Below are 90,984 nucleotides of genomic sequence, written 5' to 3' on the forward strand. Positions count from 1 at the left end.
CCACGGTGCCGTCGGGGTGGTAGGTCAGGCTTTGCTGGAGTTTGCCGTAGGCATACTGGCGGATGGGCAGCGCGGTGGCGGGGTCGTAGTCGGTGCGGGTGGTTTCGGTGCCGTTGGTGGTCTGGCGCTTGATTTGGCCGAGAACCCAGCGGGTGGGGTCATCGTGGTATTCAATGGTGTCGGTCTTGTCGTAGCCAAGCGAATTCCATTTCCGTACGGATATGGGTCTGGCAAATTGGTCATAAGCATTTACATGGCTATTGAAATTCACGCCGGGGCGAGAAATCGTTATTGATCGCAATGGACGATTGCGGCCGACGTATGCATCTCCACCATATATAGAGCCGTAACTGCTTGGAAATGGCTGGGTGGCCATCTCAGCGTCTGAGACATAGGTCAGCGTTTGTGTTTCCAGCACGTTGTTCGTGGCCGATAGGATCTGGGTCTTCAGTAACTTGCCTTCATTCAAGCCATATACAATCCCGTAAGTGTTTAGATGTTCGCTGCCATCTGGCTGCGTAATCGCCGTTATTTTGCTCGGCGTGCACGATGTGCATGGCGGAACAATCCCGCTCCACAGGTCATGATACTGGCCGCTATAGCTGTAGCCCCAGTGCTGTGACTGTGGTATTCCATATCCAGAGAGCGTCTTGCTCGTGAGACTCAGTATGTCGAAATAGTTCGGCACTGTAAGCGTGAACAACAGCACTCCATCACTAACTCCACCGTTCTGCAAGGTTTCCTCGACACAATTGACCCTGGGCACTCCACTCCGGTAATGCCGGATATGATCGAACTGAAATGTACCGACTACACCGGAAGGGTGCTTGATAACCAATCCATAACTCTTTTTCGCAAGAGGCGCTTGATTGCCGCACCCCCGGCCTAGTGACTCGGTCCAATATTCGTAGGCAACGCGCATGTCGGATTGATGGGATACCGTCCACGTCGATTGGTCGGGTAGCGTCACCAAGTCTAGACGTCCGCTGGTATCGTAGCGATAGGTCCATTGCTTGCCGTGTGCAGTGGCCGTTGACAAGCGTCCATCGGAATAAACCAAATCGATTTTCCTGCCGTCGCTCGCCTCTAAATGAATCCAACTCACGGGTGAGCCAAAGACGCTTCATGCCATCTGAAGGACGATGGGCTGTGATGGGATGCCCCAATAGCGATGTCGTGCCACGGCCAGGAATGTGAACGAAATAACCCGACCAAATTTCCTCAATCCTATTTGGCGGATTGGTATGGGGGTAGAAATTGGTCGAACACCGCGGCTCCGCACCCAGACTCGTAATATTCCAGCCGTATGCGGAGTCGAATACTCCGGAAATATATGGCACATCAATGTCCCAGTCCCCGACACCTGAATAGGGCTCCTGTGGGAGACCGGCAAACGCTATGGGGCGAACTTCAAGAGAGCGCGCCAGTTGCACGGGCAAGCCATTGTTGCCGGCCAGTTCGATATCGACCTGTTCAAACGATGTTTGTCCGTTGTACAAACTTACGGAATCACCGAACAAACGTGATGTCAGCGGATTGGCCTGCTCAGTCGCACGGATGCGCCGATCATATTCTTGATAAGGTTGAAGGGCATATTGCGCCTGCAATCCATCTATGCCGACCAGCAAAACCAATGCCAAGAGAATTTGCCACCACAGCCACTTTCGAAACTCGCACATACTTTCCCCTCCCCTAAAAATCCACCGTCAATACAAGGTGTCGAACTCAAAAAACTTCAAGTTTTGTGGCATCTTGCGCCAAAATCTGGCGAGAGACGATCAGTGAAAATAATAAAAGCCAACGCATATTATTCCCCTTGCGATCGCATGCAAATGCAATCAAATCCCCTGAGTGCGCAAAACTTCCACAGCGGATTGCGAAAGTGCACTCAACATATCTGCTCTTCGAGGGGGATCTCATACATTGGATTCGATCGCATGTCAACAGTCTTTGTTGGAAGCATGTCAGGATACCGATCTACACAAGTACTGCCCCTGGACATGTATGTTCGTTCGCTGTGAACTTTTGTGATCTGCCCCTCGGTGAGTCGCGCTGCCGTCCGCATGTAATGCTGCATCGCACAAGCCATCGGCCTTGCTCCTGCCCGTGCAGGCATGCTCAAATCGTCGGCGAATACCGCCTCGTACGCGGCAACCATGACCGTAACCACCTTATGAAGGGGAATCGAATGACGTATGCAGAACGTCCTTGGCGGGCGAACTATCCAAAGGGCGTTCCCCATGAGATCGACCCGGACTCGTACGCTTCGATCAACGCGGTGGTGGGGCATGCCATCGGGCGCTTCCGCGACAAGCCGGCGTTCCACAGCATGGGCAAGGAGATCAGCTATGACGAGTTCGACAAGCTGAGCGCCCGGTTCGCCTCGTTCCTGCTCGACGATCTCAAGCTCGCCAAGGGCGATCGTGTCGCCATCATGATGCCGAACTGCTTGCAGCAGCCGATCGCTACTTTCGGCGTACTGCGCGCGGGGTTGACGGTGGTCAACGTCAACCCGCTCTACACCGCGCGTGAGCTGCATCACCAGCTGGTGGATTCCGGTACCACCACGATCATCGTCATCGACAACTTCGGCCATACGCTGGCCGAAATCGTCAAGGACACGCCGGTCAAGCATGTGATCACCACCGGCCTTGGCGACATGCTGGGCGGGCTCAAGGGCGCGCTGGTCAACTTCGTGGTCAAGTACGTCAAGAAGATGGTGCCGGCCTACCGCATCGATGGTGCCATCCGCTTCCGCGATGCGCTCGCGCGGGGCCAAGACAAAGCGCTGCCCAAGGCCGAGGTCAGCAGCCAGGACTTGGCCTTCCTGCAATACACCGGCGGCACCACGGGCATCGCCAAGGGGGCGATGCTGACGCATCGCAACCTGGTCGCCAACATGTTGCAGGCGCGGGCATGGATCGCCGACAACGCGAAGGATGGCGAGGAAACCATCATCACCGCGTTGCCGCTCTACCACATATTCGCGCTGACCGCGAACGGCCTCACCTTCATGGAGCTGGGCGCGAAGAACGTGCTCATCACCAATCCGCGCGACATGCCGGGCTTCGTCAAGGAGCTGGGCAAGCACCGCTTCACCGCCATGACCGGTGTCAACACGCTGTTCAACGGGCTGCTCAATTCGCCGGGCTTCGCCGATCTGGATTTCTCCCATCTCAAGCTCACCCTCGGCGGGGGCATGGCCGTGCAGCGCACGGTGGCCGAGCGCTGGAAGAAGACCACCGGCTGCACGCTGGCCGAGGCTTATGGCCTGACCGAGACTTCGCCTGCGGTCTGCATCAACCCGCTCGACCTGGCCGAGTACAACGGTTCGATCGGCCTACCCGTTCCATCGACCGATGTTTGTATCAAGGACGAGGAAGGCAACACCTTGCCGATGGATGGCGTGGCGGTTGGCGAGCTGTGCGTGAAAGGGCCGCAGGTAATGAAGGGTTACTGGCAGCGCCCGGACGAGACCGAGAAGGTGATGGATGCCGAAGGCTGGCTGCACACCGGCGACATGGCGCGGATCGAGCCGACCGGCTATGTCTACATCGTCGACCGCAAGAAGGACATGATCCTGGTCTCGGGTTTCAATGTGTATCCGAATGAGGTCGAGGACGTGCTGGCGGCGATGCCCGGCATCGCCGAGGTGGCGGCGGTCGGGGTGCCGGACGAGCGCTCCGGCGAGACGGTCAAGGTGGTGATCGTGAAGAAGGACCCCGCCCTGACCGCGGAACAGGTCAAGGCTTACGCGAAGGAGAACCTGACTGGTTACAAGCGGCCGCATATCGTCGAGTTCCGCGAAGAATTGCCCAAGACCAACGTCGGCAAGATCCTGCGCCGAGAGTTGCGCGACGAGGCGCGCAAGCGCGATTGAAATCATCCATCGACTGCGAAATACGAAGGCCGGGGCAACCCGGCTTTTTCGTGCGCGTCAGGCGCGATTGGCGCATTCCGTGGGCAGGCGACATTCCAAAATCATCGTTTCCCGGACCTGATAAATGTGAGGGGTAGGATCGGTGTGTGGGTCGATACGCCGGCGTCTGTCCCCACCTCAGTCATTCACGCCATCTCACAGAGGAACCTCGAAATGACCACTCCAAACAACTTGGAAGCACTCGTCCGTACCCGTAACTACAAGACTATCCGCATCGAATCCGATGCCGCCGATCGTGCGTATTGGCTGTACATGCATGCCGACGTGGCGCCAGGCGTTCGCCCCTGTTTCCGCCGCGAACTGATGGAAGACATGCATGCGTTCCTGGACTCAATCACCCTGCCCGCTCACCAACGCAGCCTTCGCCAGTTACGTCACGTCGTGCTTGCATCCGAAGCGTCCGCTTTCAACCTTGGCGGCGATCTGGAACTCTTCGCCGAGTTGATCCGCAATGGCAGCCGTGAGTCGCTGCTTACGTATGCGCGCGACTGCATCGACGGTGTACACGCATTCAACAGCGGCCTGGGTGGGGACGTGCGCACCATCGCGCTCGTGCAGGGCGACGCCCTTGGCGGCGGCCTGGAAATGGCATTGTCATGCCAGACGATCGTGGCCGAGGAAGGCGTCGGCATGGGCCTGCCCGAAGTGCTGTTCGGCCTGTTTCCGGGCATGGGGGCTTATTCCTTCCTGTGCAAGCGGGTCAGCGCACAGTTGGCTGAAAAGATCATCCTCGAAGGCCGCATCTACAGCAGCGAGGAAATGAAGGACATGGGGATCGTCGATGTATTGACCCCCAAGGGCGAGGGCGCGGCCACCGTGCGGGCGATCATCCGCCAGCAGCAGCGTACGCCTCAAGCGTATCTGGCGCTTAATGCCGTTCGCCAGATCGGTCAGCCGGTCGGTTACGACGAGCTGATGCGCATTGCCGAGGTATGGGTCGATAGCGCGCTGGCGTTGGACATCCGTTCGCTGAAGACGATGGATCGCATCGTCAACGCGCAGCACCGACGGACACGGGTCAAGGCCGCCGCCGCTTGATGGCCAGGCGAGACGGATTGCCGCCATCAGGGTGTGCCCGTCTCGTCTTTATCGATGGGCATCACGCGCCCGCAATCGGGCTTCCAACTCAACACGGCCGGTTTCGAGCAGCGCCTCGACCTGGGCCAGCAAGCTCTGCCATTCGCGGGACAGTGCCAGATCATTGCGCTTTGTCATGCTCGTGCAGATGGCGGCGCAGCCCGCCAGCCCCATGCTGCTGGAAACGCCCTTCAATGCATGGGCATGGTCTCGCAGTAGGTCCCAGCCCTGGGCATGGGCGGACCGGGCAATCGCATCCACGCACATGCTTGCATCCAGGAAACACTGGTTGATGAAGTTGTGCTCGAACTCATGCCCCAGCCCCAACCGGAACAACTCGTCCAGCACCGTCCCATCCACCGATGAAACGCCCGCAACGGGCGGCGATGACGACTTTGCCGGCACTGGGGAGCCGTGCTCCTCCTGCCCGCCCACTTCGGCCAACAACTCCAGCAGACGCTCCACCACGACGGGCTTGGGCAGAAAAGCGAAAGCGCCGGCATCGTGGCATTGATTGATCGCCTCGGGGGTCACGTCGGCACTGAAGACGATGACTGGCGTGCGCAGCGGAGAACCGGCCTCCATCACGCGCAGTTGCTTCAGAAGATCCAGCCCGCTGAAGTCGGGCATGTGCAGGTCGGTGAAAACGAGATCGTAGTGCTCCGCGGCCAGCCGTTCGAGCAGCGCCTCGCCGCCTTTGACCGAGGACACTTCGTGCCCGGCTTTTTGCAGCAGTCGCTCCAGCACCATCCGGTTGGCCGCGTGGTCATCCGCGATCAGCACGCGCTGCGGAGGGACTCGCAAGCGATGGCGCAGAAAAGGATCATTGAAGGCCACCACCTTGTCGTCGCTGAGCGATTCGGGTTCGTGTCCTTGCGACATGTCGGACGAGCGGGATGCCCGCATCCGTGCCTCGCATGTCTTTTCGAACGGCAATTCCACCCAGAAGCGGCTGCCCCGCCCCAGCGCGCTCTCGAAACCGATCCTGCCTCCCAGCGCTTCGGCCAGCCCTTTGGCTATGGTGGTGCCAAGCCCGGTGCCGCCATGGCGCCGGGCAATACCGACGTCGGCTTGCTCGAACGCCTCGAAAAGATTGGCGTGCGCGGATGCCGGCACACCGGCGCCGGTATCGCTCACCGTCATCAGAAGCCATATCCGCTCGGCTTCCTGCCGGCTTGTTTCGACCGAGATAGTCACGCTTCCCTTCTCGGTGAACTTGACCGCATTGCCGATGAGGTTCAGCAATATCTGATGCAGATGGTCTGGATCGCCATATATCCATTCGGGCACGTCGGTGGAAATTTCGGTGCGATAGTCGAGCCGATGCTCGTGTGCCGCCGGTTGCACGATCAGTTCGATTTGCTTGAGCAGGTTGGCGAGATTGAAATCCTGCTTGCTGGATTTGAACTTTCCCGCTTCGATCGCGGATATGTCCAATACGTCATCGACCAGGGCCAACAGGCTGCGGCTGGCAGCCTGGATGGTGGATACGCATTCGCGCTGTTCGGTACTGAGGTCGGTACTGGCCAGGAGATGCGACATGCCGGTGATGCCGTTCAAGGGTGTCCGGAACTCATGGCTCATGTTGGCGAGGAAGCGGGTCTTCGCCTCGTTCGCCCGCCGGGCTTCCTCGGTGGCCCGACGCAGCGAATGGAGCAGCTTGGACAGGTAAAGCGGCACCGCGATCAAACCGGCCAGCAGGCCGATGCCGAGCACCACGTTCTGCCGCCAATAGGGCGTGGAGAGGATGGCCGTGCCGAAGCTGATGCTTGCCATAACGATGGCGAGGTTGAGATAACCATTGCCGAACCGCAGGCCGTTGCCGATCGTTACCCACAGCAGCAGCACGTATACCCAGGAGATCGACTCCCCTCCGTAGATCATCCCGGCGCACATCAGGCCGTAATCGATCACCATGCCAAGCACGCGGCGTGGATGCGAAATGTCGGGGACATGCAGTATTCCGAGAAAAATCATGCCGCCAAGAACGAGGCCGGTTCCGACCAGTTCGATCAGCTTGACGGCCCAGGGGTCTTCAAGCCCGATGTTCAGAACGTAGAAACCGACCAGCGAGAGCAGAACCAGCCGTATCAATGCCTGCTGATGCTCGGTATCCGGTCGTCTCGACAGCCGGGTACGCACCCAGGCCGGCAGGTTCATGCCGGTCCTCCTCCCAGCGAGGGATAACGGACGCAGATTTCCAGCAGGCGGGGCAGCTCGCGCATCAGCGCGTCCACGCATTCGGGGCAAAACAACCGTCCACTTTCCTTTTGCAGGTAGGTCAGGGTTTCGTCGATGCTCCAGGCGGGCTTGTAAGGGCGCGGCGAGATGAGGGCATCGAAAACGTCGGCCACGGCCACGATGCGCGCTTCCAGCGGGATGTCCTTGCCGCGCAGCCCTTGTGGGTAGCCGCTGCCATCCCAGCGTTCGTGATGGTGCAGCGCCACCGAGGCGCCGGCGCGGATGAAGGGGTTGTGGCTGTCGGCAAGCAGGTCGGCTCCTTTTTGCGGGTGTTCCCGCATCACCGCGATTTCCTCCCCGCTCAGCTTTCCGGGCTTGAGCAGGATGGCGTCGGGAATGGCGATCTTGCCGATATCGTGCAGCGGCGCGGCGGATTCGATCAGGCGTGCCTGGTCGTCCGGCAGGCCGATCGAGTCGGCGATCAGCCCGGCCACTCTCGACATCCGCTCCAGGTAGGCGCTGGTGCCGACATCGCGCAGTTCGATCGCCCGTGCCAGGCGCGAGAGCGTTTCCCGCTCGCGTTCCTCCAGCTCGTGCATGTTGGAAAGTAGGCGCTGCTCCAGCGACAAGGCGCGTTGCTTGATCGATTCCGACTGCTCGCGCAGATACAACAGGTTGCGGCAACGGGCCCGGAGTTCACGCGGGCGGATCGGTTTGACGAGGATGTCGATGACGCCCGCATCGAGCGCCGCTTGGCGCAGCGGTCCGTCGCCGATGGCCGTCACCAGGACGATGGGGACATCAAGGTGCGAGGGGGAGTGGCGGAAACGGCGGGAGAATTCCAAGCCGTCCATCCCCGGCATCCGATAGTCGAGCAGAAGCAGGTCAGGGTGATGGCCGTCACACCATTGCAGTGCCTGCTCGGGGTCGCCAATGTCGTACACCCTCAGCCCGGGGCTGATGCCCTCCATTATTCCGCGCAGCATAGCTCGCGCCGAACTCTGGTCGTCCACGATCAACACATTCATATCAGCGGCTCCTCGCGCCACGCCCGAAGATCGGAAGCGAGACGCATCCAGGCGCCAAGCAATCTGCGCCGGCTACACTATCAGCCTCACTTCTGCGATTCCATGCTGGAACGCAAGATACCGATTCAGCATTCGAAAAGTCCGATCTTCGTCCCGTTTTTTTCAGTACTCAGGGTACCTGGTGCTACCTGTGACGATGAGTGGTCGAGGCTTGTCCAGTCCCCCCGGGGTTATTCGCCGGCCAGCGGCCGCATATAGGGAAAGAGCAATACGTCACGAATCGATGCGCGATCGGTCAGCAGCATCACCAGCCGGTCGATGCCGATGCCGAGACCACCGGTCGGCGGCAGGCCGACTTCCAGCGCGCGAATGTAATCGGCATCGAAATGCATGGCTTCGTCGTCGCCCGACTCCTTGGCCTCGACCTGGGACTGGAAACGGGCCGCCTGGTCCTCGGGGTCGTTCAGTTCGGAGAAGCCGTTGGCGATCTCCTTGCCGCCGATGAATAGTTCGAAGCGGTCGGTGATGCCCGGTTCGCTGTCGGATTCGCGCGCCAGGGGCGAGACCTCGACGGGATAGTGGGTGATGAAAGTCGGCTGGATCAAGCCACTTTCCACGGTTTTCTCGAAAATTTCCAGCAGCAGCTTGCCCCAGCCGTACGCGGGCTTGACCGGGACGCCGAGACGCGCGCAATGCGCGGCCAATGCATCGCGGTCGCGGCAGTCGGCCACGCTGATGCCGGGATTGAGTTCGCGTACCGCTTCTTCCAGCTTCCAGCGCCGGAACGGCTGGCCGAGGTCGATCTCGCGGCCTTCCCAGGTGAGCCGGGTCTTGCCGACGGCGTTTTCGGCCACGTGGCGGATCAGCGCTTCGGTCAGATCCATCACCTCGGTGTAGGAGACATGGGCCTCGTACAGTTCGAGCATGGTGAATTCGGGGTTGTGCCGGGTGGATACGCCTTCGTTACGGAAATTGCGATTGATCTCGTAGACGCGCTCGAAGCCGCCGACCACCAGGCGCTTCAGGTACAACTCCGGGGCGACGCGCAGGAACAGGTCGAGATCGAGCGCGTTGTGATGGGTGACGAAGGGACGTGCGGTGGCGCCGCCGGCGATGTAGTGCATCATCGGCGTTTCCACTTCCAGGAAGCGGCGCGTATCCAGCCAGTGACGCATCGAGGCGATGATCCGCGAACGCGTGACGAACACGTCGCGCGTTTCCGGGCTGACGATCAGATCGACGTAGCGCTGGCGGTAACGTTGTTCGACGTCGGACAGGCCATGCCACTTGTCGGGCAATGGCCGCAGCGATTTGGTAAGCAGCCGCAGCGTTTCCACCTTGACCGACAACTCGCCGGTCTTCGTGCGCATCAGCGTGCCCTCGGCGGCGAGGATGTCGCCCACGTCCCAATGCTTGAAAGCATCGTAGGCTTCGCCCAACGCGGCCGATTGCAGGAAGAGCTGGATGTCGCCGGTCACGTCGCGCAGCTTGGCGAATGCCGCCTTGCCCATGATGCGCTTGGCCATCAAGCGGCCGGCGATGGCGACGCGGCGACCGGTCGCTTCCAGCGCCTCGCCGGTCCATCGTTCCGCATCGAGGTAGTCGGCCTGCAAGTCGTTGGCATGGTCGGTGCGGCGGAAGTCGTTGGGGAAGGCGATCCCCTGCCCGCGCAGCGCCTTGAGCTTGCCCCGGCGCTCGGCGATCAGGCTGTTTTCGTCTTGGGCGGGCGCTTGCTCGTTCATCGTGTCTTCTTGTTGCCTTGCCAGTTGCCGGGCGGGGCCGGCATCGGATTCGTCATCTGTCGTGGAGTGGGCGGGACCGGCGTCGCCGCCGGGCGCGCGCTTCAAGCCATGTCGGCGCGTTTCGCGCCGGCATCCAGGCCGGATTTGAGGCTGGCCTCGACGAATTCGTCGAGATCGCCATCCAGCACTTTCTGCGTATCACTGCGTTCGACGCCGGTGCGCAGATCCTTGATCCGGCTCTGGTCGAGCACGTAGTTGCGGATCTGGTTGCCCCAGCCGATGTCGGACTTGCCGGCTTCGACCGCGTCGCGCTCGGCATTGCGCTTCTGCAATTCCAGTTCGTAGAGTTTGGCGGCCAGCATCTTCATCGCGGTGTCGCGGTTCTGGTGCTGGCTGCGGCCGTTCTGGCAGGCCACCACGATGCCGGTTGGCATGTGGGTGATGCGCACGGCCGATTCGGTCTTGTTGACGTGCTGGCCTCCCGCGCCCGAGGAGCGATAGACATCGGTTCTGAGATCGGCGGGGTTGATCTCGATATCGATGTTGTCGTCGACTTCCGGCGAGACGAACACGCTGGTGAAGCTGGTGTGGCGACGGTTGTCGGAATCGAACGGCGACTTGCGCACCAGCCGGTGCACCCCGGTTTCGGTCTTCAGCCAGCCATAGGCGTATTCGCCTTCGACACGGAAAGTGGCCGATTTGATTCCGGCCACGTCGCCGCCGGAAGCCTCCATCAGTTCCACTTTCCAGCCGCGGCCTTCGGCCCAACGCAAGTACATCCGCAGCAGCATCTCGGCCCAGTCCTGTGCCTCGGTGCCGCCCGCGCCGGCCTGGATGTCGACGAAGGCGTTGCTGCCATCCATTCTGCCGGAGAACATACGTTGGAACTCGAGTTTCTCCACGTCCCGCTCGTAGCGGTCGACATCCGCCACCACGGCCAGCGCGGTGTCTTCGTCGCTTTCCATCTCGGCCAGCTCCAGCAGCTCGCTGGCGCCGTTCAGGCCATCGGTCAGATCGCGGATGCCGTTGACGTTCTTGTCCAGCGATGCGCGTTCGCGCCCCAGCGCCTGGGCCCGTTCGGAATCGTTCCAGATATCGGGGTTTTCCAATTCGCGTTCGACTTCCTCCAGACGCTCCTTCCTGGCGTCGTAGTCAAAGAAACCCCCGGAGCGCATCGAGGCGACCGATCAGGTCGGCGATGCGTGCTCGAACGGGATTGAGCTCGATCATGGCGGGAAACGTCCAGCTTCAAATAGCCGCGTAGTCTAACAGTTGACTGGACGCTCGTCCCGTCCGTTGCATTGACCGGCCGGGAGAATTCGGTATCTTGCTGTGATATAAGGCGCGTATTTTTTGTGCTATTCATCACATTGCGACCACATTTGCTGGGTAAAGTCCGCCCCGGAAAGATCGCCATCGCACAGTGAAACAGGCATGGCCCCACCCATCGTTGTTGGCTTGATAACGACATGCTTACTTCAAATAGCAGGATTCTATCGATGGCATTGTTGGTGGCACTGGCCACCACATCGCTCCCGGCACGGACGCAGGGCGACCCGGTGCTGGACGCCATCGCCCGGAAGCGCGATGCGCGGCAATGGCTGGAAGCCTTGCAATTGATCGACGAAGCGCGCGCCCGCGCCCCGGCGGACCAGACCCTCTACCGCTTGCAGGCATTGACCTTGGCGGACAACGGCAATCTTTATCAGGCGTGGCGGTTGTATATCCGGCATCCCGAGTGGTTCAAGCCGGTGGAGCGCGAACGCCTCGAATCCGGCAAGCATGCTCGCGAAATCGTCTGGAGCCAGGTGCCGGGTAAGGATGAAGCCAGCGACCTCGACGAAGCCCGCGCGGCGAAACGCGAGGTCGACGGCTATCTCGCCCGGGAGGACATTTCGCCGGAAACCCGTCTGCGGATGCGGATGGATCGCCTGCTGTTGCTTGACCGGCTGCGAGATTACCCGGCCCTGGCGCGGGAATACGAGTCGCTGGTGGCGGAGGGGCACGCACTACCCGGCTATGTCATGGCCGCGGTCGGCAACGCCTATCTGGCGTTGAAGCAGCCCGAACGTGCCGAGGCGATGTACCGCCAAGCGCTGGCGCATGACCCCGGCAACCACGAATTGGTCATCCAGCATGCCTATTCCCTGGTCGAGGGAGACCGTCTGGCGCAGGCGCTCGACCGTTTGTGGCGCCTGCGCGAGGCGCAGCCCGCGTGGCTCAATCAGCCGGGTTCCCGCATCTACAGCGAAAATTGGAAGCGCTACGCGGCCGAGGATGCGTATTACATGGTGCGCTCCTACGGCGAGGAACTTCGCATGGCCGGCGAAGCCTATGCCGGCATGGCAGGCATAGGCGCCACCAACAGCGGCGTGCAGGAGGCCCTCGGGTCGGTCTATCTCAGGCGGGGCTGGGACAGCCAGGCGCTGGAGCGTTTCCGTATGGCCGAAACGCTGGACGAACGGGATTTCCAGGCACGCATCGGCCAAGTCGATGCGCTGATGAACCTGCAACGCCATGACCTGGCCCGCCCCATCCACGATACCTTGCGTGAACAACGCGGCGGCAATACCCATGTCGAGATGCTTGCCCAGCGCTACCGCGCCAATCGCGGCTGGGAGGTCGAAACCCATTACGGTAACGGCCGTAACCGGCCGGATCGTGGTGATGCGGTTTCGCCGGTCGGCAACCGCGATGGGCAGGTGGGCATTTCGATCGCCTCGCCCCTGCTCGATGACCGTTGGCGTCTCGTCGCCGGCAGCACGCATCGTTGGGCGGATTACCCGGATGGCCGGAGCGCCGACCGGCGCGTGTATTTCGGCGTCCGTTACGCCTTCGACCGGCTTTGGACGCAACTTGCGCTCGGCCATGCGAATGATGGCATCGGGGGCGTCGGTATCGTCTGGGACGGCAGCTGGCGCTTCAGCGATACCTTCGATGGCCGGCTGCGCCTGGCCCGCAACGATGACCAACTCGGCCTGCAAGCCCGCAAAGCGGGTATCCATGCCGATTCGGCGCGACTGGGCTTCGACTGGGCGCCCAGCGACCTTGGCCAATTGTCCGCTTCGTTGCAGCGTTGGCGATATTCCGATGGCAATCGCCGGGATGCCTTGCAAATCAATGGCATACGCAGGCTTTTGACACGCCCGCATTGGCGCATCGATGGCAAGGTCGGTTATTACGCCAGCCGTGGCGAGCCGATGGATACCGCTTATTTCAACCCCGAGCGCGACCACATGGCGAGCGTCGGGCTGCGCATCAATCACTTGGTCTGGCGGCGCTACGAACGCAGCTTCCGTCACACCCTCGATATCGATGCCGGGCCTTACCGGCAGCAAGGTTTTTCTTCTTACTGGGTGCTTTCGGTCTCGTATCGCCACGAATGGAAACCGGCCGGTGGCTGGACGCTGGGTTACGGATTCGGCTGGTCGCGGCCGGTCTACGACGGGCGGCGGGAAACGCGCCGCAGCTTCGACCTCTACCTACGTTGGGGATCACAATGAAACGCTGGATGATCGTCATTTTCCTGCCCTGCCTGCTGTTGCTCGCCGGGCACGCGATTGCCCGTGACTCGCCGCCCGCTGGCAACGAGCCTTTGCTGGTGCTGAGTTACCACGACATCCGCGACGAAGTGCCGCCCGGCGATGGCGATGCCTACGCCACCAGCACGCAGAATTTCGCCGCCCATCTCGATTGGCTCGCCGGGCATGGTTACACCGCGGTCAGCCTCTCCGAGGTGGTGGCGCACGTCCGTGACGGCACGCCCTTACCCACCAAGCCGGTGCTGCTCAGTTTCGACGACGGCCTGCGCAGCCTCTACACACGGGCTTGGCCCCTGCTGCGCGCCTACAACTTTCCGGCGATGGCCGCGGTGGTGACGCGCTGGCTGGACATGCCCGCCGGACAAATGGTGGACTATGGCCCGCGTCCGTTCGGCAAGGAGGATTTCGTCACCTGGGAGCAGGTACGGGAAATGCAGTCGAGCGGGTTGATGGAAATCGCCTCGCACAGCCATGACCTGCATCACGGCGTTCAAGCGAATCCGCAAGGCAATCAGACACCGGCGGCCATCACCCGCATCTACAACCCCAAAACCCATCGTTACGAAACCGAAGCCGAGTTCCGTGCGCGCTTGCTCGATGACCTGTCGACTAGCGCCAGACGCATCCGTGAGGAAACCGGCCAATCGCCGCGCGCACTGGTATGGCCGTATGCCGCCTACAACCGCATCGGTAATGACATCGCCGGGGCGGCGGGGATGCCGGTCACGTTCGACTTGCAGGAAAGCAATCCCGCCAAGCTCACCGAATTGCACGGGCTGGGCCGTGTGCTGGTGGTCGGCAACCCGACCATGCCGGCCCTGGCCAACGAACTCCGGCGCGATCAGGCGCTCGACACGATCCGGGCGATGCAGGTGGATCTCGACAACGTCTACGACCGTGATCCCGTACAGCAGGCGCGAAACCTGGATGCGTTGATCGAACGAGTCAGCCGGATCAGGCCCTCTCACGTATTTCTGCAAGCGTTCGCCGACCCGGATGGTAATGGCGCCGCCGATGCCGTTTATTTCCCTAACCGCCACCTGCCGATGCGCGCCGATCTCTTCAGCCGCGTGGCCTGGCAGTTGAAGACGCGTGCCGGGGTCAAGGTCTACGCGTGGTTGCCGGTCATAGCCTATCAGCTTCCCGACCGCGACTGGCAGGCGCGGCACCAGATCGCCGCCGGCGCCGAGGAAATCCCCCGTCTCGACTTCACCCGCCCGGAAGTGGCGAGGACGATCCGCGACATTTACGAGGATCTGGCAGTCGCGAGCTATTTCGAAGGCGTGCTGTTCCACGACGATGCCTATCTGCGCGACGGCGAACTGCCGCAACTGCGCGATGGCGAACGTACCGATGCCCTGATCGACCTCACCCTGCAATTGCGTAACGCGGCCGAACGCTGGCGGCCCAAGTTGAAGACGGTGCGCAACCTCTACGCCCGCACGGTACTGCACCCGGAGAGCGAAGCATGGTTCGCGCAGCGGCTCGATCGCTTCATGCAAGCCTATGACTACACCGCGCTGATGGCGATGCCCTACATGGAAGGCAGCCGTCACCCCGAACGCTGGCTGCTCGACCTGGTGGCCGCGGTCAAGCGCGAAGATCCACGGCTGACGCACACCATTTTCGAGCTGCAAACCCACGACTGGCGCACCCGGCAACCGATTCCCGGCAACACGCTGCGCGCGCACGCACGGATGCTGGTGGCGGCCGGCGTTCGCAACCTGGCTTGGTATCCGGACGACTTCATCGCCAACCAGCCACGCCTGGAGGACGCGAGGGCCGCCTTTTCCGCCCGCGCCTTCCCGTACAAGGGGCCATGAGGCGCGACGATGCTTATCAAGGCCCTGTTCAACTTCTCCTTCATCTATCCAATCCTGATGTCGTTCGTCTGGATGGTTGGCGGCCTCTATTACTACCTGCGGCGCGAGCGGAAATCGCCTGAATGGAACCACCCTCCCCGGCTGGAATCCGCACCGTTCGCCAGCATCCTGATTCCCTGCTTCAACGAAGTGGATTGCGCGGAGGAAACCATCCACGCGGCGCTGGCCCAGCACTATCCGGATTTCGAGGTCATCGCCATCAACGATGGCAGCAGCGACGGCACCGCCGATGTCCTCAACGCACTGGCCGGCAGACATCCACGCCTGCGGGTGATTCACCTCGACACCAATCTCGGCAAAGCCAATGCGTTGCGAATGGGGACGCTGGCCGCCCGTTCCGAATACCTGGTCTGCATCGATGGCGATGCCTTGCTGGACGAATACGCCACACACTGGCTGGTCTCGCATCTGGCTTCCGGCTCGCGGGTGGGAGCCGTCACCGGCAACCCGCGCATTCGCAACCGCTCCACCTTGCTTGGCCGCCTGCAAGTCGGCGAATTCTCCTCGATCATCGGGATGATCAAACGGGCGCAGCGGGTCTACGGCCGGATATTTACCGTGTCCGGGGCGATCTCCGCTTTTCGGCGCACCGCACTGCACCGGGTCGGTTACTGGTCGGAGGACATGGTGACCGAGGACATCGACATCAGTTGGCGCCTGCAACTCGACCACTGGGATATTCGCTACGAGCCCAACGCGCTTTGCTACATCCTGATGCCGGAGAGCCTGCGCGGCCTGTGGAGACAGCGCCTGCGCTGGGCCCGGGGTGGCATGGAAGTGATTCTCCGCCACGGCAGGCGCATGAGCACATGGCGGCACCGGCGGATGTGGGGGGTGATCGGCGAATATTTCCTGAGCGTGCTCTGGGCCTGCACGATGATCTTCATCATCGCGCTATGGGCGCTGGGACAACTCGTCGAACTGCCCGACGCCTTGCGGGTACGTACGATCCTGCCCGCATGGCATGGCGTGATCCTGGCCCTGGTCTGCCTGCTGCAATTCGCCATCAGCCTGCTCGTCGATCGTCGCTACGAGGCCAAAGTGGGACGTAATTACTACTGGATGATCTGGTACCCGATGGCGTACTGGATTCTCAACATGCTCACCACCGTGGTGGCGGTGCCGATGACCCTGCTGAAACATCGGAATCTGCGCGCCACCTGGGTTTCACCCGACAGAGGGATTCGATGATGAACGATGCGCGCCCCGCTCCGCCAATCATTTGCTGTTCGCAGTTAGTGCCTTTGATCAATCGCAGATTATGGGCGGCAGTCACCGCCACTTTCTGGATTGCCTACCTCCATCTCTGGCTGCCCCTCCTCACCCTGCTGTTGTGGCTGTTGGGCCTCCGCAAGAGTTATGGCGAACTCTACCTGCGCGAACACAGTATCGAGCCGTTCGTGCTGACCACCTTGCCGATCCTGGCCTTGCTGGCGATGGCCAGCCTGCTGGGCTGGGCCGAATACAACCGCCTGCGTTTTTCCGGCCAAGACCGCCGCACCAGCATGGATGACGTCCCCCTCGCACGGGTCGCCGACCAACTGGGCGCATCGCCCGAACTCGCCCGTCAATTGCAGCGTGGCAAGGCAATCGTCTTGCGAATGGACAGCAAGGCAATGCCGGTGGCGGCCTGCGATGTCCAACTACCCGCCTACACGGAGGGCCGGCCAGGATTCGCGTAGAAGACCGTCAGAAGTACGCTGATTTGGGGATATGTTGAGGAGTCGTCTCTTCTTCAAACTTCAACCCGATGGCCGTCGTCTTGGTGGAACTGAAGAAGTTCGAAATTTTCTTCGTGATCCCGCCTGGCGTTGATGCTGAGGGTGCCGTTGGCGGCAATCGCCACGTCCCTCGTGCCGACCACTTGGCTGCCCATCACCCCACGTCCCGGCCGGCATTGACCGCCATCCGCTCGCCCGACAGCACCGTGCCCACCGCCAACAAAGTCGCGGCCCGCGGCCAGCACCGCGCTGTTGCCCGCGGTGACGGTGCTGCGATCCAGCGTGATGTCCCGCCTGGCATTGAGCACGGCGTTCTGGCCGGCAGCGATGCGGGTGGCGAGGGTGGGTGCCGAGGCGCCGGCCGGCAACCCCTGGTACTGGCTGGAAGACAGGGTGATGTCGCGGCCCGCCGCCAACGAAGCTTGGCCTTTCGCGGTGATTTGCGTGCCTGCCAGCGCGATGCCCCGCCCGGCGCGGATGCTGAGTGCGTCGCCGGCCTCGATGGACGCGCCGTCGGATTGACCCAGGGCGATGCGCGTGTCGCTCAGCACGTCACGCCCTGCCGAGAGGGTCACTTGGCGAGCATTGATCACGCCGTTGCGGTTGAGGATGTCGTTGCTGGCATTGGCATAGAGCACGCCGCCGGCTTTCATCTGTCCGCCGTTGACGAGATCGCGCGCGTCGATGGACAGGCTATTGCCCGCCTTGAGGGTGCCGGTGTTGGTGACCGTACCCGTGGCGTCGAGGGACACGTCGTTGGCCGCGATGGTGGCGCCATCCAGGCGGTACTTGTCGGCGCTGGCCGCGGAGAGATACACCACTGGCACCAGTACTTTCTCGCCCAAGACGATCTTCTCGACCATTCAGACGATGTCTTCGTTCAAGGCCGCGATCTGTTCGGCGCTCAGCGCGATGCCGAAGCCGAGCGAGAACCTGGACGCCGAACGCACTCCCGCATCCATCAGTTCGCGGTACTGGTCCAGGCTATTGCTGGCTGCTAGGTATTTACGCCCGGTCAGGCCGGTGATCTGTTCAGTGACCAGCCATTGTTCGTAGTAATCATCCCCTAGTCGGCGCAGTACGTTATCGGGCGCCAGGCCCAATTTCCGCATCATGTAATCCGACCCCAACCACTGTCGATAATTGGCGAAGCGCGGGTCGGTGGTCACGAGGTAACGACCGCTTCCAGGGTGCTGCGTGAACAGACGGCCGGTCGGCGGAGTGAGCGCTGGCAGTGGGTTGGCTACCGAGCCGAGCACCTGCGGAGGCGGGGTTGCCGGATTGCCCACGGCAGGCAGGTTCGCCCCCACATTGGGGGTGTCCGTTGCATTGACGGTACCCGCGCCCACGTTGGTCGCAGGTTGCCCCGTTACGGTGGTATCGCCATGTTGGCCGCCGGTTTGCACATTGACGGAGGTGGCAACCACGGTGGCGGTGTTGCCAGACAGAGCGACTGCATTCGGGCCGGAAGACACCTCGGCAATCTTGACGGCCACTTCATTGGCCGTCGCATTGCCCACGCGCTGCCTGGCGCCCAGATTCGCGCCGCCCGGGCCGCTACCTTGCCAACCGCTGCCCGGTCCCACCGATGCACTGCCGCCCACCAGGGCTACCGCCGCATTGGTGATGTCGTGGGCATCGATGGAAATGGTTTTTACAGCCGTGATGCTGGAACCAAGCAGTACGCGGCTCGCGGGATTTGTCTGCGTGGACGTGCCCGTACTGGCGGAGAAGTTCGGCGTGTCCCGTTTGTTGTTGCCGCCCTTGCTGCGATATTGCGCGTAAGGGCTGCCACCCGTCTGGTTGTTCGCGTTAATTTCGACGTGCCGGGTGGCACGTGTGGTCTTCGAACCCGCAATCGCGATATTGCTCACGTTCGCGGCACCCGACGCATCACCCGCCCGCCCGTTGACCAGCAGGCGCTGACCGGCTGCGATGGCGGAAGCCTGGTTGGTCGGATCACTGTCGACCGTGATGAGCATGTTCCTGCCGGCCTTCAATTGCGATTCCGCGCTTGCGCTCTCCAACACCTGCTCGGAGAGTGTTTGATTGACCGACCACTGAGTCACCGAAGGGTTGTGAGTGATGCGCCCCACTGATGGCCATAACGCGCCCGCACGAAATCGTTGTACCAATTGCTCAAGGCCGTCGTGACTTCGGCAGACGCCGTCGGCACGAAAACCTTGGGGGATTGGGTTTCGGAAGCTTTCCGCTCCTCGTCAGCCAACAGCCGATGGGTGATCGTATATATGCGGCGCTCGTTCTTGATCTTCCCGGTGGCAATGGAAAGATTCCCTTCCGCACTGACCTGGCCCGAGCTGTTCAAGACCGAACCCGCGGAGGATGTGGCGGCACGGCCACCAATCGAAATGTCACCCGCGTTGTAAATCAACGCATCACGGTTTTCCACGTTGCCCGCCACGCGCAAGCCCACCTTCTGGGTGGCGCCGATGAAAGCCTCGTTGTATGGGCTGGCCGAAATGGTCTTACCCAGATCGCGGCCATTGACCAAGGTGTTCGCCTCGATCAGGACCTGGTTGCCCAGGACCGTGCCGGTGTTGGCCAAGGTATTGCCCACCACCAGGGCCACACCATCGCCTTCGATGCGTCCGGCGTTCGAGATGTCTCCCGCTTCGATGCGGGTCTGGCTGTTTCGTTGCGCATTGCCAGTTTTGATGAGAGCGGTTTCGGCATTCTCCACCGCCGCCGCTTTCAGGCTGATCGCGCCATTGGATTCGAGCGTGGCCTGGTTGATGAAGCGCCCGCTCACCGCCATGCCGAGCAAGCCATTACTGGCAAAGACGTTCTGGCCCGCGTGGGTGTAATCACCCGCCATGCGGATGTCGGCTTGCCGATGGCCGAACAACCTGCCACCCATACCGGCCAGGTTGCCGACGTTGGCATCCACCGCGCCCGCGGCATTGACCGCGACATTGCCCGCTGCCGCCGTGCGGCCGGTCAACTTCACGTCGCCCGCGCTGTCGAGTGTGAAATCACCGCCGGTCGCCACCATCTCGCCGGCATTGCGTACGCCCACGCCGCCTTCGGTGCCCGCCAGCTTGATCTTTTGCGCATACATGCCGCCCAACGTGGCAACGTCTATACCCATGACGGGCGCCTCACTCTGGCCCGTCATGCGCTGGGCCCGCAAGGTCCTGGCGTCCACGACGTTGGCGCCGACGACGATGTTGGCTTCCTAGGCCCAGAGTCCCGCATTGATCCGCACGGCATGACTGATCAGATCCACGCGATCGAGCTGGCTCACGTCCATGCCGCGGCCGGCGATGGAAATACTTCCTCCCTCCACTTTGAAGGCCGACAAGCTGCCGTCGCCACCGAACACCGGACGACCCGTGGTCAGCCCCGCTTTTGCCGTGTTGATGAACCCACAACCCCCACAGGTGATGCCATTGGGGTTGGCGATGATGACGTCGGCCTTCCGGCCAGCCACCTCGATGTAGCCGTTGAGTACTGATGGGTTGGTGGAAGTGACTTCATTGAGAATCAGCGAGTCCGACGGACTCGACATCAGGTTGGCGTTGCCTTGAATCCAGCCGCCCAGTTGCGTCCGCACGTTGTCCTTGCTGTTGTTGAGGACATGCCCCCTGGGCCCGACGTCGTACTGGTCGTAGACATTGTGCGAAACGCCCGCCGCATTCGGCGTTGCGATCTGCACGACAGGCGTACCGTTCGAAGCCTCCTCCACCTGGGTACGTCCATCGCGCACCGGTATCGTGATGTTGAGATTCACCGGCGCCTGCTGTGCAAACACGTTCAAAGGGCCGCCCGAGAGGAAGCACAGCACAGCCAGCGCGCCCATCAATGGCAGTTGCCGGGCCGTGCGGAATCCCTGGCGGCAGGTGTTTTTGCGCACAAACTTTTTCATGTCCATATCTCGTTACAGAGGCACAACGTTTTAAAAGAGGCTTGAACCCAAGCCCCGCGGTCGGGCTTTCAGAATTGCAGGTACAGCCGAAAGCCCGCGCTGCGGCCTTCACTCTCGAACAGCTCGGACCGCTGCAATGGCCACCCCAGGAATGCATCCCAGCCCAATCCCCCTCGCACCTGGCCACGCAGGCCGGTGTATCCCCCCACCAGATGTCCGCCTTCGACGCCAACCGCGCGGTGGGATTTGACCTTGCCCACATCCACGCCCACGTAGGGCTGGAAGACGGGAGCGATGGAGAAAGTGAGACTGTTGCGCCAATACCCGCCACTGCGGGAAGCCAAGGTGCGCTCGCCATCGAAGCCATTTATGGTGTATCGGCCGCCAATGGCGATGTACTCGCTGCCGAACAACACGTCACCGCTGTGCTGCCAATGCATCTGGCTGTTCCAGTAACTGCGCAAATGGCCCACCTTGAGCGGCAGCCCCAGGCTCGCATCGAAACTGAAGATGCGGTATTCGTACTTGGGCGCCATCGCCGGGCGGCCCGGTTCGTCGCGGTCGCCGCCTAGCCAAGGCAGGCCGCGCTTATGTGCCAGGCGAAAATCAATCTGCGCGGCCCCGGCGTATTGACGCAAGTTCAGCGCCAGCGTCGCATACGTACTCCTGCGCGCTTGCGTGACCAGTTCCGAGCCCGCCACGAAGGTGTGCGAACTGCGTTGACCCATGCGCAACCCCAGTGACGTGCGGTAGCGTTGACCACGGGCAAGCAAACGCTCGACGCTCACCTCCCCCGTCTGCGATTGTCCGCTCACCGGATACGTCGAAGACGTGCCCGACACCACCTGCTGGTAGCGATAGCCATAACCGTTGGCGCTGACACGCCAGTTGCCGAAAGGCATCGTATAGGACGCGTTATAGCCGCTGGTGCCAAAGCCTGCGCGCGAGGTCATCCCGGATGACAGCCCCAGTGTCAGCATGTCGTTGCGACGCAGGGGATTGTCCATGTACAGACTGCCGTTGAGCTGCGAGCGGCTGGTCGAGGTACTGCCCGAATCATCCAGACTCCAACTGCCTCGTAAAGGTCGGGTGCGTTGGAGCGATATCATCACGTCGCTCTCCCCCGGCACGTCGGCTGGCACCAGTCGCATGGTCGCGTCCTGCGACGGCACCCGCTTCAACTGCTCCGGACCCTACTCCAACGCGCGCAGGTTGATGATGTCCCCCCGACGAAGCGGAAACGCACTGCGCCACAAAGAGGCGGGCACAGTGGAATCATCGAAGCGTATCTCCCGCAAACGCCCCGGCACCAGCAGCAGATTCAGTTTCAGTGTCCCACTGGAAAGATTCTGCTCCGGCAAGCCCACCCGCGTGGTGACGTAACCCCTGGAGAGAACCAGGTCATTGACCCGGCGGGTCAGCAAACCCAGGCCTTCCTGCCCAATGCAACGCCCCGCGTACCGCGCGAGGTACTTGGCAACCCAGGGAAACGCATTGCCGGCATCGCCGTCCAAACGCAGGCTGCGAATCGGAAAACACGGCCGTTCCTTGGGTAGCGAGGTATTTCGGTAATCGGAAGTGCGCGCGCCAGCCACGCGCCCGAGCGAGGGCACCTCACGGCGTTGTTCGCGCTCGCGCGCTTCACGCTCGGCACGCTCACGTTGCGCCTGTTGCTCGATCAATTGCGTTTGCGCAATGCCGTACGAAGGCACCATGCCCAACAGCAGACACCCCATCAAACCACGCGCACATGAAACCAGAACCCGTCGCGACCGCTGGCGACGGGCAAGAACTTTCCTTGTCACTTGAATCCCCGCCCCAGGAAGTCTGAGTGGAAGTTGAATGGCGAAAATTTTACCAGAAGACGCCCATGAACCGCCCGCGAATTTCCCGGCCTTTCCGGGAGATTCGCAAGTGCGGGTCGCATCGCTATTTTGGGTCGTTTTTTGTACGAAACCCCGCCGTCCCCCCGCCCCCGCCTGACTAGTCCTTGGCAATCGATCGCAAGCGAGCTTTCAGGACATCCAGCCCCAGCCGCGCCGCGCCGCCTGTGGATACCCGCGCGGCCAAGCTCGCGGCCGGATCGCCCTCGGCCCAACGTTCGGGCTTGGCGGCTTCGCGATAAGCATCTCGGAACGGCAGTCCCTGGCGGGCCAGGTCGACGGCGAGATCGGTGGCGTACATCGACGGCTCCAGTGCCGAGCGCATGGCTTTCGGGTTCCATTCCAGCGCATCGAGTAGCGCCGGCAGCAGGCGCAGCGCGCCAAGGCCACGGGTGAAGCCGTGCACCAGCCCGCCCTTGCCGAACTGCAAATCGCGGTGATAGCCGGAAGGCAGCGAGAGCAGTTGTTCGATCTCCGTCCTGGCCGCGGCCACGCTGGCGTAGGCCGCGCGCATCAGTTCGATCACGTCCGGGTTGCGTTTGTTCGGCATGATCGAACTGCCGGTGGTGTATTGCGCCGGTAATTCGACGAAGCCGAATTCGGCGGTGGTGAATAGCGAGAGATCCCAGGCGATACGGCGCAAGTCGAGCATCGCGCCGCCGAGCGCCTCCAGCGCGGCCAGCTCGAACTTGCCGCGGGAGAGTTGCGCATACAGCGGCGAAACCTGCATGCGCGCGAAGCCGAGCGCCGCCGTGGTGTGTTCTCGATCGAGCGGCAGATTGACGCCGTAACCGGCGGCGGTACCGAGCGGATTGGCATCCAGCCAGTCGCCGGTGGCATGCGCGCGCAGCGCGTTGTCGATGAAAGCCTCGGCCCAGCCCGCCCACCACATGCCCGCGCTCGATACCACCGCGCGTTGCAGGTGGGTGTAACCGGGCATCGGCAGGTCGCTTTCCGCTTCCGCGCGCGTCAGCGCGATTCCGGCGATCTCGCGGCAGAGCGCGGCGGTTTCGTCGAGCTTCGCCTTCAGCCACAGGCGCGTGGCGACCAGCACCTGGTCGTTGCGGCTGCGTCCGGTGTGGATCTTTTTGCCGATGTCGCCAAGACGTTCGGTCAAGCGATCCTCGATGGCCGAGTGCATGTCCTCGTAACGTTCGTCGAGCACGAAATCGCCATGCTGGAAGTCGTCGGCCAGCAGGTCGAGCTCGCGGCCGATCGCGGTCAGTTCATCGGCGGAGAGGATGCCGATGCGATGCAGGCCCTCGGCGTGGGCGCGGCTGGCCTGGATGTCGAAGCGCATGAACTCGCGGTCGAGGATGATGTCGTCGCCGGCTAGGAATCGCTGGATGTCGGCATCGACGGCGATGCCCTGTTTCCGCCAGAGGAGATTGGACATGGTCAGGCTCCGTGATCGCCCTCGGCCGCCGGGCCGGTATCGGGCAGAATGCCGGCGAACTCGTCGAAGCCGCAGGCCAGGTTGAGGTTCTGCATCGCCTGGGTGGCGGCGCCCTTCAGCAGGTTGTCGAGTGCGCCGACCACCACCAGCCGCTTGCCGTCATCGCCCACGGCAAAGCCGCCAATCTCGGCATGGTGCCGGCCAGCGATGTGGTTGACCCACGGGGCTTGCGCGCGCACCGCCACCAGCGGCTCGCCGGCATAGAACACCCGAGCGGTTTCGATGGCTTCGTCGCGCGTCATCGGGGCGTCCAGATGCAGGTTGGCGGTGATCGACAGCCCGCGGAAATGCGGCGCGACGTGCGGCATGAACTCGACCGTGGCGCAGTGGCGCCCCACTTCGCGCTCGTGCAGGTGCCCGGTGAGCGCATAGGGCATCAGGTTGTCGCGCAGCAGTTCGGGGTCGTTCTTGTCGCTGGGCGTGGTGCCGGCGCCCGACCAGCCGGACACGCCAAAGCATTGCACCGGCCCGTTCAGGCGGCTGGCGAAGGGGGCGATGGCGAACTGCATCGCGCTGGCGTAGCAGCCGGGATTGCTGATGCGCCGTTCGCCGGCATAGCGGTCGCGGGCAAGTTCCGGCAGGCCGTAGAACCATGCGTCGTCGAAGCGATGATCGGCGGAAAGATCGATGACCAACGGGGTGTCGCCACGGCTGTCGATGGCTTCCACGCAGGCCGCGGCCTTGCCGTTGGGCAAGGCCAGCACGTAGGCGTCCACGGCTTCGTCGGGCAACGATTCATGCGCGATGTTGCGATAGCGGAGATCGCCATCGAAGCCGGCGACGTGATCGGCCACACGTTCGCCATCGCGTTCACGCGAGGAGACGAAGCCAAGTTCGACATGCGGATGCCGGGCGATCAGGCGGATCAGCTCCTCACCGACGTAGCCGCGCGCGCCCACCAGGCCGATGCGTTTCATCGTCATGCTTCCTCCAACGTGGCGGGCCGGGCCAGTGCATCCTCGACGCAAATGCGAATGGCCTCGAAATCGTCCAGCCCGTACCAGTAAGCCTTCCACGGGTGACGGCGGAAACTGCCGTCGGCCTCGGCATCGTAGAAGGCGTTGATGGGGTTGTAGCGGCGCGAGCGCCAATGCAGCGTGGGGGTCTCGGCCCGCATCAATTCCCACACCGCCCGGCCCAGTCCCTCGCCCTGTGCGTCTTCCAACACGGCGAACTTGTCGAGGTAAGGGCACGGGCCGTCATCGGTCAGGATCACGGCGGCGCGGTAGTTTTCGCTGACCCAGGCTTTCAGCAGTTTCGTTCGCTCGAAATAGCCGGGCAGCAGCTTGCGACCGAAGGCCGAATCGATCAGTTCGCGCAAGCGTTGCAGGTCGAGCGCATCCCACGATTGTGCGCACAGCACGCGCTCGCCGCGTCGCACCAGCGTGCCGGAACCCTTGTGGGTGAACAGTTCCTTCGCCAGTTCCGAAGGCCGGGTGATCGAGACCGAGGACGACAGCGGCACGTTGTCCAGCAGTTCCTTGATCTGCGTGATCTTGACCCGCATCCCGCCGTTGACCCAGTCGGCCTGCATCAGCCGTTCGTAGTCGGTGGACAGGTTGAGCGAATCGATCACCTTGCCGCGTTCGTCGAGCAGGCCGCCGGTGGCGGTCAGGAAGACGATCTTGTCCGGCTGCAATTCGCGCACCAGCGCGTTGGCGGCGAAATCGGCATTGATGTTGACGATCTGCCCGCCCGAGGTTTCACCGAGGCTTGCGATCACCGGGATCGAGCCGGCTTGCAGGCTGGCGCGGATCGGCGCGAGTTCGACCCCTTCGACATCGCCCACCAGGCCGTACACCGCTTCGTTCTTGAGCTTGGCTTCGAACACTCCGGAGACGATCGAGGTCGCGCGTGCGTCGGTGGCCTGCAAGGCTTCCACCAGCATCAGGTTCTGCGTCTGCATCACCCGGCGCACGATGGCGAGCGTGTCGGTGCGCGTGATGCGCAAGCCATCCACGGTCTGTTTCTCGATGCCGGCGGCGCCGAGCGCCTCGTCCAGTTGCGGGCCGGCGCCGTGGATGACGATTGGCGTCAGGCCGACGTCCTGAAGGAAGGCCAGCGAGGAAGTCAGCGCGTCCAGGTCGTCGCGCAACACCGCGCCGCCCACCTTCACCACCGCGAAGCGCGCGGCCTCCAGTTGCGAATAGCGTTTGAGGTATTGGGTGATCTCCTTGCTGCTCGCCATGCTGGAGAGCAGCCGCAGGATGGTCATGCGGGTTTGCGGATCGTGGACTTTCAGATTCATTGCGGCGCTTGGGTGAGGATGCGTCGGAGGGATTGGGCGTAGCGCTGCAACTGCTCCAGCGCCACCCATTCGTCGGCGGTATGGGCCTGGGCGATGTCGCCCGGGCCGTAGACGATGGCATTCATGCCGACGTGCGAAAAGAGCGAGGCTTCGGTCCAGAAATCCACCGCGCCGGCAACGGGCAGATGCAGCGATTCGGCCAGGGCCCGCGCCTCGCGGTGACGGTTTTCCGCCTCGGCGGCGTCGCCGGCCGGCAACGACGGGCCACGAAAGGTTTCCTCGTACTCGGTGCCTTCGCCGGCGAACGAACGGAACTGCGCGTGTAGTTCGTCCATCGCCTGTGAAGGCAGTGGGCGGAAGCCGAAGCGCACCTCGGCGGCGGGTGCGATCACGTTGGCCTTGATGCCGCCCTCGACCCGGCCGATGTTGAAGCGCAGCCCCTGCAAGCCGCCGAATGTCTGTGCGGCGTGCGCTTCGACGTGATCGAGCGCGTGTACGCCCCAGCGCATCGCCTGATGCAAGGCGCTGGCTCGCATCGCCTGCGCGCCCGAAGCGTGGCCGGCGGCGCCATGAAACTGCATGCGCACGGCCGAAATGCCGCGATGCGCCAGCACCGCCTCGCACTTGGTCGGTTCGGCCACGACCACATCCCGGAAGCCGTGGTCGCGTTGCAGGAAGGCGGCGATGCAGCGCGGATCGTTGGCCTCCTCGTCGCTGGAAAAGAGCACGGCCAGATCGCCGGAGGTGGCCTGCGCCGCCGCCAGCAGGCCCGCCGCCGCGCCCTTGATGTCGCAGGCGCCGAGACCGATGGCGCGGCCGTTCTCGATGCGCAGCGTGTGCGGATCGGCGCGCCAGGCCGGCGAATCCGGCACCGTGTCCAGATGCACGTTGAACAGCACGCGCGGGTTGCCGCGCACGGCGAAGAGCGACACCGCCCCGGCGCCGTGATCGGTGACTTCCACATGAAAATCCGCCAGTTGCGCGCGCAGGTAGCCGAAGATGCCGCCCTCGGCGGCGATCGCGCGCGGCGGGTTGCGGGTATCGCAGGCGACCAGCCGCGCGAGATGGGCGAGGACGGAATCGAGCATCAGCGTTCCGTGTTCACTTCGGCCCAGAGCGTGCTGCTCATGCCGAAGAGCTTGATGAAGCCCTCGGCCTCCTCCACGCCCCAATCGGCCGATTGCGCGTAGGTCGCGCCCTTGGCGTTGAGCATGTGCGGCGAGCGCACTTCCACCGCGTCGGCGCGCGCGCCCACGGTTTCCAGCACCACTTCGCCATTGACCTTGCGCTGGCTGGATTTCAGGAAGGCTTCAAGATCGATCTTCAGCGGGTCGTGGAAGAAACCTTCGTAGACCAGTTCCACCCACTTGCGCGCCACTTCCGGCTTGAAGCGGTTCTGTTGCTTGGTCGACACCGCTTCCTCCAGTGCGCGGTGCGCGATGAGTAGCGCGGTCAGGCCGGGCGCTTCATAGACGATGCGCCCCTTCAGCCCGATGGTGGTGTCGCCGGTGTACATTCCGCGCCCCACGCCATAGGCGGCGAAGCGCGCGTTGAGCCTGGCGAGGAGTTGCGCGCCAGGCATCGCCTCGCCATCGAGCGCCACCGCCTCGCCTTCGATGAACTTCAATGTCACCCGTAGCGGCTCGGCGGGCCATTCGGCGCGTGGTTTGCACCAGCCACGCGCGGCTTCATTCGGCGCTTTCCATTCGTCGATCTCGCCACCGGAGAGCGTCACGCCCAGCAGGTTCTCGTTGATGGTGTATTGCTGCTGCTTGGCGCGCACGCCGAAACCGCGCGCTTCCAGGTACTGCTGTTCGTAGGCGCGCGTCTGGGTGTGTTCCTTCTGAATTTCGCGGATCGGCGCGACGATGCGGTAATCGCCGCTGGCTTTCACCGCCAGGTCGAAGCGCACCTGATCGTTGCCCATGCCGGTGCTGCCGTGGGCGATGGCGTTGGTGCCCAGCGCGCGCGCGCGGGCAAGCGCGGCATCGACGATCAGGTAACGGTCGGAGACCAGCAGCGGGTACTGCGACTGGTAGCCCTCGCCCGCCCACACGAACGGTTTGACGAAGTCTTCCCACATCGCCTGGCCGCCATCGACGGTGAGGTGCGAAGCGACGCCCAGCTCGGCCGCGCGCGCCTCGATGGCGGCGCGTTCCGCGGCATCGACGCCGCCGGTATCGGCGAACACCGTATGCACGCGCCAGCCCTGCGCCTGGAGATAGGGGACGCAAAAGGAAGTATCGAGGCCGCCGGAAAAGGCAAGGACGATGTCGCGGCTCTGGTTCGGATCGGTCATGGCGAGGTTTCCTGTTCCTGTAAGTGATCAGTCGGTCTGGCGGGCGAGCGTGGCCATCACCGCCTTTTGCACGTGCAGGCGGTTCTCGGCTTCCTCGATGGCGATGCAATTGGGCGAATCCATCACCGCATCGGTGGCTTTCACGTTGCGACGAAGCGGCAGGCAGTGCGAGAACACGCCGTTGCGGGTCATCGCCATTTTTTCCTCGTCGACGATGAAATGCCTGAACTGGTCGCGGATCGGTTTTTCCTTCTCCCACCGGCCGAAATACGGCAACGCCCCCCAACTCTTGGCATAGACCACGTCGGTATCCCGGTAGGCGCTGGCGATGTCGTGGCTGACGTTGAACGAGCCGCCGTTTTCGGCCACGTTCCGCTCCGCCCAATCCATGTAGCGCTCGTCCAGCAAGTAATCCTCGGTGGGGCACAGCAGGGTCACGTCCATGCCCATGCGGGTGGCGATGGTCAGCGCGGAATTGGCCACCGCCGTGTTCAACGCCTTCGGGTGCCAGGTCCAGGTCAGCACGTATTTCCTGCCGCGCAGGTCCTCCGTGCCGAAATGCTCTCGCAGGGCCAGCGCATGCGCCAGTTCCTGGCAGGGATGGGTGATGGTCTCCATGTTGATGACCGGCACCGTCGAATACCTGGCAAAGCCGTTCAATACCCGGTCCTGGCGGTCGATCGACCAATCGATGAATTTCGGGAAAGCGCGCACGCCGATCAGATCGACGTAGCGCGACAACACCTTCGCCACTTCGGCGATGTGCTCCTCGGCATCGCCATCCATCACCGTGCCGAGATCGAACTCGACCGGCCAGGCATCCTTGCCCGGTTGAAGCACCACCGCGTGAGCGCCGAGCTGGAACGCGCCCAGCTCGAAACTGGTGCGGGTGCGCAGCGAGGAATTGAAGAACACCAGGGCCACGCCCTTGCCTTTCAGCGCATCGCCGAACCGGTGCCGTTTGTAGTCGGCGGCCTCGCGCAGCACGGCGTCGATCTCGGCGCGGCTCCAATCCTGAGTATTGAGGAAATGCTTCATGGCGGCAGTGGACTCGATGAGGATGACGGAAAAAAGAAAACCCGGCGCAAAGGCCGGGTTCTCGGATCATGCGGACACGCTGACCTGACCGGCGCTCAGTTCCGGGAGAGTCGGCGCGCGCGCGAAGTCATGCCCGCGGCCATCCAGGCGGCGGATTGGTAAGCGGACTCGGCGGCGGCACTCAGGCGGGTCATTCGGCGCATATGCTCGCATGGCGCGCCTGGCGCCACAAGCGGTTTCAGGGCCCGACTTCGCTGCCGACTATCGGCGTCACGCCGATGCGGATGCGCAGGCGCCGGCCGGGATCCTGCGCCAGCCGCGAGCGGTACTTGACGCCCTTGTAGGTGTAATCGACATCGTAGGCGATCGGGCGACGAAACTCCGTTGGCACCAATACCTCGCGGCACTCCGAACGCTGCTTGTTGGCGATGGTGGTGCAGTGGCGCTCGCGTGCGTTGGCATTGACTACCTGGTAGACCGGCTGCACTCGCAGCACCTGGGCGTAATCGATGCGGACATTCTCCGCCGGCACTACGCGTTCCTGTGCGTGCAACGGCGCGGCGAAGCCGGCGAGCGCGGCGAGAGGCAGGACGGCAAAGCGACTGACACGGGAAATCTGCACGCAAGCATCCACGGAAACGATGCGATCAGTGTAGGCAGTCGCCGCCGGCGCACGACTGAACCGTTGCCAACAGTCGGGCGGGATGGCGAGAGCCGATAGAATGAGCCCCCGTACACGCCGCTCGATCGATGCCCGCATGGCCCTGCACCTGCACAACAACCTGACCCGTCAGCTCGAACCTTTCGTGCCCCTGGCGCCATCCGGTCCCACTTTGTATGTCTGCGGCCCCACGGTCTACAACTACGTCCACATCGGCAACGCGCGCGGGCCGGTGGTGTTCGGCGTGCTGGCGGCGCTGCTTCGCCGGCGCTTCGGCAAGCTGCGCTACGCCCGCAACATCACCGACGTGGACGACAAGATCAATGCCGCGGCCAGGGCGGCCGGCACACCGATTTCAGCCATCGCCGGCCGCTATGCCGCCGCTTATCGGGAAGACATGGCCGCGCTCGGCGTCGATGGCGAGTTCGCGCCCGACATCGAACCGGCCGCCACCGACCACATCGACCGGATCATCGTCATGTGCGAGCGCCTGATCGCCGGCGGCCATGCCTACGCCGCCGAAGGACACGTACTGTTCTCGGTCGCCAGCTTCAAGGATTACGGCAAGCTCTCGCGCCGCGACCCCGAGGAAATGCTCGCCGGCGCGCGCGTCGAGGTGGCGCCGTACAAACGCGATGCCGGCGATTTCGTGCTGTGGAAACCCTCGGACGGCGACCTGCCCGGTTGGGACTCGCCCTGGGGGCGCGGCCGTCCCGGCTGGCATATCGAATGCTCGGCGATGGCGGCGGCGCACCTGGGCGAGACCATCGACATCCACGCCGGCGGCGTCGATCTGCAATTCCCACACCATGAGAACGAGATCGCGCAGAGCGAATGCGCGCATGGCGGCAAGCCCTTCGCCCGCTTCTGGCTGCACAACGGCATGCTCAATTTCGGCGGCGCCAAGATGTCGAAATCGCTGGGTAACATCGAGAAGGTGCACGATCTGGTGCGCGTGCATCCCCCCGAGGCACTGCGACATGCCCTGCTCTCGGCCCATTACCGCCAACCGCTGGAGTGGAGCGGCGCGTTGATCGAACAATCGGTGCGCACGCTCGACCGCCTCTACGCCACCTTGCGCGACCTCGGCGAGGCGGACGCCGAGGCGGATATCCCGGCCACCATCGAAACCATCCTGGACGACGACCTCAACACCCCGGCGGCCCTGGCCGAAATCGCCCGCCTGGCGGGCGAAGCGCGCAAGGCGGCATCGGTGGAAGATAGGCGCTCGGCCAAATCCGCCCTGCTCGGCGCTGGAAAGGCACTGGGCCTGCTGCAACAAAAACCGGAAGCCTGGTTCGCGCGCGGCGCTTCCGGCGAGGACGACGCCCGCATCCAGCAACTGGTCGATGAACGCGTCGCCGCGAAAAAATCCCGCGATTTCGCCCGCGCCGATGCCCTCCGCGACCAGTTGGCCGCCGAGGGCATCGTGCTTGAGGACACGCCCCAGGGCGTGCGCTGGGTGCGTAAACGGGCCTGAGCGGAATGGTGGCCCGCGTGGTTCGCGGGCCGCTTCACACGGTGGCGAGCGGATGGGCCATGCCAGCGATGGCCGCGCATGCCTTCCGCCGCTTTTTATCGACTCACATCGTGAAGGTGGATTTCTCGCTTTCGAGCTTGCCGGCTAACAGGGTTTCGATGTGGTCGCGCAGTTGTCCGCCTTCGCGGGTGTCATCGAATTGCACACCGACCCCGGCCGGGCGGTTGCCCTGCGCGCCCACCGGCGTGACCCAGCAGACCTTGCCGGAGACCGGCAGTTTTTCCGAGGAATCCGGTAGCGTCACCAGCATGAATACCGCCTGCCCCAGCGGTAGCCGGTTGGGGGTGCGTGCGAACAGTCCCCCGCCCTTGATGAAGGGCATGTAGGCCCCGTAGAGCTCTTTGTCATCGCCCAGATTGACGGTGAGGATGCTTTGCCGCGCTGCGCCTGCGATTGCGTTCATGGGTAGTTCCACACTTGCGAACGGGGAGGATACTCCGTCGCGCCGAGGGTTGGGCAAGCAGCCCGTGTTTCCGAGCCCTTCCGACCAGTCGGGCCGGCCATGGTCGGCCAGGCTTTACACCCGCGCGCGTATCGACTGCCACGGCCCAGGCCCACATGCCGGCTGAACTTCAGGCCAAGCTTCGCACCCGCGCACACTGACGGCTTCGACCGAATGACTGATCGAGTCGAAACCATCGCCAGGTTTTGCACCTGCGCGCGCATCGATGGTGCGCGGCATGCGGGGCGTTCCGACTTCCGCCAGAGTCGGCGGTTCCCGCTGGCCGCTCAGCCGCGCCCTGCCGCGTGCCAGGCTAGCAGCAGTTCCAGCACGGCAAGGTCGGCGCGCACCGGGGTGCGCAGTAATTCGCGGGTGCGGTTGCTCTGGTCGAACCAGGCCGCGAGGCGTTTCGTCCGCGCGGGTTCGGCATGCCTCGCGGCTTCCAGTGCCAGATCGGCGGCGAAGGACAGGCGCAGCGCGGCGTGTTCGTCGCCAACCCAGCGCTGGGCCAGCGCCGCCGCCGGGGCGGCATCGCGACGCAGGCCGTCGAGGTCCTTCGCCACCTCGGCGCGCAGGGTCAGCGCACCGCTTCCCAGCCAGTGGTGGGCAAGGCCGGGATGACCATGCGCGACCTTCAGCGCCTCGGCGGCGGCGCTGGCCGGATGGCCCTGCGCCGCCAGCCAGGCCAGTGCTTCATCCCGCGGCGGCAGGCGGAATTCCAGCACCTGGGTGCGGCTGCGGATGGTCGCCGGCAGGCGCGCCGGGCGCGCGCTGATGAGCCAGATGAAGCGGCCGGGCTGCGGTTCCTCCAGGGTTTTCAGCAGCGCGTTGGCGGCGGCGTGATTGATGGCGTCGGCGGGATCGAGAATGGCGACCTGATGCTCGCCGTATTGCGGCGTCAGCGCCAGTTTCTCGCTCATCGTGCGGATCTGCTCGATGACGATCTCGCCGCGCGGCTTATGGGTCTTCTCGTTCCAGCCGTAGCCGATGAAACGGGCGTCGGGATGCGCCGGGTGCCCGGATGGGTGCGCCAGGCTGCCGTCCGGGCGCTGCTCGGGCGGATCGGTTTGAGCGCGTGAGTCGAACAAATGGCAACTGCGGCACTCGCCACAGGCTTCGGCCCCCGGTGCGCGCGCCAGGCACAGGGCGCGCCGGGCGAGTTTTTCCGCCACGGCGCGCTTACCCAGTTCGGCCGGGCCGGCCAAGAGCAAGGCATGCGGCAGGCGGCCGGCATCCAGCGCCTCGGCGGCCTTGTCGTAGACGCGTTGCTGCCAGGGGGCGAGTGCGTTCATGGGCGATGCGCCTCCAGCGCGGCGCGCGCGGCGGCGGCCACCACATCGGCTGGCTGGCCGGCATCGAGCACGCGAAAACGCGCCGGGTTTTCCTTTGCGCGGGCCAGAAACCCCTGGCGCACGCGCGCGAAGAAGGCGTCGTGCTCGCGCTCGATGCGGTCGGGCGCGCCACCGCGCGACAGCGCGCGCACGCGGCCGGCTTCGGTATCCAGATCGAGTAGCAGGGTCAGGCCGGGTTCGATGCCCACCACCGCGCGTTCGAGAGTGGTGATGAGGCCGGTATCGATCCCCCGCCCCGCCCCCTGGTAGGCGTAACTGGAATCGGTGAAGCGGTCGCACAGCACCCAGGCGCCGGATGCCAGCGCGGGGCGTATGGTTTCGTGCGCATGCTGGGCGCGCGCGGCGAACATCAGCAGCAGTTCGGTTTCCGGTCTGGCCGCTTCGTGGGCGGGGTCCAACAGCAGTTCACGGAGATGTTCGGCAAGCGGCGTGCCGCCGGGTTCGCGGGTCGTCACCACGCGTTCACCCCGCGCGCGGAGGGCGGCTTCGAGTGCGCCGATCACCGTGCTCTTGCCCGCGCCCTCGCCGCCTTCGATGCTGACGAAACGGGGATACGACCGCAGCCCGCTCATCGTGCCGGCACTTCGCTTGCCGGGGCATCGGACACGCTGAGCGGCGCACCGTCCTCGCTCATCGTCACGGTACCGCGCATCGGCTCGTCGGCGCGCGCGGCATCGGCGCGACGGTTGGCCAGGTAGGCCCGCACGTTGCGCTGGTGCTCGGTATAGGTACGGGCGAAGCGGCTACGACCGCTGCCATCGCCCACGGCCACGAAGAACAACGCATCGCCCGGCGCCGGATGCGCGGTGGCCTTGAGCGAATCGCGGCCGGGCATGGCGATGGGCGTCGGCGGCAGGCCGGCGCGGGTGCGGGTGTTGTAGGGGCCATCGGTACGCAGGTGCGCCCAGGTGAACTTGCCGTCCCATTTCTCGCCCAGGCCGTAGATGATGGTCGGGTCGGTTTCCAGCCGCATGCCGAGCTTGAGCCGGCGGTCGAACACCCCGGCGATCTGTGCTCGCTCGCTGGCAATGCCGGTTTCCTTTTCGACGATGGAAGCCATCGTCAGCAATTCGTAGGCGGTCTTGAACGGCAGTTCGGGATCGCGACCCTTCCAGGTGTCGTCCAGCATTTTTTCCATCGCCGCATAGGCGCGTTTCAGCACGGTGGCATCGCTGTCGCCACGGTTGTACTGGTAGGTCTCGGGCAGGAAGCGGCCCTCGGGATGCTCACCGGCCTTGCCGATGGCTTTCATCATCCCGGCGTCGTCGAGGTCGGCGGTTTCCTGCTTGAGGTTCGGCGCGTTGCGCAGCGCCCGGCGCAGGTCGCGGATGTTCCAGCCCTCCACCAGCGTGAAGCGGTAGCTGATGACCTTGCCATCGCGCATGTCGGCGAGTATTCGGCGTGGGGTGATGCCGGGCTTGAGCGCATACTCGCCGACCTGCACCTTGCCCGCCGCACCGGTGTATTTCGCCAATGCCTGCCATTCCAGATCATGGCCGGCGCCAACGCCCGCCGCGCGCAGCTTGCCGAGTACGACCTTGAAGGAGTCGCCACGCGCCACGATCACGCTGGCACCCGGCTTCAGCCCCGGCACCGGCGATTCGGCGAATGCGCGTTCGCGTTGCCAGAGCGCGCCCAGCGCCAACGCCACACAGACCACGAGCAGGAAAAAGGTGGTGATGGCGCTTCGGCAGCCTCTCTTCTTCACGGTATTTCCTTGGGATGGGCGAATCCCGGATGCGCGTCGGCCAGCTGGGCCTGCAACGCGTGGGTCGCGGGATGGAGCGCCGGCCAAGTGCGATCACCCAGCCGCCGGACGGGCAGGATACCGCGCACCGCATTGCACAGGAAAACCGCCTCGGCCTGTTCGAGTTCAGCTTGCGTCACCGGCGCGATGCGGGCTTCGGCCCGCGTCAGCAGCCAGCCGCGCATCACCCCCGCCACGCCGCAGCGATCGAGCGCCGGCGTGCGCCATTCGCCGCCGATGAGCGCGAACAGATTGGCCGTGGTGGCGCTGATGAGGTGGCCGGTGGCATCGCGCATCAGTCCCTCGTCGGCATGTGCCGCCTCCACTTCGGCGCGCGCCAGCACCTGTTCCAGGCGGTTGCCGTGCTTGAGCCCGGCCAGCAGCGGCTGCGCGGAAAGGCGCGTCCGGCAATGGATGATGTCGAGCGCCGTTCTCGGCGTCGGTAAGGGGTGGCGCGAGAGCATCCAGAATGGCGAGGCATGGCGATCCGCCGCGTAGCCGCGCGCGCCACCCCGGCTGAGGTGTAGCTTCAGCGTTGCATTTTCGCCGTCGAGCAGTTTCCGCGCCTCGGCATCCACGCGATCGAGGGCGGGCAGTGGCATTGCCAGTCTTCCGGCCCCTTCGGCCAGCCGCGTCATATGCGGTTCCCACCACGGGATGTCGCCGCGATGCGCGCGCATCGTCTCGAACAGCGATTCGCCATAGGCGAAGGCGCGGTTGCCGAAGGCGATCGAGGCGACTTCGGTATCGCCGAGGAACAGGCGCACGGCTGCTTCAGTCATCGTCCACCCCCAGAGCGCGCAGCATGCCGCGCGCCTTGGCGCGGGTTTCGGCCAGTTCCCTGCCTGGCTCCGAATCGATCACGATGCCGGCCCCGGTACGGAAGCGCACTAGTTCGCCCCGCACTTCGGCGCTGCGGATCAGGATATTGAGATCGAGGTCGCCATCACGGTTCAGCCAGCCCATCGCGCCGGTGTAGGCACCGCGGCCGACGCCTTCCAGTTCGGCGATGATCTGCATGCAGCGCACCTTGGGCGCGCCGGTGATGGTGCCGCCGGGGAACACGGCGCGGATCAGGTCGATGGGCGAGGCATCGGCGCGCCGCGCGCCGCGCACGTTGCTGACGATGTGATGGACGTGGGCGTAGCTTTCCACCGTCATCAGTTCGTCCACCTCCACGCTGCCGCCGGCGCAGACCCGGCCAAGGTCGTTGCGCTCCAGATCGACCAGCATCACATGCTCGGCGCGCTCCTTGGGGTGGCTGACGAGTTCACGGATACGGTTCGCTTCGTCGTCGCCCGGCGTCCGCGGACGGGTGCCGGCGATGGGCCGGGTCTCGGCGGTTGTGCCGCGCAGCGATACCAGCCGCTCCGGCGAGGCGCTGACCACCGCCCAGTCGCCATGCGCGAACAGCCCGGCGAACGGCGCGGGATTGGCCCGCGTGAGTTGCCGGTGCAGCAACGCCGGATCGAGCGGCGCATCGAAGCGCGCCCGCCACCCGCGCGAAAGATTGGCCTGAAAGACATCGCCGGCGGCCAGGTAATCGAGCACCCGCCCGACGCCTTCGGTGAAGCGTTCGGGCGCGTCTTCCTCGACCGAGCGCGGCGGCCGCCAGGCGGGCAACGACGGCAACCCCGCCAGCGCGGCAAGATCGGCCATCACGGTGTCGCGCAGCGATTCCGCGCCGGGTTCGGTGATTAGCCAGGTCGTGCCGTCGAGGTGATCGTGCAGCAGGGCTACCGGGCAGCGCAGCGCCATCGCCACCGGCGGCGCGCCGCTGGCATGCGGCAATTCGAGGATCGGTTCGATTTCCCGCGCCAGCTCGTAGCCGAGGAACAACGCCCAGCCGCCGCGGAATGGCCACCTGGCGGCCTCGCCTTCGGGTCGTTCGCAACGCGCGGCACGCCACTCGCACTGCAAATGGTCGAGAAAGCCGCCGGCCAGCCGCCCGCCCCGCAGGTCGCGCGGCACGCCCTCGGCATCGCACTGGAAACCCTCGCCGGTGCTCGCCAGCAGCATGTCCCAGCGCGCGTGCTTCCTCGCCGAAGCATCCAGCGCGGCGGCGGACGAGGCCATCAGAAGTGGATAACGCGCCGGCGCCAAGCGGCGCAGTTCGGCGAAATCGATGTGGTGGTCAAGCGCTTGGATATGCACGGTTTATCTGAACGAACGGTCGTAACCCCCGAAAACCCGAGAGGCGGCAGACATGGAGGAGGGCCATTTTCCAGGTGACATGGAAGGGAATGGCGAAGCGGGAAACGCCCGCGCTCGCCCACGCGAGCCGCGCCTGGATTGGAGCGCGGAAGGAAAACGCCCCGCCCGACCTGACGCGGGCGAAAGTGTTCTAGCCACGGCGCTTCCCGGCGCCCCGCCCCACGCCCTTGCGCGGGCTATGGGGCGGAAGGAGCAATGCCGTTAAATCCGACGCAGCACCAACGTCCCGTTGGTTCCCCCGAAGCCGAAAGAGTTGGACATCACCACATCCACCTTCGCCTCGCGGGCGGTGTGCGGTACGTAATCCAGATCGCAGCCCGGGGAAGGATTGTCGAGATTGATGGTGGGCGGGATCACGCCATCGAACAGCGCCATCGCCGAGAACACCGCCTCGACACCGCCGGCCGCGCCCAGCAGGTGGCCGGTCATCGACTTGGTGGAGCTGACCATCACGCGCTTGGCGGCATCGCCCAACACGGATTTGACCGCCATCGTTTCGGCCAGGTCGCCGGCCGGCGTCGAGGTGCCGTGGGCGTTGATATAGCCGACTTCGGCTGCATCGATGCCGGCATCGCGCAGGGCGTTGACCATGCAACGCGCCGCGCCTTCGCCATTTTCGCTTGGCGATGTCATGTGATGGGCATCGCCGCTCATGCCGAAACCGACCAGTTCGGCGTAGATGCGCGCGCCGCGCGCCTTGGCGCGTTCGTATTCCTCGATCACCAGCACGCCGGCGCCATCGCCCATCACGAAGCCGTCGCGGCCCTCGTCCCAGGGGCGCGAGGCTTGTTCAGGCGCGTCATTGCGGGTGGAGAGCGCCTTCATGGCGCAGAAGCCGCCCACCGCGGTCGGCGTGGTGGCGTATTCGGCGCCGCCGCAGATCATCGCGTCGGCCTCGCCGTACTGAATCATGCGATAGGCCAGACCGATGTTGTGGGTGGAAGTGGTGCAGGCGGTGACTGCCGCGATGTTCGGCCCTTTGGCGCCGGTCATGATCGAGAGCTGGCCCGAGATCATGTTGACGATGGTGCTGGGGATGTAGAAGGGGGAAATCTTGCGCGGGCCGCCCTGGGCGACCTTGAGCGTGGTTTCCTCGATACCGGACAGCCCGCCGATGCCGGCGCCGACCGCCACGCCGATACGCTCGGCCGCCTCGCCTTCGATGTCCAGCCCGGCATCGCGGATCGCCATCAGGCCGGTGGCGACGCCGTAATGCACGAATGGGTCCATTTTCTTCACGTCCTTGGGGGCGATGAAGGCGGCCGGGTCGAAGCCGCGCACCTCGCCGGCGATCCGGGTCGGAAAGGCGGTGGGATCGAAATGGGTGATCGGGCCGATGCCAGAACGGCCGGCCTTGACCGCGGCCCAGGTGCTTTCCAGATCGTTGCCGAGTGGCGAGAGAATACCGAGGCCGGTGATGACGACGCGACGTTTGGACATGCGAACTCCGTGTGGCGATGTGGCGGTTTCCAACATGCGCAGGGCCGCAAAAGCGGCCCCGGCATCATTCCTGCGCGAGCAGGATCACTCCTTGACGTGGGCCTTCACGTAATCGATGGCCTGCTGCACGGTGGTGATCTTCTCGGCTTCCTCGTCGGGGATTTCGCACTCGAATTCTTCTTCGAGCGCCATCACCAGTTCCACGGTATCGAGCGAATCCGCGCCCAGATCGTCGACGAACGACGCGCTGTTGGTGACGTCTTCTTCCTTGACGCCCAGTTGTTCGACCACGATCTTTTTGACGCGTTCTTCGATGTTGCTCATGTGTGACCCCTCCGGGGATTGGTTCCAGTGAAACAAGTGGCTAGTGTAAGGGAAAGCGATGACCCGCAAGCGACGGCGGCGCATGGTCGCATTCAGCGATCGCGAGCCATCCGCCGGGCGCCGAAAACGGCTTAGGGCATGTACATGCCGCCGTTGACGTGCAGGGTTTCGCCGGTGATGTAGGCGGCATCCGGGCCGGCCAGGAAGGCCACGGCGCGCGCGATGTCGGCGGGCTCGCCGGGGCGGCCCAGCGCGATCTGTCCGTTCATCGCGGCCTTGGCGTCCTCGGGTAGGTCGCGGGTCATGTCGGTGGCGATGAAGCCTGGCGCCACCACGTTCACCGTGATGCCGCGCGAGCCGATTTCCTTCGCCAGCGATTTCGAGAAGGCGATGATGCCGGCCTTGGCGGCGGCGTAATTGGCCTGCCCGGCATTGCCGGTGACGCCGACCACAGAAGCGATGTTGACGATACGGCCCTTGCGCGCCTTCATCATGCCCCGCATCACCGCTTTGCTGGCGCGGTAGACGCTGGTCAGGTTGGTGTCGAGGATGGCCTGCCAATCCTCGTCCTTCATCCGCATCAGCAGGTTGTCGCGGGTGATGCCGGCATTGTTGACCAGGATCGAGAGGCCGCCGAATTCCTTCTGGATGGCTTCGATCAGTGCTTCGATGCTGCCCGCTTCGTTGACGTTCAACACCCGGCCATGCCCGCCATGGGCGGCGAGACGCGCACCGATGGCGGCCGCGCCGGACTCACTGGTGGCGGTGCCGATCACCGTCGCGCCACGCGCGGCCAGTTCGTCGGCGATGGCCGCGCCGATACCACGGGAAGCGCCAGTCACCAGCGCGATTTCGTTCTCCAGGGATTTGCTCATCAGGCTTTCCATTCTTGCAGTGCGGATTCGAAAGTCGGTACGTCGCCAAGCGCGCGGCCGTCGAGGGATTTGTCGATACGTCTAGCCAGGCCGGTCAGCACCTTGCCGGGGCCGCATTCGCCGATGCGGCTGGCACCGGCGGCGGCCAGTGTCTCGACGCAGCGCGTCCACTGTACCGGCAGGTGGAGTTGGCGCGTCAAGGCATCGTGGATGCCGTCCAGCGAATCGTGTACGGCGGCATCCACGTTCTGCACCACGGGAATCGTGGGCATCCGCCAATGCAGACCACGCAGGGTTTCGGCCAGGCGGTTTGCCGCCTCGCGCATCAGCGGGGTGTGCGAAGGCACGCTGACGGCCAGTTTCACCGCCTTTCTGACGCCCTTCTCGGCCAGCAGCGCCAGTGCGCGCTCGACCGCCACGGCATCGCCGCCGATCACGATCTGCCCCGGCGAGTTGTAATTGGCCGGAACCACCACTCGGGTGTCGGAAGCGGCCTGGCAGACTTCCGCCACCAGCGCGTCGTCGGTGCCGATCACCGCGGCCATCGCGCCGGTGCCGGGGGGCGAGGCGTCCTGCATGAGCTGGCCACGGATGCGCACCAGATGCGCGCCTTCGCGCAATGAAAGCGCGCCCGCCGCCACCAGCGCGGTGTATTCGCCCAGACTGTGGCCGGCCAGCAGCGCCGGCTGCGCCCCGCCCCGCGCCTGCCACAACCGCCATATGGCGATGCCGGCGGCCAGCAGCGCCGGCTGGGTATATTCGGTGCGATTGAGCATTTCCTCCGGGCCGTTCTGCGACAGTGCCCAAAGGTCGATGCCGGCGCCTTCCGAGGCTTCGGCGAAGGTGTCGCGGATGGCCGAATGCAGCTCGGAAAGCTCGGCCAGCATGCCGAGGCTCTGCGAGCCTTGGCCGGGGAAAACGAATGCCAGTTGTGCGCTCACGCAGGTTCCCAGTGCGGAAAGCCGGCAAGTTTAACGGCCGTGCCGATGCCCCGTCTGTACGGGGACGCATGGGCCGGTGTTCGGCGAAAACGGTAAACAGCGGCCCATGTGCGCCGGTGGAGACGCCGTTACCGGCTGGTATGCGGGTGGCGCTCAGTAACGCAGCAGCACCGAGCCCCAGGTGAAGCCGCCACCGAAGGCTTCCAGCAGCAGTAGCTGGCCGCGCTCGACCTTGCCCGAACGCACCGCCGTGTCCAACGCCAGCGGCACCGAGCCGGACGAGGTGTTGCCATGCTTGTCCACGGTGACGATCACCCGCTCCATCGGCATGTCCAGGCGCTTGGCGGTGGCTTCGATGATGCGCAGGTTGGCCTGGTGCGGGATCAGCCAGTCGATGTCGTGACGGTCGAGGCCGTTGGCCTCCAGTGTTTCCTCGACCACCGAGTCGAGCGCCTTGACCGCGTGCTTGAACACTTCGTTGCCGGTCATCAGCACGCGTACGCCGGCATTGTCTTCGCCCGGCTTGAAGCCTGCCGAGACGCCCACCGGGTTCCAAAGCAGTTCCTTCTTGCCGCCATCGGCGTGCAAATGGGTGCTGAGGATGCCGGTGTCGGCATCGGCCTTGAGCACCGCCGCGCCGGCGCCATCGCCAAACAGCACGCAGGTGCTGCGATCGGACCAGTCGATCATCCGGGTCAGGGTTTCCGCGCCGACCACCAGCGCGGTCTTGCAATCGCCCGCGCGGATGAACTTGTCGGCCACGCTCATCGCATAGATGAACCCCGAGCAGGCGGCGTTGACGTCGAAGGCCGGGCAGCCGGCAATGCCGAGTTCGGCCTGCAACAGGCACGCCGAGGACGGAAAGATCAGGTTGGGCGTGGTGGTGCCGAGCACGATCAGGTCGATATCGGCGGTGCTCACGCCGGCGGCCTCCATCGCCTTCAAGGCGGCGTCGCGCGCCAGCGATACGGTGGTTTCGCCCTCGCCCGCCACGTAGCGCTGGCGGATGCCGGTGCGGCTGGCGATCCACTCGTCGCTGGTGTCGACTTGTTTCGCCAGTTCGTCGTTGCTGACAACGCGTCGCGGCAATGCGCTGCCGGTGCCGGCGATGCGGGAGTGGATACGCGGGGTGGCGGTCATGCCTGACTCCATTGAGGTTCAGCGGCGCCCACGCGCCCGCCAGGGCCGGAACGCGGACACGAAAAGACGATACCGGCTCGCACCGGCATCGTCATGGGACTTGCTTCCTGCGCACGCTGGCATCCAGCGCAATGGCGCGGGATCAATCTTCGTCGACGACCTTGGATTGGGTCTCGATCACCTTCTTGCCGCGGTAGTAACCGTCGGCGGTGATGTGGTGACGCAGATGTGTTTCGCCCGAGGTCGGGTCGGTGGCGAGCTGCTTGGCCGAGAGCTTGTCGTGGGCGCGGCGCATGCCACGCTTGGACGGGGAAACGCGGGACTTCTGGACTGCCATGGTTGAACTCCAATGAAACCGGGGTGTTGCGTGTACGGGTGAAACTCAGTTTTTTTGCTTCTTCAGCGCGGATAGCGCGGCGAACGGGTTGGCCGCGGCGCTTTCCTCCGCCATGGCCGGCCAGTCGCGCGCCAGGGCTTGCGAGCCGGGTGCGACCGGGACCACCGGCACGGCGAGGATCAGTTCGTCCTCGACCAGCTCGGCGGGCACGATGCGCGCGTCGGCGGGCAGCAGCAGCGGCTCGTAGCCTGGCGGCAGCGCGGCTTCCTCGTCCTCGGCGCGGATCAGGCCGAGCGTCTGCTCGATCGTCACCGGCTGCACGAAAGTCTCCAGGCTGCGCTGGCACTGCAACGGCAACCCGGCCTCGATACGCAAGGCCACGAACGCCACATCGAGCGTGTCGCGCCCGAATTCGATTCGGTAACGCACCACGCCTTCGTGTTCATTCAGGGCTTCGCGCAGACGCGGCAGGGCGGCCAGCGGCAGTTCGCCTTCCAGCACCCGCCGGGCCGAAACCATGCGCCATGCATCGACGGCAGTGGACGAATCGGCGGACATAAGACGCGGCATAGTAAGAACTTGCCCAGGTACTGTCAAACGCTGGCGAGCTTTCAGTCGCCGATCGACAGTGGCTGTTCGGCCCAGTCCTCCACCACGCCATCGCGGCCGTGCAGGCGCAGGCCCAGCCAGTGGCGACCGGCCGGCAAACCGCCGGCATCCACCTCGGCACGGAACCCGAGTGCGTTGCCGCCCGGTTCGTGGCGGGGGCGCCAGAACCGCAAGGTGCCGGAAGAATCCAACCCATATTCGGCACGGGCGATCGGGTGGCCGTCCAGCAATATTTCGATCGCGTCGAGCCCGGTGCCCTCGCGGAAGGCCCATCCGGTGACGGTGAAACGGCGCGCGACGCGCGCGCCGATGGCCGGCGCGTCGACGTAGGCCATGGCCGGCGCCGAGCAGTCGCCCCGTCCGCCCGGCGAGAGTTTCACCAGCACGAAGCGTTGAGCGCCGTGATCGACATTGACGATGCGGCGCGGCACCAGCGGGCCGAGCGCGTCGCAAAGCGCGTGGTAATGCGCGAGCAAATCCTTGTAGCGCACTTCGCTGCTGCCGATCACCAACAAGGCCGGCCGCTCGTCGCCAGGCGCCGGGATGTCGCGGGTCAGGCCCCATAGCCGGAGCTGCGGCGCGCGCCCATGTTTGACGTTCATCGGGTGATCGAGCACGCGGATGTCGCCGCGGCCGAGCGCGAAGCCGAGTTCGGCGCCGAGTTTGAAGTTGTCGGCAACCAGTTCGGTATCGGCGGGCAATTTCGCCAGTTCCTCGCGGACGGCGGCGGCGACATCCTCCCACCCGGCGAAATTGGAGGGATACTGCTTCTGCATCGCCATCCGCGCGCGCAGATCGGGGGTGGAAACCGCCGCATACCAGCCGAGCATCGCCAGTGTGCCGGCGACGAGCATCGCCCAGGTCAGTCGTCGCCACGACGGCCGCCAGCGCGCCAGCACGACCGGCGCGGCCGCCATCAGGGCGAGGTAGCCGGGCAATGTCCAGTGGAAGCTGACGCGCTCGTTGTCGGCGAAGAAGCCCAACGCGAACAACCCCAGGGTGGAGATGCCGCCGAGTAGGCCGAAGTAGCGCCATTGCGCGTCGCTCTCGCCGCCGCGCAGCGCCGTGGCGAAGGTCTGTACGAGTAATGCGAACAGGAGCGGCGTCACCATCGATGCCTGGATCAGCACGAACATGAGGCCATCGGCATGGAAGGTCCAAGGATGGCGGTCGAGCAATTGGAAACGTAGGCCGGCGTCGGCATTCTCGACATTCCAGCCCGCCAGCGGCAGCCAGGCGACGGCCCCGATGGCGAGGGCGACGATCACCCGGGGGTCGCGCAGTACCCGACGCCCCTGGCGCAACATCAGCAGCGCGAGGAAGCCGACCACGATCACCCCGGCGAAGCGGTAGTGACTGAGCGCGCCCATCGCCAGGCCGAGCGCCAGTTCCAGCGCGCTGCCGGCGCTGACCCGGCCCAGCAGACGCGCGCCGGCATCCAGGCAAAGCGCGGTGGCGATCGCCATCGGCACGTCCGGCAGGGCCAGCAGGCCCAGCGTGGCCGAAAGCGGCATCAGGGTGGTCAACAGGCCGGCCTGCCAGCCGGCCGACTCGCCGAACCAGCGCGCGGCGATCTTCGCCACCAGCCACGGCAACAGCGCGCCCAGCAGCAGGAATGGCATCCGCACCGCCAGCACGTGATGGCCGCCAAGGGTGACGCCGAGCCGGGTCAGCCAGGCGGTCAGGCCCGGCAGGTCGGAGTAAGCCCAGGCCAGGTGCTGGCCTTCCTGCCAGTAGAAAGCCTCGTCGACGAACAGCGGCAAGCGCGCGGCGATCGCCAGCTTGGCGACCAACAAAACGCTCCAGGCCAACAGGAAAGCGCGCCGCCAGGCGAGCACATGATCGTTCAACACCGTTAGACTCGCGGCAGGGGTTGAGAAGATCGCCAAGGGTAAACGAGTTGAATCCGAAAACAGACGACCAATTGCCGGAGCGCCTGCGCGCCGCGCTGGCCCAGGTCAACACGCTGGTGCTGGGCAAGCCGCATGAAGTGCGCCTGACCTTCGTCGCCCTGCTGGCCGGCGGCCATGTGTTGATCGAGGACTTGCCGGGCCTCGGCAAGACCACGCTGGCGCACGCGCTGGCGGCGACGCTCGGGCTGAAGTTCCAGCGCGTGCAGTTCACTTCCGACTTGCTACCGGCCGACGTGGTGGGCGTCTCGGTCTACGACGCCACCACGCGCGGCTTCGAATTCCATCCCGGCCCGGTGTTCACCCACATCCTGCTGGGGGACGAAATCAACCGCGCGCCACCGCGCACGCAAAGCGCACTGCTCGAAGCGATGGCCGAGCAGCAGGTCACGGTCGATGGCGTCACCCGCGCGCTGCCGGCGCCGTTCTTCGTCATCGCCACGCAGAATCCGGTCGATCTTTCCGGTACCTACCCGCTGCCGGACTCGCAACTCGACCGCTTCCTGTTGCGGCTGTCCATGGGCTATCCCGATGCCGGCGCGGAACGCGCCCTGCTCATGGGCGAAGACCGCCGCCGGCTGATTGCCTCGGCGCGTCCGATGCTGCATGAAGCCGACGTGCTCGCCCTTCAGAAAGCGGCGCTGGAAATCCACGTCGACGAAGCGCTGGTCGGCTACGTGCAGGCCCTGCTCGCGCGGAGCCGCCAGCATCCGGGCGTGCGGATCGGGCTGTCGCCGCGCGCCGGGCTGGCGCTGCTTCGCGCCGCCCGCGCCCATGCCCTGCTGCTGGGCCGTGGCCACGCACTGCCGGAGGACGTGCAAGCGCTGTTCGTGCCGCTGGCCGCACACCGGCTGGTGGGCGAAGGCGGCAGCGGCATGCAGATGGCGAAATCGATCATGCGCGCGGTGCCGCTGGATTGAGCCTGTCCACGCGCCCATGGTGGATGGCGGCGATCGCCCGTCTGGCACGTCCGCGCGCCGGCGAATCCTTGCCGGTCGTACTGGGACGCCGCCGCATCTACGTGCTGCCGACCCGCTTTGGTCTGTTCTTCCTGCTGCTGATCGGGACGATGTGCGTGGGCGCGCTGAACTACAACAACAACCCGGCCCTGCTGCTCGCCCTGTTGCTGGCCGGCGCCGGCATCGCCAGCCTGCTGGCCGCGCATCTGCAATTGTCCGGCCTGCGCGCCGAGGCGATTGCCGCCGAACCAGTGGCCGCCGGCGAGCCGATGCCGCTCAGGCTCAGTTTCGCCAGCCGTGACGAACGCCCGCGCGACGGCCTGCAACTGGCGATCGGCCAATCGCATGCGGTGTTCTCTCTGCCGGCGCACGGCGGCGGTATCGCCGAGATCCGCCTGCCGACCGAGCGCCGCGGCTGGCTGGAGATCGAGCGGATCGAAATCGCCACCACCCGCCCCCTGGGGCTGGCGCGGGCCTGGGCCTGGCTGCGCCCGGAACTGCTTCTACTGGTCTACCCCACGCCCGAGACCGATGGCCCGCCGCTGCCGGAATCGATGCAGGACGGAGAACACCGCCGCCCGCATTTCACCGGCGACGATCTGCACCTGCTACGCAACTACCAGCCGGGCGACGCTCTGCGCAGCATCGCCTGGAAAGCCAGTGCGCGGCGCGAGCAGTTGATGTCGCGCACCTGGGAAGCCTCGCACGGCGACGACATCGAACTCGACTGGCATGCCGTCCGCCTGCCGCACGAAGCGCGCATTCGCCGCCTGGCGCACTGGATCGACCTGGCCGACCGCGAAGGCCGCCGTTGGCGGCTCGCCCTGCCGCTGCAAGCGCCGCTCGGCCCGGGCAGCGGCCCCGCCCATCGCCACGAGTGCCTGCGCGCGCTGGCACTGATGCCGGAAGGCGCCGATGCTTGACCCGGCCACCCGCCGTCGTTTGCTGCCGACCCTGGCGCTGGCATTGACGCCGCTGCTGTTGCAGTTGCCGCCGGCTCTGGCGGCGGCGATCGCGCTGGGCGCCATTGGCATCGCGCTGCTGTCATGTCGGGTGAAACCGTCGGGACTACTCAAACTGGTGCTGACCCTGGCCGTGGCGGGCGCGGTGTTCATCGCCTTCGATTTCCGCATGGGCCGCGATACCGGCTGCGCCCTGCTGGCGGCGATGCTGGCGCTGAAGCCGGCCGAGACCCATCGCCTGCGCGATGCCCGCAGCCTGGTGGCCTTCGCGTTGTTCGCCCCCTTCGCCACCTTCCTGCTCGACCAGGGGCCGTTATCGCTGGCGCTGGGCCTGGCCGCGACCGTGGCCGCGCTCGCCAACCTGCAATGGCTGGCCGATGTCGAGGCCGGCATCGCGCCGCAGCGCGCGCGGGCCAGCCTGCACGGGATCGGCAAGCTGGTCGCGCTGGGCCTGCCACTGACCCTGGCCGCCTTCTGGCTGTTCCCGCGTATCGCTACTCCGCTGTGGGGCGTGCCGGAGCGCGCCAATGCCAAGATCGGCCTGTCCGATTCGATATCGCCCGGCGACTGGCTCGACCTGATGAGCGACGACAGCCCGGCGCTGCGCGTGCGCTTTCAGGGCGCGTCGCCGCCCACTTCGCAAATGTACTGGCGTGGTCCGGTACTGTGGGATTTCGATGGCCGGACGTGGAAAGGATCGCGGCCGCCCGGGCGCGCGCCGGCACCGGTGCCGGCCATCGTGCCGGCCAACGCGGGCTGGCGTTACACGCTGGAGGTCGAGCCAAGCGAACGCCGCTACCTCACCGCGCTGGATTTGCCGATGGCCGCCGCCGAGGGCAGTTTCCGCAGCCCGGACGGCGATCTGTTAAGCGCGCAACCCCTGCAAGCATTGACCCGTTGGTCGCTGCATTCGGCGCCGGTGGCGCGTTTCCAGCCGCGCCTGGGCGCCACCGAGCGCCACCGCGCGCTGCGCTTCCCGCGTCAATCCAACCCGCGCGCGCAGCATCTGGCCCGGCGCTGGCGTGACGAGACCGGTGGCGACCCCGCCGCCATCGTGCGGAAAGCGATGACGATGGTGAATGCCGATTTCGCCTATTCGCTGGCCGCGCCGCCGCTTGGCCGCGACAGTGTCGACGAATTTCTGTTCCGCACCCGCACCGGCTACTGCGAGCATTTCAGTTCGTCCTTCGTGTTTCTGATGCGCGCGGCCGGCGTGCCGGCGCGGGTGGTGACCGGCTACGCCGGCGGCTACCGCAACCCGATGGGCGATTACTGGATCGTGCGCAATTCCGATGCCCATGCCTGGGCCGAGGTCTGGTTGGCCGAACGCGGCTGGGTGCGGATCGACCCCACCGCCGCGGTCGCCCCCGAACGCATCTACGACACCGTGGACGATCGCCTGCCCGGCAATTTCGGCGGCGGTCTGGTCAAGTTCAACCAGATATGGAACCTGGCCGATTACCTGCGCAGCGGCTGGAACGATTTCGTCCTGGGCTTCAATGCGGAGCGTCAGGCGCGGATGTTCGGCCTGCTCGGCATCGACCGCGTCAAGCCAGGCCAACTGGTTTTCCTGTTTGCGCTGTGCACGGCGCTGGCGGTGGGCTGGATGCTGTGGTGGCTGAACCGTGGCGAGCGCGAGCCGGACGCGTTGTTGCGCGCCTGGCATGCGTTGTCGCGGCGCTATCGCCGCTTCGGCCTGTCCCGCGAGGTCAGCGAAAGCGCCGGCGACTGGGCGGCGCGCATCGCCACCGCGCGCCCACGGGATGCGGAAACGATCCGCGCCCTCGCCAAGCGCTTCAACGAGGCGCGCTATGCGGGCCTGGGCGAGAGACGCCAGTTGGAGCGCGATCTGCTGGCCTTCCGCCCCCGCGATTGATCCACTGATTGCGCGCGCCGCGTCAGCGAGATCGGGCAAGCGCCAGTCGTTGGACTGGAAGTGACGGCGCTCCCCCTCGCGCATCCACCAATCCTGTCCGGGTACGGCCATCCATCCACATCGAAACTTTGCGCGGTTCGTCATCCAGGTCGCACGGGATGCCGGCAACGGCAGCGCCGGCGCCGCCGTGCCAGCGCCATTGCCGCCGGCGGAAACGATCCTCGCGGCAGCGGCGCGGCGCGGCCGAGCCGGGTTTGCAGCGTTGGCGCACCGGCATCCGCATCGTGCTGTGCTATCAACGGCGCATTCCGCCTCGATGGTTGATCCCGATGTCGCCCGACTTCCCCACACCGCGCCCGCGCGCGTCATGCCTCATCTTGTTGCTGTGCGCCCTGCCCGCCCTGGCCGCCGCGCGTGGCGCCGCTAGCCGCGCCGAGGCCGACGCATGGATCGCCCGCAGTCGAACGCCCGACCGGATACTGCTCGATGCCGACGCCATCACCGCGCGGAACCGGCGTCTACTGGCCGAGGACGCCAGCATGCACGACCTGCGCGCCTTGCCGCCGACGATGCCCGGCAACGAAGTACGGGCGATGGTGATGCGGCGCTCGGTCTGGCCCAGGCGCGCGCTCTATGGCAGCGACGCGCGCGCGCTGGGCGCCGCCAGCCGGGAACGCCTGCAAACGCAGCTGGCGCTGGCGCGGATACCGGACGAAGTACACGCGCGGTTCGGCCTGGTCGTGCGTCGTGCCGACCTGCGCACCTTCCCCGACGCCCGGCCTGTGTTCCACCGCCCCGGCGAGCGCCTGATCGACCGTTTCCAGGAAAGCGCGCTGTTTCCGGGCACGCTGGTGCGCATCCTGCACGAGAGTCTCAATGGCGACTGGCTGTTCGTGATGGCTCCCGACTACGCCGCCTGGGTACGCGCCGATCGCATCGCCGCCGCCGCCGCCGCCGAGGTGTTCGCCTACGTCGAACGCCAACCGGCATTGATCGTGACGGGTTCACGCGTGCTGACCGATTCCGGCATCGCGCTCGACATGGGCACGCGGGTGCCGCTTTCCACGGATCGCCCAGACGGCGGTTATGTCATCGACCTGCCCACGCGCGACCCGGAGGGCCGCCTGCGCCTGCGATCCGCACGCCTGCCCAACGGCAGCGATGTGGCCCGCGCGCCATTGCCGTTCACCGAACGCACGCTGTTGACGCAGGCATTCAAGTTTCTCGGCGAACCTTACGGTTGGGGCCACAGCTTCGATGCTCGCGATTGCAGCGGTTTCGTCGCCGATGTCCACGCCGCGTTCGGCCTGCGGATGCCGCGCAACACGGGCGACCAGGCCGCCAGCCCGGCCTTCACCCGCATCGCGCCGCCCACCAACGCCACCGCGCGCCAGGCGATGCTGGCGGCGCTCGAACCCGGCGACCTGCTCTATCTCCCCGGCCACGTCATGATGGTGATCGGCCAACGTGCGGGAGAGACCTGGGTGATTCACGACACCCCTGAGGTGCGGCTGGCACGCCCCGGCGGCGGCATCGACAAGCGTCCCGGGGGCGTGGTCGTCACGCCATTGCAGGCGCTGCGTTTCGAGGATGGGCGCGCCTACGTCGATGCCATCCGGCGCATCGTACGCCTGCGCCGTTGAACACGGCGGCTTGCCGTGGCGGGCGGCTTCGGCCAATCTGCGGTGAATCTTTCCACCCGTTCCACGGTCTTTCGCGCATGAAATCCCACTGGCTACTCGCCCTCGCCCTGCCGATACTCGTCGCCTGCGCCGGTACGCCGCCGGCGCGTCCCACCGCCTGGGGCGAAGCGCGGCAGATGATGGTGGTGACGAGCGAAAGCTGGGACGCCCCGCACGCCACCTTGCGCCGATTCGAACGCGGGCCCGGGCAATGGCGCCAAGTCGGCGAAGCGCAACGGGTAATGCTTGGCCGTGGCGGCTCGGCCTGGGGGATCGGCTTGCATCCGGCCCAGGCAAAGGGCCCGCGGAAACGCGAAGGCGACGGCCGCAACCCGGCCGGGATATTCCCGCTCGGACATGCCTTCGGCTACGGCGAGGAGACGCCGAACGGTCTGCCCTACCGACAAATGCAAACCAGCCACTGGTGCATGGATGTCGATGCCTCGCCGTACTACAACCGGATCGTCGACAGCCGTGAAGTCGGCGAGGCCACGGTCGAAGGCTCGACCGAACCGATGCGGCTCGACCTCGCCAGGCAGGGCGACCAGCGCTACAAGCTCGGATTCACCATCGGCCATAACCCACGGAACGTACCGGGCCAGGGCAGTTGCATCTTCGCCCACCTCTGGCGCGACCCGGCCACGCCGACTTCCGGTTGCACGGCGATGCCCGAGCCGGCGATGCGGGCGCTGCTGGCTTGGCTGGACCCGGCACGCCACCCGGTTTTCGTGCTGATGCCCGAGGCCGAATACCGTCGCAGGGAAGTAGACTGGGGCCTGCCGGCCATGGAGATTTTCCGTTGAACGGCGCGATGATCGCCCCGGCGCACCGCATCGCCGCGAGTGCGACACCATGAGGCCGCCCTTCTCCACCACGACTCGCATTCTGCTGGCGCTGGCGTTGGCGGGCGTGATCGGCCTGGGACTGGCCTGGGCCTCCCCGGAGACCGGTGCGCGCGTGGCCGGCATCGCCCAACCCATTGGCAAACTCTGGTTGAACGCCCTGCAAATGACCGTGGTGCCGCTGGTCGGTACCCTGGTGGTGCTGGGCGTGGCCGCGGCGCGCGATGCCGCCGCCTCCGGCCGTATCGCGCGCCGCGCCATCGTCATTTTTCTCGTGCTGCTGGCGTTCTCGGCCAGCTTCGCCGCGCTGGCGGCGCCGGCCTTTCTCTCCTTCATGCCGCACAGCCCGGAACTCATGGAGGCGCTCAAGGGCGCGGCCGGCACGCCGCTGGCCAGCGAACCGCCCAAGGCCGCCGACTGGCTCACCGGCATCGTGCCTAGCAATGCCATCGCCGCCGCTGCGGCCAGCGCCATGCTGCCGCTGGTGGTGTTTTCGCTGTTCTTCGGCTTCGCCCTGACCCGCATCGATGAATTGCGTCGCGAGCGCCTGCTGGAACTGGTGCAGGCGATCGCCGATGTGATGATCGTGATCGTGCGTTGGGTGCTGGCCGTCGCGCCGCTCGGCGTATTCGCGCTGGTGCTGGCCGTCACCGCCCAGGCCGGCGCCGCCACCCTGCAGGCGCTTGGCATCTATATCGCCCTGGTCTGCGTGCTCTATCTGGCGGTCACGGCCTTGCTTTACCCGCTGGTGCGGGCCTGGACCGGCCGGCCGCTGGGCCAGTTCGCCACCGCGATCTTTCCGGCGCAGGCGGTGGCGATGAGCACCCAATCCTCGCTGGCTTCGCTGCCGGCGATGATCGATGTCTCACAACGCCGCCTCGGCATCCCGCTGCCGACGGTCTCGCTGGTGTTGCCGATGGCCGTGTCGCTGTTCCGCCTCACAAGCCCTGTGCAATACGTCGCGGTGGCGGCTTTCGTGGCCTGGGCTTACGGCATCGACATCGGCCCGCTGCAATGGGCCACGGCGGTGCCGCTGGCGGTGGTGGTGAGCCTGGGCGCGATCGGCCTGCCCGGACAGGTCAGCTTCATGGCCACCAACATGCCGGTGACGCAGGCGCTCGGCCTGCCGGTGGACCCGTTGGGCCTGCTGCTGGCCGTGGATACCATCCCGGATGTTTTCGCCACGCTCGGCAACGTGACCGCCGATGTCTCGGCCACCGCGATGACCGAACGCGGCCCGTCCGCCCAAGCCCCGGCATCCCCACTAGCGCCATCCCCGCGAGATGGCTAGAATGGCGGCCCGGATATCGGGGCCATAGCTCAGCTGGGAGAGCGCGTCGTTCGCAATGACGAGGTCGGGAGTTCGATCCTCCCTGGCTCCACCAATCGGAAAACCCGCCTCACGGCGGGTTTTTTCTTGCCCGGACGCACTTGTCAAGCTGTGAATGTCCGCGGCCAACGGCGACAATCCACGGGCGGCGCTTTGCCGCGTTTTCGTTTCGGACAAATGCAGGACAAGTCACTCGCGCAGAAGATTGCCGCCACCATCGCCCATGAGATTTCCGCCAGTGCCGGGCAGGTAAGCGCCGCCGTCGGGCTGCTGGACGAAGGCGCCACGGTGCCGTTCATCGCGCGCTATCGCAAGGAAGTCACCGGCGGACTGGATGACACCCAGCTCCGCACGCTGGAAACGCGTCTGGTCTATCTACGCGAGATGGAGGCGCGGCGCGCGGCGATCATCGAGAGCATCACCGAACAGGGCAAGCTGAGCGATGAGCTGCGTGCCGAGATCGAAGCCGCCGATAGCAAATCCCGGCTGGAAGACCTATACCTGCCCTACAAGCCCAAGCGCCGCACCCGTGCGCAGATCGCCCGCGAGGCCGGGCTGGAACCGTTGGCCGATGGCCTGCTGGCCGATCCCTCGCTGGAGCCGGAAACGTTCGCCGTGCAGTTCGTCGATGCCGAAAAAGGCATCGCCGACGTCAAAGCCGCGCTGGAGGGCGCGCGCGCGATCCTGATGGAACGCTGGGGCGAGGACGCCGCGCTGATCGGCGAACTGCGCGACTGGCTGCACCGCGAGGGTGTGATCCGCGCCCGGGTGATCGAGGGCAAGGAGACGGCGGGCGAGAAGTTCCGCGATTACTTCGACCATGCCGAGCCGCTGGCGAAGATCCCCTCGCACCGCCTGCTGGCGCTGTTCCGCGGCCGCCGCGAGGAGTTCCTCACCCTCGATCTCGAACCCGGCAACGACGTCGAACAAGGCAATGCCTATGCCGAGGGCCGCATCGCACTCAATGCCGGAATCAAACCGCGGGGCCGCGCCGCCGATGCCTGGCTCGGCAATGCCTGCCGCCTGGCCTGGCGGGCGAAGCTGCAACTGCACCTGATGCTCGACTTGTTCAACGAGGCGCGCGAGCAGGCCGAGGCCGAGGCCATCGAGGTATTCGGCGACAACCTCAAGGATCTGCTCTTGGCCGCGCCGGCCGGGCCGAAGACCGTGCTCGGCATCGATCCCGGCATCCGCACCGGCTGCAAGGTGGCGGTGGTGGACGCCACCGGCAAACTGCTCGCCACCGACACGCTCTACCCGCACGAGCCGAAGCGCCAGTGGGATCAGGCGCTCGCGGCGCTGAAGCGGCTCTGCACCACCCACGACGTGCAACTTATCGCCATCGGTAACGGCACCGCCAGCCGCGAGACCGACAAGCTGGCCGGTGACCTCATCAAACAGAACCCCGCGCTGAAATTGCAGAAGATCGTGGTCAGCGAGGCCGGCGCCTCGGTGTATTCGGCCTCGGAACGGGCCGCGCGCGAATTCCCGCAACTGGATGTTTCGTTGCGCGGCGCGGTGTCGATCGCGCGGCGCTTGCAGGACCCGTTGGCCGAGTTGGTGAAGATCGAACCGAAAGCGATCGGCGTGGGCCAATACCAGCACGACGTGGATCAGTACCGGCTGGCGCGGGCGCTCGACGCCAAGGTCGAGGATTGCGTGAACGCGGTCGGGGTGTTCGTCAACACCGCCTCCAGCGCGCTTCTCTCGCGCGTCTCGGGCCTGTCCGCCGGCGTGGCCGAGAACATCGTGATCCACCGCGACGCCAACGGCCCGTTCAAGCGCCGCAAGGATCTGCTGAAGGTGCCGAGGCTGGGCGAGAAGACTTTCGAGCAATGCGCCGGCTTTCTGCGCATCGCCGATGGTGAGGAGCCGCTGGATGCCTCCGGCGTGCACCCGGAGAGCTATGCGGTGGTGGAACGCATCGTGGCGGCATCGGGCCGCGCCACGGCCGGCCTGATTGGCGATGGCGGTTTCGTCCGCGCGCTGCGCGCCGAGGATTACGTCGACGAACGCTTCGGCCTGCCGACCGTGCGCGACATCCTGAAAGAACTGGAGAAGCCGGGCCGCGACCCCCGCCCCGAGTTCAAGGCCGCGCACTTCGCCGAAGGCGTCGAGGACATCAGGGACCTGCGCCCGGGCATGGTGCTGGAAGGCGTGGTCAGCAACGTGGCCGCGTTCGGCGCGTTCGTCGATATCGGCGTGCATCAGGATGGCTTGATCCACATCTCGATGCTGGCCGACAAGTTCGTGAAAGACCCGCGCGAGGTGGTCAAGGCCGGCGATATCGTGAAGGTGAAGGTGAAGGTGCTGGAGGTGGACGTGGCGCGCAAACGCATCGCCCTGACCCGCCGCCTGGACGACACCCCCGAAGCCCGTCCGCCGCGCCGCGAAGCCGATTCGCGCTCATCGCGCGACGACCGGCGACCGCCCCGTCCGGTACGGCCTTCCTCGGCCCCGCCCGTCAACAGCGCGTTGGCCGACGCTTTCGCCCGCGCCCGCAAGGGTTGATGGCTGGCTTCATCGGCCCGCTCCTTGTGGCGGGCCCGGGCCGCCCATGCCGGCGAGGCGTGACGGGGAAACATCCCTGTCCTGCCTGATTGGGCTATCGGCCGATGCGCGCTCGCTTCCGGGCGTGTATATCCAGTCGCCGCCAAGTCGGCAACGCTTTCCACCGGGCCGCTTCGTCTCCTATCAGCGCTCGGGCGATGGAAATCGCCCCGTGCGCTCAATCCCCTGACGCCGGTTGGATGCGGGCCCGCGCCGGCCGCGTCGCAAGCGGCCGGCCATGTCATGCAACCGCGCGGCTTAGCGCGGCTTCCTTGACGGGGCCCGCCGGATCGGTTCCAGGCCCTTGAAGCGGCGGCCGTATTCGTCGGTCAGCGCGCGCGCCTCGGCTGGGTTGCGGAGCAGGCGCGGGGTCAACAGGACGATCACCTCGGTGCGCGTCGATTTGTCGGTCTGCACGCCGAACAACCCGCCGATCACCGGCAAGCGCGAAAGGAACGGCACGCCGCTGGTGCCCTTGCTGGCCTCGTCGCTGATCAGGCCGGCCAGCATCACCGTATCGCCGCTTTGCACCGCCGCCTCGGTCTTCATCCGCCGGGTGTTGATGCGCACGTTGCCGTAGATGTCGGCCTGGCTGCCCGGGCTGCTGACTTCCTGCACGATGTCGAGGAAGACCATGCCGTCGCGGGTAACGCGCGGGCGCACCTTGAGGATGGTGCCGGTATCGAGATATTGCACCTGGCTGTAGGTATTGCCGCCGCCAGGCACCCCGGGGTTGACCGACACCGAGGCCACCGGGATGCGGCTGCCGACGTTGAGGGTGGCCTCGGCGTTGTTCTTGACCACGATCGAAGGCGTCTGCAACAGGCGGAAATCGGTGACTTTGTCCAGGGCCGTCAGCACGGCGGCGACGTTGGTGCCGAGGAAGTTCAGCGTGAGTCCGGCACCCGTGCCTTCGCCGAGGATGCTGCCGCCGGCCACGCCGAAGCCCTGGCGCGCCGCCGCGGCGGCGCGCAGCGATTCCGGCAAGGCGTTTTCCAAGTACCAGTTGACGCCGTAGCGCAGATCGCCGATCAGGTTCACTTCCACCACCTGGGCCTCGATGTGCACCTGGAGCGGCATCACGTCGAGACGCTGGATGACTTCCCGGATCGACTTCCACGCCGCCGGCGAGGCGCGCACCAGCAGCGCGTTGTTCTCCTCCACCGCGGCCACGCCCACTTGATCGCCATTGACCTGCAACCTGACCGCGCCGACGCCGCCTTGCGTCTGCGGGCTCAGCGACAACTGCCCGCCGCCCAGCCCGCCGCCGCCCGACATCGCGCCGCCCATGCCGCCGGGGTCGGGCTTCGCGGCGTCGCCGGACACCGCCACACCTTGAACCTCGGTCGGGGTCAGGCCGGGCATGATCGACGGCGCCGGCCCCGCCCCTTGTCCGCCCTGCCCGCCGAACACCTCGCCCAGCCGCTGCGCCAGTTCGCGCGCCTTCACGTATTTCAGCTCGTAGGTGTAGAGCCGACCGCCGCTGGCGCCACCATCGATACGGTCAATCCACTGCTGGATGTCGTCCAGATACGCCGGCTGCGAGGCGATCACCATCACCGAGTTGGACGCCTCCAGCGGCATGAAGCGGAACATCCCCGCCACCGGCGTGCGGCTTTGTTCCCCGAATACGCGTTCCAGATCAGTCACCACCTGCGCGGCGCGCCCGCTCTGTAGGGGGAACACGCCCACCGACATGCTGGCCATCCAGTCCACGTCGAAGGTCTGGATGGTGCGGCGATAGTTTTCCAACTCGGTGGGGGTGCCGGCGAGGGTGATCAGATTGCGTCCGCCATCCACGTTGACGATCGCCGAAGGCCGCGCATACGGCTTCAGTATCTTCTCCATCTCGGTCGCCGAGATGTAGCGCAACTCGAACGGCCGCACCTGGTAGCCGATGCCGCGCGCGCCGCTGCCCGGCCCGGTTGAGGGCGACATCAGGCCGCTGGCGACCGCCTGCTCGGTGGGGACGATGTTGTAGCGGCCATCGGCCCAAATCAGCCGGGCGTTGTTCCAGGCCAGCACGCTTTCCAGCAGGCGCAGCGCTTCGGCCTGCGTCACCGGACGCGGGGTGTTGATGTTGACCGTGCCCTGTACGCCCGGCGCGATCACGTAGTTCTGCCCCAGCATGTCGCCCAGGATCACCGCGATGATCGACTGGATCGGTTCGTCCTGGAACACCAGCGAGGTGCCGCCGCGGCCGCGCACCGGGCCGCTGAGCGCCGGTGCCGGCGGCGGTTGGATGGCGCGCTTGCTGCCATGGCGGATCATCGCGCGTGGGCCGTCCTCGCCTTCCAGCAGCACGCTTTCCTGCGCGGCGGCCTGGGTACCGGCGACACCGGTGCTGCGGGAAAGATCGGCGTCACGGCGCATATCCGGCACGGGCGCGGTGGCGCAGCCTGCCAGCAGAACGAAGAGGGTGGTGGCGGAAAAACGAATGAAGGTCATCGGGGGACTCGTGGCACGCTCAATGGGGTTCAGCAGGCGGGGCGGGAGGTGATGGCTGACGCATTTGCTTGCGTCGCTCCTCGATACGCCGGCGGATCGCTTCCACCTGCTGGCGTTGTTCGGTGGTGATGTCGTCTTGCGTCGCCGCGGCCTCGGCGGCGGCCGAGGCGCTCGTCATGGCCGCCGCTTCACTAGGGCTGCCGGGTGCGGGCGGTGCGGCGGCTGGCGGGGGCGTGTTAATGGCATCGCGAGCGTTCAGCTTGAGCACCTGCGACTGCTCGCCGTTACGAAAAGTCGCGCTACGCGGGCCGAGGTCGACCAGGCGCCATCCCGGCTGCCCCGTCACTTCCGCGCCCAGTTGCACCCGTAGCGGCTTGCCGCTTTGCGTCGGCGTGAGGGTGGCGAGATTGAGCCCGGGCGAGCGCACGATGCCGGTCAAGGTGGCGAGGAAGCTGTTGCCGGTCTCACCATTGACCGTCCCCTCCCCGCCCACGTCGGCAACGCGCGGGCTGCGGTCGTTGAAGAACAGCGGGCGCGCCCAGGCCGGGTCGGCCGGATTCGGCGCCGCAGGGGAAAGCGTGACGCTCTCGGGATAGGCCGGCTGGCGCGCCGGTACGGTTTCCACCCGGTATCCGGTGGGCGGCCAAAACCATGCCCAGCCGCAGAAGGCCACCGCCACCACCACGGCCAGCGTCCATAGCCGGGTCGAGACCGGCATCCGCCGCGCCGCGCTCATGGCGCGCCCTCCACCACTGGCGCGGCCTGCACGTAGCCGGAAACATTGAAGCCCACGTCCAGCACACCGGCGGCGGCCGTGATGATCGTCCCCGGATACTGCGGCGGCGCCGAGATGTTGAGCTCATCGACCAGTAGCGGCGGCTGGCTGGTTTCCAACAGATGGAGCAGTTGCAGCAGCTCGGCGTTGCCGCAGCGCAGCCGCAGCGCCAGCACCGCGCGCCGGGGGCGGGCGGAAGCGGCATCCGCCTGCGAGGGGTTGCGACTCACCACCTTGCAGCGCCGGCCTTCGCCGCTGACCAGGGCCACGGCCTGATCGACGCGCTCGGACATGCCATCCACCGCCTGAGCGATGCTGGCTTCCGGCAACCACAAGGGTTGCTGGCGAGCGGCGGCCTCGGCACGGGCCAGTGCGGATTCGATCACGCCACGCTGGGCGACCAGCGCCTGCGCCCTGGCCTGGCGTTCGGCCGATTGGTCGGCCTGCGCGCGCGCCGCCGCCCAAGGCTTCCACCAGAACTGGTGCAGCAGGATGCCGAACATCGCCATTACCGCCGCCAACAGCAAGATGGCCAAGTTGCGCTGGCGGCGCTCAGCGGCTGAGAGCGCGGGCGTCGCGGCGCTCATGGCTTGGCCTCGCCGCCCGCCGGCGCCAGACGGATATCGAGGGTGTAGCGATCGCCGCCCCGGCTGGCATCGGCCGCCACGGCACCCGACATCGTCACCTCGCGCCAGAGCGGGCTGCCCTGCAATGCCGGCACCAGACGGGTCGATTGCGGGGCGATGCCGGACAACTGCAAGCGCTCACCCTGCACGCTCAGGCGTTCGACATGACTGTTGCCTGGCAGACGCTCGGCCAGTGCGTCGAGCAGCACCGGCAGCAATGCGCGCCGGGCGCGCTGGGCCTGGATCTGGCGCGCGCCGTCGGTCAGGTCGGCGAGGCGCTGGCGCTGCTCGGCCACTCGGCGCGCCTCGGCGCGCTCGCGTTGCAGGCTGGCCTGGATGTCCGTCGCACGATGGCGTTCGCGCTGGAGCGAGCCCGCCGCGCCCGCCACCACCAGCAAGAGCGCGATGGCGGCCAGCGTCAGATTGCGTTGGCGCCAGCGGCTCATCGGCCGCGAACGCAGTTCCCGAGGCAGTAGATTGACGCCGGTCGGCCGACCCTCGTCATCGGCCGCATCCACGCCCTGCAACACGATGCCAAGCGCCTGCGCGCGCGCCAGCGACGGCGATAGCCGTGCCAGCGGCACCGCCACCAATTCGGTCTGGGCGGTGCCGGCCACCGCATCGAGCGCCAGCAGCCGCGCATCCCAGGCGACGGCATCGGCGGCGAACGGCGTCTGCCGATCGATCTCATAACGCAGCGCCTCGCGCAGATGGCCGGCCGCCGCCTGCGGCAGCTGCACCCGCGCATGCACCGCATGCCCCGCCGGCAGCAACAGCCAGCGCGGCAGATCGGGATGGCGTGCAAGCACCGCCTCCGGCGCGCCGCCGGCGGGCGAAGGAGCTGGCGCGGCATCGTCGCGGCGTCCGACCCAGGCGAATGCATCGGCTTCGTCCAATCGCAGCCATACGCCCGGCGGCGGCGGGAACCAGCGCTGGCGCCAACGCAATGGCAGGGCCAGGCGCAGCCCCTGCCCCCACCAGTCGAGCAGACGGTGCAACCCGGCAATCGCACTGGCGGGGGTTCGAACTTGTCGCGTTGGGATTACTGCTGCCATTTACCGTGTTCCCAAGCCAGCCAAGTGGAAGCCATGTCGCCGCTGCCGCGCGGAAATACCCGCAACACCACGACGATGCGTCCCGGCGGCTTGCCGGGACGTTCGGCGATCGATTCTATGGCATAAGTTCCGCTGCCGAATTCGGGGCCCGTGGTGGGTGCCGCATCCACGCCGGTGACGCCGGTCGCCGCCAACGCCTGCCGCATCAGCGGGCTGGCCAGACGCCATTCGGGCTGGCCCGAGGCGCCGTTCACGGTGAGTTCGCCGGCAATCGCGTCGAGGGTGGCCGGGGCGATGCCCGGCCACTGCCGCAATTCCGAGACGCTGACGATCTGGCCCGGCTTGTCGCCAGCGCTGGCCGGCGCGCCTGGCAACGGCGGCGCGGCGGCGGCCAAAGCCGTTTCGCCGCGGCGCTGGCTTTCGAGGCGCTCCACCAGCCGCGCGGCTTGTCCGGCGGGTACCTGCCGCAGTTGCAACAGGGCGCGCAGCAATTGGGGGTCGCCACGGTTGAGATCGAACTTGCCGCTCTCGTCGCGGATGTTCACGGTGATGTCCCAGCCTTCGAACCGCAAGCGGCGTGGGGTCATCGATGGTCCCCACGCCTCGCTGCCGAGGCCACGGTCGGTGCGAGCCACCGCGTAGACGATGCCGGCGCGCGCCGCCGCTTCGGCTTCGACCCGGTCGAACTGGGTGCGTGACTCGATGTGTCCGACCTTGGCGGCATAGGCCAGTACGCCGACCATGGTCATCAACGTGGCAATCAGCCACAGCACCAGCGGCAGGGCGAAACCACGCACGGACGATGAGGGAACCCGCCGCATCACGGCGCCGGCCCCGTCGCCAGCGGCAGGCGTACCCGCAACAGCGGCCATTCGTGCTGGCCGGGCCGCGCGGTCAACTTGACTTCGACCCATTCCGGCAGGATTTCCGGGCGCTTCCATTCGTCCAGCCACGGTCCCGGACGCCCGTCTTCGTCGCGCCCGCGATAGCGGAAACCAGCCTGTGCCAGGCCATCGACCAGCGTGGTCTGCGCACCGGGCTGGCAGCGCAGACCGGAGATTTGGCGCGGGCCGTTGGCCACGCACAACAATTGGCCGGCGGCAACGGGCTGCGCTTCGATCACCTGGCGCATCGGCCCCGCGAGCGTGGTGTACGGCGGCAAATCGGTGACGAACTCCATCCGCGCCGGGCCGCCAACGAACACCGTCTCTCCGCCATCGCCCAGGTCGAACTTCACCGCCATCGCGGCGGCAATACGCGCGCGCAGCAAGCCGAGCACGGCGTTGCGCTCGCCGTTTTCGGCCAACTTGGTCTCGCTGCGGGCCCCTGCCCGTGCCATTCCGCGCACGCTGGCGGCGGTGACGGCGATGGCGCTGGCCAGCAGCAAGGTCGCCAGCAGCACTTCCAGCAAGGTGAAACCGTGCATGCGCCTCATGGTTTGGGGGCCGGCCTGGGCGACGCCGCGCCGGGAATGTCGTCCGCCGGCCGGGCGGTATCCCCGACACGCAGGCCAACCAGGCGAATCGCATGTTCGCGCTCGCCATCGCGCCAGCGCACTTCCAGTACGCTGCGCCAGAGCCGCGGCTGGCCGTCGGCGCTCAGTATCAGCCCATCGGGGTCCCGGTATTCGCCGACTTCGCGACTCCAGCGGTAGCGCCCCGCGCCGACGCTGCCCGATTCGCGGCCGAGCGCCAGCGGGCGGCCTTCGGCCTCGTCGGCCAGCGACTGCGCCCACTGCGCGGCCTCGGCGGCCCGCCCCGACCAATCCACCTGGCGATAAGCGCGCGCCGAAACCGCCAGCGCGGTTGTCAGCACCAGCGCCATCAGTGCGAACGCCACCACGATCTCGATCAGGCTGAAGCCACGTTGTGCTCCGCCGATACCCCGCCCCGTACGTGCCCTCATCGCGCCGCCACCCGAGTGGTGCGGACCTGCCCGGTCAGCCAATGCACGTCGAGCCGCCAAGCCTGTCCGTTCTGCGCCAGTTCGATACGACCGCCACTGGAGGCGCCATCGGGAAAGAACACGATGGCGGCGCCTTCTGGGGTGCGCAACTCGGCCGCGGTGGTCATCGCCACCCGGCTCCTTTCCGGCAATGCCCGTGACGAGCGCCCCGCCGCCCGCCACCGATGCGCCCGCGGATCGACCACGAAGCGCTGCACGCGCTGTTCGCGCATCGCCCTGGCGCGCGTATCGCGCAGGCCGTTGGCCATCTGCGCCGCCGCCGCGCGCAGGCGTGGCCCTTCACCACTGCGCGAGAGCGCCGCGCTCATCATCAGCATGGCGCCCGACACCAAGGCCAGCACCAGCAGGATTTCCAGCAAGGTGAAGCCACCAGCGCTCCCGCTGGCGGGCAACGCCACGCGCGGCGGATTATTCGCTGGCGAGATCGGCATCGACACTGGAACCGCCGGGCTTGCCGTCGCGCCCGAAACTGACCAGCGAAAACGGCTTACCGCCCTCGCCCGGCACTTTGTATTGGATGGGATTGCCCCACGGGTCCTTCAGTTCGACCTCTTTGGCATAGGGACCGAGCCAACCGCTGCTGCCCTGCGGCTGGGTGAGCAGTTCATTGAGCTTGGCGGGGAACTGGCCGACGTCCATCTTGTACTGCTCGATCTTGTCCGCGGTGGTCTGCAACTGGGCCTTGGCCAGCCCGACCTTGGCGCGATCGCCACCGCCTAGGATGCGCGAAGCGGCGAACGCCACCACCACGCCGATCAACATCACCACCAGCACGATCTCGATCAGGGTGAAACCGGACTGGCGGCGGCCAAGCCGTTCACGACCACGGACAAGGGCTGGAAGACTCCGATTGCGCGACTGCTGGAACGCTTGCTTCATGCACTGCACCTTCGACGGAATGGACGGGTTTATTCCACAGTACATCGCGACAGTCGGCAAGCTGTCCCGAACAGGCCCCGGCAGTACGCGGACAGACCTTAATCCGACCGGAAATAGCGGGTTTTCCGAAGAAATACCTAGTGAAATCGTGGCGAGATGAATCATGCACCAATCGCCATGAGATGCATTTTTATTTCGGAACAGTGACAGCGATCGCATTGCTCTATGGAAAAACTGACGTATAAGGTCATTTATGGATGCTTAAGGTCAGCAGCTTCCATCTGCCGGCACGGCTATCTTCACGTCGCCGTTCCCGGCATTTCCCTGAGCTGACACAGCGATATCAAGAGGTAATGTTCTATGTCAAGGAAATCGAGCAAAACCCTTCGCAAGACCCTGTTGGCCGCCGCCACGGCGACCATGCTTTCACCGTTCATCGCCGGAACGGCCTTCGCCCAGGCGAAGATCAATACCGTCGGCATTGACAATCCCGCCGCTTACAACGGTTTCATCGTGCGCTACAAAGACGGCACAGTGCAAAAGCGCAACCCCGCCACCGTGCAGCGTTCGCTGGACACGACCGAATCGATGCTGCCGAACACGATGGCCCGCAGCGCCGGCAATCTCGGCAACCCGGTCACGCTGAAACACTCCCGGCGACTGTCGATCGGCGCCGACCTGATCCGCCCCAATCGCAAGCTCAACGGGCTGGAAGCCGAAACGCTGATGCGCGCGCTGGCCGCCGACCCCAACGTGGAGTACGTCGAGCCCGACTACATCATGGTCAAGAGCTGGACACCCAACGACCCCCATTACAGGCTGCAATACGGCTACGGCAGCGGTGCCGGCGGCATCCGTGCCGACCAGGCCTGGGACACCGCCCGCGGTAACGGCATCGTGGTGGCGGTGCTAGATACGGGTATCAGCGCCCACAGCGATCTGGACGCCAACGTGCTACCGGGCTACGACTTCATCAGCAGCGCCACCGCCGCACGCGACGGCAACGGCCGCGACAGCAACCCGCGCGACGAAGGCGATTGGGTCACCGCCAACCAGTGCGGCGGCGTCCATGAGGCCCAGAACTCCAGCTGGCACGGCACTCACGTCGCCGGCACGGTCGCTGCGGTGAGCAACAATGGCCGTGGCGTGGCCGGTACCGCGCCGAGCGCACGGATCTTGCCGGTGCGCGTGCTGGGCGCGTGCGGCGGCGCCACTTCCGACATCGTCGATGCCATCACCTGGGCCTCCGGTGGCAGCGTCAGCGGCGTTCCGGCCAATGCCAACCCGGCCGAAGTCATCAACATGAGCCTGGGTTCCACGGTTCCCGCCGCCTGTTCCACCAGCTACCAGAACGCGATCAACGCCGCCACCAGACGCGGCACCATCGTGGTGACGGCGGCCGGTAACGACAACACCACCGCCAACCATATGCCGGGCAACTGCGCCAACGTCATCAACGTCGGCGCCACCGATGCCTCTGGCGGACGCGCTTCCAGGTTCTCCAACTACGGCCGGCGCGTCCATATCTCGGCGCCTGGCGACCGCATTGCCTCGACCGTGAATACCGGCACCACCCGGGCGGCAAACGAAGGCTATACCTACATGAGCGGCACCTCGATGGCGGCGCCGCACGTGGCCGGTGTGGTCGCGCTGGTGCAATCGGCGGTCAATACGCCGCTGACCCCGGCACGGATGTTGCAACTGCTGCAATCCACCGCCCGCCCCCTGCAGGTAAGCTGCCCCGAAGGCTGCGGCGCCGGCATCATCAACGCCAAGGCGGCGGTCGATGCCGCGACCGGCGGCGGTGGCAGTGGCAGCGATGGCGGTGGCAACACCCCCGGCCCGAGCCCCGACGCCAACGTGCTACAGAACGGTACGCCAGTGAGCGGGATTTCCGGCACCAGCCGCAGTGAACGGAAATGGACGGTGCAGGTACCGGCCAATCGCAGCCGGCTGCGTATCACCCTGTCCGGTGGCAGAGGCGATGCCGATCTGTACGTGCGTTTCGGCAGCGCACCGACCGCCACCCGCTACCACTGCCGTCCCTACCGCCGCGGCAACAACGAAGCCTGCATCTTCAACGCCCCGTCCGCGGGCACTTGGCACGTGATGGTGCGGGGCGATAGTGCGTTTTCCGGCGCCAGTCTGACCGCGACGTACTGAGCGATCTTGGCGTGCAACCAGAACCCCGGCTTCGGCCGGGGTTTCTTTTTGCCCGGCACACTGGTCGAAGCCGGATATACGGGTGAGAATGCGGGCAACGAACATCCCCGGTTCATTCAATGCCCGTTCCCACCGATATCGAACTCGACACCCTCGCCCAGCGGCTTGGCGAACGGCTGCGTGCCCGCCACGACATGCTGGTGGCCGCCGAAAGCTGCACGGGCGGCTGGATCGCCAAGACCGTGACCGGCATCGCCGGCTCCTCGGAATGGTTCGATTGCGGCATGGTCGCTTACAGCTACGAGGCCAAACAAGCGCTGCTGGGCGTGCGCCCACGGACATTGGAGCAGCACGGCGCGGTCAGCCGGGAATGCGTGGTGGAAATGGTCTCCGGTGCGCTTTCTCACTCCGGCGGCACGGTGGCGGTGGCGGTAACCGGCATCGCCGGACCTGGCGGGGGAAGCGACACCAAACCGGTCGGCACCGTCTGGGTGGGGTGGAAACGACGCGGCGGCTATGCCCGGGCCGAGATGTTCCATTTCGAAGGCGACCGCGACGTGGTCAGGCGGCGAACGGTCGCCGCCGCCTTCGACGGTCTGCTGCGGGAAGCGGACTGAGCCTCAGCCGATATCGCCATCCACGTAGTACCAACGCCCCGCTTCCCGCCGGAAACGACTGTTCTCGCGCAATTGTCGGTGCCTGCCGTTATCGAGATACCTGGCGACGAACTCGACTTCTGCGTGGTCATCGTCGCAGCGACGATGCGCCAGCACCTTCAACCGCAGCCATTTGAGCCGCGTCAACGCCTCCAGCAATGGCCCTTGCGGCCGGGTCGAGGGGTGCCAGCTTGCCCTCAGATAATCCTCCGCCCCCAATACATAAGCGCTGTAGCGCGAACGCATCAGGGCCTCGGCATCGGCGGCGGGCGCGCCGGCATGCAGGCGGCCGCAGCAATCCGCGTAGGCGCGGGCGCGATCGCAGGGGCAGGTTTCAGCTTTCATATGGAATCCATTGCAGCAGATCGTCGCCGATGCGGCTACCCGGGCTTGCGCACTTACGAAGTTAGTAGTATTACTACTCACATGAGCAACGACACCCTCACCGACATCCAGATGGCCATCCTCGCCTTCATCGCCGAGCGCATCGAGGCCGATGGCTATCCCCCCACCCAGGTGGAGATCGCCCGCGCCTTCGGCTTCAAGGGCGTGCGCGGCGCCCAGTACCACCTGGAGGCGCTGGAAGCGGCCGGCGCAATCGAGCGCAAACCCGGCATCGCCCGCAGTCTGCGCGTGCTACGCCCGCCGCAGTCACCGCAAGCCGGCCTGCCGCCGGATACCCTCGATGACAACGCCGTGCATCTCCCGGTGCTGGGCCAGGTCGCCGCCGGCCAGCCGATCGGGGCCGACATCGGCGCCGACCAAGTCTTGATTCTCGACCGCGTGCTGTTCTCGCCCAAGCCCGACTACCTGCTGAAGGTCAAGGGCGACTCGATGATCGACGAAGGTATCTTCGACGGCGACCTGATCGGCGTTCACCGCACCAGCGAGGCCCGCAACGGCCAGATCGTCGTCGCCCGCATCGACGAGGAAATCACCGTCAAGCTATTGAAGAAGAACAGCGAGCGCATCCGCCTGCTGCCACGCAACCCCGATTACGCGCCAATCGAAGTGCTGCCCGGCCAGGACTTCGCTATCGAAGGTCTGTACTGCGGCCTGGTGAGGCCAAACCGATGAGGCTTTCACCTACACACATCGCCGCGCTCCGCCGCTGCCGCGGAAAACCCATGGAAAATATCGTCGATGCATGGGCTGTCGTCGCAGCCTGTGCGACATCGGCCATCTAGCCTGTGCGCATCGATAGCTCCACTCCTACTTCCCAATCCAAATCCAAGCAAAAGGACACCCCGATGGACGAAAACCGCAAACGCGCGCTGACCGCCGCCCTCAGCCAGATCGAAAAGCAGTTCGGCAAAGGCTCCGTGATGCGCATGGGCGACCGCGCCATCGAGCAGGTCGAAACCATCGGCACCGGCTCGCTGATGCTCGACTTGGCATTGGGCATCGGCGGCCTACCCAAGGGCCGCGTGGTGGAAATCTACGGCCCGGAATCCTCCGGCAAGACCACCCTCACCCTGCAAGCCATCGCCGAATGCCAGAAGATCGGCGGCACCGCCGCCTTCATCGATGCCGAGCACGCGCTCGATCCCGTCTACGCGCAGAAACTCGGCGTCAACGTCGACGACTTGCTGCTCTCCCAGCCCGATACCGGCGAGCAGGCCCTGGAAATCGCCGATATGCTGGTGCGCTCCGGCGCGGTGGACATGGTGGTGGTCGACTCCGTCGCCGCGCTCACGCCCAAGGCCGAGATCGAGGGCGAGATGGGCGACCAGCTCCCGGGCCTGCAAGCCCGTTTGATGAGCCAGGCCCTGCGCAAGCTGACCGGCAACATCAAGCGCAGCAATTGCCTGGTCATCTTCATCAACCAACTGCGCATGAAGATCGGCGTGATGATGCCGGGCCAAAGCCCGGAAACCACCACCGGCGGCAACGCGCTCAAGTTCTACGCCTCGGTGCGCCTGGACATCCGCCGCATTGGCGCGGTCAAGAAAGGTGACGAGATCATCGGCAACCAGACCCGCATCAAAGTGGTCAAGAACAAGCTGGCTCCTCCGTTCAAGCAGGTCGTGACCGAAATCCTCTATGGCGAGGGCATCAGCCGCGAAGGCGAACTGATCGAGATGGGCGTCAACGCCAAACTGGTGGACAAGGCCGGCGCCTGGTACGGCTACGACGGTGAGCGCATCGGCCAGGGCAAGGAAAACGCCCGCAACTATCTGAAGGAAAACCCGCAGATCGCCGCCAAGCTGGAAGGCCAGCTGCGTGAGAAATTCATCCCCGATGAAACCTCGCGCGATGAGCGCGAGACCGCCGCTGCCGGCGAATGAACCAGCCCCGTCCCACAAAGACACATGACAATGAGCAAGGATCAGGACAGAACGGTCTACAAACGTAGCGACGGCCAATGGGCCAACAAACGCAACGATTCGAATCGCGCATCCAGCCTTCATTCCACCCAACGGGCAGCGGAGGTCGCCGCCCGGGACATGTTGAGGAATCAGGGCGGTGGCGAGCTGACCACCAAGGGCGTCGATGGTCGTATCCGCAGCAAGGACACCATCGCTCCCGGCAACGAGTCATGGGTCAAGGATCGTGAGCACTGATGACCAATCGCCCGACGGCGATGCCAGCCCAGGACGCCGGAGCCGCCGTCGGAAGACCTCGCCCGAACCCACACCGAACCAGCGGGCGCTGTCCCTGCTGGTTCGGCGTGAGCATTCGCGCAAGGAACTCACCCGCAAGCTGTGCGTCAAGGGCGTGCCCCGGAGCGAGGCCAAGGCCGCCGTCGCGTACATGACAGAAGCCGGCTGGCAGAGCGACGAACGCTTCGCCGAGAACCTGGTGCGCAGCCGAGCGGCGCAAGGGCAAGGTCCACTGCGTATCCGTGCCGAAATGTCCAGCCACGGTTTGGACGAAACCATCATTGGCGCCGCGCTTGCTTGTTGCGAGGAAGACTGGAGCCGCCTGGCCTTCAATCTGGTTCAACGCCGCTTTGGCCCTGGCCTCGCCGAAGACCGAGAATTACAACGCAAGGCCGCCGGGTTCCTGCTCAGGCGCGGCTTCAGCATGGAACAGATGCGCCGAGCCACCCAAAGCAGTGAATTCGACGAATTCTTCGAAGAGGGATTCCTCTAGTACATTGAATTGCATGGCCGATTGTCCACTCCGCTCCCAAGCGAATCGTCGAGATGGGCGAGCGTAGGATGATGGACCGCGCAAGTCGAACGAACGGATCGCAACGGGCAGTTCATTGCAACGGGAGTCCAAGGCGAGCAACCGCGTCAAACGCCGACTTCGCCGGCGCCAGACCACTTCGTCATTTGATTCGGCCCTCGGGCCATCTCCCTGCACGCGCCCATTCAAACGCCACTTTGAAAGCCGGGCCAGCTTGAAGGGGCCTCATAAAAAAGCCCCGGCTCGCACCGAGGCTTGTCGATTCGATCTGCGAATCCAAAGAATTTTGAAGCGGATTTACATCGGCTCGACGGCATCAGCCTGTAGGCCCTTTTGCCCTTGCACGACAGTGAACGTCACCTTCTGGCCTTCCTTCAGGGTCTTGAAACCCTGGGACTGGATGGCACGGAAGTGCACGAAGACATCCTCACCACTTTCGCGGCTGATGAAGCCAAAGCCCTTGGCATCGTTGAACCACTTGACGGTGCCGGTTTCACGGTTCGACATCAAACTTGCTCCTTGGAATATTGCAGGGTGAGTGCCGACAGACCGCCGACACTGCTGGTTACAAGGAGTAAGTAAACGGTCAGACGACGCAGCATTACGATGAAGCCGACACGCCAGGCCATGGTCACGGCGACCCTTGGAACTCAGCGCCGCCAAAGTAGCGCCGCGATCATGAAAATGCAATCAGACCATATCTGTTGCAATGTTCTCCCCACAAGCAACCCGATACCTATGGACCACTCCTCGATCTTCTATGTCCTGGCGGCGATTCTGGTCGCCATCGGCATGCTCGGCATCCTGCTCCCCGCGCTGCCGGGCCTGCCGCTGGTGTTCGCGGGCCTGCTGCTGGCCGCCTGGGCCGACGGTTTCCAGCACGTGCACTGGGGCTGGATGATCCCACTGGGCCTGCTCACCGCGCTCTCGCTAGCGGTGGATTTCTGGGCCACTGCGATGGGGGCCAAGCGTGTCGGCGCCAGCCGGCTGGCGCTCGTGGGGGCAATGCTCGGGACGCTGGCTGGCTTGTTTTTCGGGCCGTTCGGGCTATTGGCCGGCCCCTTCGTGGGGGCGCTGGCCGGAGAACTGCTGCACCGCCGCCGGCTGAGCGGCAACGATCTGGGCGATGCCGCCAAGATCGGCCTCGGCACTTGGCTCGGCATCGTTTTCGGCGTGGTGCTCAAGCTGACGCTGGCGTTCGCCATGATCGGCCTGTTCGCGCTGGTCTGGCTGATCCCTTGAATCTCCCGCCCCGCCATGAACCATGCGGTCTCCCGGCGCGAAAGATCGCCGTCTGCTCATGTAACCCAAGCCCAGCCGTTCGCCTCGCAGATGTCAGACCACTCGTGGACGCCGGGGCGCGCGCGCTCGACGGGCCGGTAGCGGCAGCGGATACGCAGTGCCGACAACGGGGAGCGGGCGAATCGCCCGGCCGCCGCCGGCAACGCGCGAACAGGCTGGTTCAGCCCTCGACCGTCACCGGGATACCGGCAATCCTGGCCGCCCACTCCTTCGGGCCGGTCTGGTGCACCGAAGCGCCACGTGCATCGACGGCCACGGTCACTGGCATCTCTTCAACCTCGAATTCGTAGATCGCCTCCATGCCCAGATCCTCGAAAGCCAGTACGCGGGCGGCCTTGATCGCCTTCGATACCAGATAGGCACTGCCACCGACCGCCATCAGATAGGCCGCGCCGTGGTCGCGGATCGCCTCGATCGCCGCCGGGCCGCGCTCGGCCTTGCCGACCATGCCGAGCAAGCCGCTCTTTTCCAGCATCTGCCGGGTGAACTTGTCCATCCGGGTAGCGGTGGTCGGGCCGGCGGGTCCCACCACTTCCTCGCGCACCGGGTCGACCGGGCCAACGTAATAAATGAAGCGACCCTTCAAATCCACCGGCAACGCCTCGCCACGGTCGAGCATGTCGGTCATGCGCTTGTGCGCGGCGTCGCGGCCAGTCAGGAGCTTGCCGGAAAGCAGCAGCACATCGCCGGGCTGCCAACTGGCCACTTCGTCCTTGGTCACGGTATCGAGGTTGACGCGCTTGCCTTTGCTGGCGTCGTAGGTCAGCTCTGGCCAGTCTTTCAGCGATGGCGGGTCGAGCATCACCGGGCCGCTGCCGTCCAGGGTGAAATGCGCATGGCGGGTGGCGGCGCAGTTGGGGATCATCGCGACCGGCAGGTTGGCGGCATGGGTCGGGTAATCCTTGACCTTGATGTCGAGCACGGTGGTCAGCCCGCCCAGCCCCTGCGCGCCGATGCCGAGCGCATTCACCTTGTCGTGCAACTCCAGTCTCAGCTCCTCGGCGCGGCTGGCGGGGCCCCGCGCCTTGAGATCGGCGATGTCGATAGGCTCCATCAGAGCTTCCTTCGCCAGCAGCATCGCCTTTTCTGCGGTACCGCCGATGCCGATGCCGAGCATCCCCGGCGGGCACCAGCCGGCGCCCATGGTCGGCACCGTCTTCAGCACCCAATCGACGATCGAATCGGATGGGTTGAGCATCGCGAACTTGGATTTCGCTTCCGATCCGCCGCCCTTGGCCGCCACGATCACCTCCACCGTACGACCCGGCACCAGCTTCATGTTGACCACCGCCGGCGTGTTGTCGCCGGTATTGCGGCGCTTGCCGGCCGGGTCGGCCAACACCGAGGCGCGCAGTTTGTTGTCCGGGTGGCGGTAGGCGCGGCGCACGCCTTCGTTGACCATTTCCTCGATGCCCAGGTTGGCATCGTCCCAGCGCACGTCCATGCCGATTTCGAGGAAGACGGTGACGATGCCGGTGTCCTGGCAGATCGGGCGGTGGCCCTCGGCGCACATGCGCGAATTGATCAGTATCTGCGCCATCGCATCCTTGGCCGCGGGCGATTCCTCGCGCTCCCAGGCAATGGCCAGGTTCTGGATGTAATCGACCGGGTGGTAGTAGCTGATGTATTGCAGAGCGTCGGCGACCGACTGGATGAAATCTTCCTGCTTGATCGAAACGGGCTGGCTCACGGCGGGCTTCCGATGGGTTGACCGGCCATTTTAACGGCTGCCCTGGCGGCATCCGAGCGGATGTTTCGATGCCCGCGATCGCCCCGTCCGATCGCGTCGTTCAGTTATCGCCGACAATGCCGCGATGCACAGCCTGATGACCTGTCTCGACCTGATCGGCACCTTCGTTTTCGCGCTTTCGGGCGCGACGCTCGCCGTGCGCCATCGCCTCGACCTGTTCGGCGTGCTGGTACTGGCTTTCGCCACCGCCAGCGCCGGCGGCATCGCCCGCGACGTGCTGATCGGCGCGGTGCCGCCGGCCGCGCTCAGCAGTTGGCACTATCCCGCCATCTGGATTGGCGCGGGGCTGGCCGGCTTCTTCTGGAGCCAGGCGATCGAACGCGCCCAGCAGCCGGTACGCGTGCTGGATGCGATGGGGCTGGCGGTATTCGCCGTGGCCGGCACCGCCAAGGCGCTGGAGGCCGGCATCTCGCCGCTGATGGCGCCGCTTCTCGGCGTGCTGACCGGCGTCGGCGGCGGCATCGTCCGCGACGTGCTACTGGCACAAGTGCCGCTGGTGCTGCGCGCCGAGTTGTACGCCGTGGCCGCGTTCGCTGGCGGCGGCGTAGTGGCACTGGGCGCCGCGCTCGGCCTGCCGCCGGCCCTCACCACCATCGTCGGCGCCGTCATCGCCTTTACCTTACGCATCGCGGCGCTGCGTTTCGGCTGGAACCTACCAGTCGCGCTGCAAGCAAAAAACGACGACGATTGAACCCCTCGCACACTTGGCCTGGCGGTCTCGGATCGCCAGGCCACCGACGAATGGAAACCCGCATGAGCGACCTACAGCTCTTCCGCCTGCATCGAGACACCGTGGCGGAACTACCCGCGCGGCCGGCAAAGCTCGAAAAGCATCTGCAATCGCTGATCGAAACCCACATGTGCACCTTGCTGGGCGTGCGCTTTCTCGCCAGCGAATACGCCACCGGCAAGACCCACAAAGGCCGGATCGATTCTCTGGGGCTGGATGAGAACGACTGCCCGGTAATCGTCGAATACAAGCGCCACAGCACCGAAAACGTGATCAACCAGGGGCTGTTCTATCTGGACTGGCTGCTCGACCATCAGGCCGAATTCCGTTGGCTGGCGATGGAGCGGTTGGGCAAGAGCGTCGCCGAGGACATCGACTGGGCCGGCACCCGCCTGATTTGCATCGCCGCCGACTTCACCCGCTACGACCAACACGCCGTGCAGCAGATCGCCCGCAACATCGAATTGCTGCGCTACAAACTGTTCGCCGACGACCTGCTGTTGCTGGAACTGGTCAACTCGGTGAGCGTGGACGACGCCACCGGAACCGCCACGGGCGATGCGGGCACCGCCAGGTCGAAGGCCCAGGGCAAGGACAGAACCTTCGCCGAACAACTCGCCTTGGCCGATGCGCAGACCCGCGAAGTGTACGAATCGCTGGCCTCGTGGCTGCTCGCGCTGGGCGACGACGTGCAGGAACGGCGGCTGAAACTCTATACCGCCTTCCGCCGCCTCAAGAACTTCGCCTGCGTGGTGCTCTATCCCAACCGCATGCTGGTCATGCTGAAGATCGATCCCGACAGCACCCGGTTGGAAGAAGGCTTCAGCCGCGACGTGCGCCAGATCGGCCACTGGGGCACCGGCGAGCTGGAATTGACCCTGCGCACCCCGGCCGATCTCGAAAAAGCCAAACCCCTGTTGGAACGCAGTTACCTGGAAAGCTGAGGCCCGCCCCGCCCCGCGCCGAGAAGGCACACGACGACGACACCCGCCCCCGCATACTGGCCCGATGCCGCCCGCCTCGCCCTCGCAACTGAACTTCCGCCAGCGCTTCGGCGCGATGCGCAATATCCCGCCGTTCCTGCGCGGGATATGGGCGACCAGCAAAACCATGACGCTGGCCAGCCTGGGCATCCGGCTGGTGCGCGCCCTGCTGCCCATCGCCATGCTCTACCTGGGCAAGCTCATCATCGACGAGACGGTGCGGCTGGTCGCACTCGATGTCCCCACGCAACTCCAGGCCGCGTGGCAGACCGGCTAACTCGCCCACATTCTGTGGCTACTGGCCACCGAATTCGCGCTCGCCATCCTCTCCGACCTGCTCGGCCGGCTCACCAGCTACGTCGACACCCTGCTCTCCGAGCGCTTCACCAATGCCACCAGCATCCGCTTGATGGAACATGCAGCCACCCTCGACCTGGAAGATTTCGAGGACGCCGAATTGCAGGACAAGCTCGACCGCGCGCGCCGCCAGACGATGAGCCGGATGAACCTGATGAGCCAGTTGTTCGGCCAGGCGCAGGATGCGATCACCGTGGCGAGCTTCGCCGCCGGCCTGCTGGTGTACGCACCGTGGCTGATCGCGCTGCTGGTGGTGGCGCTGGTCCCGGCCTTCATCGGCGAATCGCATTTCAACGCGCTCAACTATTCGCTCAATTTCCAGTGGACGCCGGAGCGACGGCAACTGGAATACATCCGCCAAATGGGCGCGAGCGTGGAGACGGCCAAGGAAGTCAAGATATTCGGCCTCAACCGCTTCTTTATCGAACGCTTTCGCCGGCTGTCCGACCAGTTCCACGCCGCCAACCGCCAACTGGCCGGCCAGCGCGCGCTCTGGGGCACGCTGCTGGCCGCGCTCGGCACGCTGGGCTATTACATCGCCTACGCCTACATCGCTTGGCGCACGGTGCGTGGCGACTTCACCATTGGCGACCTGACCTTCCTCGCCGCCAGCTTCCGCCGCCTGCGCCAATTGCTGGAAAGCCTGCTGACCGGCTTTTCGCAAGTGACCGGGCAAGCGTTGTATCTCGACGACCTGTATGCCTTCTTCGACATCCGGCCCGAGATCGTCTCGAAACCGGATGCCCTGCCATTGCCGCAGCCGATCCGCCAGGGCTTCGTGTTCGAGGACGTCGGCTTCCGCTACGCGGGGGGCGAACGCTGGGCGTTGCGTCATCTTTCCTTCGAACTGCGCGCGGGCGAAGTGCTGGCGCTGGTCGGTGAGAACGGCGCGGGCAAGACCACGCTGGTGAAACTCCTGGCCCGGCTCTACGACCCGGACGAAGGTCGCATCCTGCTCGATGGCCGTGACCTGCGCGATTACGACATCGACGCGCTGCGCGCCAACATTGGCGTGATCTTCCAGGATTTCGTGCGCTACCACCTGAGTGCCGCGGAGAATATCGGCGTCGGCTGGATCGAGGCGATGGACGACCGCGCGCGGATCGAACGGTCCGCCCGGCGTGGCATGGCCGACGCGATGGTCGCCAGTCTCCCGAAAGGCTACGAGCAGATCATCGGCCGGCGCTTCAAGGAGGGTGTCGATCTTTCCGGCGGCCAATGGCAAAAGATCGCCATCGCCCGCGCCTATATGCGCGACGCCCAGGTGATGATCCTGGACGAACCCACCGCCGCGCTCGATGCGCGCGCCGAATACGAGGTGTTCGAGCGCTTCAAGGAGTTGTCCGAAGGCAAGACCGCCGTGCTGATCTCGCACCGTTTTTCCAGCGTGCGCATGGCCGAACGCATCCTGGTGCTGGCCGATGGCAAGGTCGAGGCCAGCGGCAACCACGCCGAATTGATGGCGCAAGGCGGGCGCTACGCCGAACTGTTCGAGCTGCAAGCGGCGGGGTATCGTTGAGCCGCCTCCGCCGATGGATACCGACATGGCCGCACCCGCCCGCGTCACCCGCTTCGCCCTGCTGATCGATGCCGACAACGCCCAGGCCGAACGCCTGCCCCTGCTGTTGCAGGAGATCGCCAAGTCCGGCCAGGCAATCGTGCGCCGCGCCTACGGCAACTGGACTTCCCAGCATCTCGCCGGGTGGAAGAAATCCCTACTCGATCATTCCGTGCAACCGATCCAACAGTTCAATTACACCACCGGCAAAAACGCCACCGACAGCGCATTGATCATCGACGCGATGGACCTGCTCTACGCCGATCACCTCGACGGCTTCTGCATCGCCTCCAGCGACAGCGACTTCACCCGGCTGGCCGCGCGCATCCGCGAGCAGGGCCTGATCGTTCACGGCTTCGGCGAGCGCAAGACACCGCAGGCTTTCGTCGCCGCCTGCGACAAATTCACCTACGTCGAGAACCTGGGCATCGAGGAAACCGTCGAGAGCGGCCCCGCCAACCCGCGCAAGCTCAAGCGCGACGCCAGGCTCGACGCCCTGCTGCGCGAGGCCGTCGATGCCGCCGCCGACGACGATGGCTGGGCGTCGCTGAGCGCGGTCGGCAGCAACCTGTCGCGGCTGGCCTCGGATTTCGACACCCGCAGCTATGGCTTCGGCAAACTCAAGGACCTGATCGTCGCGCATCCGCGCTACCAACTCGACCCACGCAAAGGCGCCGATGGCCGCGCCAACATGGTCTACGTGCGCGACAAGGGCTAGAACGCCCATGACCACCCCGGATGGCGGCGGCCTCCGGCCCGTCTTTGCGGCGCGGCGGACACTCATCGGCGGGGGGCCGCGCTCGCCCCACGGCCACCCGCCGGAATTTGAGAATAGTCAATGCCCCGCCATGCCGGATACAGAAAATGACCGCCACCCGCCGGGAGAATCCGCATGAATGCCGTGAATCAGCCGACCCGCCTCGACGACGGCCGTGAAGTCGAGATCCGCCGCATCGGCCCGCAAGACCATGCCGCCAAGCGCGATTTCATCATGGCGCTGTCGCCACGAATGCGCCGTTATCGCTTTCTCGAACAGATTAACGAACCCAGCGAGGAACTACTGAAGCGGCTGACCGACATCGACCATGTCGACGACGAAGCCTTCGTCGCCATCGCCCGCGACGAAACCGGGGCCGGTCGCATCGTCGGCGTCTCGCGCTACTCGGTCGGCAACGCCCCGGACTCCTGCGAAATCGCCCTGGTGGTGCTGGACGAATGGCGCCCGAGCAATCTCAAGCAAGTACTGCTTGGCCGGCTGACCGAAGCCGCCCGCGCGCGCGGCCTGAAGCGGATGGTCTCGGTGGACAGCACGGACAACCGTTACATGCACGAGTTCGCACCCGCGCATGGTTTCGACTGCGTGCCCGACCCGGAAGATTCAACCCAGGTGCTCTACATCCGCACGCTTTGAAGCGCCTCGCGCGGGCGCGGGTTTGCCGTGAATCAAACCCCCTCGCGCGCAGTCGCTAGAATATGCGAACCATTCTCAACAGTTCGCCCATGTCCGAATCCCCATACATCACCGAGACCGTCCTCGAAGTGCATCACTGGACGGATGCCTACTTCAGCTTCACCACCACCCGCGACCCCGGCCTGCGCTTCGAAAACGGCCAGTTCGTGATGATCGGGCTGGAAGTGGAAACCGCCGACGGCCGTGTCAAGCCGCTGGTCCGGGCGTATTCGGTGGCCAGCGCCAACTGGGCCGAAACCCTGCACTTCTTCAGCATCAAGGTGCAGGATGGCCCATTGACCTCACGCCTCCAGCACCTGAAGCCGGGCGACAAGCTGCTGGTCAGCCGCAAGCCCACCGGCACCCTGTTGATCTCCGACCTGCATCCGGGCCGCAACCTGTATCTGCTGGGCACCGGCACCGGCCTGGCGCCGTGGCTGTCGGTGGCGCAGGACCCGGAAACCTACGAACGCTTCGAGAAAGTCATCGTCTGCCACGGCGTACGCAGCGTGGAAGACCTGGCCTACCGCGAGTTCTTCGAGCACGAATTGCCGAACCACGAATTCCTCGGCGATATCGTCCGCGACAAACTGCTGTATTTCCCGGCCGTCTCGCGCGAAGCGTTCGAGTACCGCGGCCACGATCACCGGGGCCGCATCACCGAGATGCTGGCCGATGGCCGCACCGCGCGCTTCCTCGGCCTCGATCCGCTGGACGCGGCGCACGACCGCGCGATGGTCTGCGGCAGCCCCGCGATGCTGGCGGATTTCCGTGCCCTGCTCGATGGTCGCGGCTTCAACGCCGCGCCGCGTATCGGCACGCCGGGCGAATACGTGTTCGAACGCGCGTTCGTCGAGAAATGAACCGCCGCCGCGGCGGATGCGTCCCCGCCGCGACAAATATGCCGGATTAGCGCTTGCCTGGTTCCGAGACTTCCTTCACCACCTGCGCGGTGGCTTCGTCCTTGCCGGCGCGCGCCAGGTCAGCCAGGGCGGCGATGCCGGCCAGCCGGCCCTCGCCATCCACCACGATCACCCGGCGAATCTTCTCCGCCTCCATCACGCAGGTGGCATCCCTGAGCGAAGTGGCGGTGTCGATCGTCCTGACCGGCGAAGTCATGGCCTGCCCGGCGGTGGCGCTGCTGGCGTCCCCGCCACCGGCGACGACACGGGTGACGATATCCCGATCAGTCACCGCGCCGATCGGTTTGCCGCCCTCGTCCACCACCGGGATCATCCCGCAATCGTTGTCGACCATCATCCGTGCGACCTCCCGCAAGGCGGTTCCAGGCTGGCAGCTCACGGGGCTTGAAGTCATGACGCTGGTGATGTCGGCCATCGGAAATCCTCTCTCGTGTGAAGAGCGGGCAGCATCGCCAGCGCCGGGTCTCCGCGACGTGAAGCGCGCAAGCTGCGTTCAGCTCCGGCCTGACTTTTCGCCCATGCCTTCGGCTTCGCCAATGCAGTACCCTGCCCGGTTCCAACGATGAACAGAGGTCAGTCGATGACATCACGAATTCCCCGCCGCCCGCTCGCGGGCGCCCTTTCGCTCGCCATCGCCACCACACTCGCGGCTTGCGCGAGTGCGCCGGCCGGCCAGCAGTCACCCGCCCCCGCGACGAGCAGCGCCATGTCCCCCCAGACCACCAACCCGTTCTTCGCCGAAAGCAGCCTCGAACTGCGTTATCCGCATTTCGACAAGATCAAGGACAGCGATTTTGCGCCCGCCTTCGACCAGGGCATGGCCGAGCAACTGAAGGAAGTCGAGGCCATCGCCGACAACCCGCAACCTCCGACCTTCGAGAACACCATCGTGGCGATGGAGAAATCCGGGAAAACCCTCGACCGCGCCACCGCCGTGTTCTTCAACCTCAACGGCACCGACACCAACGACGCCCGCAAGAAACTGCAATCCGACTACGCGCCGAAGTTCTCCGCCCACGGCGACGCCATCCGCCTGAACCCGAAGCTCTTCGCGCGCATCAAGGCGCTGTACGACCAGCGCGCCACGCTGGGGCTGGATGCCGAAAGCCTGCGACTGCTCGAGCGTTACCACGATGATTTCGTGCGCGCCGGCGCGGCGCTCGACGACGCCCAGAAGACGCGGATGAAGGCCATCAACTCGCGCATGGCCGCGCTCGGTACCCAATTCAGCCAGAACGTACTGGCCGAAGTGAACGACTCCGCCGTGGTGGTCGAGACCCGCGAGGAACTGGCCGGCCTGACCGATGCACAGATCGATGCCGCCGCGGCCGCCGCCAAATCGCGCAACATGGCGGGCAAGTACGTCATCACTCTGCTCAACACCACCGGCCAGCCGCCGTTGTCGCAGCTGGAAAACCGCGCGCTGCGCGAACGCATCCACAAGGCGTCGGTCAACCGCGGCAGCCGCGGCAACCGCTGGGACAACACCGGTATCGTCGCCGAGATGACCCGCTTGCGCGCCGAACGCGCCGCCATGCTGGGTTATCCGGATTTCGCCAGCTTCTCGCTGGCCAACCAGACCGCCGCCAACAAGGAAGCGGTCAACCGCATGCTGGCACAGCTGGCCCCGGCGGCCGTGGCAAATGCCCGCCGCGAGGGCGCCGAGCTGCAAAAGATGATCGACGCCGAGCAGAAGGCCAAAGGCCAGCCGAGCTTCGAACTGGCGCCCTGGGACTGGGATTTCTACAGCGAGAAAGTACGCAAGGCCAAGTACGACTTCGACGAAGCCCAGCTAAAGCCCTACCTGGAGATGAAGAACGTGCTGGAAAACGGCGTGTTCTTCGCCGCCAACCAGTTCTACGGCATTTCCTTCAAGGAGCGTGGCGACCTGCCCAAGTACCACCCGGATACCTGGACCTACGACGTCTTCGACCGCGACGGGTCGAAGCTGGCGATCTTCATCTTCGACCCGTATGCGCGCGAATCCAAGCGCGGCGGTGCCTGGATGAACAGCTACGTGCGGCAATCGCGGCTGGAAGGCACCCAGCCGGTGGTGGCCAACCACCAGAACATCACTAAGCCGCCGGCGGGCCAACCCACCCTGCTGACCTGGGACGAAGTGAACACGATGTTCCACGAATTCGGGCATGCCCTGCACGGGATGTTCTCGAACGTGCGGTATCCGTATTTCTCGGGCACCAGCGTGCCGCGCGATTTCGTCGAATTCCCCTCGCAAGTCAACGAGATGTGGGCCGACTGGCCCTCGATCCTGGCCAATTACGCCAAGCACCACCAGACCGGCGCGCCGATGCCGGCTGAACTGCTGAAGAAGGTCGAAGCCGCCGCGAAGTTCAACGAAGGCTTCCGCACCACCGAATACCTCGGCTCCGCCCTGCTCGACCAGCGCTGGCACCAGGTGCCGGCCGAGCGGTTGCCGCAGGCATCGGGCGTGATGGCCTACGAGGCCAAGGCGCTGAAGGACGTCGGCCTGGACTATGCCGCGGTGCCGCCCCGTTACCGCACACCGTACTTCAGCCACATCATGGGCGGCTACGCGGCCGGCTACTACGCTTACATCTGGTCGGAAGTACTGGACGCCAACACCGTGAAGTGGATCCGCGAAAACGGCGGGCTGACCCGCGCCAATGGCGACCGCCTGCGCGAGCGCCTGCTCTCGCAGGGCGGCAGCAAGGACGCGATGGTGCTGTTCCGCGACTTCACGGGCGGCAAGAACCCGGACATCCAGCCGCTGCTGGAGCGTCGGGGCCTGAGCGCGCCCACCCAACCGGCAACGCCCTGAGCGCGTTGCGGCAAGCCACGGAAACCGGGCCTCGCGCCCGGTTTTCCATGGCGCCGGAATGCCGCGACCGGATTCGATGCGCGTTGATTCCCCGCCCTGTCAGGCCCGGACTTTCCCCACATCCGTCATGATTCCGTCTCCCACCCGCGCCGATGGCCCGGAGCCTTGCCGATGAAAATCCGCCTCTGGCCGATCACCCTGCTGTTCGTCGGGCTATGGCTGTTCCTTGGCCAGCCCTGGCGTCCTTCAACGGCGCCCGCGCCGGCTACCCATGACACGCCGGCCGAGCCACTGCCGGTACCTTCTCCCACCGATGGCTTGCCGGCCACGCCGTTACCGCGCGAAGCCCTCGACACCATCGCCCTGATCCAGCGCGGGGGGCCGTTTCCGTACCGGCAGGATGGCAGCGTGTTCGGCAATCGCGAACGCCGCCTGCCGGACAAACCCCGCGGCTGGTACCGCGAATACACCGTGAAGACACCGGGCTTGAGTCACCGCGGCGCGCGGCGGATCGTCACCGGCGGCGACCCGCCCGACGCCTGGTACTACACCGACGACCATTACGAACGCTTCCGCCGCGTCGAGGTGCCGCGATGAACGGCCAACAGCCCGCGCTCGACCTGCGCGATACCCGCCAGGCCGGCCTGTACCGAGTGATGCGGACGGACGTACCGGCGCTCCTGACGATCGCCCGTGAAGAAGGCATCGCCACTCACGACATCGATCTCAACGGGATTACCGACAAGGACGCCCTGCTCGCCCATATCCATTCGGCACTGGATTTTCCCGAAGACTGGGGCCGCAATTGGGATGCGCTGGAGGACGGGCTGCGCGACCTGTCCTGGCTGGGCCGGCCGACGCCCCGGCTCCTGCTCTGGCATGGGCTTGAAAACCTGCAAGCCGCCGCACCGGCTTGCGAAACCAGGCTGTGCGAAATCCTCGAAGAGAGCAGCGCCTTCTGGGCCGGCCAGGGCGTCGCCTTCTGGTCGCTGGCAAGCATGGTGGCGCCGCTGCCGCCCTGAGCCACGGGCGGGATATCAGCCGTCCAGTGCCTGCCAACGCTCGTAGGCGGCTTCCAGTTCCGCCTGCATGGCGGCAAGCAGCGCGTTATCGGCCTGCACCTTGGCCGCGTCGCGCTGGAAATAGCCGGGGTCGTTCATCCGCTCGCCATGCTCGGCGATCCGCGCCTCCAAAGCCTCGATCCTGCCAGGCAGGGCTTCCAGTTCGCGCGCGTCCTTGTAGCTCAACTTCTTCTTCGCCAATGGCGGCATGGGCGCCGCGGCCTCATTCCTCGCCGCCGCTTCGCGCGCGGGCCTGGCTTCGGGCGATGGCGGCCGCGGCCGTTGACGCAGCCAATCGTCATAGCCGCCGACGTATTCGCCGATGCGGCCCTCTCCCTCCATCACCAGCGTGGAAGTGACCACGTTGTCGAGGAAATCCCGGTCGTGGCTGACCAGGAGCAGCGTGCCGTCGTAGTCGGCCAGCAGTTCTTCCAGCAACTCCAGCGTTTCCACGTCGAGATCGTTGGTCGGCTCGTCCATCACCAACAGGTTGGAGGGCTGCGCGAACAGCTTGGCCAGCAGCAGACGGTTGCGTTCGCCGCCCGAGAGCCGCGTGATGGGCGCGCGGGCGCGTTCGGGGGTGAACAGAAAATCCTGCAAATACCCCAGCACATGCTTGCGACGCCCGCCGATCTCGACGCTGTCGCTGCCCTCGGCCACGTTCTCCATCGCGTTCCAGTCCTCGCGCAGCGTGGCGCGGTACTGGTCGAAATAGGCGATCCGCAACTGCGTGCCCTGGCGCACTTCGCCCGCTGCCGGTGCAAGCTCACCCAGCAGCAGCTTGAGCAGCGTGGTCTTGCCGCTGCCGTTCGGGCCGATCAGCCCGATGCGGTCGCCGCGCAGGATCGTCGTGCCGAAATCGCGCACCAGCGTGCGTGCGCCATGGGCGAACGAGAGGTCTTTCGCCTCGATCACCTTTTTCCCCGACGCCTGCGCCCCGGCCACTTCCATCCGCACCTTGCCGAGCTGTTCGCGGCGTTGGGCGCGCTCGCTGCGCATCGTCTTCAGGCGGCGCACGCGGCCTTCGTCTCGGGTGCGGCGGGCCTTGATGCCCTGCCGTATCCATACTTCCTCCTGCGCCAGGAATTTGTCGAAGCGGGCGTTTTCCTGCGCCTCGGCATTGAGGCGTTCCTCGCGCCGGCGCAGATAGTTGCCCCAATCGCCAGGCCAACTGGTAAGCCGGCCCCGGTCGATCTCGACGATGCGGGTGGCGAGCGCCCGCAGAAAGCGGCGGTCGTGAGTGACGAAGACCAGCGCGCCGCTCCACTGCTTGAGAAAGCCCTCCAGCCAGTCGATGGCCTCGATATCGAGATGGTTGGTCGGCTCGTCCAGCAACAGCAGATCCGGCTCGGCCACCAGCGCGCGCGCCAGCAGCACCCGCCGCTTCATACCGCCGGAGAGCCGGGCGAAGTCGGCATCGCCATCCAGCTCCAGCCGCTGCAATACATCCTCGACCCGACGATCCAGCGACCAGCCCTGCGCGGCCTCGATTTCGCCCTGCACGCGGGCGAGCGCGCCGGTATCCACCTCGGCCTCGTGGATCAGATGGTGATAGCGCGCCAACAACGCGCCGACATCGCCCAGGCCGCGCGCCACCACGTCGAACACGCTGCCCAGCGCATCCCGCGGCACTTCTTGTTCCAGACGGGCGATACGGCGGCCGGACTCGACGCGGATGTCGCCATCGTCGGGTTTCAGCTCGCCGGCGATCAGCTTCATCAACGTGGATTTACCGGCGCCGTTGCGCCCGATCAGGGCGATGCGCTCGCCCGGCTCGATGGCGAAATCGATCTTGTCCAGCAGCAGCGGGCCGCCGATGCTGAAATCGACGGCGTTGAGGGTAATCAAGGGCATGCGCGGATTCTACCGGCCGTGCCCCGCGCCATCACGACGAGCACGACAACATCGAGCAGCCGGCCTTGTGGCGCGCCCACTCCGGGCGCTTGCCGGCCAACGCCTCGCGCCCCGGCTGTTCGTCGTAGGGGTGCCGCATCACCTCCAGCAACTCGGCGATGCCGCTTTCGTCGCCGCCCTCGGCGCGCTCGATCGCCCGCTGCGTCAGCCAGTTGCGCGGGATGTAGCGGGGGTTGGCCCGCCGCATGATGGCGTGCCTCGCATCGGCGCCGAGCGGGTCGTCGGCAACGCGCTGGCGATAGCGCACAAGCCACGCCGTCAGCGCGTCGGCAGAGGCGTCACGCTTGGCTTCGTCGTAGAAGGCGGCGGAGAAATGCGCGGGCGTCAGCGCCCCGGCTTCGGTATCGCCCAGGGCGCGGAAGAAGATCGTCATGTCCACTTCGGTCTTGTGCATCCACGCCTGCAAATCGCGCATCAGCGCCATCGCGGGCCGATCGCACTCGGCCAACCCCAGTTTGCGGGCGATGTTGAGGGCGTCGATGCGGGCGAAGGCCTGGCCATAGGCGCTCAGCCCGGCATGCAATGGCGCGGCATCGGCCAGCAAGGGCGACAGCGCGACCGCCAACTGCTGCAAATTCCACAGCGCGATGCGCGGCTGCCAGCCGAAACGGTAACGGCGGCCGTGGGCATCGGTGGTGTTGGGGGTGAAATCGGGATCGTAATCGTCGATCCAGCCGTAGGGACCGTAATCGATGGTGAGGCCGAGCACGCTCATGTTGTCGGTATTCATCACGCCATGAACGAAACCGACGCGCATCCATTCGGCCACCAGCCGAGCGGTGTGCTCGGCGATTCCGTGGAACCACGCGGCGTAACGCGGCACGTCCGCCAAACCGGCCAGATGGGGATAGTCGCGTTCGATGCAGAAATCGGCGAGCTGGCGCAACAGGCCGACATCGCCACGCGAGGCCGGCAACTCGAAATGCCCGAAGCGCAGGAACGAAGGTGCCACTCGGCAGACGACCGCGCCCGGCTCGGGCCGCGGGTGACCGTCGTAGAACATGTCGCGCAGCACCGGCTCGCCGGTCGCCACCAGCGACAGGGCGCGGGTGGTGGGGATGCCGAGATGGTGCATGGCCTCGCTGCAAAGGAATTCGCGGATCGACGAACGCAGCACCGCGCGGCCATCGGCGTGGCGCGAGTACGGCGTCGGCCCGGCGCCCTTCAACTGCCATTCCCAGTGCCGGCCATCGGGCGCGACGGCCTCGCCCAACGTGATCGCGCGGCCGTCGCCCAACTGCCCGGCCCAACCGCCGAACTGGTGGCCACCGTAATTCGTCGCATGCGGCCGCATGCCGGGCAGGAGCGCATTGCCGGCGAAGACCTGCGCGAATTCGGGCGATGCCGCGTCCGCCATCGTCAGGCCCAAGGTCGCCAGCATGTCCGCCGAGACCGCGACGACACGCGGCGCCGCCACCGGCGTCGGTCTCACCGCCGACCAGACCGCCCCTTCGACTTGGCGGGGGCGGTCGTCGTCGTCGGGGTCGCGCGGCAACGCGCGCGGAAGCCGGTTGTCGAATCGGATGTCCATCCGCCGGATATGGGGACGATCCCCCGGGATTCAGCGGGGAGAGGCGTAGAATGGGCCGTCCCATCATTTGCGCCATGCGCAGGAGTCCCGCCATGAGCGCCGAACAAGAATCCCCTATCCCGACTTTCGCCGAACTCGACCTGCCCGCGCCGATCCTGAAAGCCTTGGCCGACGTCGGCTACGAATCACCCTCGCCGATCCAGGCCGCCACCATTCCCCCGCTACTCGAAGGCCGCGACGTGTTGGGCCAGGCGCAGACCGGCACCGGCAAGACCGCCGCCTTCGCCCTGCCGATCCTGGCCCGCATCGAGCCCAAACTTGCCGCCCCGCAGGCGCTGGTGCTGGCGCCGACCCGCGAACTGGCCATCCAGGTGGCCGAGGCGTTCCAGAAATACGCCGGCCACCTGCCCGGCTTCCACGTACTGCCGATCTACGGCGGCCAGAGCTATACCCCGCAATTGCAGGCGCTGCGCCGTGGCGTGCAGGTGGTGGTGGGTACGCCCGGCCGGGTGATCGATCACCTCGAACGCGGCTCGCTGGATTTGTCGAAACTGCGTGCCCTGGTGCTCGACGAAGCCGACGAAATGCTGCGCATGGGCTTCGTCGACGATGTCGAGGCGGTCATGCAGAAAGCCCCGCCGCAGCGGCAGATCGCGCTGTTCTCGGCCACCATGCCGCCGCCGATCAAGCGCATCGCCCAGACATATCTGCGCAACCCCGTGGAAGTGGCGATCAAGGCCACCACCACCACCGGCGAGAACATCCGCCAGCGCTACTGGCTGGTCAGCGGCCTGCACAAGTTGGATGCGATCACCCGCATCCTCGAAGCCGAACCGTTCGACGCCATGATCGTGTTCGCCCGCACCAAACTGGGCACCGAGGAGCTGGCGGAAAAACTCACCGCGCGCGGTATCGCGGCCGCCGCGATCAATGGCGACATGGATCAGAAATCGCGCGAGCGCACCATCCAGCGGTTGAAGGACGGCCAGCTCGACGTGCTGGTCGCCACCGACGTCGCCGCGCGCGGACTGGACGTGGAGCGCATCACCCATGTGCTCAATTACGACATTCCCTACGACACCGAGAGCTACGTCCACCGTATCGGCCGGACCGGCCGCGCCGGGCGCAAGGGCGAGGCCATCCTGTTCGTGACCCCGCGCGAGCGCGGCATGCTGCGCGCTATCGAACGCGCCACCCGGCAGCCGATCGAACCAATGCAATTGCCCAGCGCCGAGGACGTCAACCAGCAACGCATCGGCCGTTTCCAGGACCGCATCAGCAGCGCGCTCGACGGCCCGGATACGCTGCTGTTCCGCGAATTGTTGGAAGCCTACGAGCGCGAGCGGAACGTGCCGATGGCGGAAATCGCCGCCGCGCTGGCGCAGATGCTGCAAGGCGATACCCCGCTATTCCTGCCCAACGACCCGCCACCGCCGCCGCCGCGCGAAAAACGCGAACGCCCCGCGCGCGGCGACGATTACGCCCCCAAGGCCCGCGAAAGCGAACGTACGCCGCGCCAGCCCCGTCCCGCCCATGACGGCCCCGACGCGGGCATGGAAACCTTCCGCATCGACGTCGGCTACGCGCACGGCGTGAAGCCGGGCAACATCGTCGGCGCCATCGCCAACGAGGCCGAGCTCGAAGCGCGCTACATCGGCCGCGTCGACATCCGCACCGATTACAGCCTGGTCGACCTGCCCGAAGGCATGCCGCGAGAGCTGCTGCAATTCATGCAGAACGTGCGCGTGGCCGGCCGGCCGATCCGCATGCGCCGCGCCGAGGCCGCCGACCTCGAACAACAGGACGAGCCACCGCGTTTCGCCCGCAAGCCGCGCTTTGGCGATGGCGAGGCGCGCCCGCGCAAGCCCGGCTTCGGCAATGGCGAACGCAAACCCGGCAAGCCCGGCTTCAAGAAGCGCGCCGGCTTCGGCAAGGGCGGTCTGCCGAAATCGCGGACGCCCCGATAACCTGATCATCCCCGGCCGTGGCGGGCATCGCCCTGTCTCGGCGGCGGCGAGTCGATCGCGCAGGGAACACGATGCGATTCTCCCATGACGTCCTCATCATCGGCGGCGGTGCGGCCGGCCTGATGTGCGCACTGACGGCCGGCCAACGCGGCCGCCGCGCCCTGGTGATCGAACACGCCGAACGCTGCGGCAAAAAAATCCTGATGTCCGGCGGCGGACGCTGCAATTTCACCAACACCGGCGCCTCGCCCGCCCAGTACCTGTCGGCCAATCCGCACTTCTGCAAATCGGCGCTGGCCCGCTGCACGCCGGCGGATTTCATCGCGATGGTCGAGCGCCACGGCATCGGCTATCACGAAAAGGAACTGGGGCAATTGTTTTGCGACGAATCCTCCAGGCAGATCGTGCGCATGCTGTTGGACGAATGCGAATGGGGCGGGGTGCAAATCGAAACCGGCTGCGATGTGGAATCACTGGAGCAAGACGCCCACGGCTTTGTCCTTCGTGGTTCGCGTGGCGTGTTTCGCGCGCCTTCGCTGGTGGTGGCGAGTGGCGGCTTGTCGATCCCGCGCATGGGCGCGACCGGCCTTGGCTACCAGATCGCCCGCCAGTTCGGTCACGCCGTGTTGCCGATCCGTGCCGGACTGGTGCCGCTCACGCTCTCCGGCACGCATCTGGAGCGTCTGGCCGGCCTCAGCGGCCTCGCCTTCCCTGTCGAAGCGCGCTGTGGAAAATACGCGTTCACGAACGCGATGCTGATTACCCACCGCGGCCTCAGCGGCCCGGCGATCCTCCAGATCAGCTCGTACTGGCGCGAAGGCGACACGCTGGCCATCGACCTGCTACCGGCACACGACATCCCCGATCTGCTCGCGCGCTGGCAACGCGAACGCCGCGACGCGCAGTTGCAGACCCTGCTGGCCGAACAGTTGCCGAAACGCTTCGCCCAACGGCTAACCGAACACTGGCTGCCCAACCGGGCCATGCGGCAATTCGACACGCGCGAACTCGATTCGGTGGCGAACACGCTGGAAAACTGGCCACTGACCGCCAGCGGCACCGAGGGCTACCGCACCGCCGAGGTCACGCTCGGCGGCGTGGATACCGACGGCCTGTCTTCATCCACGATGATGTCCAAGCACGTCCCCGGACTGTACTTCATCGGTGAGGTGGTGGACGTCAGCGGCTGGCTGGGCGGCTACAACTTCCAGTGGGCATGGGCGTCGGGCCGCGCGGCGGGCATGGCGGTCTAGCCGCCCCCGCTACGGCAACGGCCAGCCAAACACGCTGGCGAAGAAGAAATAGGCGATACCCGCCAACAGCAGCCATAGCGTGACCTTGAGCATCATGCCGATCACCTTCACCGCCATCCAGGCGACGATCACCCCGATCAGCAGCAGCGCCCACTCGTTCACTGCCGCACCGGCGGCGCGATGACCGGCTCGTCACGCAGCGGGCGCAATTCCGGGTCAAGGGCGATGCGCTCGTCGAACACGAAACAGCCACCCTCGTAACCCATGCCACCGACCTCTTCGAAATAACGCAGGATGCCGCCCTCCAACTGCGATACGTTTTCCAGGCCGATATCACGCATCCACGGTGCCGCCTTCTCGCAACGAATGCCGCCCGTGCAGAAGCTCACCACGGTGGCATCGCGCAATTCCCCGCGGATCGCTTCGACGGCGGCCGGCAGGTCGTTGAAATTATCGATCGGCAGCGTGCGCGCGCCCCTGAAAGTGCCATAGCCGATCTCCTCGCGGTTTCGGGTATCCAGCAGCAGCAATGGCTTGCCGGCATCGTCGTGACCGGCCTCGATCCAGCGTGCCAGCGTCTTCGCCGCCACCGAAGGCACGCGCGCCTCGCCAATACCGGCCGGACGACCGGCGAACGACACGATCTCGCGCTTGCGCTTCACCTTCAACCGCGCGAACGGCACATGCCGGCTCCAGCTTTCCTTCGCCACGATCCCCGAGAAACGCGGGTCGGCACGCAGCCAGTCCAGAAACCCGCGCACCGCGTCTTCATCGCCAGCCAGGAACAGATTGATGCCCTCGCCCGCCACCAGCACGCTGCCACGCAATCCACGCGCCTGGCATTCGGTACGCATGCGGGCCGCCAATGCGGGCACGTCGGCAATCGGGACAAAGTGGTAGGCGGCAATATTGAGTTTCATCGGGCCATTTTATCCGCGCGGCGCACCGCCACGAGACGCCCGGGCAGATCGTCGCGTCGCACTGCGCTGGTGCTAGTGCTGGCGATTCCGGCCACCATCGAATCAAGCAGCGCTTTTCTTATCCCGCCACTGCCCACCGCGTTCCAGCCCAGCCAAGCACCCACGCACAGCACCGACCTCAATTGCCGTGATCCCACCGAGGTGACATCAGCCTTTTAGATCATGCTAGCTTGCAAGTCAAGGAGGGGAATGACGATGACACGCTCAGCACTCTTGCTGTTATCGGCCGCCGCGCTTGCCGCCTGCGCCGGGCCGACCCGCGCCGTACAAACCGGCGCTTCACCACCACAGAGCCACCTGCCCGACGCAAGGCCGCCAGCCGGCCCGCCCGGCAACCATGCCGCCCCCCCGCCCGCAAAGCCCCAGGAGAATCCCGCGATGAACACTCAGGAAGCCCAGATCCCCCCCAACCCGACACTGAGCGCGGAAGAGGTGGGGCGACGTTTCCTGAAGTTCATCGAAGGCGTGGAATCCCGGGGTGACATCACCCTTGAGCGGGTTCAGGAGGTGATGGGGTTGACACTAAAAAGAAGACCAATTGACAGAGGGTTCTTCCACACCCAGTCCCTAATTGGGGATTGGAGCTACGTCATTATCCTATGGCCGCACCCCGAAGAGGAAATGAGAAACTCATTAAATCTTGAGTTTATCAATAAGATAAATCAATTTTCCGACATGCTGCCAATATGTGGCCTAAGCTTCGAGGGATACCATAAGGCCCTACTATCATTCGGGTATTCTGAAATTTTCAGATATGACAAGATCGGCCGGCTGTCCGGTGTTAGTTACAGCAAAGGGAACATGCATGTTGGAATCACCCCTGAGCTTAAAGTATTCCCAAACGGGAAGGCGTACCCCACATGCGTTCGGCGCATTGGGCTATTAGCCCCATACTGAAGGGAGACGATCATGACGCAGACACAAGCAAACCCGCAGCTCGAAGCCATCCTCGTCCAATTCGGCCAACAACCTGGCATATCTCCCGACCAGGAAGCCCAGCTACGCGCAGCCATCCTATCCGATACCGAACTGCTCGGAAAACTGAACCTGGCCACACAGAACAGTC

The 90,984-nt window shown here is 65.6% G+C and carries 80 protein-coding genes, 1 tRNA gene and 2 pseudogenes; 34 read left to right on the top strand and 49 right to left on the bottom strand.

What is annotated here, in order from left to right; all coding sequences use genetic code 11:
- Window positions 1-1,105 (bottom strand): annotated as a pseudogene (locus tag EBB59_RS09315) (hypothetical protein); the annotation flags it as partial.
- A 1,083-nt stretch (window positions 1,106-2,188) separates the two neighbouring features.
- Here EBB59_RS09315 and EBB59_RS09320 point away from each other — a divergent pair.
- Both EBB59_RS09320 and EBB59_RS09325 read left to right on the top strand, forming a co-directional pair.
- Window positions 2,189-3,880, top strand: coding sequence for an AMP-binding protein (locus EBB59_RS09320; protein WP_122101892.1), 1,692 nt, complete (start codon window positions 2,189-2,191; stop codon window positions 3,878-3,880).
- A gap of 213 nt (window positions 3,881-4,093) precedes the next feature.
- Window positions 4,094-4,978: a crotonase/enoyl-CoA hydratase family protein gene (locus tag EBB59_RS09325; protein WP_122101893.1), complete on the top strand. Its 885-nt coding sequence runs from the start codon at window positions 4,094-4,096 to the stop codon at window positions 4,976-4,978.
- A 48-nt stretch (window positions 4,979-5,026) separates the two neighbouring features.
- On the opposite strand, the gene EBB59_RS09330 is transcribed toward EBB59_RS09325, so the two are convergent.
- The 4 genes from EBB59_RS09330 to prfB all read right to left on the bottom strand — a co-directional run bounded on the left by EBB59_RS09330 (window position 5,027) and on the right by prfB (window position 11,198).
- Window positions 5,027-7,177: an ATP-binding protein gene (locus EBB59_RS09330; protein WP_122101894.1), complete on the bottom strand. Its 2,151-nt coding sequence runs from the start codon at window positions 7,175-7,177 to the stop codon at window positions 5,027-5,029.
- On the bottom strand, window positions 7,174-8,226 hold the full coding sequence (locus tag EBB59_RS09335) for a response regulator (protein WP_122101895.1): 1,053 nt from the start codon (window positions 8,224-8,226) through the stop codon (window positions 7,174-7,176). The genes EBB59_RS09330 and EBB59_RS09335 overlap by 4 nt, the downstream gene beginning before the upstream one ends.
- A 230-nt stretch (window positions 8,227-8,456) precedes the next feature.
- Entirely contained in the window at window positions 8,457-9,968 is a 1,512-nt protein-coding gene (lysS, locus tag EBB59_RS09340; RefSeq protein ID WP_122101961.1) for a lysine--tRNA ligase, read from the bottom strand.
- A 101-nt stretch (window positions 9,969-10,069) separates the two neighbouring features.
- Window positions 10,070-11,198 (bottom strand): peptide chain release factor 2 gene (gene prfB / locus EBB59_RS09345; protein WP_122101896.1). Its coding sequence is split into 2 segments (ribosomal slippage): window positions 10,070-11,122 and window positions 11,124-11,198, totalling 1,128 coding nucleotides; the frame shifts between segments, so codons are not numbered across the junction.
- Between the two features lie 269 nt (window positions 11,199-11,467).
- Between prfB and EBB59_RS09350 the strand changes: the two genes are divergently transcribed.
- From EBB59_RS09350 to pgaD, 4 genes are read left to right on the top strand one after another with little or no spacing between them, the layout of a single operon-like run.
- Window positions 11,468-13,471 carry a tetratricopeptide repeat protein gene (locus tag EBB59_RS09350; RefSeq protein WP_158601766.1) on the top strand — a complete coding sequence of 668 codons (2,004 nt, stop codon included), beginning with the start codon at window positions 11,468-11,470 and terminating at the stop codon, window positions 13,469-13,471.
- Window positions 13,468-15,333 (top strand): poly-beta-1,6-N-acetyl-D-glucosamine N-deacetylase PgaB, encoded by a 1,866-nt coding sequence (gene pgaB / locus EBB59_RS09355; protein ID WP_122101898.1) that lies wholly within the window; start codon window positions 13,468-13,470, stop codon window positions 15,331-15,333. Before EBB59_RS09350 ends, pgaB begins: the two co-directional genes overlap by 4 nt.
- A gap of 9 nt (window positions 15,334-15,342) precedes the next feature.
- Window positions 15,343-16,584 carry a poly-beta-1,6-N-acetyl-D-glucosamine synthase gene (pgaC, locus tag EBB59_RS09360; protein WP_122101899.1) on the top strand — a complete coding sequence of 414 codons (1,242 nt, stop codon included), beginning with the start codon at window positions 15,343-15,345 and terminating at the stop codon, window positions 16,582-16,584.
- Window positions 16,584-17,075, top strand: a complete 492-nt coding sequence (pgaD, locus tag EBB59_RS09365; protein WP_281273233.1) for a poly-beta-1,6-N-acetyl-D-glucosamine biosynthesis protein PgaD — start codon at window positions 16,584-16,586, stop codon at window positions 17,073-17,075. Before pgaC ends, pgaD begins: the two co-directional genes overlap by 1 nt.
- 53 nt (window positions 17,076-17,128) lie before the next feature.
- On the opposite strand, the gene EBB59_RS09370 is transcribed toward pgaD, so the two are convergent.
- From EBB59_RS09370 to EBB59_RS09430, 13 genes are all read right to left on the bottom strand, one after another.
- Window positions 17,129-17,977, bottom strand: coding sequence for a hemagglutinin repeat-containing protein (locus EBB59_RS09370; protein ID WP_122101901.1), 849 nt, complete (start codon window positions 17,975-17,977; stop codon window positions 17,129-17,131).
- Entirely contained in the window at window positions 17,978-19,183 is a 1,206-nt protein-coding gene (locus tag EBB59_RS09375; RefSeq protein WP_147455558.1) for an S-layer family protein, read from the bottom strand.
- Entirely contained in the window at window positions 19,180-20,280 is a 1,101-nt protein-coding gene (locus EBB59_RS14580; RefSeq protein ID WP_122101903.1) for a hypothetical protein, read from the bottom strand. The genes EBB59_RS09375 and EBB59_RS14580 overlap by 4 nt, the downstream gene beginning before the upstream one ends.
- Before the next feature lie 30 nt (window positions 20,281-20,310).
- Window positions 20,311-21,006, bottom strand: a complete 696-nt coding sequence (locus tag EBB59_RS14585; protein ID WP_122101904.1) for a filamentous hemagglutinin N-terminal domain-containing protein — start codon at window positions 21,004-21,006, stop codon at window positions 20,311-20,313.
- A 62-nt stretch (window positions 21,007-21,068) separates the two neighbouring features.
- Window positions 21,069-22,151, bottom strand: coding sequence for a ShlB/FhaC/HecB family hemolysin secretion/activation protein (locus EBB59_RS09390; protein ID WP_147455559.1), 1,083 nt, complete (start codon window positions 22,149-22,151; stop codon window positions 21,069-21,071).
- 42 nt (window positions 22,152-22,193) lie between these two features.
- Entirely contained in the window at window positions 22,194-22,736 is a 543-nt protein-coding gene (locus EBB59_RS09395) for a POTRA domain-containing protein (RefSeq protein ID WP_122101906.1), read from the bottom strand.
- A 247-nt stretch (window positions 22,737-22,983) separates the two neighbouring features.
- Window positions 22,984-24,279: an argininosuccinate lyase gene (gene argH / locus EBB59_RS09400; RefSeq protein ID WP_122101907.1), complete on the bottom strand. Its 1,296-nt coding sequence runs from the start codon at window positions 24,277-24,279 to the stop codon at window positions 22,984-22,986.
- Window positions 24,280-24,281: 2 nt separating this feature from the next.
- Window positions 24,282-25,256: an N-acetyl-gamma-glutamyl-phosphate reductase gene (gene argC, locus EBB59_RS09405; protein WP_425451821.1), complete on the bottom strand. Its 975-nt coding sequence runs from the start codon at window positions 25,254-25,256 to the stop codon at window positions 24,282-24,284.
- A 2-nt stretch (window positions 25,257-25,258) separates the two neighbouring features.
- Window positions 25,259-26,587 carry an acetylglutamate kinase gene (locus EBB59_RS09410; RefSeq protein WP_122101909.1) on the bottom strand — a complete coding sequence of 443 codons (1,329 nt, stop codon included), beginning with the start codon at window positions 26,585-26,587 and terminating at the stop codon, window positions 25,259-25,261.
- A complete protein-coding gene (locus EBB59_RS09415) occupies window positions 26,584-27,675 on the bottom strand; it encodes an acetylornithine deacetylase (RefSeq protein WP_122101910.1) in 1,092 nt (363 codons plus the stop codon). The genes EBB59_RS09410 and EBB59_RS09415 overlap by 4 nt, the downstream gene beginning before the upstream one ends.
- Window positions 27,675-28,886 carry an argininosuccinate synthase gene (locus EBB59_RS09420; RefSeq protein ID WP_122101911.1) on the bottom strand — a complete coding sequence of 404 codons (1,212 nt, stop codon included), beginning with the start codon at window positions 28,884-28,886 and terminating at the stop codon, window positions 27,675-27,677. Before EBB59_RS09420 ends, EBB59_RS09415 begins: the two co-directional genes overlap by 1 nt.
- A gap of 27 nt (window positions 28,887-28,913) precedes the next feature.
- Window positions 28,914-29,924, bottom strand: coding sequence for an N-acetylornithine carbamoyltransferase (locus tag EBB59_RS09425; RefSeq protein WP_122101912.1), 1,011 nt, complete (start codon window positions 29,922-29,924; stop codon window positions 28,914-28,916).
- 238 nt (window positions 29,925-30,162) lie between these two features.
- Window positions 30,163-30,630: a hypothetical protein gene (locus EBB59_RS09430; RefSeq protein ID WP_425451825.1), complete on the bottom strand. Its 468-nt coding sequence runs from the start codon at window positions 30,628-30,630 to the stop codon at window positions 30,163-30,165.
- Between the two features lie 52 nt (window positions 30,631-30,682).
- Between EBB59_RS09430 and cysS the strand changes: the two genes are divergently transcribed.
- A complete protein-coding gene (gene cysS, locus EBB59_RS09435; RefSeq protein ID WP_122101913.1) occupies window positions 30,683-32,065 on the top strand; it encodes a cysteine--tRNA ligase in 1,383 nt (460 codons plus the stop codon).
- A gap of 103 nt (window positions 32,066-32,168) precedes the next feature.
- On the opposite strand, the gene EBB59_RS09440 is transcribed toward cysS, so the two are convergent.
- From EBB59_RS09440 to EBB59_RS09505, 14 genes are all read right to left on the bottom strand, one after another.
- Window positions 32,169-32,528, bottom strand: coding sequence for a PilZ domain-containing protein (locus EBB59_RS09440; RefSeq protein ID WP_122101914.1), 360 nt, complete (start codon window positions 32,526-32,528; stop codon window positions 32,169-32,171).
- A gap of 326 nt (window positions 32,529-32,854) precedes the next feature.
- Entirely contained in the window at window positions 32,855-33,859 is a 1,005-nt protein-coding gene (locus tag EBB59_RS09445; RefSeq protein ID WP_122101915.1) for a DNA polymerase III subunit delta', read from the bottom strand.
- Entirely contained in the window at window positions 33,856-34,491 is a 636-nt protein-coding gene (tmk, locus tag EBB59_RS09450; RefSeq protein WP_122101916.1) for a dTMP kinase, read from the bottom strand. Before tmk ends, EBB59_RS09445 begins: the two co-directional genes overlap by 4 nt.
- Entirely contained in the window at window positions 34,488-35,627 is a 1,140-nt protein-coding gene (gene mltG, locus EBB59_RS09455; protein WP_122101917.1) for an endolytic transglycosylase MltG, read from the bottom strand. The genes tmk and mltG overlap by 4 nt, the downstream gene beginning before the upstream one ends.
- Window positions 35,624-36,448, bottom strand: coding sequence for an aminodeoxychorismate lyase (gene pabC, locus EBB59_RS09460; protein WP_122101918.1), 825 nt, complete (start codon window positions 36,446-36,448; stop codon window positions 35,624-35,626). Before pabC ends, mltG begins: the two co-directional genes overlap by 4 nt.
- A complete protein-coding gene (locus tag EBB59_RS09465; RefSeq protein WP_122101919.1) occupies window positions 36,441-37,820 on the bottom strand; it encodes an aminodeoxychorismate synthase component I in 1,380 nt (459 codons plus the stop codon). The genes pabC and EBB59_RS09465 overlap by 8 nt, the downstream gene beginning before the upstream one ends.
- A 261-nt stretch (window positions 37,821-38,081) precedes the next feature.
- Window positions 38,082-39,320 carry a beta-ketoacyl-ACP synthase II gene (gene fabF, locus EBB59_RS09470; protein WP_122101920.1) on the bottom strand — a complete coding sequence of 413 codons (1,239 nt, stop codon included), beginning with the start codon at window positions 39,318-39,320 and terminating at the stop codon, window positions 38,082-38,084.
- An 84-nt stretch (window positions 39,321-39,404) separates the two neighbouring features.
- Window positions 39,405-39,644 carry an acyl carrier protein gene (gene acpP / locus EBB59_RS09475; RefSeq protein ID WP_122101921.1) on the bottom strand — a complete coding sequence of 80 codons (240 nt, stop codon included), beginning with the start codon at window positions 39,642-39,644 and terminating at the stop codon, window positions 39,405-39,407.
- Between the two features lie 131 nt (window positions 39,645-39,775).
- Entirely contained in the window at window positions 39,776-40,519 is a 744-nt protein-coding gene (gene fabG, locus EBB59_RS09480; protein ID WP_122101963.1) for a 3-oxoacyl-ACP reductase FabG, read from the bottom strand.
- Window positions 40,519-41,460: an ACP S-malonyltransferase gene (gene fabD / locus EBB59_RS09485; protein ID WP_281273234.1), complete on the bottom strand. Its 942-nt coding sequence runs from the start codon at window positions 41,458-41,460 to the stop codon at window positions 40,519-40,521. The genes fabG and fabD overlap by 1 nt, the downstream gene beginning before the upstream one ends.
- A gap of 153 nt (window positions 41,461-41,613) precedes the next feature.
- Window positions 41,614-42,600: a beta-ketoacyl-ACP synthase III gene (locus tag EBB59_RS09490; protein WP_122101923.1), complete on the bottom strand. Its 987-nt coding sequence runs from the start codon at window positions 42,598-42,600 to the stop codon at window positions 41,614-41,616.
- Window positions 42,601-42,742: 142 nt separating this feature from the next.
- Window positions 42,743-42,937, bottom strand: coding sequence for a 50S ribosomal protein L32 (gene rpmF / locus EBB59_RS09495; RefSeq protein WP_122101924.1), 195 nt, complete (start codon window positions 42,935-42,937; stop codon window positions 42,743-42,745).
- A gap of 45 nt (window positions 42,938-42,982) precedes the next feature.
- Window positions 42,983-43,495 (bottom strand): YceD family protein, encoded by a 513-nt coding sequence (locus tag EBB59_RS09500; RefSeq protein WP_122101925.1) that lies wholly within the window; start codon window positions 43,493-43,495, stop codon window positions 42,983-42,985.
- 53 nt (window positions 43,496-43,548) lie between these two features.
- The gene (locus EBB59_RS09505) at window positions 43,549-45,396 is read right to left on the bottom strand and encodes an ArnT family glycosyltransferase (protein ID WP_122101926.1); all 1,848 of its coding nucleotides are present in this window, start codon (window positions 45,394-45,396) and stop codon (window positions 43,549-43,551) included.
- A 50-nt stretch (window positions 45,397-45,446) separates the two neighbouring features.
- On the opposite strand from EBB59_RS09505, the gene EBB59_RS09510 reads away from it, so the two are divergent.
- From EBB59_RS09510 to EBB59_RS09545, 8 genes are all read left to right on the top strand, one after another.
- Window positions 45,447-46,376 (top strand): AAA family ATPase, encoded by a 930-nt coding sequence (locus EBB59_RS09510; protein WP_245979218.1) that lies wholly within the window; start codon window positions 45,447-45,449, stop codon window positions 46,374-46,376.
- A gap of 23 nt (window positions 46,377-46,399) precedes the next feature.
- Window positions 46,400-47,338, top strand: coding sequence for a DUF58 domain-containing protein (locus tag EBB59_RS09515; protein WP_122101927.1), 939 nt, complete (start codon window positions 46,400-46,402; stop codon window positions 47,336-47,338).
- Window positions 47,331-49,253 (top strand): transglutaminase TgpA family protein, encoded by a 1,923-nt coding sequence (locus EBB59_RS09520; RefSeq protein WP_122101928.1) that lies wholly within the window; start codon window positions 47,331-47,333, stop codon window positions 49,251-49,253. The genes EBB59_RS09515 and EBB59_RS09520 overlap by 8 nt, the downstream gene beginning before the upstream one ends.
- Window positions 49,254-49,507: 254 nt before the next feature.
- The gene (locus EBB59_RS09525) at window positions 49,508-50,896 is read left to right on the top strand and encodes a C40 family peptidase (protein ID WP_245979219.1); all 1,389 of its coding nucleotides are present in this window, start codon (window positions 49,508-49,510) and stop codon (window positions 50,894-50,896) included.
- A gap of 77 nt (window positions 50,897-50,973) precedes the next feature.
- Window positions 50,974-51,738 carry a L,D-transpeptidase family protein gene (locus EBB59_RS09530; RefSeq protein ID WP_122101930.1) on the top strand — a complete coding sequence of 255 codons (765 nt, stop codon included), beginning with the start codon at window positions 50,974-50,976 and terminating at the stop codon, window positions 51,736-51,738.
- A gap of 49 nt (window positions 51,739-51,787) precedes the next feature.
- Window positions 51,788-53,068: a dicarboxylate/amino acid:cation symporter gene (locus tag EBB59_RS09535; RefSeq protein ID WP_122101931.1), complete on the top strand. Its 1,281-nt coding sequence runs from the start codon at window positions 51,788-51,790 to the stop codon at window positions 53,066-53,068.
- An 18-nt stretch (window positions 53,069-53,086) separates the two neighbouring features.
- Window positions 53,087-53,162: transfer RNA gene (locus EBB59_RS09540), tRNA-Ala, on the top strand.
- Between the two features lie 122 nt (window positions 53,163-53,284).
- The gene (locus tag EBB59_RS09545; RefSeq protein WP_122101932.1) at window positions 53,285-55,618 is read left to right on the top strand and encodes a Tex family protein; all 2,334 of its coding nucleotides are present in this window, start codon (window positions 53,285-53,287) and stop codon (window positions 55,616-55,618) included.
- A 297-nt stretch (window positions 55,619-55,915) separates the two neighbouring features.
- On the opposite strand, the gene gspD is transcribed toward EBB59_RS09545, so the two are convergent.
- From gspD to gspG, 9 genes are read right to left on the bottom strand one after another with little or no spacing between them, the layout of a single operon-like run.
- Entirely contained in the window at window positions 55,916-58,105 is a 2,190-nt protein-coding gene (gspD, locus tag EBB59_RS09550) for a type II secretion system secretin GspD (protein ID WP_122101933.1), read from the bottom strand.
- Window positions 58,106-58,124: 19 nt separating this feature from the next.
- Window positions 58,125-58,841 carry a hypothetical protein gene (locus EBB59_RS09555; protein ID WP_147455560.1) on the bottom strand — a complete coding sequence of 239 codons (717 nt, stop codon included), beginning with the start codon at window positions 58,839-58,841 and terminating at the stop codon, window positions 58,125-58,127.
- A complete protein-coding gene (gspM, locus tag EBB59_RS09560) occupies window positions 58,838-59,467 on the bottom strand; it encodes a type II secretion system protein GspM (RefSeq protein ID WP_122101935.1) in 630 nt (209 codons plus the stop codon). Before gspM ends, EBB59_RS09555 begins: the two co-directional genes overlap by 4 nt.
- On the bottom strand, window positions 59,464-60,504 hold the full coding sequence (locus EBB59_RS09565; protein ID WP_158601768.1) for a PilN domain-containing protein: 1,041 nt from the start codon (window positions 60,502-60,504) through the stop codon (window positions 59,464-59,466). The genes gspM and EBB59_RS09565 overlap by 4 nt, the downstream gene beginning before the upstream one ends.
- A gap of 44 nt (window positions 60,505-60,548) precedes the next feature.
- The gene (locus EBB59_RS13835; protein ID WP_158601769.1) at window positions 60,549-61,358 is read right to left on the bottom strand and encodes a type II secretion system protein GspK; all 810 of its coding nucleotides are present in this window, start codon (window positions 61,356-61,358) and stop codon (window positions 60,549-60,551) included.
- Between the two features lie 23 nt (window positions 61,359-61,381).
- Entirely contained in the window at window positions 61,382-61,987 is a 606-nt protein-coding gene (locus EBB59_RS13840; RefSeq protein ID WP_158601770.1) for a prepilin-type N-terminal cleavage/methylation domain-containing protein, read from the bottom strand.
- Between the two features lie 5 nt (window positions 61,988-61,992).
- On the bottom strand, window positions 61,993-62,466 hold the full coding sequence (locus EBB59_RS09575; protein ID WP_122101937.1) for a type IV pilus modification PilV family protein: 474 nt from the start codon (window positions 62,464-62,466) through the stop codon (window positions 61,993-61,995).
- On the bottom strand, window positions 62,463-62,957 hold the full coding sequence (locus tag EBB59_RS09580) for a GspH/FimT family pseudopilin (RefSeq protein WP_122101938.1): 495 nt from the start codon (window positions 62,955-62,957) through the stop codon (window positions 62,463-62,465). Before EBB59_RS09580 ends, EBB59_RS09575 begins: the two co-directional genes overlap by 4 nt.
- Window positions 62,935-63,405 carry a type II secretion system major pseudopilin GspG gene (gspG, locus tag EBB59_RS09585; protein WP_122101939.1) on the bottom strand — a complete coding sequence of 157 codons (471 nt, stop codon included), beginning with the start codon at window positions 63,403-63,405 and terminating at the stop codon, window positions 62,935-62,937. Before gspG ends, EBB59_RS09580 begins: the two co-directional genes overlap by 23 nt.
- A gap of 360 nt (window positions 63,406-63,765) precedes the next feature.
- On the opposite strand from gspG, the gene EBB59_RS09590 reads away from it, so the two are divergent.
- Entirely contained in the window at window positions 63,766-65,568 is a 1,803-nt protein-coding gene (locus EBB59_RS09590; protein WP_122101940.1) for a S8 family peptidase, read from the top strand.
- A 119-nt stretch (window positions 65,569-65,687) separates the two neighbouring features.
- Window positions 65,688-66,185: a CinA family protein gene (locus EBB59_RS09595; protein ID WP_122101941.1), complete on the top strand. Its 498-nt coding sequence runs from the start codon at window positions 65,688-65,690 to the stop codon at window positions 66,183-66,185.
- Window positions 66,186-66,188: 3 nt separating this feature from the next.
- On the opposite strand, the gene EBB59_RS09600 is transcribed toward EBB59_RS09595, so the two are convergent.
- Window positions 66,189-66,569: a YchJ family protein gene (locus EBB59_RS09600; RefSeq protein ID WP_122101942.1), complete on the bottom strand. Its 381-nt coding sequence runs from the start codon at window positions 66,567-66,569 to the stop codon at window positions 66,189-66,191.
- An 81-nt stretch (window positions 66,570-66,650) separates the two neighbouring features.
- Between EBB59_RS09600 and lexA the strand changes: the two genes are divergently transcribed.
- The 4 genes from lexA to EBB59_RS09620 all read left to right on the top strand — a co-directional run bounded on the left by lexA (window position 66,651) and on the right by EBB59_RS09620 (window position 69,320).
- Window positions 66,651-67,301 (top strand): transcriptional repressor LexA, encoded by a 651-nt coding sequence (gene lexA / locus EBB59_RS09605; RefSeq protein WP_122101943.1) that lies wholly within the window; start codon window positions 66,651-66,653, stop codon window positions 67,299-67,301.
- Between the two features lie 173 nt (window positions 67,302-67,474).
- Complete coding sequence (gene recA, locus EBB59_RS09610) at window positions 67,475-68,512, top strand: recombinase RecA (RefSeq protein ID WP_122101944.1); 1,038 nt, start codon at window positions 67,475-67,477, stop codon at window positions 68,510-68,512.
- A 30-nt stretch (window positions 68,513-68,542) separates the two neighbouring features.
- On the top strand, window positions 68,543-68,788 hold the full coding sequence (locus tag EBB59_RS09615) for a DUF2188 domain-containing protein (protein ID WP_122101945.1): 246 nt from the start codon (window positions 68,543-68,545) through the stop codon (window positions 68,786-68,788).
- A complete protein-coding gene (locus tag EBB59_RS09620; RefSeq protein WP_245979220.1) occupies window positions 68,778-69,320 on the top strand; it encodes a regulatory protein RecX in 543 nt (180 codons plus the stop codon). Before EBB59_RS09615 ends, EBB59_RS09620 begins: the two co-directional genes overlap by 11 nt.
- 336 nt (window positions 69,321-69,656) lie before the next feature.
- On the opposite strand, the gene EBB59_RS09625 is transcribed toward EBB59_RS09620, so the two are convergent.
- Window positions 69,657-69,866 carry a cold-shock protein gene (locus tag EBB59_RS09625; RefSeq protein WP_122101946.1) on the bottom strand — a complete coding sequence of 70 codons (210 nt, stop codon included), beginning with the start codon at window positions 69,864-69,866 and terminating at the stop codon, window positions 69,657-69,659.
- Between the two features lie 231 nt (window positions 69,867-70,097).
- Between EBB59_RS09625 and EBB59_RS09630 the strand changes: the two genes are divergently transcribed.
- Window positions 70,098-70,601 (top strand): DUF456 domain-containing protein, encoded by a 504-nt coding sequence (locus EBB59_RS09630; RefSeq protein ID WP_122101947.1) that lies wholly within the window; start codon window positions 70,098-70,100, stop codon window positions 70,599-70,601.
- 220 nt (window positions 70,602-70,821) lie between these two features.
- On the opposite strand, the gene EBB59_RS09635 is transcribed toward EBB59_RS09630, so the two are convergent.
- Window positions 70,822-72,351, bottom strand: a complete 1,530-nt coding sequence (locus EBB59_RS09635; RefSeq protein WP_122101948.1) for a fumarate hydratase — start codon at window positions 72,349-72,351, stop codon at window positions 70,822-70,824.
- A 124-nt stretch (window positions 72,352-72,475) separates the two neighbouring features.
- Between EBB59_RS09635 and EBB59_RS09640 the strand changes: the two genes are divergently transcribed.
- From EBB59_RS09640 to EBB59_RS09665, 6 genes and pseudogenes are all read left to right on the top strand, one after another.
- Window positions 72,476-73,102 carry a trimeric intracellular cation channel family protein gene (locus EBB59_RS09640; protein ID WP_122101949.1) on the top strand — a complete coding sequence of 209 codons (627 nt, stop codon included), beginning with the start codon at window positions 72,476-72,478 and terminating at the stop codon, window positions 73,100-73,102.
- A gap of 62 nt (window positions 73,103-73,164) precedes the next feature.
- Window positions 73,165-74,085: a DUF5655 domain-containing protein gene (locus EBB59_RS09645; protein WP_122101967.1), complete on the top strand. Its 921-nt coding sequence runs from the start codon at window positions 73,165-73,167 to the stop codon at window positions 74,083-74,085.
- Window positions 74,086-74,149: 64 nt separating this feature from the next.
- Window positions 74,150-76,000, top strand: a pseudogene (locus EBB59_RS09650) (ABC transporter ATP-binding protein).
- Window positions 76,001-76,025: 25 nt separating this feature from the next.
- Complete coding sequence (locus tag EBB59_RS09655; protein WP_122101968.1) at window positions 76,026-76,757, top strand: NYN domain-containing protein; 732 nt, start codon at window positions 76,026-76,028, stop codon at window positions 76,755-76,757.
- 174 nt (window positions 76,758-76,931) lie between these two features.
- On the top strand, window positions 76,932-77,450 hold the full coding sequence (locus EBB59_RS09660) for a GNAT family N-acetyltransferase (protein ID WP_122101950.1): 519 nt from the start codon (window positions 76,932-76,934) through the stop codon (window positions 77,448-77,450).
- Between the two features lie 89 nt (window positions 77,451-77,539).
- The gene (locus EBB59_RS09665; protein WP_122101969.1) at window positions 77,540-78,352 is read left to right on the top strand and encodes a ferredoxin--NADP reductase; all 813 of its coding nucleotides are present in this window, start codon (window positions 77,540-77,542) and stop codon (window positions 78,350-78,352) included.
- Window positions 78,353-78,398: 46 nt separating this feature from the next.
- Here the strand turns inward: EBB59_RS09665 and EBB59_RS09670 are convergent, their stop codons facing one another.
- Complete coding sequence (locus tag EBB59_RS09670; protein WP_122101951.1) at window positions 78,399-78,827, bottom strand: CBS domain-containing protein; 429 nt, start codon at window positions 78,825-78,827, stop codon at window positions 78,399-78,401.
- 165 nt (window positions 78,828-78,992) lie between these two features.
- On the opposite strand from EBB59_RS09670, the gene EBB59_RS09675 reads away from it, so the two are divergent.
- From EBB59_RS09675 to EBB59_RS09685, 3 genes are all read left to right on the top strand, one after another.
- Entirely contained in the window at window positions 78,993-81,212 is a 2,220-nt protein-coding gene (locus EBB59_RS09675; protein ID WP_122101952.1) for a M3 family metallopeptidase, read from the top strand.
- 171 nt (window positions 81,213-81,383) lie between these two features.
- A complete protein-coding gene (locus EBB59_RS09680) occupies window positions 81,384-81,809 on the top strand; it encodes a guanyl-specific ribonuclease (RefSeq protein WP_122101953.1) in 426 nt (141 codons plus the stop codon).
- Window positions 81,806-82,234 carry a barstar family protein gene (locus EBB59_RS09685; protein WP_122101954.1) on the top strand — a complete coding sequence of 143 codons (429 nt, stop codon included), beginning with the start codon at window positions 81,806-81,808 and terminating at the stop codon, window positions 82,232-82,234. The genes EBB59_RS09680 and EBB59_RS09685 overlap by 4 nt, the downstream gene beginning before the upstream one ends.
- Window positions 82,235-82,249: 15 nt before the next feature.
- Here the strand turns inward: EBB59_RS09685 and EBB59_RS09690 are convergent, their stop codons facing one another.
- A complete protein-coding gene (locus EBB59_RS09690) occupies window positions 82,250-84,127 on the bottom strand; it encodes an ATP-binding cassette domain-containing protein (protein WP_122101955.1) in 1,878 nt (625 codons plus the stop codon).
- A 31-nt stretch (window positions 84,128-84,158) separates the two neighbouring features.
- Complete coding sequence (locus EBB59_RS09695; RefSeq protein ID WP_122101956.1) at window positions 84,159-85,718, bottom strand: protein adenylyltransferase SelO; 1,560 nt, start codon at window positions 85,716-85,718, stop codon at window positions 84,159-84,161.
- A gap of 92 nt (window positions 85,719-85,810) precedes the next feature.
- Here EBB59_RS09695 and EBB59_RS09700 point away from each other — a divergent pair, with 92 nt between their 5' ends.
- Both EBB59_RS09700 and EBB59_RS09705 read left to right on the top strand, forming a co-directional pair.
- Window positions 85,811-87,685, top strand: coding sequence for a DEAD/DEAH box helicase (locus tag EBB59_RS09700; protein WP_122101957.1), 1,875 nt, complete (start codon window positions 85,811-85,813; stop codon window positions 87,683-87,685).
- A 71-nt stretch (window positions 87,686-87,756) separates the two neighbouring features.
- A complete protein-coding gene (locus tag EBB59_RS09705) occupies window positions 87,757-88,938 on the top strand; it encodes a BaiN/RdsA family NAD(P)/FAD-dependent oxidoreductase (RefSeq protein WP_122101958.1) in 1,182 nt (393 codons plus the stop codon).
- 9 nt (window positions 88,939-88,947) lie between these two features.
- Here EBB59_RS09705 and EBB59_RS13845 read toward each other — a convergent pair whose 3' ends face one another.
- The gene (locus EBB59_RS13845) at window positions 88,948-89,100 is read right to left on the bottom strand and encodes a hypothetical protein (RefSeq protein ID WP_158601771.1); all 153 of its coding nucleotides are present in this window, start codon (window positions 89,098-89,100) and stop codon (window positions 88,948-88,950) included.
- Window positions 89,097-89,858, bottom strand: coding sequence for a sulfurtransferase (locus EBB59_RS09710; RefSeq protein ID WP_122101959.1), 762 nt, complete (start codon window positions 89,856-89,858; stop codon window positions 89,097-89,099). Before EBB59_RS09710 ends, EBB59_RS13845 begins: the two co-directional genes overlap by 4 nt.
- 438 nt (window positions 89,859-90,296) lie before the next feature.
- Between EBB59_RS09710 and EBB59_RS09715 the strand changes: the two genes are divergently transcribed.
- The gene (locus EBB59_RS09715) at window positions 90,297-90,815 is read left to right on the top strand and encodes a hypothetical protein (RefSeq protein WP_122101960.1); all 519 of its coding nucleotides are present in this window, start codon (window positions 90,297-90,299) and stop codon (window positions 90,813-90,815) included.
- The last annotated feature ends 169 nt before the right edge of the window (window positions 90,816-90,984 follow it).

The sequence above is a fragment of the Solilutibacter pythonis genome (assembly GCF_003697345.1).
GTDB classification, from domain to species: Bacteria; Pseudomonadota; Gammaproteobacteria; order Xanthomonadales; family Xanthomonadaceae; genus Solilutibacter; species Solilutibacter pythonis.

Coding starts and splice junctions, on each gene's coding strand:
- EBB59_RS09320 (WP_122101892.1), top strand. CDS start 2,189: ATGACGTATGCAGAACGTCCTTGGCGGGCGAACTATCCAAAGGGCGTT.
- EBB59_RS09325 (WP_122101893.1), top strand. CDS start 4,094: ATGACCACTCCAAACAACTTGGAAGCACTCGTCCGTACCCGTAACTAC.
- EBB59_RS09330 (WP_122101894.1), bottom strand. CDS start 7,177: ATGAACCTGCCGGCCTGGGTGCGTACCCGGCTGTCGAGACGACCGGAT.
- EBB59_RS09335 (WP_122101895.1), bottom strand. CDS start 8,226: ATGAATGTGTTGATCGTGGACGACCAGAGTTCGGCGCGAGCTATGCTG.
- lysS (WP_122101961.1), bottom strand. CDS start 9,968: ATGAACGAGCAAGCGCCCGCCCAAGACGAAAACAGCCTGATCGCCGAG.
- EBB59_RS09350 (WP_158601766.1), top strand. CDS start 11,468: ATGGCATTGTTGGTGGCACTGGCCACCACATCGCTCCCGGCACGGACG.
- pgaB (WP_122101898.1), top strand. CDS start 13,468: ATGAAACGCTGGATGATCGTCATTTTCCTGCCCTGCCTGCTGTTGCTC.
- pgaC (WP_122101899.1), top strand. CDS start 15,343: ATGCTTATCAAGGCCCTGTTCAACTTCTCCTTCATCTATCCAATCCTG.
- pgaD (WP_281273233.1), top strand. CDS start 16,584: ATGAACGATGCGCGCCCCGCTCCGCCAATCATTTGCTGTTCGCAGTTA.
- EBB59_RS09370 (WP_122101901.1), bottom strand. CDS start 17,977: ATGGTCGAGAAGATCGTCTTGGGCGAGAAAGTACTGGTGCCAGTGGTG.
- EBB59_RS14585 (WP_122101904.1), bottom strand. CDS start 21,006: ATGGACATGAAAAAGTTTGTGCGCAAAAACACCTGCCGCCAGGGATTC.
- EBB59_RS09390 (WP_147455559.1), bottom strand. CDS start 22,151: ATGCGACTGGTGCCAGCCGACGTGCCGGGGGAGAGCGACGTGATGATA.
- EBB59_RS09395 (WP_122101906.1), bottom strand. CDS start 22,736: ATGGGGTGTCTGCTGTTGGGCATGGTGCCTTCGTACGGCATTGCGCAA.
- argH (WP_122101907.1), bottom strand. CDS start 24,279: ATGTCCAATCTCCTCTGGCGGAAACAGGGCATCGCCGTCGATGCCGAC.
- argC (WP_425451821.1), bottom strand. CDS start 25,256: ATGAAACGCATCGGCCTGGTGGGCGCGCGCGGCTACGTCGGTGAGGAG.
- EBB59_RS09410 (WP_122101909.1), bottom strand. CDS start 26,587: ATGAATCTGAAAGTCCACGATCCGCAAACCCGCATGACCATCCTGCGG.
- EBB59_RS09415 (WP_122101910.1), bottom strand. CDS start 27,675: ATGCTCGATTCCGTCCTCGCCCATCTCGCGCGGCTGGTCGCCTGCGAT.
- EBB59_RS09420 (WP_122101911.1), bottom strand. CDS start 28,886: ATGACCGATCCGAACCAGAGCCGCGACATCGTCCTTGCCTTTTCCGGC.
- EBB59_RS09425 (WP_122101912.1), bottom strand. CDS start 29,924: ATGAAGCATTTCCTCAATACTCAGGATTGGAGCCGCGCCGAGATCGAC.
- cysS (WP_122101913.1), top strand. CDS start 30,683: ATGGCCCTGCACCTGCACAACAACCTGACCCGTCAGCTCGAACCTTTC.
- EBB59_RS09440 (WP_122101914.1), bottom strand. CDS start 32,528: ATGAACGCAATCGCAGGCGCAGCGCGGCAAAGCATCCTCACCGTCAAT.
- EBB59_RS09445 (WP_122101915.1), bottom strand. CDS start 33,859: ATGAACGCACTCGCCCCCTGGCAGCAACGCGTCTACGACAAGGCCGCC.
- tmk (WP_122101916.1), bottom strand. CDS start 34,491: ATGAGCGGGCTGCGGTCGTATCCCCGTTTCGTCAGCATCGAAGGCGGC.
- pabC (WP_122101918.1), bottom strand. CDS start 36,448: ATGACTGAAGCAGCCGTGCGCCTGTTCCTCGGCGATACCGAAGTCGCC.
- fabF (WP_122101920.1), bottom strand. CDS start 39,320: ATGTCCAAACGTCGCGTCGTCATCACCGGCCTCGGTATTCTCTCGCCA.
- acpP (WP_122101921.1), bottom strand. CDS start 39,644: ATGAGCAACATCGAAGAACGCGTCAAAAAGATCGTGGTCGAACAACTG.
- fabG (WP_122101963.1), bottom strand. CDS start 40,519: ATGAGCAAATCCCTGGAGAACGAAATCGCGCTGGTGACTGGCGCTTCC.
- EBB59_RS09490 (WP_122101923.1), bottom strand. CDS start 42,600: ATGACCGCCACCCCGCGTATCCACTCCCGCATCGCCGGCACCGGCAGC.
- rpmF (WP_122101924.1), bottom strand. CDS start 42,937: ATGGCAGTCCAGAAGTCCCGCGTTTCCCCGTCCAAGCGTGGCATGCGC.
- EBB59_RS09500 (WP_122101925.1), bottom strand. CDS start 43,495: ATGTCCGCCGATTCGTCCACTGCCGTCGATGCATGGCGCATGGTTTCG.
- EBB59_RS09515 (WP_122101927.1), top strand. CDS start 46,400: ATGGCGGCGATCGCCCGTCTGGCACGTCCGCGCGCCGGCGAATCCTTG.
- EBB59_RS09520 (WP_122101928.1), top strand. CDS start 47,331: ATGCTTGACCCGGCCACCCGCCGTCGTTTGCTGCCGACCCTGGCGCTG.
- EBB59_RS09530 (WP_122101930.1), top strand. CDS start 50,974: ATGAAATCCCACTGGCTACTCGCCCTCGCCCTGCCGATACTCGTCGCC.
- EBB59_RS09535 (WP_122101931.1), top strand. CDS start 51,788: ATGAGGCCGCCCTTCTCCACCACGACTCGCATTCTGCTGGCGCTGGCG.
- EBB59_RS09545 (WP_122101932.1), top strand. CDS start 53,285: ATGCAGGACAAGTCACTCGCGCAGAAGATTGCCGCCACCATCGCCCAT.
- gspD (WP_122101933.1), bottom strand. CDS start 58,105: ATGACCTTCATTCGTTTTTCCGCCACCACCCTCTTCGTTCTGCTGGCA.
- EBB59_RS09555 (WP_147455560.1), bottom strand. CDS start 58,841: ATGAGCGCGGCGCGGCGGATGCCGGTCTCGACCCGGCTATGGACGCTG.
- gspM (WP_122101935.1), bottom strand. CDS start 59,467: ATGAGCGCCGCGACGCCCGCGCTCTCAGCCGCTGAGCGCCGCCAGCGC.
- EBB59_RS13840 (WP_158601770.1), bottom strand. CDS start 61,987: ATGCACGGTTTCACCTTGCTGGAAGTGCTGCTGGCGACCTTGCTGCTG.
- EBB59_RS09575 (WP_122101937.1), bottom strand. CDS start 62,466: ATGAGGGCACGTACGGGGCGGGGTATCGGCGGAGCACAACGTGGCTTC.
- EBB59_RS09580 (WP_122101938.1), bottom strand. CDS start 62,957: ATGCCGATCTCGCCAGCGAATAATCCGCCGCGCGTGGCGTTGCCCGCC.
- gspG (WP_122101939.1), bottom strand. CDS start 63,405: ATGAAGCAAGCGTTCCAGCAGTCGCGCAATCGGAGTCTTCCAGCCCTT.
- EBB59_RS09590 (WP_122101940.1), top strand. CDS start 63,766: ATGTCAAGGAAATCGAGCAAAACCCTTCGCAAGACCCTGTTGGCCGCC.
- EBB59_RS09595 (WP_122101941.1), top strand. CDS start 65,688: ATGCCCGTTCCCACCGATATCGAACTCGACACCCTCGCCCAGCGGCTT.
- EBB59_RS09600 (WP_122101942.1), bottom strand. CDS start 66,569: ATGAAAGCTGAAACCTGCCCCTGCGATCGCGCCCGCGCCTACGCGGAT.
- lexA (WP_122101943.1), top strand. CDS start 66,651: ATGAGCAACGACACCCTCACCGACATCCAGATGGCCATCCTCGCCTTC.
- recA (WP_122101944.1), top strand. CDS start 67,475: ATGGACGAAAACCGCAAACGCGCGCTGACCGCCGCCCTCAGCCAGATC.
- EBB59_RS09615 (WP_122101945.1), top strand. CDS start 68,543: ATGAGCAAGGATCAGGACAGAACGGTCTACAAACGTAGCGACGGCCAA.
- EBB59_RS09625 (WP_122101946.1), bottom strand. CDS start 69,866: ATGTCGAACCGTGAAACCGGCACCGTCAAGTGGTTCAACGATGCCAAG.
- EBB59_RS09630 (WP_122101947.1), top strand. CDS start 70,098: ATGGACCACTCCTCGATCTTCTATGTCCTGGCGGCGATTCTGGTCGCC.
- EBB59_RS09640 (WP_122101949.1), top strand. CDS start 72,476: ATGCACAGCCTGATGACCTGTCTCGACCTGATCGGCACCTTCGTTTTC.
- EBB59_RS09645 (WP_122101967.1), top strand. CDS start 73,165: ATGAGCGACCTACAGCTCTTCCGCCTGCATCGAGACACCGTGGCGGAA.
- EBB59_RS09655 (WP_122101968.1), top strand. CDS start 76,026: ATGGCCGCACCCGCCCGCGTCACCCGCTTCGCCCTGCTGATCGATGCC.
- EBB59_RS09660 (WP_122101950.1), top strand. CDS start 76,932: ATGAATGCCGTGAATCAGCCGACCCGCCTCGACGACGGCCGTGAAGTC.
- EBB59_RS09665 (WP_122101969.1), top strand. CDS start 77,540: ATGTCCGAATCCCCATACATCACCGAGACCGTCCTCGAAGTGCATCAC.
- EBB59_RS09670 (WP_122101951.1), bottom strand. CDS start 78,827: ATGGCCGACATCACCAGCGTCATGACTTCAAGCCCCGTGAGCTGCCAG.
- EBB59_RS09675 (WP_122101952.1), top strand. CDS start 78,993: ATGACATCACGAATTCCCCGCCGCCCGCTCGCGGGCGCCCTTTCGCTC.
- EBB59_RS09680 (WP_122101953.1), top strand. CDS start 81,384: ATGAAAATCCGCCTCTGGCCGATCACCCTGCTGTTCGTCGGGCTATGG.
- EBB59_RS09685 (WP_122101954.1), top strand. CDS start 81,806: ATGAACGGCCAACAGCCCGCGCTCGACCTGCGCGATACCCGCCAGGCC.
- EBB59_RS09690 (WP_122101955.1), bottom strand. CDS start 84,127: ATGCCCTTGATTACCCTCAACGCCGTCGATTTCAGCATCGGCGGCCCG.
- EBB59_RS09695 (WP_122101956.1), bottom strand. CDS start 85,718: ATGGACATCCGATTCGACAACCGGCTTCCGCGCGCGTTGCCGCGCGAC.
- EBB59_RS09700 (WP_122101957.1), top strand. CDS start 85,811: ATGAGCGCCGAACAAGAATCCCCTATCCCGACTTTCGCCGAACTCGAC.
- EBB59_RS09705 (WP_122101958.1), top strand. CDS start 87,757: ATGCGATTCTCCCATGACGTCCTCATCATCGGCGGCGGTGCGGCCGGC.
- EBB59_RS09710 (WP_122101959.1), bottom strand. CDS start 89,858: ATGAAACTCAATATTGCCGCCTACCACTTTGTCCCGATTGCCGACGTG.
- EBB59_RS09715 (WP_122101960.1), top strand. CDS start 90,297: ATGAACACTCAGGAAGCCCAGATCCCCCCCAACCCGACACTGAGCGCG.